The organism is Halomonas sp. SpR1, from assembly GCF_031010175.1.
Classification (GTDB): Bacteria; Pseudomonadota; Gammaproteobacteria; order Pseudomonadales; family Halomonadaceae; genus Vreelandella.
Genome location: NZ_JAUAMB010000004.1, coordinates 57672 through 173014, shown reverse-complemented (window position 1 = coordinate 173014; position 115343 = coordinate 57672). Strand labels below are relative to the sequence as shown.

Here is a 115343-nt window from a genome sequence, read left to right as displayed (position 1 = left end):
CTACTGCTCTCAACCCTTAACACTGTCACCGTGGTGTCAGCCGCGGCGGCGACTGAACCCAAGGCAGCAGCAACTGCAACGGCGAGTGCTAAATGACGCGGGCGTGAACAGGGCGCGTTGTAGTTGTTAGCTACCTGCATGATATTCTCCTAATATTATTTAAAAGTAAGCGGACTCAGGCCCATCCGGCATCCACCGCCAACTCCTGGCCGGTGATGGCCTGGCTTTCAGAACTGGCTAAAAACAGCACGGCGGGGGCGATATGCTGGGCTTCCAAGCGTATTTTTAGGCACTGGCGTTGTTGAATGGCGACTTCGTCCTCGGGACTAATCCATTTTTCGAGCTGGCGTTCGGTCATCACCGAACCGGGTACCAGGGTATTTACGCGGATGTTGTACTCACCCAGCTCCCGGGCCAGGCTGCGGGTCAGGCCGTGGGCCGCCGCTTTGGCGGTGACATAAGCGGGTAACCCACCCAGCGCCATCTGCACGCTGACAGAGCCAAAATTGATAATCGATCCCCCGCCTGCCTCGATCATCTGTTCAGCCGCCGCCTGGGCGGCAAAAAACATCGGCCGCAGGTTGAGCGACATACGTTCGTCCCAATAGGCCACATCCACCTCCCGCCAGTCGTGTCGGTCGTCGCTGGCGGCGTTGTTGACCAGCGTATGAATAGGCCCGACGTTTTGGCCGGTCTCGGCGATAACCCGCTGCAGGCTGGCCACATCGCGAATATCGCAGTGGTGATACAGCGGCGCCTTGCCGGTTTCGGCGCTCAATTCAGCGACCAGCGCCTCGCTGGCGGCGTCGTTGATATCGACAAACACCACCCGCGCGCCCTGATGATGAAAGGCACGGGTAAGCGCGGCACCAATGCCGCTGCCACCGCCGGTAATAAAGACCACACGCTGCTCAAGGCTTACATAGCGCGCTGAATGCTGATTCATAGGGTTTCCCACCTCTCTCTTTTGCGTGTTTGAACAGTGCTCTAGACATCCACCCACTGCCCACCGGCAGCGGATGAAGCCAGCGCGCGGGTGATAAACCTCAGGCCGTCAACGCCGTCAGCCACCCCCGGCGTGGGCGCGGCCAGCGCATCAACGTTTCCAGCGTTTTGATGGGCGCAGATTTGCACCGCGAAATCGCGGTAGAGCTGGGCAAAGGCTTCGAGATAGCCTTCCGGATGTCCCGCAGGAATGCGCGCTGCTGCCATCGCAGCTTCACCTAGGCCCGGTCCATTGCGGGTTAAAATCCGCGGCGGCTCGCCCAGCGGCGAATGCACCAATTGGTTGGGGGATTCCTGGCGCCAAGAGAGACCACCCTGGCTGCCGTAAACACGTAGCTGCAGGCCGTTTTCGTTACCCGGTGCAACTTGGCTCGACCACAGCATGCCCCGTGCACCGCCTTTGAAGCGCAGCAGCATATGCACGTTGTCATCCAGCACACGGCCGTCCACAAAGGTGTGCATATCGGCGGCGAGTGATTCGAGCTCCAACCCGGTCACATAGCGCGCCAGGTGGTAAGCGTGGGTGCCGATATCGCCCAAACAGCCCGCCGGGCCGCTGCGTTTGGGGTCGGTGCGCCACTCGGCCTGCTTCACACCGCTCTCTTCCAGCCGGGTGGAGAGCCAGTCCTGTGGATACTCCACCTGCACCACGCGCAGTTCTCCAAGCTCGCCGTTGGCCACCATTTCTCGCGCCTGACGGATCAGCGAATAGCCGGAGTAGTTGTGGGTTAAGCCGAAAAACAGTCCCGTGCGCTCCACCAGTTCGGAAAGGGTTTGCGCCTCTTCCAGGGTGATCGTCATCGGCTTATCGCAGATCACGTGAAAGCCCGCTTCAAGAAAGGTGCGCGCTACGTCGAAATGGACATGATTGGGGGTCACAATGGCGACCACATCGATGGCATCCGACCGCTTGCGCTCCGCTTCAGCCATGGTTTGGTAATCGGGGTAGGCGCGGTCATCATCGACGTGTAGTTCCGCCGCGGCGGCTCGGCTGCGCTCGGGGTCAGAAGCAAAGGCCCCGGCCACCAGCTCAAAATGGTCATCCAGCCGGGCGGCGATGCGGTGTACCCCGCCGATAAACGCGCCCTGGCCGCCGCCCACCATGCCCAGGCGGAGCCGACGCGGGGTGTCGTGTTGAGTGCTCATAGCGTATTGCCCTCCCCTTGCGTGAAATTAGTTGCGTCTTAAATCGTTAAAGGCCCAGGATGCGTCGATTGGCTGCCACGTCAGAGCCACCGTCGGCAAAGTCGTCAAATGCCCGCTCGGTGACTTCAATAATGTGGTCGCGGATAAAGGTCGCACCTTCACGGGCGCCGACTTCCGGGTGTTTCAGGCAGCACTCCCACTCCAGTACCGCCCAGCCGTGGTAGTCGTTGGCCGCCATCCACGAGAAGATCGACTTAAAGTCGATTTGGCCATCGCCAAGCGAGCGGAAGCGTCCGGCGCGCTCGGTCCACGACTGATAGCCCGAGTAAACGCCCTGCTTGGGGCTGGGATTAAACTCGGCGTCTTTAACGTGGAACATCTGAATATGCTCGCGATAGACGTCCAGAAAACCGCGGTAGTCGAGCTGCTGCAGAATCAGGTGGCTGGGGTCGTAAAGAATGTGGCAGCGGGGGTGGTGGCCAACCCGCTCAAGAAACATCTCGAAGGTGATGCCGTCGTGGAGGTCTTCGCCGGGATGAATCTCGTAGCAGAGATTTACCCCCGCTTCGTCAAAGGCGTCCAGAATCGGCCGCCAGCGTTTGGCCAGTTCGTCAAACGCGGTGTCGATCAAGCCCGCCGGGCGCTGGGGCCAGGGGTAGATAAACGGCCACGCCAGCGACCCGGAAAAGGTGCCGTGATCGGTAAGGCCCAGGTTTCGCGACGCCTTGGCCGCCAGCTTGAGCTGATCCACCGCCCACTCCTGGCGTGCCTTGGGGTTACCGCGCACCTCAGGAACCGCGAAGCCATCGAACATCTCGTCGTAAACCGGATGCACCGCGACTAACTGGCCCTGCAGATGGGTGGAGAGTTCGGTAAGCGCCAAGCCGTGTTTTGCCAGGGTGCCTTTAATCTCATCGCAATACGTGGTGCTCTCGGCGGCGCGCTTTAGATCGATCATGCGCGCATCCCAACTGGGAATCTGCACACCTTTATACCCTAACCACGACGCCCAGGCGGCGATACTATCGAGGCTATTAAAAGGGGCTTCATCACCGGCGAACTGGGCGAGAAAGAGCGCTGGCCCTTTGATTGTGTTCATAGGACTCTCTCACTATTGTTTTGATTAAGTGTGTATAGGCACGGGTGGGGGTGGTGCTTGTACCCGCGCCTATCGACCCGTATTTGCGATCAGAACGGCGAGTCGGGGAAGTAGTACTGCTCGGCGTTCTCTTGGGTGATCAGCGGCGAGCCCAGAATGTACTCGCCCAGCACCGGGCCATTGGAGACAAAGTGCTGCACGGTCAGATCCATGGCAGTGGCGATCATGGCGGGCGGATACAACACGTCTACCGGCACCAGCTCGTCACCGTCCATGACCCGTTTGATGATGTCCTTCATACCCGCACCGCCAACGATAAACAGCTCATCTTCGCGATCCGCTTGGCGCACCGCCTCGATGACCCCTAGAGCGATATCGTCATCCTGTGCCCACACGGCATCGATCTTGTCGAAGCGCGATAAATAGTCCTGCATGACCTCAAAGCCATCGTCGCGATTCCAGTTGGCGTGCTGCATATCGAGAATATTAACGTTGGAGCCTTCGATGGCCTCTTCAAACCCCTGCACGCGCTCGTCGTCGATTACAGTCGGAATACCGCGTAGCACGACAATATCGCCTTCGTCGTCGAGCTGTTCACGAATGTACTCGCCGGAAACGCGGCCTAACTCATAGTTGTTGCCCGCTACATAGAGATCCTGGATACCCTCTTCCGTCAGACCACGATCCACCACCGTCACAAACACACCGGCGTCTTTAACGCGCCGCACCGGATCGGTCAGCGGGCCAGACTCAAACGGCAGCACCACCAACGCATCGATATTGCGCAGCGATACCAGGTCTTCCAGATCATTGGCCTGCTCACCGGCTGTACCCGCGGTGGAGATGGTGATTTCGATATCGGGATAGAGCGCTTCAAGACGTTTTTTGGCCTCCTCGGCGTGGTAGTTAACCCCACCCGTCCAGCCATGGGTGGCCGCAGGGATCGAAACCCCGATAGTGAACTCCTGAGCAACAGCGGCGCTTGAAAACCCTACTGCTGTCGTGAGTGCTGCCGTGGCGGCAAAAGTCGCCACTGCTGTTTTGATGGTTGGCATGTTAATGCTCCTTTCGTGTTTGTATTTGTTATGTTGCCGTCGCTTGTATGGGTTGATTACTACCCTTTCTTCCGTTCTTGTCTTCCGTTCTGGCCTCCTTTACCCCTATGGCGCTGTTTTCCTCCATGAGGCGCGCTGCAAGTAGACCGCCACAATGATGATGATCCCCTGCACCGTTCCGTTGAGATAATTAGAAATGGCATCGGTCAAATTGAGAATATTGCCGATCATGGTGAGCATGATGGCGCCCACCACCGTGCCCCAGATGCGCCCATGGCCACCCTTTAGCATGGTGCCGCCGATGATCACCGCGGCAATTGCCTCCAACTCCCAGAGCACCCCGGTAGCCCCTGATGCAGAGCCCAGCCGGGGCACATAGATAATCGTTGCCAAAGCCACGCACACGCCTTGCAGCATGTAGGTCATGGTCTTGATGCGGTCGACGTGAATGGCGCTGTATTCGGCGACTTTTTCATTGGATCCGATGGCAAAGCAGTAGCGTCCGAAGCGGGTGTAGTTAAGCAGGATGTAGCCAATAACGGCGACCGCCAGAAACACCCAGACCGGAATGGTGATGCCCAGAAAGCTGCCGTAATAGACCGGCCGATAGATATCGCGCACCGCCCAATCCAGCGTTAGGGTGCCGCCATCGGCCAGATAAGTGACCAGAGAGCGGTAAATCCCCATGGTGCCCAGGGTGACGATAAAGGCTTCGATTTTGCCTTTGGTGGTGACCATGCCGTTGATAAAGCCAGCGCACAGCCCGAGCAGCAGTGAGGCGCCCACGCCGAACAGCACGGTGGTCAGCCCCGCGCCAAATTGCTCGACAAGACTGTTCATCAGAATGATCATCACCCCGGCGATAAAGGCCGCCATCGCCCCTACCGAAAGATCCAACCCACCGGCGGTAATCACAAAGGTAGCGCCGATGGCGATAATGCCGATAAAGGCGCTGCGGGTGAGCATATTCGAGAGGTTATCCAGCCCCAAAAAGGCCGGGTTGATCAGCACCCCCAGTAGCGCCAGAACCAGCAGTGCGATGAAAGGCCCCCAGGTTTTGAGGTCTATGGAGAAACCCTTTTGCTGGGTGGTTGTGGTAGCTGCTTTATTAGTCGTTTTGTTATTAGCCATAACGCTGCTCATCGACCCCTACTCCCTTAATGCCAGATGCGTACTGCATGATTTCGTGCTCATTAATCTGCTCGCCTTCAAGCACCCCAGTGAGTACGCCTGCGCACATCACCGCTACCCGGTGGGAAAGCCCAATCAGCTCGCCCATCTCTGAAGAGATCAAGATGACCGAGCAGCCCGTTTCGGTTAATTCATGGATAAAGTGATAGATCTGGTGCTTGGTACCCACATCGATACCCCGGGTCGGCTCGTTGATAATCACGACTTCAGGGTCGATGGACATTACCTTAGCGAGCAGCAGCTTCTGCTGGTTGCCGCCGGAGAGCTCGGCGGCAGTGCGTGCCGCCGTACGCAGGCGGATATCAAAACGCTGAATGGCCTGCTGGTAGGCTTGCTCTTCGCGGCGGCGGTCAATCAGCGGGTGACAGTGAGCGCGTAAATTGAGCAGGGTAACGTTGGAGCGCAGATCCATATTGAGCACCAGACCTTTGCCTTTACGGTCTTCCGTTAAGTAGGCAATCCGCTGGTGCACCGCATCGCGCAAATTTTTCAACACCACCGGCTGGCCGTTGCGTAGCACTTGACCTGCACTTTTACCCCGCAGACCCAGCACTGCTTCGATCAGCGCAGTGCGACCGGCGCCCACGATGCCGCCAAACCCCAATACTTCGCCCCGGCGCAGGGTAAAGCTGGCCTGCTTGACCGCGCCAGGCACCACCATGTCCCGCGCTTCCAGCACCACCGGCGCATTGGCCGCCAAATGCGTACGCGGCGGGTACATCTCGTGAATTTCCCGGCCCACCATCAGCCGTGCCAGCTCCTCTTTGCTGCGCCCGGCCATTGGGCCGCTGTCTACCAAGTGGCCGTCGCGCAGTACCGTCACGCGGTCGGCGATCTGCTCAATTTCGCGCAGCTTGTGGGAGATATACAGAATCGCCACGCCCCGCTGACGCAGGCGGGCAATCAGCTCGAACAGTACCTTTACTTCGTTTTCGGTCAGGGTGGCGGTGGGCTCATCCATAATCAGCACGCGCACATCGCGGGTAATCGCCTTGGCAATTTCCACCATCTGCTGATCAGAGGTGCTTAAGTCCTTCACTCTTGCGCGGGGGTCAACGTGGGTTTCAAGCTCCTCCAGCGCCGCCCGGCTTTGTTCCCGCATGGCACGACGATCCAAAAACGGCCCACGGCGCAGTTCGCGGCCCAAGAAGATGTTCTCTTCCGCACTCAGTTGTTCTGCCAACGCCAGCTCCTGGTGGATCATGACCACACCGTCGGCCTCTGCCTCGCCGCTGGAGCGGTAGCGCTGTTGCTTACCGTCGAGTAACACCTCGCCCGAGGTAGGACGAAGATACCCAGCAAGGATTTTAACCAGGGTCGATTTACCGGCGCCGTTCTCACCCAGCAGAGCGTGTACTTCCCCCGCCTGCAGGTCGAGATCAACGTCGAATAGCACTTGGTTTTCGCCAAACGAGCGGCACAGCTTGCGCGCTGATAACAGCATGGGGCCACCTGATAATGTCTGTTGTTATTGTGTTGGGGGCTTATCAGCATCGATTGCGTTAGCATGATGCTTGATTTACTTTAGGCGCTAAAATAAATACTTGCATATGCAACTTAGGTCGTATTTTGACAATCGCGCTAACGCCCCAGGATGTGTGCGCTAGACAATTGGCATGACAGCCTTTTTCAACACGAACTATAACGGCGACCCTATGGCCCTTCCGTCGACTGATACCAGCCGCCTCGACAACACCCTGGCGGTAATCCGCACTCTGCGTGACCAAGGACCGGTGGCACGCATCGACCTGGGGGCACTCAATGGCATTAGCTCTGCCACCGTCACCTCGATCAGCGCCGAGTTACTCCAGCAGGGGTTGATCACTGAACGCCCACCCGAAGCCCCCCGTCCTAGCGGGCGTGGTCGACCAAAAACCTTGATTGAACTCGACCCCAACGCCGCCTGTGTGGTGTGCATCAAGCTGTCGATCAATGAGATCCAACTGGTGGTGGGCGATTTTTCGGGGCAGGTACGCCACAGCGAGCACCACGCGGTGCCCACCTTGTCGTTGAGTGCCGACGACCTGGAAACGCTGCTGGAAGACAAGATCAGCGCTGTCTGCGCGCTGCTGCTAAAGGGCTTTCAACGCCTGGCAGGGATCTGTTTGGCGGTGCAGGGCGTGGTGTCGTCGCAAAGCGGTACGATTATCTGGTCTCCCGCGTTGAGCTTTCGTAACGCACCGATATCGGCGCGATTAGCGGAACGATTTCACTGCAGCGTGCTGCTCGAGAACGATGCCAACTGTATTGCCAGCGTGCTCGCAGCACAGCCCGCCTACGCTGACTGCCCCAACCTGGTGGTCATTATGTTGGGCTACGGCATCGGCATGTCGGTGTTGATTAACGGCGTGCCTTATCTCGGCGCCAACGGCTCCGCGGCCGAGTTTGGGCATAGCAAATATCAGCCCGATGGCGCCCTTTGCGCCTGCGGGCGGCGGGGTTGTATCGAAGCCTACGCCAGCGACTACGCACTCTATCGCGCCGCCGCCGACCATCTAGAGCTCCCCTCCGGCGACAGCGCACACCCCTCCGAGCAGCAGATGCAAGCGCTAACCCAGCTGGCGTTACAAGGCGACCCGGTAGCTCAGGGAATCTACGCCGAGGCGGGTCGCGCCTTGGGCGTCGGTATCGCTAATGTGCTGGCACTGTTCAACCCCGACCTGGTGCTGATTACCGGCTCCGGCGTGCGCGGCTTTGACGCCATACAGGGTGCCATGTACAGCACCCTTGATGAAGCTTTGGTGGCTGAACTGAAGGGCACCACCCGCATCGAAAGCTGTGCCTGGGATCGCGACATGACCTGCATGGGCGGTATCGCCATGGCGCTGAATGCCACCGATGGCGAGACGCTGTTAAATAGCCAAACTACTAGAGAGGCCTAAGCGGGTTGTTAGGTTAGTGTTTATATACAACCCTGTTTCAGACTCACCTTATTTCTCCCCGAAGAAATAAGGTAGATGAGGTTGCCACTCAAGGTTCACCAAATACAGGAAAGCCGTCAGTCCCCCACGTAATAGGTGTCACAAAGGTGTGGCGGTTAGGATTCCAAAGCGGGTCACCTTCGATGACGCGAGAAAGCCGAGCGTGGTAAATTAACAGATCAGTTTCACCATCCTCAGCTACCGTAAAGCTGTTATGCCCGGGCCCGTAGATGCCTTTATCGTAGTCGCTTTGCATGACGGGATCAGGACTTTTTGTCCAGCTTGAAGGGTTGAGCAGATCCGCCCCTTCATCAGCATGCAGTAGCCCCATGCAGTAGTTTTCATCCGTGGCGCTGGCCGAATAGCTAAGCCAGACACGGCCGTGGCGGACGATAACCGCTGGTCCCTCGTTGACCATGAAGCCACGCACTTCCCAGTCATACTCGGGGATACTCAGCCGCACGGGCGGAGTGGCTATATGCAAGGGATCCTTCATTGCAGCGATATACAGGTTGGTATTACCGGGGATAGCAGGGTCTTTCTGGGCCCAGACGTAATAGAGTGTATTGCGATGCTCAAAAGTGGTCGCGTCCAGGCAGAAGCTATCGATATCGGTTTTGATCTGTACTGGATCACTCCATTCCGCTTCTAGCGGGTTCGACGCCGAGGTGCTGATCGCGTACATGCGGTGTTGGAAAAGCGCATCTTTTGTTTCACGGGTTGGCGCTGCGGCGAAGTAGAGGTACCACGCACCTTGATTAAAGTGTATTTCAGGCGCCCAAATGAGTTCGCTAAGAGGCCCTGTATCGGGTTTATGCCATACCGCTACAGCCTCGGCATCGGTTAATCCCTGAATAGTTTTCGAGCGGCGTAACTCAAGACGATCATAGTCAGGCACGGAAGCAGTAAAGTAGTAAAATCCATCGTCATGCTTATAGATAAACGGGTCAGCACGCTGCTCGATTAACATATTTGATGGCTGCATATTAACGCTCCCAGGCTTTAGTTGAAGGCAACTCGGGTAACTCCATGCCATTACGCAGCATATTTTCGTAGTACTCGCTGGTAATCCGATACTTGAACATGAAAGCTCCCATTAATGTGTGAAACAAACCGGGAATAACGGTCAGCATTAAAGCAATACCCGTCAAGGTAAAAGCACTCTGCTCGACATCCGGCTGGTAATTGAAATAGGTCAATAACATACCCACCAGGAAGCCGGCTGCCCCCATTCCTGCTTTCTGAAAGAATGAAATCCCGCCAAACGCCAATCCTGAAACTCGCTTGCCTGACTTGGCCTCGCCGTAGTCCACCGACTCTGCGATAGCCGACCAGAAAACCGGGGCGTGGAGGTCTACCACAAACGATATGAGGAAATAGAAAATAAAGGCAAGAACCACATCGCCGGGTTTAACGATCAGGAACATGGCAACACTCAGAACCCCCACCGCGACCTGGCTCCAGCGGAATAGCTGGATCTTGCAGTAGCGTTTGGTGATCCAGGTAGATGCCACCATAGCAAGAATGGCGGCGCTTACCCCTACGGTTAGAAACGCCGACAGCATGGTGGCGTCTGCGCCCAAATAGTACTTGGCATAATAGGCCGCCACAGAGCTTCGAACGACATACCCCAGAGTTCCGGTAAAACACACGGCGCACAGAACAACCCACTGATCATTTTTCCATACTGTGCGAATTTGCTCGCCTAATGACTTTTTGTCGATGACATGTTCTACACGCTCTTCTGTAGTGAAAAAGCAGAATAAAAATAGTAGCGTGGCTAGCACCCCCATTAAGCCCATAGCCGCTTGATACCCCACCGCTAAATCGCCACCGCCCCACTGCTCTGCCATTTTGGGAACAATAATGGTCACTAAAAAAGCTGCTATTTTGGCGAAAAACAAGCGGTAGCCATTAGCAGAAAGGCGCTCTTTTGGATCCGGTGTCAGCACGCCAATTAACGATATATAAGGGATCGTCACGGCGGTGAACATTAACGTTACAAAAATGTAGGTTGAGTAAGCCCACACCAGTTTGGCGTTATAATCCCAATCGGGCGTGGTAAATAGCAACAGCACCGATACCCCAAAGGGAATAGAAAAAATCAGGAAATAGGGGCGATAGCGCCCCCAGCGAGTACGATATTTGTCGGTCACAATCCCCATTAAAGGGTCAGTTACCGCATCAATTAACCGAGCCACAAGAAATAAAATGCCCATGTGGCTCGGTTTAAGACCATAAATATCGGTATAGAAATAAGAAATAATTAAAAACATCGAAGAGATGACAACGTTAATTGCCATATCTCCACTGCCAAAACCAACCTTTTCTAAATAGGTGAGCTTATTTTTTTGCATTGTAGGCACCACTTATCTCGACGATAACACCCGCTAAAATCTAGCCAACCCGCCAAGGTTGGATGCAGAACATAACGGCCTTGTTGATTTGATTGAACTCAGAGCTTATTGCCGTGAAATCTCAATGCGAGTGGCGCGGCACATCAGCGCCCCGGCAGCCGACTAGAAAGTCAAAATCACAGCCTTCATCGGCTTGCAGCACCCGCTCGATATACAGCTGGCGGTAGCCGCCCTGGCTGGCGATCAGCGTTGAGGCGGCGGTGGGGTCGCTTTCGGCTAGGCGCGAGGCCAGTTCTTCATCGCTGATCTCCAGGTGCAGTCGGCCGCTTTCGCAGTCAAGTTCGATCCAATCGCCGTTGCGTACCGCCGCCAGCGGGCCGCCCGCCGCGGCTTCCGGGGCGACGTGCAGTACCACGGTGCCGTAGGCGGTGCCGCTCATGCGGGCATCAGAGATGCGCACCATATCGGTGATGCCCTGGGCGAGAATCTTGGGCGGTAGGCCCATATTGCCGACTTCCGCCATGCCGTGATAACCCCGCGGGCCACAGTGCTTCATGACCAGGATGTCGTTGGCTTCCACGTCCAAATCTGGGTCGTTGATACGTGCTTTATAGTCGTCAAAGTCTTCAAACACTACCGCGCGGCCGCGGTGCTGCATCAGTTCGGCGGTCGCCGCCGAGGGCTTGAGCACCGCACCGTTGGGGGCCAGGTTGCCGCGCACCACGCAGATGCCACCATCGGCGGTAAGCGGATTGTCCAGCGGCCGTATCACTTCGTCGTTATACAGCGGGGCGTTTTGGACGTTCTCCCAAAGTGTTTTGCCGTTGACGGTTAACGCATCCTTAAACGGCAGACGATCCGCCTCGCCCAGACGTCTAAGCACAGCAGGCAGACCACCGGCGTAGTAGAACTCCTCCATCAAAAAGCGCCCAGAGGGCTGCAGGTCGACCACGGTGGGCGTGCCGCGCCCGACCCGGCTCCAGTCGTCCAGGGTGAGATCCACACCGATGCGACCGGCAATCGCCTTGAGGTGAATCACCGCATTAGTAGAGCCGCCAATCGCCGCATTGGTGCGGATGGCATTGTCGAAAGCTTCCTTGGTGAGGATTTTGGACAGCCGCAGGTCTTCGTTAACCATCTCGACGATGCGGTTGCCGGAGAGATGCGCCAGCACATAACGGCGGGAATCGACTGCCGGAATCGCCGCATTGTGGGGCAGCGAAGTGCCCAGGGATTCGGCCATACAGGCCATGGTGGAGGCGGTACCCATAGTGTTGCAGGTACCCGCCGAGCGCGACATACCCGCCTCGGCGGCCATAAAGTCGTGGAGGGATATTTCCCCCGCCTTGACCTGCTCGGAGAGCTTCCACACCACGGTGCCAGAACCGATATCCTTGCCCTTGTGCTTGCCGTTGAGCATCGGTCCGCCGGTGACCACGATGGTGGGAATATCGCAGCTGGCCGCGCCCATCAGCAGCGCCGGGGTGGTTTTGTCGCAGCCCACCAGCAGTACCACCGCATCAATCGGGTTGCCGCGAATCGCCTCTTCCACGTCCATGCTGGCCAGATTGCGGGTAAACATGGCGGTGGGCCGCAGGTTGGATTCGCCGTTGGAGAACACCGGAAACTCGACCGGGTAGCCACCCGCTTCCAGCACGCCCTGCTTGACGTGCTCCGCCAGCTTACGAAAGTGGGCATTGCAGGGCGTCAGCTCCGACCAAGTATTGCAGATACCGATAATCGGCTTGCCCTGGAACTCATGGTCGGGGATGCCCTGATTTTTCATCCAGCTGCGGTACATAAAACCGTTCTTATCGGCGGTGCCGAACCACTCGGCAGAGCGTAGAGGCGACTTGCGATCAGACATGGGAATCTCTCCGTAAAAAATCGGTGAAAAAGATCGTGGTACAAAAGTAATCGAGAAGTGGTGTTAGGCCCGCTGACGGCGGGTATGCTTCCAGCGGTCAAACATCACCGCCAACAGCAGAATCGCGCCACGCACCAGGTACTGATAGAAGGTAGGCACGTTAAGCAGCCCCATGGCGTTCTGAACGCAGCCCATGATCAATACGCCGACCACGACGCCGGTAATCGTGGCGACACCGCCGGATAGCGCCACGCCACCCAGCACGCAGGCGGAAATAACCGCCAGCTCCAGACCCATGGAAGTATTGGGATCGCCCAGCCCCATGCGCGATGCCAGCAACACACCGACCACACCCGCGACGACGCCCTGGAGGCCGAAAACAATAATTTTCAGGCGGCGGACGTTAACCCCCGCCAGCGCGGCGGCTTCGGCGTTACCGCCGGTAGCTAGCACGTTGCGGCCAAAGGCGGTCATGTTGAGGATTACCCCAAAGATCACAAAGCAGGCCAGCATGGTCCATACCGGCAGCGTCAAGCCCAGAAAGGAGGCGCTGCCCAGCTCAAAGAAGCCCGGCACGGTAATCATCACGGCGTCGCCGCCGGAGGTGATATAGGCCAACCCACGAACAAACTCCATGGCCGCCAGGGTCGCAATTAGCGCGTTAATACCGAATCTAGCAATCACTATTCCATTGAAAACACCTACAGCGCCCCCGGCGACAACCCCACCGATTACGCCGATAAACACGCTACCCGTGCTGGAGGTCACCACCGCGGCGACCACACCCGCAAAAGCCACCGTAGAGGCCACTGAGAGATCCACCTCGCCCAGCGCCAATACCAGCATCATGGTGGCGGCGAGACTGCCAATCAGGGTGATCGAGAGCAGTAGCCCGACCATATTGCGCCCGGTCAGAAACCCGGGAATAAATATCGCCAGGGCGATAAACAGCAGTAAAAAAATCGCAATCATGCCTGACGTATCGAGTAGGGTACGCAGCGGTTTGGCAAGCCCCTGGCGCCCCTTGGGGCGTGCAGGTGCATCCCCTTGGGTTACATTGTTAGTTGTCATGATGTTTTTCCTGAACATGTGTCCTGAACGTGTGTTCTAAAGAACTTATCGCAGCAAAAAAATTAGGCAGGCAGCGCCAGCCCCAGCAGGCGTTCCGGGGTAGCCGACTCCCGCGGCACCACATCCACCAGTTCGCCGTCGCGCATCACGGCGATGCGGTCACAAATGGAGCTGACTTCGGCAATATCGCTGGAGATCACCACCACGCTTTTGCCCTGATCGGCCAGGTCGTAAAGCAGCGAATAGATATCCCGCCGCGCACCTACATCGATCCCCCGGGTCGGCTCGTCCATGACGAAAAGATCAATTTCTTCGGCAAGCCAGCGGGCCAGAATCACCTTCTGCTGATTGCCCCCAGAAAGTTTGCCGATGGGTGATCGCGGGCCCGGTGTTTTGATGCTGAGCTGCTGGATATAGGATTCGGCGTTGCGCCGTTCACGGCCGGGGTGACGAAAAAGCCCCCAGCGTTTGAAAAAGCGCCGACAGCTGATATTGAGGTTGTCGGCGACGCTGGCCACCGGGAAGATGCCCTGGGACTTGCGATCTTCCGGGCACATGGCAATCCCGGCACGAATTGCCTCGCCGGGGCTTTTGAAGCGCCGCGACTCACCGTTAAAGGTCACGCTGCCCGCTTTGGGCGACTCGACCCCGCACACCAGCCGCAGCAGCTCGCTGCGCCCGGCTCCCACCAGACCAAACAGCCCAAATACTTCGCCACGCTTGACGGAAAAACTCACCGGCGCCTTTAAGCCACGCCCCTGGATACCTTCCACGTTCAACACCACCTCGCCATGTTCCCGAGCGCGATAGCCGTATACGTCGTTGATATCGCGACCAACCATTTCACTCACCAACAGGTCGTTATTCAGCGTCGACATATCCTCGTGGGTGCGAATATGCTTGCCGTCGCGGAAGATGGTGACCGCATCGCACATCTCAAACACCTCCTCCATGCGATGGGTCACGTAGAGCACGACTCGCCCTTCATCGCGCAGCCGTTGAACGATGCGCTTGAGTTGACGGGTCTCCTGAATCGAAAGGCTACTGGTAGGTTCATCAAAGGCGATCACCTTGGCGTCCCTCAGCAGCGCCCGACCAATTTCAATCATCTGCTGCTGGCCGATGGAGAGCTCGCGCACCTTGGTCGAGGGATGGATGTCGCCCTCACCGAGATCGGCCAGAATCGCCATGGCTTTTTCTTTCAACTGGCGACGGTTAATAAAGCCTCGCCGCGACGGTAGCTGACCTAGCAGCAGGTTTTCGGCCACCGACATATTGGGTGAGAGCGTTAACTCCTGGTAGATAATCGCGATCCCTTCGCGCAGCGCTTCCCTGGCATTACTGAACACATGGCGCTGACCATCGAGCCATAGCGCGCCTTCCTCCACGCGATTAACGCCGCTCAGCACCTTGAGCAGGGTGGATTTACCTGCGCCGTTCTCGCCCATTAGGGCATGCACTTCCCCAGCGTGAGCGGAAAAGCTCACCCCATCCAACGCACGCACGCCGGGGAAGACAACGCTGATCGCATCAAAACGTAGATAAGCATCAGACATACGTGAGCACTCCTGCCAATGGCCCGTTACAGGTTTTGTTCTTTACAGACCCAGCGCTGCACGCACTTCCTGCCAGTTATCACGTGTCATTAGCGTGCCAGAGGTTTCGGTATTGGCCGGTGGCTCTTGGTCTTCGCTAATCCAGCGGTAGAGGTCTTCGGCGGTCTGACGGCCATGCATGGTAGAGCTCACCGCCACAGTACCGTGAAAGCCAGTGGGGTTATCGCGGGAAAATTCAGCAAACGCAGCGCCCGAGCCGTTAATCCCCACCCCGATCACGTCTTCTGCTGCCATACCGTACTGCTCGGTAGCCCTGACCCCGCCAAGCACACTCTCTTCATTCAGGGCGTAGATAATCCAATGTTCATAATCGCCATACTGAGAAAGTACCGGCGAGGCCGCTGAGAAGGCACTGGCGGTATCGCTATTCTGCTGGGGCGCATCGAAAATGTTGGCTTCCGGGAAGCCCGCGGCGAGCAACGCCTCGGTGGCGCCATCGGTACGCTCTACCGCCGTAGGAAGCTCGTTATTGGTGATGCGCAGCGCGGCCACCTCTTCGGGGTTCCAGCCACGGGCTTCCATCTCGGCGGTAATCGCTTCACCCACCTGCCGACCAATTTTGGTGCCTGACATACCCAAATGCGGCACGCCTTCCATCGGCTCACCGCTGGTATTAACAAACTGATCGTCGACGGTGACTACTTTCATGCCGTATTGATTAGCACGGTTCATGATGGCTGGCCCCAAACGCACGTCCGGCGGACAGATCACAAACCCCTGTGCGCCTTGGGCATAGAGGTTATCAATCGCGCTGAGCACTTCCTGACCATCCTCCCCGCCCAGGCGTACCACGTCGAAGCCGAACTCTTCGCCAACTTCAGTGGCGGCCTTCTGTTCGTTAATAAACCATGCCTGCTCGGGTTTTTTAACGATAAAGCCAATCTTCACCTCGTCTTCCTGGGCCTGCACTGATCCCAGCGAAGCCAGCATAATCGCGCTACCGAGGGCTAACCGGGCAAACGTTGTCGTCAATTTCATTGTCATACTCCTGAGATTTTAAACGTTGTTTTTATTGATGTTTCCATCTTTTTATTAGCAAACCATTGGCGGTTATGAATCAACATTCGGCTGGGCCGAAAAGCGATATACCGTACGTGAGCGGTAAGTATCGCCGGGCTCTAAGATTGTGCTGGGAAATGCCTCCTGATTGGGGGAGTCAGGGTAGTGCTGGGTTTCCAGCGCAAAGCCGGAGCGATGCCCGTATGCCTGGCCCTGCTTACCGGTCAGGTCACCGTTAAGAAAGTTACCTGAGTAGAATTGGATCGCGGGTTCGGTGGTGGTGATCTCCACCATGCGGCCACTCTCGCGCTCCCACACCTTGGCAGCCAACACCAGCTCATCCGCTGCCGCATTATCGCGATCCAGCACAAAGTTATGGTCATAGCCGCCGCCGAAGGCGAGCTGTTCATTGTCTTGCTCAATACGTTCGCCAATCAGGGTCAACTGGGTAAAATCGAACGGCGTACCGTCTACCGAGCGGAGCTCGCCAGTAGGGATCAGGGTGTCGTCGACCGGGGTAAACTCAGCGGCGTTGATCATTAGCTGATGATCGAGAATGGTGTCGCTACCCTCGCCTTTTAAGTTGAAATAGCTGTGCTGGGTAAGGTTGATCGGGGTGGTTTTGTCGGTCACCGCCCGATAATCCACCATCAGTTCGTCGTTATCGGTCAGCGTGTAGGTAACTTCTGTTTCCAACCTACCGGGGTAGCCCTCTTCTCCATCTTCGCTGGTATAGCGCAACACCAAACCCGTGCCTGCTTCGCTTTCGAACGGTTCAGCCTGCCACAGCACTTTGTCGAAGCCCTGATCACCGCCGTGCAGATGATTATTGCCATCGTTTGTCGCTAATGAATAGCTTTCGCCATCAAGGGAAAATTGGCCGCCCGCGATGCGGTTGCCGTAACGCCCGATGAGGGCACCGAAATAAGGGTTGGCCTGGCGGTACTCATCGGAAAGGTACGCTTCCAGGGAGTCGAAGCCCAGCGCGATATCGTCGAATTCGCCATCCATATTAGGGGTTTTCAGCGACAGGATGATGCCGCCATAGTTGGTCACCCGCAGCTCGATACCGTTGGCGTTAGTAAATTGATAAACATCGACCTGGCGGCCGTCCGGCAAGTGACCAAGCATTGATTCCTCCATACCGCCTTCGACGTTATTACTGACAGCAGCTTCAGTTTGCGCCTGGGCAGAATTAAGCATGATTAGCGACATACCGGCACTCAGCAGCAGTGTGTAACCAGCACAGTATTTCTGACGGGATATGAGTGGCATGAACTTTCTCCTTGAGAACATCGTTATTGTTGTTGGCGTGTTGTTATTAAGTCGTTGCCATCAAAACGGCGCTTTCACCGCCGCCACATGCGTTACAGTAGAGAATTCCGTCATAACCAACCAATATACAAATACATTAATATTGATATGCTTTTTGTTATCAACCTTAACGCAGGGCTTATCCTATGGGCGTTTTCAATGAGAACCGGCATTCATACATGCGACTAAAGTTGCGTTACTTCTCGCTTTTTTTCACTGAAAAAAAGCGCCCATCATATAATGGGCGCCAAAGATCAAAACAGTACTTACCGCTACTCTTATCAGAAAAAGTATTTCAGACGTATTCTGACACCGTAACGATCAGTATCGCTGCTACTCACATCACTCTCATGGTCAACGTAGCTGTAGTAAGCCCCAATATAAGTATCGAAGTCATTCAACCCTAGCACATTGGCAAACCGATACGACGTGTAAACCGTGTTCGACTCATTGCGCCCGGCGGGGGTAAACATATCTTGGTCAACGTCGATGCTGGGATTCACTTCATCAATCTGGTTACGTGCATAAATATACCCCAGACCAATATTGTTCCAGATGGTATTTAACCCAATGGAACTATTGCTCTCTTCGTGAGCCTCTAGGTGGGCCAAACTGAAATTAACGATTAAATCACCTCCATTGTAAGAGGCTGTGGCACCGTAACCCGTACGGTCGCCGATATCGGCTCCTCGCTCGTCAACTACCGAGTCGCTGACCACATTGGTTTCCATACCCAGCGCAAATGACCAATCGCTAGGCTGCCAAGCGATAACCGGGCGAACGATAGCGGCGCTCTTAGTATCATTATTAATGCGGTAGCCATGGTACGTATCGCCATCAAAAAGGCCCGAACGATCGCCCATCAGCGTGGCGACCTCAGCGTAGAAGTCGTTACCAAAACGGTGGCTGAGTGCAATTTGACCTGAATCGCCACGCCCTCGCCCTTCACGGGCCTGATAGACATAACTCTGCCCGTCACTATAGAGGCTATCCGATGTCGTTCCGCTGTACTGAATAAAAATATCATGCCCCAGCGGGAATAAATCAAAGGCTTCGAAACGACCCACTTTGATCTCGGTTCCTTGCTCACTACCCACCGCTAGCCAAGCATCATCCAAGCCCGCATTACCACTGGTACCCCAAAGTGGCTGTAACTTGAACCGCGCAAAGTTCCCTCGGTGATGGCGCTCACCACTAACATCTAACAGTATCCGCCCATTCTGATTGAAGCGATCATCGCGGTCGAGGGGCTCACCTGATTGGCTTCGAAAAAGAGAAACGCCTCCTTCATGCTCGTTATAGGCATTAATATCCAGCTCTACATCGCCCCCAAAACTTAGCGAGCCTCGCTCATCTTCATAAGTGACAGCCGCCATCGTCGAAGTGGCCATTCCCATTGAGATAGCAACTACCAAGGGGATTTTTTTATATTTAGCTAACAGCATGTCCATTTACCCTTCAAGATTATTGTATTTAAGATTAAAACGATAAAAGTGTGATTCTATATTTTTTACAGAAGCTCCCTATGAATGGATTAACCATCCGTCAGATATATCAATAAGTATGTGGCGATACCAAAAAATATCTGTTCTTCCCATAAAATGGACGAGACTAACCCTGGCAAGCAGTTTCAGCTGATGCCCAAAAAACAGAAAGCAGCAGATAAACGGCACTAGACCCTTTGGTAATGGCCATTAAAATTAGTTATCTTAACAATCATCGTTAGCTTATCTTCATAACTTCACCTCCTTATTTCATGAGCAGAATTAGCGAACTAAAACTGCATTTCTCTCTTTCATGAGGCACCAGTAAAAATTCAAATAATAAATCACAGGCACCTCACCTAACCAAACTTTTAAAAGCGTTATTCATTTAACAGCAGTTTGCTTTGATACTCTTCGAGTGCGCTTTCATTCACTACTGGCCAACCATCAGTCCATTCAACTTCCGCTATTTTAAGCTTTTGCAGTCCTTCATCAGCGGCTTCGTAAGCGTGGACGACCAGATAATCCTGGCCATCAAATTGGTAGATGCTGTTATGGCCGACCCCATACCAATCCTCATTTCCTTCAAGAAGAATCGTTCCTCCTCCCGAGGCCATATCAATACCGTCTTGATCCAGATAAGGCCCACGTACATCCGCCGCGCGGCCAACGGCCAGGTGGTAGGTACTCTCTTCACCACGACAACACTTGCCGTATGAAACGAACAAATAGAAGTAATCGTCATGTTTGAATATGAAGGGGGCTTCAATCTCTGCGGGGCCAGCTTCACTATCGGGAACGAATGCCGGACGCTCTAGTTTTGCCAAGGTGTACCACTCTTCCGGCTGAGCCAAATCGATCAAATTATCTGCCAGACGAACTAGCTTTATGCCTCCCCAGAAAGAGCCAAAGCTCATCCAGGCAACGCCATCCTCATCAATGACGATATTGGGATCAATGGCATTCCAAAGATCACGGTTTGGCACTGACTGTATAACGACACCTTGATCAACCCATTGATAATCTGGACTCTCAGGATCCAGCGTTTGATTCACCGTCACACCAATCGCCGATGTATTAAGCCCGAAAGCAGACACCGAATAGTAAAGGTAGAACTGACCCTCATGCTCAATGATATCAGGTGCCCAAAGATGGCCTGCAAACCCTGGTACCACTTCCCGTGCCCACTCTGGTTCGGGCTCGAAGACCTGTCCTTCATGCTCCCACGTCTGCCTATCCTGAGAGCTATAGAAGGTAATCCCAGGCCCGGTAGAAAACAAATAATAGGTATCTCCTTCCTGGGTCATCACGGGGTCGTGAATACTCACTTGTGTATCTGCTGAAACCGCCGCGCTTATACTCACCATGCTTAAGCTGGCCATGCTCAAGGTCGCCGTGCTGAATAGAACAGCGGCTGATGCGGATATCTTCTTTGTCAACATGGCGTACCGTCTGCTGGGCATGGATCGTTTACTGAGCATTGGCAGCACTCCTTCATTATTTGCAGGTATCATCCCTTGACCCCCGAGGAGATCATGACCGCTTCAGTCACTTTTTTCTGGAAGATGAGATAGGCAATCGCAACAGGGGCCGCTCCCAATAGCGCCACCGCCATCACCCGTGCGTAATTGACGCCAAAGGTATCCCTCACCTGGGTGATACCCACAGGAATCGTCATCATGCTTTCTGACGTAGTCACCAGGAATGGCCAGAAGAATTGATTCCACGCCATGATGAAGGTGATAATCGCCAGAGCAGTAGTGATACCCCAGTTGAGCGGCAAGTAGACTTTAAACAGCAGCGTATACTCACCTCCGCCATCCAATAACACCGCCTCGCGCATCTCTTGGGGCACAGCATCAAAAAACTGTTTGTAGACGATAATCACAACCGGAACAATAAGTTGTGGCAGGATGATCCCACCCCATGTATTGACCAGCCCAAGGTCATTCATCAGTACGAACTGGGTCACTACCAGCGCCTGAGTGGGAATCATGAAGCTGGCCAGAACGACCGCATACAAGAGCCTTCGACCGGGGAAGCGCATCTGTGAAAGCGCATAAGCGCACATCATCCCCGTGATTAGCACCAGTACCGTGATAATGACCGACGTCCCGATTGAGTTGACATACCACGTCAACAGCTTGGAGTTGAACAGTGCATCGCTATAGGCCGCCAGATTAAACATATCTGGCAAAAGCCCCGCGTTAGAACTGACCACGTGGTTCTCATCACGAATCGAGGTGACAAAAGCCCAGTAAAGTGGAAATATCCAGATTGCTGCGGCGGTCAATGTAATTACCAGCAACACCGTATTCTCTACTTTCCGGGTGCCGATTCTCGTCCCTCTTGGCTTGGCTGCGTGTGCAGGGGCTCTCCAACGCGGATTGGTAACTTTTTGAACAGTCACTCGCCTTTGAATAGTCACTTGCGACCTCCAATTCTCAGCAGTTGGAATTGCAGTACTGAGACAATCATGATGAGGACGAATAGAATCAGCGCCACCGCAGAGGCATAGCCGCCGTGGTTGAGCTGGAAGGCCTCCCGGTAGACCATCATCAACAGCACATAAGAGGAATTAAAGGGGCCGCCTCCGCTCAAAAGATATACCTGATCGAACAATTTGAGCTGGAGAATAAGCTGCAGCGTCAGCACCAGCGCAGTCACCGGCCATAGCAGCGGCCAGGTAATTTTCATAAATAGCTGACGCCGGGAGGCCCCATCCAAGGCCGCGGCTTCATACAGATCAGGAGAAATATTGCGCAGCCCGGCAATAAATAGCAGCACATTGAAGCCGTTGGCCCACCAGATGGTGATGGCCGCGACAGTCGGCATTACCCAGGAAGGATGATTGAAGACGGCAACCGGCTTCCCAGTTACCCATTCCAGTAGCGGCTGGAGTATGCCGAACTGAAAATCGAGCATCCAGGCCCAGACCTGGGTAACCACTGAAACGGGCAGAATATAGGGCAGGAAAAAGACCGCGAGCACCAGCGCCTGCATACGCCCCGCCAGGCGATTGACTGCCAAAGCAATGGTCAGCGCAATCACTGTGGTCGGCACGACCGTCAATAACACGAAGTAGCCGTTGTTCTTGAGCGAGGTATAAAACAGGTTATCGCTAAAAAGGCGCCGATAGTTATCCAGACCTACCCATTCACCCGAACCAATCAGGGGGGCATTGGTAAAGCTCAGCTCGACCATTTTCAGAGTGGGATAGAGGAATACCAGCGCGAAGATAAACACGAAGGGCGCGATCAGTGTCATCGCCACCACGATATGCTTACGCCGGTTTGTGATCATAGCCAATGGCGGAACTCCCTTGAGTACCGCACTACTGATACCTTCATCAGGCCTGCATCAGTAGCGCGGGTGGCAATAGTGTTTTAGCCAATGTGGCCCTAGTTAAGCAGCGCCTGCAGCTCTTGTTGCATGTGCTCGGCAGCCTGCTCCGGCTCCAGGAAACCGTGGATGGCGGGCGCAATGACATTCAGCGCCGCATCGTAGACGGGGGAGGCAACACCGGCGATATCCGAACGGGCGTCGTACACCGCGTCATCGGCAAGCGATGCGTATGTGGCATTGGGCTCCATCTGGGTAAACGCTTCGCTTTCGGCGACAGGGAGATAGGCGGGAATATGACCGGCAGCCGCCCAGTCGAGGGAGTGTTTTTCCATCCATCCGATCACGGTCATTACCGCTTCACGTTTTTCAGCGGGCATTTCCTTGTCGCCCTGGATGGGAATAGCAAAGGCGTGACTATCGGCCCAGATAGCGTCCTCTTCAAGCAACGTCGGCACCGCTACCGCTCCCCATTCAAAGCCGAGCGTTCCCGCCTCCTCCATATCGACCAGCGTGGGTACCTCCCATACACCGTTGATAAAGAAGGCCGAGCGACCGGACGTAAACAGTGCAACGGATGCTTCGTATTCGGCATGCTCAGGCTGATAGTTGTTATTTCCCCACTCTTGCATGATCGCAATCGCCCGCGCGGCCTTGTCCAGGTTATCGCCAGGCAGCACCTCGCCGTTTTCGATCAGCGTCCCGCCCTGTTGGCTAAGCAGCGTATGGAAGATTCGCCAGATACCACCAGGCCCGCTCGTCTGGTAGGAGAGCGGCGTCGCGGAACCATTGTCCTGGGCCAGCGCCAGCGCGGCATTTAGATCGTCCAGATTCTCGATGCCAGTCAAATTGCCTTCTGCGTCGAGGTAGTCGCTGCCTTCGAGATAGCTCTTGTTGTAATAAAGTACGATCGAGTGGATATCGAAGGGCACTGCATACAGTGCTCCCTCATCGTCGGAAGCGGCCTCGATCGAACGCGGGAAGAAATCGTCGCGAGCAAGCCCCGCATGGTCAAGATCGCTGTCGGTAATAGGCGTCAGAATGCCTTCCGACAGTGCCAGTGGCACCCTCGACAGGTGGTAGCTCATTATATCTGGCCCTTGCCCGACTGCCGCGGCAGTGCGTACCCGGGTGTAGAACGGCACGCCCCACTCCGATGAGGTGGCATTAATCTGGATATCCGGGTGTTCCTCATTGAATTGACTGATCAGCGCTTTCATGCGCTGGCCATCCCCACCCACAAAGAAGTCCCACCATACGACTTCGGTCTGTGCCAGCGCAGAGCCAGCAGTGGCAAACGTTGCCGTCGCCAGTACCATCGATTTCAGTAATTTCATTGTTATTGTCCTCTTACGATTAAAATTTCAGCTGAAGCGCTGAAGACAAGCGCTAATTCCATCCGGCACTAGCGCCAACGCTGGCCATTCTGGTCGAAAACCAGCACATGCCGAGCTTCGGCCCAGACCGATATGCTTTCGTCCTGATGGGATTGGCGTTCGCCCCGGCGCTCAATCACGATTTTCTGTTCGCCCTTCAAGCGCGCGTGGAGATAAGCAACGCCACCGAGATTCTCAGCCATCTCCACAGTCGTGCTTACCCCCCTTTCACCAATGTGCAGATGCTCAGGGCGTATACCCAGGGTCACCTTCTGGCCCGCTTCGAGTGTGGTATCGGTCAGTTGTGCCTCCAGCGTCTGGCCGTCACTACCCTCTATCGTCGCCAACACCCCGTCAGGGGTGGCAGCACTCACCGTGGCCGACACAAAGTTCATCGCCGGGGAGCCAATAAACCCGGCAACAAATTGATTGGCAGGATCGTCATACAGCGCCAGCGGTGTCCCTGACTGCTGGACGACGCCCCCGCGCAGGACAAAAATCTTGTCGGCCAGCGTCATCGCCTCAACCTGATCATGTGTCACATAGATCATGGTCGAGCCTAGCTGCTTATGGAGCAGAGACAGCTCCATGCGCATCTGTACACGCAGCTCGGCATCAAGGTTGGAGAGCGGCTCATCAAACAAAAACACTTTGGGCTGCCGCACAATCGCTCGGCCAATTGCAACCCGCTGACGCTGCCCACCCGACAGTTTGGAAGGCTTTTTATCCAGCTGCTCTTCGATCTTGAGAATGCGAGCCGCCTCGTTGACCTGCTTGATGACCTGATGCTTGGGCGCCTTGGCCAAACGCAAACTAAAGGCCATGTTGTCGAACACGGTCAAGTGCGGATAGAGAGCGTAGGACTGAAACACCATAGCCACTCCACGCTGCGCGGGTTCGGTCTGCGTGACGTCCCGGCCCTCGATTTCGATAGCACCTGCACTGGTCTCCTCGAGCCCTGCGATCATACGCAGCAGTGTCGATTTCCCGCAGCCGGATGGGCCAACAAAGACCGCAAACTCGCCCTGGGCAATCTCCATCGACACATTGTCGATAATCCTGGTCGAACCAAAATCCTTGTCGACGCCTTTCAGCGTAACCCCAGTCATGCGCTGGCTCCCTTGGCTACATCAGCCACATCAAGACGTAATACATGGTAGGAGAGCGCGGCCAGATCCCCCTTGACGCGGCCATTATCGACACCCACACCAGTGCCATCCCGCGGCGCCACTGCATTGGGCTGGTCTGGCCCATTGGTATCGCGCAGACCAAACCCAGCCATTACCTTGTGTTCAATCAGACGGGCGCCAGGAAACCCTGTCAGCGCCATGTCGAGCTCGACAGTCTCCTCAAGATGACGGTTGACCAGAAACAGAGTGGCCGTACCGGCCTTTTCATCATGCACAGCGGCGGCGTCGAGATAGTTCACATCATCGGCCACTGTGCAGTCGTATGTTGGGCCATCGACCGCCACCTTCAGTGCCGTGCCTCGTCCATAAAGCGAGGCGAACTGGTAGGGGTAATAGATCGTTTGCCGCCAGGCGGGCCCGCCCTTTTCCGCCCGGATGGGAGCAATGACGTTAACCAGTTGAGCGATACAGGCAATCCGCACGCGGTCGCTGCGGCGAATAAACTCATTGATCAGCCCGGCAACGAATAGCGCGTCTTCGAAGTTGTAATCCTCTTCGAGCAGATCCGGCGCTTCCGGCCAGTCCCACGCTTGCCAGCGCTTGGCGTCTACTTCACGGCGGTGATACCAGACATTCCACTCGTCGAAACAGATGTAGACATCATTTTTGGCGCGCTTCTTGGCTTTCACAAAATCGATCACGCCACCAATGGCTTGGATATACCGTCCGGTCTCCTCGATCTTGGCAAAGTAGTTCAGCGTATCGTTGCTCGAATTGCCGAAGTATTTATGCAGCGAGATATAGTCGACATTCTCGTAGCACTCTTCGAGCACTTCGCGTTCCCAGTCGGGGTAGGTCGGCATCTGATCATTGGATGAGCCACACACAATCGCTTCAATATCGCCATCAAGCGCCTTGAGTGCCTTGGCCGTTTCATTGGCCAACTGACCATACTCCCTGGCCTTCTTATGACCAATCTGCCAGGGCCCATCCATTTCGTTACCCAGGCACCACATCTTGACATTGTAGGGCTCTTTTACCCCATGGCTGCGGCGCAGGTCTGACCAGTAAGTTCCTTCCGGGTGTATGGCATATTCGGCGAAGTTGCGCGCATCCTCGAGGCCACGCGAGCCAAGGTTAACGGCGAGCATCATCTCGATATCCGCCATCTCGGCCCACTGAGCAAACTCGTTAATACCGACCTGATTGGTCTCCTTTGAACGCCAGGCAAGATCCAACCTCACAGGACGCTGCTCTTGGGGGCCAATACCATCCTCCCAGCGATAAGCGGATACGAAATTCCCCCCAGGATAGCGAATAGCAGGAATCTTCAAATCACGCACCAGTTCGAGCACATCTTTACGAAAACCATTATGATCGGCGTGGGGATGGCCGGGCTCATAGATTCCCGAGTAAATCGCCCGCCCCATATGCTCAATGAAGGCAGAATAGAGGCGGTCATCAATACGACTAATCTTAAAATCTCGGTGTAATGACGCACGAATGCGCATAAAGGCTCTCCTTACCATGACATAGCTATGCTTAATGCAGGCATATACGCCCGATTAACAAATCAAACCTATGAGTTAGTGATATGAGTTAAACAAGTTAATTCCGGCAAGAAGAGTGAATAGATTTAACAGTGAACATAGCGCTTCTCTTATTGTGTTGTTTGATCAAGTTTCATGCATTGCAAGTAGCTAACATGTTCGCCTTGCTAGTACCGTTGAAAAATCGGTAGCTTTCTCTGGCGTCCGATAACAGCAACAAATAGCGGTTAGCCTGGCAAAACTCACCATCGTAAGTCGCCCTATTGTTCGTTTGTTGTTTTAAGCTGCCGCGATAACTACGGTTTATCACCATCGGTACAGCTACTACAGTAGCCGCGTCTTGCATAACCAACCAATATACAAACACCTTATTATTGATATACATTAAGTTATCAATAACAATTCAGAGCTTATATCATGGGCATTCTCGGCGAGAGCTGGTTTCTAGACGTGCGACTAAAGTTGCGCCATTTCCAACTATTTTTGGCGCTGGAGGAGCAGCGCAATCTGCACCGTGCAGCGGATCAGCTCAATATGAGCCAGCCCGCCGCCTCAAAACTACTCAGTGACCTGGAGGCCAACCTGGGTATTCGACTGTTTGATCGCCACCCCCGCGGGCTAACGCCGAACTGGTACGGCGAAATAATGATTCGCCATGCCCACAGCATGCTCTCGGCGCTGCACCACACAGGCGAAGAGTTAAATGCACTAGGCCAGGGAAGTGCGGGCACGGTAGCGGTCGGCACCGTCATGGCCCCAGCGGTCACGCTGCTGACCAGTGCCATTGAGCGGGTGCACCGCGACCGGCCGGGGCTCAAGATCAGTGTGGATGTGGATGTCAGCAAGGTGCTGGTACCGCGCCTGCTCGAAGGCGAGCTGGATTTCGCGATAACCCGTATTCCTGCAGGCGTCGATGCCGAGCGCTTCGTATTTGAGGAGATTGGTGAGGAAGAGCTCTGCTTCGTATGCCGCCAGGGTCATCCGTTAGCCGGTAAACAACCGCTGAGTCTGGCGGATATGGCGGGCTACCCTTGGTCACTACAACCCCCAGGCGCGTTGATGCGTCAGCGGGTGGATAGTCTGTTTCTGCACCATCAGGTCACACCACCGCGCCAGATCGTCGATACCGCCGATCTACTGCTCTCGCTGGCGCTGGTGGATAAATCCGATACCATCACGGTAACCACCCGGGAAGCCGCCGACCTGCTCTGCCCACCGCAGCGTTTTCACCTGCTGCCGTTCAGCGAGACGCTCAGCGTGCAGCCCTATGGGCTGGTGAGCTTACGCCACCAGCGACTCTCCCCCGGTGCTGCGGCGCTAATGAGCACGCTACGCGAGATTATTGCCCAGTCCGGTTAATGCGAGTGACGCGGCACATCAGAGCCCCGGCAGCCGACCAGAAAGTCAAAATCACAGCCCTCATCGGCTTGCAGCACGCGCTCGATATACAGCTGACGGTAGCCGCCCTGGCTGGCGATCAGCGTCGAGGCGGCGGTGGGGTCGCTTTCGGCCAGGCGCGAGGCCAGCTCTTCATCGCTGATATCGAGGTGCAGTCGCCCGCTGTCGCAGTCGAGCTCGATCCAGTCGCCGTTGCGTACCGCGGCCAGCGGGCCGCCCGCTGCGGCTTCCGGGGCAACGTGCAGCACTACGGTGCCATACGCCGTGCCGCTCATGCGGGCGTCAGAAATACGCACCATGTCGGTAATGCCCTGGGCGAGGATCTTGGGCGGCAGGCCCATATTGCCGACTTCCGCCATGCCGTGATAACCGCGTGGGCCGCAGTGTTTCATGACCAGAATATCGTTGGCTTCAACGTCCAGATCCGGGTCGTTGATACGCGCTTTATAGTCGTCAAAGTCTTCAAACACCACCGCACGACCGCGGTGCTGCATCAGTTCCGCCGTCGCTGCCGAGGGCTTGAGCACTGCGCCGTTGGGCGCCAGGTTGCCGCGCACCACGCAGATGCCGCCATCCGCGGTGAGCGGGCTATCCAGCGGGCGGATGACCTCGTCGTTATACAGCGGCGCGTCCTTAACGTTCTCCCAGATAGTCTTGCCGTTGACGGTTAAGGCATTTTTGAACGGCAGACGATCCGCCTCACCCAGACGCTTAAGCACCGCAGGTAAGCCGCCAGCGTAGTAGAACTCCTCCATTAGAAAGCGCCCCGAGGGCTGCAGGTCGACCACCGTCGGAGTGCCGCGACCCACCCGGCTCCAGTCGTCTAGAGTGAGATCCACACCGATGCGACCGGCAATCGCCTTGAGGTGAATCACCGCGTTAGTGGAGCCGCCAATCGCCGCATTGGTGCGGATGGCATTGTCGAAGGCTTCCTTGGTGAGGATTTTGGAGAGCCGCAGATCTTCGTCGACCATCTCAACGATGCGGTTGCCGGAAAGATGCGCCAGTACGTAGCGGCGGGAATCCACCGCGGGGATGGCGGCGTTATGGGGCAGTGAAGTGCCCAGGGATTCGGCCATACAGGCCATGGTGGAGGCGGTGCCCATGGTGTTGCAGGTGCCCGCGGAGCGGGACATGCCAGCTTCCGCGGCCATAAAGTCGTGGAGGGATATCTCACCGGCTTTGACCTGCTCGGAGAGCTTCCACACCACGGTGCCGGAGCCGATGTCCTTGCCCTTGTGCTTGCCGTTGAGCATTGGCCCGCCGGTGACCACGATGGTGGGAATATCGCAGCTCGCCGCGCCCATCAGCAGCGCCGGGGTGGTTTTGTCGCAGCCCACCAGCAGCACCACCGCATCAATCGGGTTGCCACGAATGGCTTCTTCCACGTCCATGCTCGCCAGATTGCGGGTAAACATCGCCGTGGGGCGCAGGTTGGATTCGCCGTTGGAGAACACCGGGAACTCCACCGGGTAGCCCCCCGCCTCCAGTACGCCCTGCTTAACGTGCTCCGCCAGCTTACGAAAGTGGGCATTGCAGGGGGTCAGCTCCGACCAGGTATTGCAGATACCGATAATCGGCTTGCCCTGGAACTCATGGTCGGGAATACCCTGATTTTTCATCCAGCTGCGGTACATAAAACCGTTTTTATCGGCGGTGCCGAACCATTCAGCACTACGCAACGGACGTTGACGTTGGCCCATGAAGTTAACTCCTTGTTTTAGGTCGAAGACTGCTGACGATCTGGCGGTAGGCGTGATGTCTGCGTCGAATGCGCAAGACACTAAACTACCCCGCCTATCTAGTCGACCATACAAAAGTATATGTTGAACAATTGCTCTTAATGTTCAACATTACCCTCCCGCATGGGTCATTTACCCGTTGCATTACAGCGTTAACCACCATGTTCTCTACAACGCTTTTCACAACGCTTTTCAAAACAAGAACCTTGAGGATTAGTGCCATGCTCAAATCGAAATACAGCTTGCTACTCACTGGCTCAGCCCTGCTGCTAGGCCTTTCGACGGCTCAGGCGGCTGAGTACGAATGGAAATTTCAGGCGTCAGAAACCTCGGGCGAACCCAGCTTTAAGATCAAACAGGAGTGGGCGGAGAAGATCACGGCAATGACCGATGGCCGGGTAGAAATCGAAGTAATGCCGATCAACTCCGTGGTTGGCCCCACCGAAACGCTGACCGCCGTTAGTGCAGGGATTTTGCAGGGTCATATGACCGACCCCAGCTACTTCTCCGGCCAGGATCCCGCTTTCGGCATGCTCGGCAACCTTGTCGGCGCCTGGCAGAACCCCTATGACTTCCTGGAGTACATGAAGTACGGCGGCGGTGAAGAGCTCTACAACGAACTGGTTGAACCTTATGGCGCGCATTTGATCAGCGCAGCGACCTTTCCGTTGGAGTCGGTGCCCTCCACGGTGCCCATCGAATCCATCGCCGACTTTGAAGGGCTAAAAATCCGTGCTCCTCAAGGCATGGTGTACAACATCTTCGAGCGCATCGGCGCCACGCCGGTTAACCTGCCGGGTTCTGAGGTGTATACCGGCCTGGAAAAAGGCGTGATTGACGCCGCGGACTCCACGGTGCTCTCGAATAACGACGCCATGGGCCTACACGCCTTCGCCCCTTACCCGCTCTACCCAGGCTTTCACTCCATGCCCATGATCGCCGTATCGATCAATAAGGATATCTGGGATGGCCTGCCCGAAGAGCTGCAAACGACGTTGCAAACGGCCTTTGATGGCATGGCCTATGATCTGATTGCCCGACTCAAGGAGCAGGATATCGAGACACTGCAGCGGCTTCAGGATGACCCCGATGTTCACCCCTTTAACTTACCTGAAGAAGAGCGCCAGAAATTCCGTACCGCGGCTGAGCAGGAGTGGCAAGAGTGGGCAGGCGAAAACGAGATGACCCAGAAAATCTATGACTCGGCGACCGCCTTTTTGCGCTCGCGCAATCTGCTCTAACTTTTTGCTCTCAAATCGGTTTCATTAACCTAACCAACGCATCGCTCGGGATTCCTCCCCGAGCGCTGCGCGTAGAGTCGCGCCATGTCTCAAAAAACTCCTGACAAGCAATACCGCTCTCCTCCCACTCATGACCTTCCCGAGATTCTCGAAACGGTTGAGGAGATAGCGCCCGAACGCAATGCCTTAGACCGCTTGATTGCACGGGGCGGCCGGGGCGTTTCCTGGCTGGTGCTGGTGGCAATGGGTATCAGCGTCGTCGAGGTCTTTATGCGCTACGGTTTCAATAACCCTACCTCCTGGGTGCACGAAACCGTGGTGTTTCTGATCGCGGTTATCTTTGTGCTTGGCGGCCCAGCGGCCATGGCGCGTAATAGCCATATTCGCGTCAAGGTACTCTACGACAGCGCCGGGCCAAAACTGAAGTGCTGGATGGATCGCTTCAACGACCTACTCACCCTAATTTTCTGCCTGACGATGAGCTATGCCGCCTTTCATATGTTCTGGGGAGCGTCGCATAACCCGCTAGGCGAGTGGTCGCTGGAGCGCTCCGGCACCTCCTGGAATCCGCCCTTCCCCGCCATGGTCAAGGGCATGATTTTTTTTGCTCTGACACTGATGACGCTGCAGGCCTTGCTGCATTTATGGCAGTCGCTTAAGGCGAAGCCCCATACCGAGGAGGCGCGCTGATGGATATTTCAACCGCTACGATCCTCATGGTGGGTGCTATTTTCGCGCTGCTGGTCACCGGCCTGCCGCTGGCGTTTATCACCGGTTTGGTGGCCATGGCCTTCACCTTCGGCTGGTTCGGTGAGGCGGCACTCCCGCTGGTCACCAGCCGCGTCTATGGGTTTATCACCGAGTATTCGCTGGTAGCGGTGCCCATGTTTGTGTTGATGGCGTCGCTGTTGGATCGATCCGGCATCGCCAAGGATCTGTTCAACGCCATGCGCGTGTTTGCCGGTCGCCTGCCGGGCGGCGTCGCGGTGCAGACCATCGTGGTGGCGTTCTTTCTGGCCGCCCTGTCGGGCATCATCGGCGGGGAGATCGTCCTGCTGGGGATTCTGGCGCTGCCGCAAATGCTCCGCCTGGGCTACGACAAGCGCCTCTCCATTGGGGTGGTGTGTGCCGGGGGCGCCCTGGGCACCATGATGCCGCCCTCCATCGTACTGATTATCTATGGCTTGATCGCCAGCGTATCGATTGCTGACCTGTTCGCCGCAGCCGTTACTCCGGCGATAATTCTAATGGGCTCTTATATTGCCTATGTGCTGGTGCGCTGCCTGAAGAATCCCGCACTGGGCCCGCCGTTGGATAAAGACACCCAGGACAATCCTTTCGCCAGCAAGCTGGACGCCGTCAAAGCCATTCTGCTGCCAGGGCTAATTGCCTTTCTAGTGCTGGGCACTATCTACGGCGGTATTGCCTCGGTCACCGAGGCAGCGGCCATGGGCGTCTTCGGCGTACTGCTCGCCACCATTGTGCGCGGCGAGTTCACCCCCGGCATGCTGCACCATAGCCTGGGTCAGACCATGAACACCTGCGGCATGATCATCTGGATCGGCATCGGCGCCGCCGCCCTGGTGGGCGTTTATAACCTGATGGGCGGCAACCGCTTTGTGTCGAGCTTGATCCTGGGGCTCGACGTTGCACCGATTGTGATCATTCTGGTAATGATGGCTATCATGCTGGTACTCGGGTTATTCCTCGACTGGATCGGTATCGCCATGCTGGCCCTGCCGATCTTTCTGCCCATCGTTATTCAACTGGGTTTCGACCCGATCTGGTTCGGTATTCTGTTCGCCGTCAATATGCAGGTGTCGTTCCTGTCACCGCCCTTCGGGCCCGCCGCCTTCTACCTTAAAAGCGTGGCACCGCCGGATATCAGTCTGAAGGATATCTACCTGTCTGTACTACCCTTTATGGCCATTCAGCTGTGCATACTCGCGGCGCTATTGATATGGCCGCAACTGGCCATTTGGCCACTATGATAACCGCCACCTGCATGAGGAGAACGCCATGCGATTAATTCAGTGTGACCACCAGGGCCAGGTTCGCGCCGCGCTGGTCGAGAGCGAAGAGCGGGTCAGACTGCTCGACGGTGATACCTACACCCTGGCCAACCGGGCGATTAGAGCCGGTAAGCCGCTCAGCGAGATAGTGACGGAAGCGCTAACCGACACCCGCCTTGATTACCAAGCGCTGGTCGACGATAAGCGCCTGCTGCCACCGCTGACGCATACCGACCCGGCGCACTGCCTGGTGACCGGCACTGGCCTTACTCATCTGGGCAGTGCCGATACCCGCTCGGCGATGCACGCAAAAGCTCAAGCTGCTGAAGAGGATATGACCGATTCAATGCGCATGTTCAAGCTGGGCGTGGAAGGCGGCAAACCCGACGCAGGCCAGCTTGGTGCTCAGCCGGAGTGGTTCTACAAGGGCGATGGCCAGTGCGTGGTAGCACCGGAAGCAGCGATTCCCTCTCCCGCCTTTGCTGAAGATGCGGGCGAGGAGCCCGAGCTGGCAGGCCTTTATGTAATCGGCAACGATGGCCAACCCTGGCGAGTCGGCTATGCTTTGGGTAACGAGTTCTCTGACCACGTCACCGAGCGCTTCAACTACCTGTGGCTGGCCCACTCCAAGCTACGCGCCTGCAGCTTTGGGCCCGAGCTATTGATCGGCGAACTGCCAGCCCATTTGGAGGGCACCAGCCGTATCCAGCGCAGTGGCGAAACAGTGTGGGAGAAACCCTTTTTAACCGGCGAGGCCAATATGGCCCACAGCTTGGCTAATCTGGAGTATCACCACTTTAAATACGAAGGCTTCCGCCGACCCGGCGATGTGCATGTGCACTTTTTCGGCACCGCAACACTGAGCTTCGCCGACGGCATTAAGGTGCGCGAAGGCGATCGCTTTGAGATCAACATCCATGAATTTGGCCGCGCCCTGCGCAACCCGCTACGGGTGGAAGCAGACGCACCGGCCATCAGCGTGAAAGCGCTTTAACACCTGAATTTTTACACTTGAACTTTTACCACCCACAGGAGGTTGTATGACTCTGGAAGGCAAACTACTTATTGGCCAGCAGGCCATCAGCGGTAAACAGGCGGACATTCAAGCCGTCAATCCCGCCACTGGCGAGACATTGGCTCCCGTCTACCCTGGCGGCGGCAAAGCGGAAGTCGAGCAAGCGTGTGAACTTGCCGAAGCAGCGTACGCCACTTACCGCGAAACCTCGCTTGAAGACCGGGCCGTGTTCCTGGAAACCATCGCCAGCGAGATCGAGGCAATCGGCGAAGAGCTAACCGAGCGAGGGGTCGCCGAAACCGGCCTCCCCGAAGCTCGCCTACAGGGCGAACGAGGCCGCACCTGCGGCCAGCTACGCTTGTTCGCCAACGTGGTACGGGCCGGCGAGTGGCTTGATGTGCGCATTGATCCCGCACTACCCGATCGCGAACCGATGCCGCGTGTCGACCTGCGCCAGCGGCATATCGGCCTGGGCCCGATAGCGGTGTTTGGCGCCAGTAACTTCCCGCTGGCCTTCAGCGTGGCCGGTGGCGATACCGCTTCGGCGCTGGCCGCGGGTTGCCCGGTCGTGGTCAAGGGTCACTCTGCCCACCCCGGCACTTCCGAGCTGGTGGGACGCGCCATTCAGCGCGCCGTTGCCAAGTGCAACCTGCCTGAAGGCGTTTTCTCACTGCTGTTTGGTTCGGGCAAAGAGATCGGCCAGGCGCTGGTCGCCGACCCGCGCATCCAGGCAGTGGGCTTTACCGGTTCACGCGGCGGCGGCACGGCGCTAATGGCCACCGCCCAAGCGCGGCCGCAGCCGATCCCAGTTTACGCCGAGATGAGCTCCATCAACCCAGTATTTCTGCTGCCGGAAGCGCTCAAAGCGCGCGGCAAAGCTATCGCCGAAGGGTTTGTTGGCTCGCTCAATATGGGCGCCGGGCAGTTCTGCACCAACCCAGGGCTGGTGATTGCGGTTCAGGGCCCAGAGCTGGACGCCTTTGTTGAAGCGGCCGGTGAAGGGGTCAAAGGCAGCGCCGCCCAAACCATGCTCACACCGGGCATTCACGACGCCTACCAGCAGGGCGTTGATCGACTCGCCAACCACGCCAAGGTCACCGAAGTGGCTCGTGGCCAGGCAGGCGAGACGGCGAACCCTTGCCAAGCGGGGCTGTTCGTTACCCAGGCCGAGGCGTTCCTCAACGAACCCGCCCTCCAGGAAGAGGTGTTTGGTTCGACTTCATTGGTGATTGCCTGTGCTGACACCCAGGAAGTGGCGAAGGTCGCCGCCCAGCTCGAAGGTCAGCTCACCATTACGCTACAGATGGATGACGGCGACCTGGAGACCGCCAAGCAACTGCTGCCCACCCTGGAGCGCAAGGCGGGGCGGATTCTGGCCAATGGCTGGCCAACCGGTGTAGAAGTGTGCCACGCCATGGTACACGGCGGGCCTTATCCGGCGACATCGGACTCCCGCACGACCTCGGTGGGCAGCGCGGCGATTTTCCGCTTCCTGCGCCCAGTGTGCTACCAGGCGCTGCCGGAAGGATTATTGCCCGAAGCGATCCGCGACGGTAACCCCTATGGGGTATCCCGTTTGGTCGATGGCAAGCGTGAATAAACGAGCGTCACTTGAGACGTTACTCGATAAAGGCGTCGGTGGTTTCACGATGACCGTATAGAAACGCATCGGCGACCTGGCGCAGCGGGGCAACATCCACCTCGCTGCGTTTTTTTGCGATCAACTCGCCAAAACGCGCGTAGAGACCTTGATATTCGCGCTCTTCAGCGTCGATCAGAACGTCGTCGTCAATCAATAAACGACAGCCGCCCTGGGTAAGGCTCAGGCGACTTCCATCGCTGTCGATATGCATATCCCAGGTAGGCGGGCCGCTCTGGCGAAAATCAAACGCTGCTTTAATTGACGCGCCTTCGGGGTCAGTAAAAGTGAGATCCGCTGCAATGGGGGCTTGCGCGTTACTAGGTACCTGCAGGCGTGCTTCTTGCAGGAAAAATGGCTGCGGCAAAATAGCGGTGGCAATCGACAGCGCGTTAATACCCGGATCAAATACGCCCATGCCACCGGGCTCCCAGATCCACGCCTGACCTGGATGCCATACCCGCACGTCTTCCTTCCACTCGATCTCCACCCGCTGCACCTGGCGTTCGGCTAACCACTCCTGGGCCTGGGCCACGCCGGGAGCAAACCGCGAATGCCAGGCGGCAAACAGGCTAACGCCCTGCCTGGAAGCGGTGGCAATCAAATCCTCTACTTCGCTTAGCGTCGCCCCCGGAGGCTTTTCCAGCAGCACGTGCTTGCCGCGCAGAAGCGCTGCCCGCGCCTGGGAGTAACGCAGGTGGGTTGGCGTGCAGATCGCGACGGCGTCGATATCTGGATGAGCATCAAGCATCGCTTCCAGACCTTGGTAACCCGGCACATCAGGTAGCGACGCATAAGGATCCGCCGTGGCGATCAGTTGGCAGTTCGGGGTAGCGGCTATCGCCGGGAGGTGCTGGTCGCGGACAATTTTGCCCACGCCTACCAGGCCGAGTTTAAAGCCAGAGTTGGAATCAGACATACGCTTGCCTTTGTATTTGCCATTGAAAATAGGAATTAGGGAGCGGTATGGGGCAGCTCAACGCTGAGCCCTAATGAATTAACGCTGTGCTCAAGCCCTAGCGCCGCGGCGGTACCTGCCAACACTGCTTGGGAAGCTAAAAATGCGTCACGGGGGCGGCGCAGGCGGATGCTCTCCATCAGTTGGCGGTGGCGCTCCAGGCTCTCTTCAGGATCCACGGCATTTTCGTTGGACATGGAAACCAGCATAAAGATGGAGGGCCGCAGGATATGCGATAGCTGCGCCCAGACAATATTGTGGGTCGCCTTGAAGATCGCCTCGTGAAAGGCGACATCACACTCGCTGTGCAGGCGCCGCTCCTCTTCACAGGTAGCATTGCGAAGATTCTGCCCCAGCCCCTCGAAGGCCTCCTCGATAGCGACCAGATCCCGTGCCTTGGCACGCTTGGCGGCGGTCATCGCCACATAGGGTTCAACGTCCAGACGGAATGCGAGAATCTCGCGCTGAATATCCGGATTGGGGGCCGCATAGCGGGTCAACCAGTCGGTCACCTGGGCGTCGAGAATATGCCACTCGGAGTATTCGCGCACCTTGGAACCATGACCGGAAATCCGCTCAATAATCCCCGCATCGACCAGTTGACGAAGATCGCTACGCACCGCTGAGCGATTGATCGCAAAGCGTTCGCATAGATCCATTTCACGGGGTACTAGATCACCGGGGTGGTAACGCCCACCAAAGATCTCCTGGGCGAGATGTTCCGCAATACTGGGGCGAGCTACTGGCTTACTGGGAGATGACGTCACTGCGATAAGACCCTATTTTAATTCCTGTCAATCATACCGTACTTGACCGGTCGACTGTTACTGACGGCGTAGCATCGAGCCCCGCCCGCTGTCTCAGTTCCAGCCGCCGTTCATAGAGGCCTTTAGCACCCAGTGTGCCCAGCACCAGAACGCCGCCAACCATAGCCATTGGCTGGCTGTTCGGCCAGAATCCACCAGGCCAGCAGCGTGCCTATCACCACTTCAAGCAGTATCAGCAGGCCCACTTCGGCGGAGGGCAGATAGAGTGGCCCACGCTGCAGTAGCGTCACGCCGCAGGGCACAATAATCAGACAGAGCAGGATCACCACGGCAAGTTGGTTAGCTGCGGGCAGGCTCGGTTCGCTACCCGCCAGCCAAAACAATCCCGCAGTACTACCCACAATAAGGCCGTTGAATACCAGCATAGGGCTCATATCCACCCCTGGGCGTGTGCGGCAAAGGGTGAAATTGATCGCCAGGGTGGTCGCCGCCATCAAGGCGAAAGCGTTGCCGATCCAAGAACCTGCGCCCGCGTCATCGAGGGCAATCATGGCGACACCCGCCATACACAGCACTATCGCCAGCCAAGTGCGCCTGGGCAGGCGCTCCTTGAGGATGATCCAGGAAAGCACGGCAGCGATAAGCGGCGAACTGGCCAGTATCATCAGCACGTTGCCCGCTTTCGTGTACTGGTTGCCCAGCACAAAACCGCAGGTCGTCAGGCTGAACAGTAGCGCCACTGCGATGCCCGTCCAGCCGCAGCGACGGTAGGCCGCTAAAGTGCCCCGGCCATAGCGCATCAGGGCGATCAATAGAAAACCTAATCCCGAAAGAAAGCCACGCCACATTAAAATCTCGGCATCGGGCAGGTCGGCAACTTTGATCAGCAGGGCATCCGGCGCCATGATGATCGCACCACCCGCGGTCAACAGCAGGCCCTGCTGGCGATGAGACAAGGTGCTCCAACGGCTCATTTTAATGTTTGCCCCTTTAATGGTTATCCCTGGGCGGATGCTGGCGGGCCACATCACGGTACTTGGAGGCGGGTTCCAATGTCATACCGCGATCCAACGGCTCGACCATACTGCGTTGAATTTCCTGCCAGGGCGTCTGGTGGCCCGGGTAGCGGTAGCCGCCCTGCTGTTCCAGACGCGCGCGGCGCGCTGCCAGTTCACTGTCGTCAATCAGCAGCTGTACTTCGCCGCGTTTGAGATCGACCCGCAGCCGGTCGCCGCTCTCCAGCAGCGCCAAGCCACCACCGGTAGCCGCTTCCGGGGAGGCATTAAGAATCGACGGCGAACCGGAAGTACCCGACTGGCGGCCATCGCCCAGGCAGGGCAGCGACTCGATACCCTGTTTGATCAGCGCCTCCGGCGGCTGCATATTGACCACTTCAGCACCACCAGGGTGGCCTACCGGGCCAGCGCCGCGCATTACCAGAATAGTGCGCGCGTCGATGTTGAGCGCCGGGTCATCAATACGGGCGTGATAATCTTCGGAGCCATCGAATACCACCACCTTGCCCTCGAAGGCCTCGGGGTCGTTAGGATCATTCAGGAAGCGTTCACGGAAGTCCCGCGAGATCACGCTGGTTTTCATCAGCGCTGAGTCGAATAGATTGCCCTTGAGATTGAGGAAGCCTGCGTGCTCGACAAGCGGGTCGGCGTAGCGACAAATCACATCGATATCCTGGGTTTCGCGGCCCTGAAGGTTGTCGCCTATTGAGCGGCCATTGACCGTCAGTGCATCGCCGTGCAGCTTACCTGCGCTGTGTAGCTCATGGAGAATCGCGGGCACGCCACCGGCGCGGTAAAACTCTTCGCACAAAAAGGCACCGGCAGGCATCACGTTGGCCAGCAGCGGAATCTCATGGCCCAGCCGCTGCCAATCATCGTTATCCAGTTCAATGCCCGCATGACGAGCTATGGCATTAATGTGCACCGGCGCGTTTGAAGAACCGCCCAACGCCGAACACGCCACGATGGCGTTTTCAAACGCTTCCCGTGTCAGAATATCCAACGGGCGCAGGTCTTCCCAGACCATATCAACAATCCTCGTACCGGTGTCGTAGGCCACCATGGCCCGCTCTTTATAAGGCGCGGGGATCACCGCCGAGCCGGGCAGGCTCATACCCAGCGCTTCGGCCATGGAGTTCATGGTGGAAGCGGTGCCCATGGTATTACAGTGGCCAATCGAGGGAGCCGAGTCGCTAGCACGTGAGAGGAACTCCGCGTAGTCGATATCCCCCGCCGCCAGGCGTTTGCGCAGCTCCCAGATGATCGTCCCTGAACCTACCCGCTCGGCACCGCGCCAGCCGTTCAGCATTGGCCCACCGGACAGCACAATAGCGGGAATATTCACCGTTGCCGCCGCCATTAGCGCCGCGGGCGTGGTTTTATCGCAGCCGGTGGTCAGCACCACGCCGTCTAACGGGTAGCCATGCAGCACTTCCACGATGCCTAAGTAAGCAAGATTACGATCCAGCGCAGCGGTGGGCCGCCGCACATTTTCGTGAATAGGGTGCATGGGGAACTCGAACGGCACCCCGCCCGCAGCGCGAATACCGTCTTTCACCCGTTTAACCAGGTCGATATGGTGGCGATTGCACGGGGTTAAATCAGAACCTGACTGACAAATACCAATAATCGGCTTACCGCTGGTCAGCTCATCCAGGGTCATACCGTAATTAAGGTAGCGCTCGATGCACAGCGCCGTGGTGCCGGGATGGTCGGGGTTATCGAACCAGTAACGTGAACGCAACTGCTCAGGTGTTATACGTTGAAAATTGGCCATGGTGTCTCTCCACGCCTAAAGTAAATATAAAAAGTCAGTCGGCGCGCTTTAGGCACTCAACCGCCCCACCAACATAATCGATTAAGTAAGATCCCTTAAATATAGGGAAGAGTCGCCATGAAGGTACGCTTTCTTCCCTTCGGCGTCGACACATACAAAAGTATATGTTGAACATATATGGAAAACGTTAGACATTCACCTAAGGGTTGCGGCGCTTACATCGCTATACGTGAGTACCGCTGACATACAACAACAATTAATCACGCTGCAGCTCACTTAGAAGACGCCCTTAGCGGAGCGACCTGCAGCACGCCAGGAGAGTGACGACTATGCACCATCTATGGAAACGCACCCTATTATTGACCGGCGCCACGCTGCTCAGCTCAGGCATGGCTTACGCACAAACCCCCGACCTTTCCGACCCGCCCGAGATTGATGGCGGTACCGTGGGTGACCACGGCAGCGTCACCCTGCGCATGGGGCTTGGCCTGGCGGAAAGCTCGCCTCAATACATCTCCAGCCAGTACTTCGCGGATATTCTTGACCAACGCAGTGAAGGACGCATCACCGTCAACATCTTCCCCAACAGTCAGCTTGGCGATGACGTACAGATGATGGAAATGCTGCAAACCGGTACGCTGGATATGACTTACCCATCGTCTTCCCCTGCTACCGGCTACGTTGAGGAGCTGGCGGTTTTCGACCTCCCTTTCTTGCTTCCCACCCGGGAAGCAGCGATCGAGGCGATGCGAAGTGATGCCGCCCAGGAGATGCTCGACGCCTTCGATGGCACCGGCCTGAAAGCCCTGGCGTTCTCAGAAAACGGCTTCCGCCAGCTCTCCAATAGCGTTCGGGAAGTCGCCTCTCCTGAAGACGTCGCGGGTTTGGACGTGAGTGGTCTAACGATTCGTACCATGGAGAACCCGGTACATTTGGCTATATGGGAGGCCCTGGGCGCCAACCCGACCCCCATGGCTTTTGGTGAGCTGTTTTCCGCCATGGAGCAGGGCGTTGTCGATGGCCAGGAAAACCCCTGGAGCACCATCCTGACCTCAAACTTCCATGAAGTGCAGGACTACGGCTCCGAAACCCGCCACGTCTACACCCCCTTCATCAAGATGATCTCTCAGCGTACCTGGGATCGCCTCGACCCTGAATATCAGGAGCTAATTCAGGAAGCCGCGCTACAGGCAGCCGATTACGAAATCCAGCTTTCCAGCGAGTACGACGACTGGGCACGGGATCAGCTTGAAGAGCGCGGTATGCAAATCACCCGCCTTGATGACGAGCAGATTGCCGCTTTTCAGGAAGCCGTACAGCCGGTTTACGATGAGTGGGCACCGCGTATTGGTGAAGATCTAGTGGCCGAGTTTCAGCGCATAGCTGAATCCTCAATGACGGAGTAAACCCTTACAACGTTGGGGCCTCCCCCTTTCAACCACCGCTTAAAAGCAAATAGTCAAAAGCACTAACGGGGACAGCTACGGCTGTCCCTTTTGCATTCCTGAAGCCTCACAGAATATTGGCAACGGCCGGTAACTAGGCCATACTCACACAAACGTCATGCTAGCATCCTGTCATACCATATGACTTTTCGTTATCGAGCTGGCAGCCAGCAAGCGATCATCATCGGATCGACAACAGTACCGGATCAACAACAATCACACCGGGAACCGCCATGCGACTTAAAGAGAAGACGGCTTTAATTACCGCCGCAGGCCAAGGAATTGGCAGGGCCACAGCACTACACTTCGCCGCCGAAGGCGCGCAGGTCATTGCCACCGACATCAACGCTCAAACTCTTGCCGAACTGGCCAACGTCCCGGGCATTACCACGCGTCGACTCGATGTACTGGATGAGGCCGCTATACAGGGTCTAGCCGCCGAGCTAGGCGCCATCGATATCCTCTTCAACTGCGCTGGCTACGTGGCCAACGGCTCGCTGCTGGAGGGCAGCGATGATGACTGGGAACTCTCCTTATCACTAAACGTGATGGCAATGATGCGCATGATTCGCGCCTTCCTACCTGCCATGCTCGATAGTGGCTGCGGCAGCATTATCAACATGGCCTCGGTGGCCTCTAGCCTCAAAGGCGTGCCCAACCGCTGCGCCTACGGCACCACCAAGGCCGCTGTGCTCGGCTTAACCAAGTCGGTGGCCGCCGACTATATCGGCCAGGGAATTCGCTGCAATGCTATCTGCCCCGGCACAGTGGACTCACCCTCGCTGCGCCAACGCATTGGCGAACAAGCCAGGCGGCAGGGACGAAAAGAAGATGATGTCTACGCCGAATTCATCGCCAGGCAGCCTCAGGGGCGTCTGGGCAGCCCGGAAGAAATTGCCGCCCTTGCCACTTATCTCGCTGCCGATGAGTCCGCCTACACCACCGGCACCGCCCAGATTATCGACGGTGGCTGGCTGATCTGATCACGTAAACCAAGGAACCGATCGATGAAACTATTACGCTTCGGCCCCCGCGGCCATGAAAAACCCGGCTTGCTGGATGCCAATGGGGTTATCCGCGACCTGTCGGCCCATATCAACGACCTGTCCGGAGATTCTCTTGATCGCCGCACCCTCGAAGGCCTTGCTGCTCTGGATGCCACTAGCCTGCCTGAGATAACCGCCGATACGCGCATTGGCCCCTGCGTTGCTAATGTGGGCAAATTCATCTGTATTGGCTTGAACTACTCCGACCACGCCGCCGAGACCGGTGCGCAGGTTCCCCCGGAGCCGGTGGTCTTCAATAAATGGACCAGCGCCATCTGCGGCCCGAATGACGAAGTGATCATTCCCCGCGATTCCGAGAAAACCGATTGGGAGGTAGAGCTTGGCGTGGTGATCGGCAAAGCCGGACGCTACATCGACGAAGCCGACGCCATGCAGCACGTCGCCGGTTTCTGTGTGGTTAACGATGTCTCCGAGCGCGCCTTTCAGCTCGAACGTAGCGGCACCTGGGACAAAGGCAAGGGCTGCGATACCTTCGGTCCCCTGGGCCCGTGGCTCGTCACTCCCGACGAGGTGGCAGACCCTCATCAGCTCCACATGTGGCTCGACGTGGATGGCAAGCGCTACCAGGATGGCAACACCCGCACCATGGTCTATCAAGTGCCGTTTCTGATCAGCTACCTAAGCCGTTTCATGAGCCTGCAGCCGGGCGATGTGATCTCTACCGGCACACCTCCTGGTGTCGGTATGGGTCAACAGCCGCCGGTTTATCTCAAGCCCGGCCAGCGCATGCGGCTCGGCATCGAAGGGCTCGGCGAGCAACATCAAACCGTCGTTGCCGACCAGCAGCGCTGAACCAGGCGACCGAGATACCCCGACAACTCATACCCGGAGCCTTGCCATGAGCCAGACCATTGCCAGTGACCGCGGACAGTTGGACACACTACGTGTGCACGCCGCCGACAATGTTTGCGTCGCCCTGAAGGATTTGCCCGCTGGCACTGATGTCACCGACAACGGACAGCGCATCACGCTCACTGAGGCGATTCGCCATAAGCACAAGTTCGCGCTGACGGCCCTTGAGCCTGGCGACACTGTGATCATGTATGGCGTCGCTGTGGGTCGCGCTACCCGTCCTATCGCTCAAGGGGCGGCCATCACTACGGGCAATACCGAGCACAGCACCGCCAGCACGGTACCTCAAGCCAAGCGCGGTAGCTGGCAGGCGCCTGACGTCGGGCATTTTCAGGGCGCCACCTTCGATGGCTATCATCGTCCGGATGGGAAGGTCGGTACCGCTAACGTATGGCTGGTCGTTCCGCTGGTATTCTGCGAGAACCGCAATATTGAGGTGCTACGCCAGTGCGTCGCCGACGCGCTGGGTGAAGACCCCTTCCGTGAGTACAAACAGTTGGCCCGGCAGCTACTGCATGGCAATGCGGGCGAGCCCTCGCCGCCGCCCCGCGAGCGCCTGTTTCCGAATGTCGATGGGGTGCGCTTTCTGACCCACACCCTCGGCTGCGGCGGTACAGATGGCGACGCCCAGGCACTCTGCCAGTTACTCGCCGGGTATATCTGCCACCCCAACGTCGCCGGCGCTACGGTACTCAGTCTGGGCTGCCAAAAGGCGCAGATCGAGATGATCAAAGCAGCGGTTCAGGCCCGCGACCCACAAAGCCTGCGCCCGGTACACTACCTTGAGCAGCAAGCCAGTCAGAGTGAAACCGCACTGATACGCGAATCGCTTACCACCATTTTCGATGGCCTAGCCACCGCCAACCAGGTCGAGCGCACTCCGGCATCGCTGTCAAAACTCAGCATTGGCGTGGAGTGCGGCGGCTCGGATGGTTTTTCCGGGCTTTCCGCTAACCCACTGGTCGGAGCGGTGATCGACCGCTTGGTAGCGCTGGGCGGCAGCGGTATCCTCAGCGAGTTCCCGGAACTGTGTGGCGTGGAGCACGAACTAATCGCCCGCTGCAGTGACGATGCAGTAGCCGAGCGGTTTAGCGAACTGATGGCGGCTTATCAGCGGCATGCGGCCTTGGTCGGCGCCGATTTCTCAATGAACCCATCACCTGGCAATATCCGCGACGGTCTGATCACGGATGCCATGAAATCCGCTGGCGCGGCAAAAAAAGGCGGTGATAGCCCGGTGGTCGACGTGCTCGACTACACCGAACCACAAACACGCGCGGGCCTTAGCCTGCTCTGCACGCCGGGCAATGACGTGGAATCAACCACTGCGCTGGCCGGTTCCGGCGCCAACCTGATCATGTTCACCACGGGACTTGGCACGCCGACCGGTAACCCGGTCACGCCGGTGCTCAAAATCGCCAGCAACACGACGCTTGCCACGCGTATGAGCGACGTCATCGACTTCGATGCCGGGCCTATCATTCGTGGCGAGGTGGCGATCGGCGAATTGGCCGATCGTCTGCTTGAGATGTGCATTGAAACAGCATCTGGACGTTACCGGCCGCGGGCGGTGTCGCTTGCTCAGTACGACTTCATTCCCTGGAAGCGAGGCGTATCATTGTAGTCGCATAAGGAGCAGCAAAAGCAGCAGCAAAACACGCTGGGTCAATCGGGCGCGAGGCGCTTCTTGAGCTGCATGTAGGTGCCATAGTGGCGATCCAGGTGGCGCCGCATCGCCGCTTCGGCTGCATCCGGGTCACGCGACTCAATGGCCTCAATAATCTCGGTATGCGCGGCGGTGGCAGCTTTGTCTTCGTCCTTTTGTTGCAATACCTGGGCACGTCGGTCGTCCAGCCACTCCGATAGTGCCAAATGCATGGCATCAAAAATAGGGTTGCGGCCGATGCTTGCCAGCACCCCATGGAAATCATTGTCAGAGCGTTTGAAGCGCGCTTCATCGCCAATCGCATCGCGATTATCGGCCAACGCCTCGCGTAGCCGAGCCAAATCTTCTTCGCTGGCATTGCGCGCGGCATAGCGCGCCAATGAAATTTCAAACATGGCCCGCGCTTCTTGAAAATATTGCTGGCCATCGGGCTTGGAAAGCAGTTGCCGCGTCACCCCGGAAAGCCTAGCCATCACCGCTTCTGCGGTAGGGCGAATCACCCTGGCACGGGTGCCGCTATTAATGGCAATTAGCCCAAGCTGCTGAAGATGAAACAGCGCTTCACGCACCGCTGGCCTGCCAACACCAAACTGCTCCATCAACTCCCTCTCCGAAGGCAGTTGATCATTTTCACTTAGCCGCCCCTCGAGGATCTCCGCCTCGAGCTGCTCGGCGACCTGTTCGGACAGCGTTTTTCGCTCGATCCGGTATCTGCTCATAGGCAGTCACCCCTGGTTAACCTGGAATTTTCCGCCATTTTACTGCATTTCTCGTCATTGTCCTTCAAACCAGTCTTCAACCGAGTTGAGTGAGCGGCACTATTCGGTACTGTTTAGCCATCTCGGCATAGGCTAACTGATTGGCGGAATCGAGAGGAATTCCCTGTGCATCGCGCTGCGCTTGGCAACGCCATTCGCGATCCCCGGGGGCTAGCACCTCGGCCCCCTCGGCAGCAGGTTGGGTACGCAGGTCGGCCAAGTACTCGGCCAATCCGCGCGCGAAAGTGTCTTCGTCTACAAACGCATCGGGGTTCATGGCCAGGAAAAAATGCCCTACTCCACGTGGCGTGGTCATATCTGGATCGCCCATGGGAAGAAGCTTAAAACCGTGCTGCATGCCCGATAGCATCGAGCTCAGTATCTCGACCATGCCGCCCAGCCCAGCACCCTTGAAGCCGAAGGCACTGCCGCCCAACGGCAGTAGTGCGGCGATCTTGCTAGGGTCTCGGCTAACCTGCCCGTTGGCATCGGCAGCGACCTGATCCGGCAGTTCACGACCAATGGCGCCGTACTGCTGCACCCGGTTCCACGGTACCGAGCTGGTGGCCATATCCAGCAGATACGGCTCCTCACCCGCTACCGGCGCAGCAAAAGCGATGGGGTTAGTGCCGTGGAAAGGCTTGGCGCCGTCATGCAGCAGCACGAAGGGGTCAGAGTTACAGAACGCCATGCCCAGATAACCGCACTCAACCGCCGCCAAGGCATAGCAGCCAGCCGCGCCAAAGTGCGAAGAATTACCCACCGCGACAGCGCCTATACCGACGTTTTCCGCCATTTCCATGGCGTGCTCCATCGCGGTATAACCCGCCAAGTGCCCTAGCCCATCGTCCGCATCCAAGAACCCCGTTGCGGCCAAGCGCTGGTGAAATTGCATGTTGGGTACGCCGTTAATGCGCCCGCCTTTAAGCGCCTGTAAATAGTGGGGCAGCAGGCGTAGGCCGTGGCTGTCGGTGCCCATCCGCGAGGCTGTCACCAGAGCGCGGGTTACTGCATCAGCGGATGCCTGGTTAGCTCCCGCCGCCGCGAGAACCGCTTGCATAAAACGAGTAAGGTCTTCGCATGCGACACGAAAGTCCAACGTCGAATCGGTCATGGGTTAAACACTCCAGGTCTCAATATTGTCAGTAGCGGGCAGTCAACCCAACACCGGCAGTGCCTTAGCGGTAAATCAGCGTGGGTAGCCACATAGAGATCGCCGGAATAAAGGTGACTAACAGCAGGCAGATCACCAATGGGATAAGGAACGGCATGGTGCCGCGCATGCAGCGCTCAAAGCTGACATTGGAAACCCTTGAAAGCACGTAAAGCACCATGCCCACCGGTGGGGTCAACAGCCCGATCATTAAGTTGAGCACCATGATCACCCCAAAATGAACCGGGTCTACGCCCACTGCAACCGCCATGGGGAGCAGCACCGGCACCAGAATGGTGATCGCGGCGATGGTCTCCATAAAGCAGCCAACGATAATCAGCACAATGTTCGCCATCATCAGCACCGCGAGCTTGCTGTCGGCAAAGGGGCCCATTAAGGCAATCACGTTCTGGGTGACCTGATTACTGGTGAGGATCCAGGCAAAAATCGACGCCGAAGAGACAATAAACAGAATAACCGCGGTGGTCTCGATGGTTTCCATACTGACTTTGAGCAGCTTGCGCCAAGTCAGCGTGCGATAAACCACCACACCCAGTAGTAGCGCATAAAACACCGCGGCCACTGCTGCTTCGGTGGGTGTAAAGGCACCGCTAATAATACCGCCAACGATAATGACCGGCGTTAGTAGCGATAAGAACGCCCGCTTAAAGGTATGGCCGAGGACTCCCATCGAGAACACCGCATCGCGCTGATAGTCCCGCCGACGGGAGATAATAAAGATCATCAGCATCAGCATGGCGCCCATCAGCAGCCCGGGAACGAGACCTGCGGCGAACAGCTGGCCCACCGAGGCGGAGGCCATCACGCCATAAATCACCATCGGCAGGCTAGGCGGAATAATCGGCCCAATAGTCGAGGAAGCAGCGGTAATGCCCACCGCGAACTCTTCATCATAGCCAGCGTCTTTCATGGCTTTGACTTCGATCATGCCAAGACCACCGGCATCCGCCACCGCCGCCCCAGACATCCCGGAAAATACGATGCTAGCGCCGACATTGACGTGCCCAAGCCCGCCGCGCATCCAGCCCATCAAGGCCTTGGCGAAATTGAATATCCGCTCGGTAATCCCACCGTTGTTCATCAAACTCCCGGCAAAGATAAAAAAGGGAATCGCCAGTAGCGGAAAGCTGTCGATGCCATTAATCATGCGGTGGGCTACGACAATATTGGGCACTTGTCCGGTGATCAGCACAAACATTAAACAGGAACCCGCCAGGCTAATAGCGATGGGCACGCCGAGTACTAACATGGTAAACAGAGCGAAAAACAGAAACGCAAGATGGTAGCCCATCAGCGGCAAGATCACGCAGCCAAGCACCGCAAGGGCCGCCAGCAGCGGCGACACGAGCGGCGTTTGCCAACGCATCAAAGTGAGTCGAGACATAGCAGGCCTCTCAATAAAAATGGCGGGGTAAAAAGCGCCCTTTAAACATCATCGTTGCGGTGTTGATACTTGAGATAGAGCCGTTGAACGGTACGCATCGCCATCAATACAAACGCCGCACAAACCGTGAAATAGATGATGCTTTTGGGCAGATCGACGGACACCATCAAGCTGCTAGTGCGCGTTGCCAACTGATAGGTCACCCACGCCATCGCTATATAAAAGATAAGGCTTACGAGATTAACGAGGCGTTCCAACAGAAGCGCTTGCCAAGCAGGCATGTAGTGGTAGAAGAACTCCACCATAATATGGCTGCCGTTGCGGGCGGCCATGATACTGCCCATAAACCCCACTCCAATCAGTAGGTAGCGAGCGATCTCTTCTGTCCAGCCGATTGAGTCACCCATTACGTAGCGGCTAAAGAACTGGGCAAATACCACTAGAATCAGCGCCCAGAACAGTATCAGGGTAGCCAAATCTTCAATGCGGTAATCACTTAGCCTGAACGGGGTATCGTCAAAGGCGGATTCAAAATCGATCATTGGATCGATGGCAGGCGGGGCGTCTTCTCGTTTGTCACTCATGGCACAACACTCCAAACACTCCGCTCAAAAGAGCGGAGTGTCATCAAAGGGTTGGATTATTGGCCGATAGCCTGGAGACGTTCGTAGGTTTCCTCATCCCAGGTGGCAGCATCGCCGTTATGGGCCGGCATGACCGCCTCACGGAAGAGTTCGCGATCCACTTCGTTAACCGTGTTGCCCTGCTCCTCGAACCAAGCCACCAGCTCGTCCTCGGATTTGAGGATATCCTTGGTGTTGTTCTCTGCGGCTTCCTGGAAAACCTCGCGAAATATCTCACGATCCTCTTCGGAGAGCTGGTTCCAGCGTGGCCCACCCACAATAGTGATTAACGAGTCGGTGATATGGCCGGTCAGGTTGATGTAATCCTGAACCTCGTGAAAGGCCTTGGCCCGAATAGTGGGCAGCGGGTTTTCCTGGGCATCCACCACGCCTTGTTGCAAGGCGAGGTAGACCTCATCAAAGGCGATTGGCGTGGGGTTGGCGCCGACGGCTTCCGGCATCATCATGTACATCGGTGCGTTGGGCACCCGAATTTTGAGGCCTTCCATATCGGCAGGCTCGTTGATCTCCTTATTGGACGTCACATGTCGCTCGCCGTAATAGTTGAGCGCCATCGGCACATTGCCGGTTTGATCCTGGTAGCCCTGGGCAATTTCTTGGAACAGCTCGCTGTCTGCGAAAGCCTGCCAGTGATCGAAATCACGGAACATATACGCAGCTCCAGCGATGCCGATGGGCCCATAGGCACGGCCAGCAAACTGCGTGCCGGTGTAAATAACGTCCACCGTGCCGAGTTCAAGCCCTTCATTAATATCCTCCTCTTTGCCTAACGAAGAGGCGGGATGCACCTGCATGGTATAACGCCCGTCGGTTCGCTCCTCAATCTCATCGGCTGCCCATAGCGCCCATTTGTGGAAGGGTTCAGAGGTTTCATAAACATGGGCAAAGCGGAGGTTTTCAGCGGCTTGAACGGCACCCGTAAAGCCGATGCCTGCGGCGATCAGCGTAGCAGTAAGCAGACGGGACATACGGAGATGCTGGCTCTTATGACTCATGGTGTACTCCTCACAACCGTTAGATTTGTTGTTGGTTATTGAGATTTGCTGCTGTCTGTTGCGATGGGTCGTTGTTTATTGTGGCGTGTTGGTTATTTAAGTGGTGACAGCCGACGTAACTGACCGTATTGCTGTATACGTATCATACCACCAGCTTAAAACCTAGTTGGTCGCCTGCAATCGCGCAACTATCCAGATAAGGATTTTAGTCATGCTTATGATAATGCCAGCTGCGAACTGAGCAGCTGCGGGTCGTCCATGGTGATGGCGATTTCATAACATTGCTTAGGCGCAAAATCGGGCGATGAAGTATTCATGGCATTAACTGCCCGCCGTTGACCTCAATAATTTGACCGGTGACATAGCCGCTTACTGTGTCGGCTGCCATCGCTCCAGGGGTCATAGCGTTTACCCAACTAGTTCAGGTGATGAATACTCGCTTGCCCTTCCACTCGTCTAACATGAAATTCTCCTTAACGCTTTTTACTTTTATTGTTGAAAGCCGTGCTTAGCGAAATCGTATCCATCTAGACAGATTTACCTATCGACCCGAAATAGAGCGGTGCGCTAGAGTAGGACATTAACTGGCATACCTGTCATACAACACGACATCCATAACAGGATAGGCGATGGAGCACCAACCGCCAGTCACACACCATTTTTAAAGACTCATTTATTACTGTTCCATTATCACTGTTCCATTATTACTACAGGAGGCACGCATGAACCCACTTTCCGTTACTGACGCCGTTCCCAATGACCTGGACAAAGCGCTGCTGGTTGGCCGCGTCTGGCTGGATGGCCCGCAGGCAGGCCCGGCACTGGTGACCGTGCATGGTGGTCAAGTCATCGATATCACCGAATTTGGCCCGACCATGGCCGACCTGCTTGAACGCGACGACCTGCTGGAGGTAGTAACGCGTGCAAAAGGTCAATCGTTGGGCAGTTTGGAGACGCTACTAGCGAACTCCCAGGCATCGCCAGCGCAAGCACCCTACCTGCTCGCCCCTTGCGATGTGCAGGCGGTTAAAGCGTGCGGTGTCACTTTTGCGGTCAGCCTGATGGAGCGAGTGATTGAAGAGCAAGCGGGCGGCGATCCCACCCGTGCTGACGAGTTGCGTGACGACTTGCAGGCGCTGATCGGCAGCGACCTTTCCAAGATTAAGCCGGGCTCTGAAGAGGCGATGGCACTTAAAAAAGCGCTACAGGCGCGCGGAGGCTGGTCACAATATATGGAAGTCGGCATCGGCCCCGATGCCGAAGTGTTTACCAAAGCGCAGCCGCTCTCCTCGGTGGGTTTTGGCACCCCGGTGGGTCTGCACCCATCATCGCAATGGAATAACCCCGAGCCGGAAATTGTCCTGGCAGTGGACAGCCGCGGCCAGGTGCGCGGGGCTACTCTGGGCAACGACGTCAATCTGCGAGACGTTGAGGGCCGTAGTGCGCTGCTGCTCGGCAAGGCGAAAGACAACAACGCCTCCTGTTCCATTGGCCCTTTCATTCGTCTATTCGATGACCACTTTGATATCGACAGCGTGCGCAACTGCCAGGTATCGCTCCGCATTGAGGGGGAAGACGACGACTTCCTGCTCCAGGGTGAGAGCGATATGCGCGAAATCAGCCGCGACCCGCTGGACTTGGTCAGCCAAACCATCGGTGCTCACCATCAATACCCGGACGGCTTTATGCTGTTTCTCGGCACCATGTTCTCGCCGATTCAAGACCGCAACGGTAAAGGCCAGGGCTTCACGCATCATATGAACGACCGCGTCACCATCGCCACCCCGGCTTTAGGCGCCCTGGTCAACAAGGTTGGCAGAAGCGATCAGCTGCCGCCCTGGATCTACGGCATTCGAGAGCTGATGCGCCACTTAGCGCGTCGCTAATACTGTTCCTGTCAATCAATACGCCACCCACCTCAACGCCAAGGAGAGCACAATGACAACCATTACTCGCGTCGAGATTCAGGATATCCGCTTCCCTACCTCCCGCTCGTTGGATGGCTCCGATGCCATGAACGCCGCGCCAGACTACTCCGCCGCTTACGTCATCCTGCATACCGATGACGGCAGCCCCGAGGGGCACGGTTTAACCTTCACCATTGGCCGCGGCAACGAAATCGTAGTGACCGCCTTGCAGTCACTGTCACCGCTGATTGAAGGGCGAGCACTTGCGTCGATTACCGACAACATGGGTACGTTTTGGCGGGAGATCACTGGTGACAGCCAGCTACGCTGGATTGGCCCCGATAAAGGTGCGATTCATCTCGCTACCGCCGCCATCGTCAACGCGGTGTGGGATATGTGGGCGAAGCGTGAAGGCAAGCCGGTGTGGAAACTGCTGGTGGATATGACGCCCGAACAGTTGGTGCGCTGCCTCGATTTCCGCTTTGTCACCGATGCGCTAACGCCCGAAGAAGCGATCTGTTTGCTGCGCCGCCAAGCCCCTGGCAAAGCAGCCCGTGAAGCCGAAATGCGCCGCGATGGCTACCCTGCTTACACCACCTCCGCAGGCTGGCTGGGTTACAGCGACGAAAAAGTGCGCGGCCTGGCCCGGGAAGCGCTGGCCGATGGCTGGACGCACTTTAAACAGAAGATTGGCGGCGACATCGAAGAGGACGCCCGCCGCGCAGCGCTGCTCCGCGATGAGATCGGCTGGGGCAACGTACTCATGATGGACGCTAACCAGGTATGGGAAGTCGACGAGACGGTCACTAAAATGCGTCGCTTGGCGGAATTTGACCCACTGTGGATCGAAGAGCCCACCAGCCCTGACGATATTCTCGGTCATGCCGAGATTCGCCATCGCGTTGCGCCTATCGGCGTTGCCACCGGTGAACACTGCCACAACAAAGTGATGTTCAAGCAGTTCTTCCAGGCCGATGCCATCGACTACTGCCAGCTTGATGCGGCGCGCCTGGGTGGGCTCAACGAAGTCATTCTAGTAGTGTTAATGGCCGCTAAATTCGGCGTACCGATTTGCCCTCACGGCGGTGGCGTTGGGCTTTGCGAGTACACCCAGCACATCTCACTGTTTGACTACATCGCGGTATCCGGCAGCCTTGAGGGCCGTGTGCTTGAGTACGTGGATCACCTCCACGAGCACTTTATCGACCCGGTGGTCATCAACCGTGGCCGCTACCAGGTGCCCGAAGCGCCGGGTTACAGTATTGCCATGCATGCGGAGTCCCAGGAACAGCACCGTTTCCCCGAGGGTGCGGCCTGGCAGGAAGAGCGTTAATGACGAACACCACAGCCTTTTTAAATGACCTAACCCGCCTGCTCGGCGAGCGGGGTCTGCTGCGAGAGCCGGACGCCATGGCGCGTTATGTGAGTGACTGGGCAGGCGATACCCTGGGCATGCCGCTAGCCGTGGCGCGCCCGGCCCATACCTTGGACGTCGCCGAAGTAGTGAAGCGCTGCTACGACCAGGGCGTCGCAATGACGCCCCAGGGTGGTCATAGCGGTTTGGTGGCAGGCGCCTTGCCTGCTGCCAACGGTCAGGAACTGGTGATCAGTCTGGAGCGCTTAAACAGCGTGCGTGCCATTGACCCAGTTAACTTCACCATCACGGTAGATGCAGGCTGCATCCTTGAGAACGTGAAACTGGCGGCGGCTGAGCATGACTGCGACTTCCCGCTCTCGCTAGGTGCCCAAGGCAGTTGTCAGATTGGCGGCAATATCGCCACCAACGCAGGCGGGCTTAACGTGTTGCGCTACGGCATGATGCGCGAGCTGGTGCTGGGGCTTGAGGTGGTACTCCCCGACGGGCGAGTCTGGGAGAGCCTGAACGCGCTGCATAAAGACAACCGCGGTTACGACCTTCAGCAGCTATTGCTAGGCAGCGAGGGCACCCTGGGCATCGTCACTGGCGCGGTACTCAAACTCTCACCACGCCCGACCCAAAACCGTACCGCGCTGCTTGGCCTGCCCTCTGTTCAGGCGGTGATTGATCTCTACGGTTTGGCGCGACGCGACTGCTGCGATCTGTTGACCGCTTTCGAGCTGATTCCCCGTCGCTGCATTGAGCTTGCTATCGAAGCAACGCCTGAGCTCCGCGACCCGATGGAGAGTGCTTACCCCTGGTACGTGTTGATGGAAGTCGCGGCCACCGGGCCGGTAGATCTCGGTTCGATGCTGGAGCAACTGTTGGAAACTGGCATGGAGCGCGAACTGGTGCTGGATGGCGCGCTGGCCTCCAGCGACACCCAATCCGCCCAGCTGTGGCAGTTCCGCGAAAGTATGCTGGAAGGCCAGCGACGGCGCGGCGAGCACTTGCGTACCGATATCTCGGTGCCTATCTCGGCAATTCCAGACTTCGTCAACCGTGCCAGCGAAGTGGTGATGGCCGCTTCTACCGAGTGCGAAATCATCGCCTATGGGCACGTGGGCGACGGCAATCTGCACTTTAATATTCTGCCGCCATCAGCAATGGCTGACGCAGATAAGAAAGCCTATCTGCATGACTTGGAGGAACAGCTGTTTGGCGTGCTCGACGAGTTCCAGGGCAGCATCAGCGCCGAGCACGGCATTGGTCGCACCAAGCAAGCGGCTTACTTGGCGCGATTATCGCCTATCGAGCGGGAGTTGATCAGCGGCGTTAAAGCACTGTTTGACCCCAAAGGGCTGATGAATCCTGGAAGGATCCTGCCTGCAGAGGAGCAATAACAACGCCAACCTACCCCGTGGAACAGCGCCGCGAGGCTTTTCTACCAGAAACGCCTTGATCAATACCCCATGATATCCGGCAGCCAGGTCGCCAGCCCAGGCACCGCGATCAGTAACAAAATGGTAGCAATAATTGGCAGCAGGAACGGCATGATCGCCGTCACGACCTGGCCGTAGCGCAGCCGGGTAATGCCCACCATCAAAAACAGCACGGTGCCAAAGGGCGGCGTAATCACCCCCACCGAGAGCGTGATCACCATGACAATACCAAAGTGAACAGGGTCTAGTCCGGCACTTAGCGCAGCAGGCACCACAATCGGGGTAAAGATCAGAATGCTTTCAATCACCGACATAAAGCAGCCGATCAGCAAGAAGAACAGCGCAAAGCAAAGCAGTAGTGCAAACATGGGCATATCGATGCTGGCGACTTGGCCTGCCAAGGCCTGGGGAATGCCCATGCGCACCAGAATCCAGCCGTAAAAACTGGAGACCGCAATAATCAGCAGGATTACCGCACTAAACATCAGGGTGCGGCGGAAGGCGTTGTAGAGATCCCGCCAGTTCAAATCCCTATAGATCAGGCCACCCAGAATGACCGCATAGAGCGAGGCAATCGCGCCCGCTTCAGTCGGCGTGAAAAAGCCGCCCCAAATACCACCAACAATAATCGCCGGCATCATCAACGGCAGGATGGCACGCTTACCGGTGCGTGCCACTTCGCAGGCATCAAAGGGCGTAGGTGTTGGCATCACTACCCGGCCAGTGGTGGCCAGCAGTATGGTCATGCCCATTAGCAGCAGCGCCATCAAAATACCCGGCAGCAGCCCCGCCATAAACAGCCCGCCAATACTTACATTGGCCAGCCAGCCGTAAACCACTAGCGCGATGCTGGGCGGCAGTATCGGCCCGATAACGCTGGAGGCGGCGGTAATGCCGGTGGAGTAATCCAGCGCATAGCCGCGCTCTTTCATGGCCTTGATTTCGATGCTGCCAAGTCCCGCCGCATCAGCCACCGCAGTGCCCGACATGGTGGCAAAGATGGAGCTGGCCACCACGTTTGCGTGGCCTAGACCGCCCTTGGTAAAGCCCACCAAGGCGGTGGCAAAGTCAAAAATCCGCGTTGTCGTCGAGCCAATATTCATAATATTAGCGGCCAGAATAAACAGCGGAATCGCCAGCAGCGTAAAGTTATTGAGTGTTTGCACCATGCGCAGCGGCAAAAGCTCGACAGGCAAGCCACCAGTCCCGGTAAATACCAAGGCGATAAACGAGGTGACACCAATCGCAACAACCACCGGCAAGCCAATCGCCATTAGCACTAACAGGCCGCCGACAAAAATCAGTAGCTCGGTCATGGCTGGGAGGCCTCCTCTACATGAGAGTTTTCCAACCACGCTACCGGGCCACGCAGGGTTTGCCATAGAGCAATCAGCGCCATGCCCGCAAAACTGAAGAAAACACCATAGTAGAGATAGCTAAAACTGATACTTAACGAGACGGTTTTATTGTTGGCGCTCATATCCGACATTATCCATGCGCCCCAGGCGGCGAGTAGAAAAAAACCGCAAGAAATCAGCGACGCGAGCCGATACTGGATGTTTTTTCCTAGCCCTGAAAGCTTGTGACTGAACAGATCTACTACTAGATGCTCACTGCGCACCCACGCCGATAGCGATCCAAAGCCAATCGCATAAATCGCCAGCATGGTCGCCACCTCTTCCGTCCAGGGCATCCCCAGCCCCAGGAGGTCGCGGGCAATAACCGCCGCTACGATAAGTAGCAGAATGGCCGCCATTAACGCAACGCCAATCCCATCGCATAGGCGGGTGACGCCGCGCAGCGCATAGAAAGCAATTCGATCCGGCCCTTTATTGGGCGCTACCGCGTCTTCCACAGCAGAACTCCTTACCCTGACGTTTTTTTATTTGTTATGAAAACTTACTTGTCTTGAAAATTAACTTGTCATGAAAAACCGCGACTGCCCTGGGGACCGCCGCGGTTTTTTCCCAAGGGGTGTTACTCGCTCTGGTTACCCAGCGCATCTTCACGAACACCGTCGGCCATTTCAGCCATGACACGATCTATCGCCGGCAACGCTGCCTCGCGGAAAGGCGCAACATCCGGCTCAATGACGGTCATGCCTTCTTCCTGAAGGGCTTCCAGATAGAATTCGTCAAGCTCGCGTTCGCGCTCTGATCCGTATTGACGGGCGACGTCAATCGCCTCTTCGATCAACGCCTGGTCATCTGCTTCCAAGCCATCCCACCAGCGCGAACTGGCCACCCAGCTCCACGGGAACTGCACGTGGCTGGTCATAATCAGGTAGTCCTGCACTTCCCATAGGCGACGGGTATAGGGTGAGGAGAGCGAGTTCTCGTGGCCGTCGACTTGGCCGGTCTGCATGGCGAGATAAATCTCTGGCGCCGGCACGTTGACTACCTGGGCGCCGATCTCCTCCCACACTTCCAGCCATACCGGAAGCGAAGGCAGGCGCAGACGGAAACCCTCCAGATCAGCCGGCGTGTGAATTTCTTTGTTAGCGGTCATGTGGCGGGGGCCGCGATGCTGCAAACCAAAATACTTCAGGCCGCCCTGGTTTTCTGCTTTCTCAACCAGCGCCTGGCCGGATGGGCTCTCCATATAGGCGTCCACTTCATCCCAGGTGGTGAACACAAAGGGAACCGTAATGGCATCATATTCAGGCGCATACTGTTGGCGCCAGTTGCCACCGGTAATGGAGAGCTGGGTTTGGCCCAGGTTGAGCAGTTCCAGCACGGCGTTCTCACCGCCCAGAGAACCGGCTAAAAAAGGACGCACTTCAAAGCGGCCAGGCGCCTGCTCCTCTAAATATTCAGCAAAGCGTTCCACCGCGGCGCTTTCCGAACCGCCTTCGCTCATAGTGTTGTTGACTTGGATTTCGATCGGGTTAGCCAAGGCGAACGGAGCCGCCGTTAGCACGCCCAGGGTAGCCAGCGTGGCAAGTAGTTGTTTCCGCATGGGAGGACTCTCTACGGTTGTCGTTATTGGGTGTGGTGCTGCTTCGATCTTGAAACAAGCCGCCAAGGGTCTCAAATCGACGTTCAAGAAGGCTGGCTTCGTCAAATACGATGTCTCGCCTCTAGCCTCTAGAGTGTGTCTTCATTCTGATGATTCTGGGTGAGGTAGTCGACTAAATGGCGAGCAGTGGCCGGAAGCGTGGCGTAGCGGCGCATACCAATTACCAATTCCCGCTGGGCCCATGGGTCGCTGAGCGGAATACTTTTCAACTGCAAATCGCCCAGATCACGGTAGATGGTTTGCTCCGGCAGTACGCCCACGCCCATACCGTGGTGAATCATGCGGCAAATGGCATCGAAGCTGCGTACCTGAATGCGCATACGCAGCGCTTTACCGGCCAGGTTAGCTTGTTCATTCAATAGCGATTGCAGCGAGGCATCCTGTTGCAAGCCGATAAAATCAAACGCCAGAGCTTCGTTAAAGGCGATGCTTTCACGCTCGGCTAAGGGGTGGTCGATGGGCGTCATCAATACCAGTCGATCATGCCGGTAGGAGAGCTGCTGGAGCTCGGGTGCCGCGACATGCCCGGCGAAAATGCCGATATCGGTCAGCCCATCGCGCACCGCGGTGATGATTTCACTGCTCACTCGCTCCTGGAGATCGATCTTAATCTCCGGGTAAAGACGCGAAAAAGCGCTGAGATCCTGGGGTAGAAAGGCAATGATCGCCGAGGTATTGGAGTGGATGCGCACATGGCCCCGTACGCCCTCCCCATATTCGCTAAGCTCTGCGTTAAGGCGTTCAATGTTATCCATAATACGACGGGCATGATGCAGAAATGCTTGGCCTGCAGGCGTCAGCTCCACCCCTCGCGGGCGACGATAAAGCAATGTCGTGCCCACCAGCGCTTCCAGGTCGCTTATCCGTTTGCTCACCGCGGCAAGCGCCAAGTGTTCGCGCTCGGCCGCCGCAGTCAGACGCCCCTCATCTGCTACGGAGATAAACAGTTTAAGGGTGACAAAATCGAAGCGGCGCATACAACGGACTCCTTGAAAGCAACCTGCTTATGCTAGCGCACACCTTCGTCACCGACGAACCCTTTGTTACCGATTGCCTAATTGTCGGCCTTGAACAGCTCACGCATGCTGGCAAACAGTGATAAACCAAAGATAAGAGAGCGCCTTAATGAATGCTTCCGAAGCTCGCCAGCTTCCGCTACAGGGCTTAAAAGTTCTAGAGCTTGGTCAACTGATTGCGGGGCCTTTCGCCACCAAACTGCTGGGTGAATTCGGTGCCGATGTGATTAAAATCGAACCGCCCGGCACCGGCGATCCGCTTCGCAAATGGCGAATGATCGAGGAAGGCACTTCGCTCTGGTGGCATGTGCAGACCCGCAACAAGCGCTCGGTGGCGCTGGATTTGCGCAGCGAAGAGGGCCAAGCCCTGGTGCGCCAACTCGCCGCCGAGGCCGATGTGGTGGTGGAAAACTTCCGCCCCGGTACGTTAGACAACTGGGGACTGGGCTGGGAGGCACTCTCCAAACTCAATCCACGGCTGATCATGGTGCATATTTCCGGCTACGGGCAAACCGGGCCTTACCGCGACAAACCCGGTTTTGGCGTTATTGGCGAAGCCATGGGCGGGCTGCGCTACCTCACCGGCCAGCCGGGGGAGCCTTCGGTGCGCGTTGGGGTGAGCATCGGCGACTCACTCTCCGCGCTCTACGCCGTTATCGGCACCCTGCTGGCACTCCAAGAGCGTAACCGCAGTGGCCTTGGCCAGGAAATCGACGTTGCGCTATATGAATCGGTATTTGCAATGATGGAGAGCCTGCTGCCAGAGTTCGATGCCAGCGGCCAAGTGCGTGAACCCAGCGGCAGCGCCCTACCCGGCATCACCCCTTCCAACGCCTACCGCTGTCAGGGTGGTGATTATGTGCTGATTGCCGGTAACGGCGACAGCATCTTTAAGCGCTTGATGTGCGTTATTGGTCGTGAGGATTTAGCCAACGACCCGGCGCTGGCCCATAACGATGGGCGCAGCCAGCAAGCGGAGATGATTGATGCAGCCATTCAGGCGTGGACGGAAGAGCGCCCGCGCGATGCTATCTTGCAAGCGCTCGACGACGCTCGCGTACCCGCAGGCTATCCCTATACCGCTGAAGATATTGCCTTTGACCCTCACTACCTGGCGAGGGAAATGATTCAAACCTTCACCCGTGCCAACGGCGAACCGCTAAAAGTACCCGGCGTACTGCCTAAGCTTAGCGCTACCCCTGGGCGACTCGGCGACGGCGGCCCAACGCTAGGTCAGCACACCGACGAAGTGCTTGATGAGCTGGGCATTGATCACGAAACCCGCGCCAAACTGCGCCAAGCGGGCATTATTTAAGGAGTTTGTTATGCGCCAGTTTTCACCGTGCCCCACTAAGATCGAGATCAACGAAGTCGCCCCGCGGGACGGCCTGCAGATTGAGGCACGCTTTGTAGCCACAGAAGACAAAATTCGCTGGATCGACGCGCTCTCTACCACCGGCCTACGCCGCATCGAGGCGACCTCGTTCACCTCACCCAAGGCGATCCCCAACCTACGTGATGCTGCTGAAGTGGTAACCGGTCTTCAACGTCGGGAAGGGGTCGATATCACCGTGCTGGTACCTAATGTAAAGGGCACCGAGCGAGCACTTGCCTGCCAGGTGGATGAAATCAATCTGGTGATGTCCGCTAGCAATAGCCACGGGCTGGCGAACCTGCGCATGACACCCGAGCAATCCCTTGAACAGTTCGCCGCTATTCTGGAAGTGACACAGGGAAGCGGCGTATTTATCAACGCCTCTCTGTCGACGGCCTTTGGTTGCCCCTTTGAGGGAGAAATCCCCGAAACGCGCGTGCTGGAACTGGTCGGAAAACTAATCGACTTAGGTATTCAGGGCATCACGCTGTGCGACACCACCGGCATGGCCAACCCCGCCCAGGTCAAGCAACTGTGTGAAGCGGTACTTGGACGCTGGCCTGAAACGCCGTTTACGCTGCACTTCCACAACACCCGCGGGATGGGCTTGGCAAATGCGCTAGCGGCGTGGCAGGCGGGCATTACCCGCTTCGATGCTTCGCTAGGCGGGCTAGGCGGCTGCCCTTTCGCCCCCGGCGCCAGCGGCAATGTATGCACCGAAGATTTGGTGCATATGTTTGACGCCATGGGCGTCGATACCGGTGTCGACCTGGATGCCCTGCTTGAGGTCGCCGCCACCCTCCCCGACCTTATCGGCCATGACGTTCCGGGGCAGGTGGTAAAAGCCGGGAAATCGACCCGGCGTTATGCGATGCCAGGGCGGTAAGTCGCTTAGCCATCATTCAGCCATGCGTTTAATGATCCCTTAAAGCGTCAACAGCCGAATGGGGTTTAGGCCCATCTGAGCGGCAGCGCGGGCTTGCTTACTGTTTTTAGTGATGGCTATTTTGCCACTAGCAATCCAATGAAAGCGCTTGTCGGCCGCCAGCCGTCCAACCTCTGAATCTCTCAGCCACTCAGTAAGCCACTCCTTTTTCTTCTTTACCTGACTCACCTCAGAGGTATGGGCGGGATGCACCTCAACGAAATGTAATTGGTTGTCGTGTGCCACTACATAATCCCAGCGCGCTGCATGGGGCAGCTCCGCTGCGAGCCTAGTGTCAATATCAGCGCTACCGTGGCATAGACGTGGATCTGACAGCCGAACGTGGCTTCTGTCAACAGCCTTCAGGGCCTTCAAACCTTTATTGTAGGCGCCTTCACCAAGGTCTCTGTTTAGCGCAACAGGAAAATTCTTTCTCAAGGTCATTCGCCCGCCCCCTGCATTAGGCGGCTTATTACCTCGGATGCTCGGCTACTGAACTCAGTAATACCGCCCCAATCGGCAATAGAGTCATCTTCAGAGAAAGGATCCAGAGATGAAATATCTCGAGTAGTCACTCCATCCACACTTGGCTGAAAATAGTAACTTTTCAAAACTTTTTCAGATAGTACCGAACTAAATACATCACGCATTCCGGGCGAATTTGGCAAGTCAAATAGCTCTAGAAGTGCTTCTGGAGCCCCCTTGAACTCCTGTAGAGTACGGATAGCCCAGGCGGCCTCTAACAGCAGTGGGGAGTGGGTAGATATAATCACCTTGTAGCCACGATAAATTAACTCAAGGCAAATCAGTAGCACTGATTGGATAGCCTGAGGATGCAAGCCCATTTCCGGCTCTTCAATCACCACCCAGTCGACGCCTTTACGCCGTGCAGAGCCCGCTGATGGCATTAACCAGTAAAGACTAAATAGCAGCGGCATAAACTCTCGCTGACCAGCCGACCAAGCCATATAGGGAAGCGTTGCCCCCCCCGCATTAATGACAATGCGTTTTTTCAGATCATGAACTTGCTGAGTAACAGTGGCACCATGGAAAATACTGTTATCAATTCGCTCGCGTAGCACTTCTTTAAGTCGGCTTTTGATGGGAAACAGCTGATTGCCCTGCCCACCTAGCCCCTGCTCCATTAAACGACGCAGTTTTTCACTGAAACTTTTGACAACAAATGGATCCAAGGCAGCAAAGCTTTCATAGCTACGCGGTCGCCCCTGATCCAGCGTCAGAACACGTTGAGCTGGGACAAAGAAAACCGACTCTACATCCTTCGAATTACCCTTCCGCAACGAGGATAGAGAAACACTCTGCTCATCGTTGCGGACTCGGCTCTGCTCCTCCCAAATTGCCCCCATGCCTTCACCAAACATAAGCGTCAATAATGGGTCGCCAGCGCCTTCAAGTTCACTAGGCTCGTAACTGTAACCGTATCGCTTTAGCGCTGTGGTAATCGGGCCATGATCTTCCACAAGCTTGAACAGCTGAAGAAATATGCTTTTACCGCTAGCCTGAGGGCCTACCAACAGAGTCAGATCGCCGAACTGCACATCTGCTGTTTTGATCTGGGCAATTTTCTCAACATGCAGTTTTTTCATGGCCGATTTTCCCACTCTTTATTTATAACACCGCTGTCACTGACACAGCAGTCAAGTATCAATAAGCTCGTATTATGGGCAGATTCAAAAAAACTGCCTCCAATTAAAGATTGCGGCTTCAACTAATTAGCTTGTATCTTGCGAAAACAAAAACGCCCCTGGGTTCGGCAAATCCTGAGATGAAGGGGATTGCTTACAGCTAGGGGCGGAGATACAGGTACAATAACCGTTACAAAAAGCCAGTGCAATTTAGCGAGCCAATGAATGGGAGTTTAATTGGCCCCAGACTCAGACTTTGCTACACATATTCATTTCAATCAGCAGGCCCAATTACGTGTTTCACTTCGAGATACGCGGTTAGCCCCCAAGGGCCGAGTTCGCGACCAATGCCACTACGCTTGAAGCCGCCCCAGCCGGTTTCGGGTAGCACTAATTGCTCGCTGTTGTACCAGATGCTACCGGCTTTGAGCTGGCGACCGATGCGCTTGGCGCGCTCGGGGTCGCCGCTGATGACGGTGGCTGCCAAGCCGTAGTCGCTGTCGTTGGCGAGTTGGATAGCTTCAGCTTCGCTTGCCACGCTGCGACCACATAGCACCGGGCCAAAAATCTCTTCCTGCCATAATCGGCTCTCTAGCGGCACATCACGGTAAAGCGTAGGCGCGAGGAAGTAGCCTTGTTCAGGCAGCATACGGTGCTTTATATCGCGCACTGCCGTAAGGCCTTCCTGTTCGGCAATGTCCAGATAGCGTTGTACCGCATCGCGCTGCTTGGCGCTGGTCAACGGCCCTAAGTCGGTACCTTCGGCGAGCGGATCACCCAGCGTCAGCGAATCCATACGCTCGGCAAGGGCGGCGTAGAGTGCTTCTGCAACGTCTTCATGCACTAATAATCGCGAGGTCGCAGAGCAGATTTGTCCGGCGTTGAAGTAGATCCCCGCCATCACCCAGTCGGCGGCCTTAGCGGGGTCGGCATCTTCCATCACCAGAATGGGTGACTTGCCGCCTAGCTCCAGCGACACGCTAGCCGTACGAGCGGCAGCGGCTTGCATCACCGCTTCGCCGACTCGATTACTACCCGTAAAGGAGATTTTATCCACACCAGGGTGGTTGGTCAGCGGCGCACCGATGCCCTCACCGTCGCCGTTAAGCAGATTCAGCACGCCCGCGGGCAGGTTGATCTCCAGGGCAATCTCGGCCAGCACCAGCTCGGGGAGCGGCGTCATTTCCGAAGGTTTAAGCACAGCGGTGCAACCGGCAGCCAAGGCAGGCGCCAGTTTCCAGGCGCTGGTCACCAGCGGGAAATTCCAGGGAGCAATCAGTCCTACCACGCCGACAGGGTCGTGATACGTGCGCGCCTCAACGCCCTCCATCTCCACACTCACCAACTCGCCCTGGCGGTCATCCAGCGCCCTGGCCTGTTTCGCGTAGTAGCGGTAGCAGGCAATCGCATCGTCCAGATCAATACCCGCTTCCGCGAGTGGTTTACCGTTGTTGGTGGCTGAAAGCGTGATGATCGCATCCCGCCGGGCTTCCAGACCATCGGCGAACTTTTCAAGGAACACTGCCCGTGCTGCACCGCCCAGCGCTTGCCAGGCAGGCTGCGCCTGCTGGGCGGCTTTTACCGCGGCATCAACATCTGCTGCGTCCCCCGCGGTGACCTGGGCAATGCGCTCTTCGCGGTAGGGATTCATCACGTCGAGCAGTCGGGTGCCTGAAGAGGCGACCCACTGGTTGTTGATAAACTGGTTATTGATCATTTGCTGGTTAATAAGCTGCTGGCTGAGTGACGGCATTGAAATATCCTAGTCAGAAAAGGCGCACGCGCGCTGCCAGGCAGCGGCGTCAATTTCGATCAGTAACGGCCCGGTTGTTTCACGGTTGGCGAGCGCCTGGGCAAACTCGGCCGGGCTTTCTACCAGAACGCCGGGGCAGCCAAAACCTTCGGCCAGGGTGAGGAAGTTAGGCGCCTGAATATCCACACCCAAGCGGGCCACGCCGTTAGCATCCATATAGCGGCGAATCTCTTCGTAACCGGCGTTGTGCCAGAGTACGATCACCACCGGCAGGCGCTCTTCGACCGCTGTGGCGATTTCGGAGAGAGTAAACATCACCCCGCCATCGCCGACGAGCGCCACTACTGGCAGATCCGCCCACGCCAGTTGCGCACCCAATGCCGCGGGTAGTCCATAGCCCAAGGTGCCGTAGCCCGTGGAGGCATTGAAATAGCGCCTTGGCGCTGGCTGACTGACCAAGTGGTTACCGGCATACACCGGCGCGGTGGAGTCGCCCACCAGAATCGCCTCGGGCAGGTGCTCGGCCAGGACTTTATACAGCGGCACAAAGTCGCTAAAGGCAGGGTCGTTTTGCAGATTCAGCGCGCTCAAGGCGGCGGCGGTTCGTTCAGTGCCGTGGCGCTTTACTGGTTCGGGGAAGTGAGCAAGCAGAAGCTCAAGGCTGCGCCCGGCGTCACCCACCAGCCCCAGCGTGACGCGCTGGTTACGTACCAGCTGCTCTGGGTCGAGATCGATACGAATCAGCGTGCCATTAAGGTGAAAGCCACCATCAAACACCACGTCATAGTCGGTCTCCCCCAGCTCGGTACCCACCGCCAGAATCACATCGGCGTTGGCCGCCAGTTCGCGCACGGCGGGTAGCGCCGCGTTAGCCCCCAAATCCAGCGGGTGGTCGCGGCCTAGCAACCCTTTGGCATTGATGGTCGTGACCGTGGGAGCATCAAGCTTTTCTACCAGCGCCCGAGCCGTTTCTGGCGATGCAACGCAGCCACCCCCTAACAGCACTAAAGGCTGATGGGCCGCTTGTAACAGGCGCGCGGCTTCGGCAAGCCCTTCGGGATCAGGCGCTGCTCGATAAATCGTGGGCGCTTGCCACGAAACCGGCGCTTTTACCGGCGCATTAAACAAGTCGATGGGGATTTCGATATGCACCGGGCCTGGGCGCGCACCGTTGAAGACGGCAAAAGCGCGGGCGAGCACCTCGGGCAGCGTGTTGGCATCCAGCAGCGTGTGGCTAAACCGCGCCACACCGCTAATCACTTGCTGCTGGCTGGGCAGCTCATGCAACCGCCCTTGGCCCAAACCCAGCGTATCGCGTCGGTTGACGCTGGAGATCACCAGCATGGGAATCGAGTCCGCCAGGGCTTGGCCCATGGCGGTGGCGATGTTGGTCATCCCCGGGCCGGTGATAATCAAGCAAACGCCCGGCTGACCGCTGGCGCGGGCATAACCGTCGGCCATAAACCCCGCGCCCTGCTCATGGCGCGGGGTGACGTGCTGTACATCGCTGCCTTCCAGCCCGCGATAAAGCTCTACCGTGTGCACACCGGGAATGCCGAACAGCGCGCGCACGCCATAGGTATCGCGTAGCATTTTAATCAGTAACTCAGCGCAGGTCATCGCAGGCCCCTTAGAAGAAAAATGTATGGGCCATAAAGGCGATAATCGGCAGCGTAATCGCGGTACGCAGTAAGAACACTACCGCCAGCTCCCAGAACTTGATGGGAATCTTCGATTTGAGCAGCAGCGCACCGATCTCTGACATATACACCAACTGCGTCATGGAGAGGCAGGCAATCACAAATCGGGTCAGCTCACTTTCAATGTTGGTCGCCAACACCGCCGGCAGGAACATATCGGCAAACCCTACCAGCGTGGCGGGGGCGGCCGCCTGTGCTTCAGGAATACGCAGCAGTTCGAGCACCGGCACCATGGGGTAGGAAAGCCAGGTAAACAGCGGGGTAAACTCGGCTAAAATCAGCGCAACGGTACCAATCGCAAATACCAGCGGCAGCAGCGTCAGGAAAATATCGATGACGTTGAGTAGAGCCAAGCGGGCTAACTGACGCGGCCCAGGAGCACTGCCTGCGCGACGGGTAGCCTGCAGCAGGCTGTAGCGGAACAGGCCTACATTTTCGCTACGCTCTTCGCTTAATTGGCAGCCGACCGGCTCATAGTAGTCGTTGGATTTACGCGACAGCGGAGGAATCCGCGACACGATAACCGCAGCGATCAAACCTGAGACCACCACCGTGAAGTAGAACTGCACAAACAGGTGGTTAATCTCGACAAAGTTGGTCACTAACAGGCTGAAAGCGATGGAGGCGACCGAAAAGTTGGTGGCGATCACCGAGGCTTCGCGGCCATTGTAGTAGCCCTGCTCGTACTGCTGGGCGGTGATCAGAACGCCGACAGTACCCGAGCCCATCCATGAAGCGGTGGCGTCAATAGCGCTGCGTCCCGGCAGATTAAAGATAAACCGGAAAGGCTTGCGCACCATGGTGCCTATAAACTCCATAAAGCCGAACTCGACCAGAAACGGCAGCAGTAGCGCCGCAAAGAAGAAGAACGTCAGCAGCACCGGCGCTAAGTCATTGAGCATCACCCCACCGGTAAACGAGGCGGTGACGAACTCAGGGCCAAACTGAAAAAAGGTCATGATGACAAAAATGGCACCAAGCACGCGCATCGCGACCCAAATGACGCCCACATCGAACATATCGTGAAAGGGGCCGCTTTGTGCCCAGCCAGGTTTGGCGAGTTTGACGTATAGCGTCACCACCACCGAGAGGCAGAGAATGACCACCGCGATGGCGGGAAGCGCTGATCCTAGCAGCGTTTGCAAGCCATCAGCCATCATACCCATGCCAATATTAATAGAGTCCCCGACCTGGAAGGGAACCAAAAACAGCAGTACCCCAATAATGGAGGGGATCAGAAATTTCAGTAAGTGCGCGGGAGGTATCGGTGCCGACGGGATCGGCTGATCCGATTTAACGTTGCTGTACGACATAGGGTTCACCCATTGGAAGTGATTATTGGAGGTGGGCTGGCGGCTAATAGCGCCTTGTTAGATCGGCGCTTTCTTAATATCTAAACTTTCTTACTATCTAAATTAGTTACTATGCTTAACGCCCGGCAGTATGCAGAGCATCTCATACAGCAGCGTGGCGCCCATTAGCGCGGTATTGCCGCTAGGATCGTAAGGCGGTGACACTTCTACCAGATCGCAGCCGACTATATTCAGCCCAGCCGCACCGCGAACCAGCTCTAATCCTTGGGTTGAGGTCAGTCCGCCCATCTCTACCGTGCCAGTACCAGGGGCAACAGAAGGATCCAAGCCGTCGATGTCGAAGCTGATGTACACCGGGATATCGCCCATCTGTTCCCGCACTTGCTCCATCAGCGGCGCCAGCGAGCGGTACCAGCACTCTTCGGCGGGCACAACACGGAAGCCCTGATCACGACACCAGTCAAAGTCTTCTGCCGCATAGCCGGTTCCGCGCAGGCCGATTTGCACGACTTTGCCATGGGCTAATAAGCCCTCCTCCTGGGCACGACGAAACGGCGTACCGTGAGCAATCGGCTCGCCGAACATGTGCTCGTTAACATCGGCGTGGGCATCGATATGGATCAGCCCTACCGGGCCGTGCTTTTTCGCCATGGCGCGTAGAATCGGCAGGGTTAGCGTATGTTCGCCGCCAAGGGTTAGAGGGATACAGTTGTGCTTGAGCACGTCGTCATAAAAGGCAGTGATGATGTCGACGCTTTTCGGCAGGTGAAACGTATTGATGGGTACGTCGCCGATGTCAGCCACCTGCAGGCTTTCAAAGGGCGCGGCGCGGGTCGCCATATTGTAGGGGCGCAGCATGCGCGACTCATCGCGGATCTGGCGTGGGCCAAGTCGCGTGCCGGGACGGTTTGATGTACCGATATCCATAGGGATGCCAATAAATGCCGCGTCCAACCCCTCGGCAGTCTCTTGGGAAGGCAGGCGCATCATGGTGGCGGGGCCTGCAAAGCGCGGCATGGTATTGCCACCCAGGGGCTGATTAAACTCCGACATCGTTCTCTCCTAGACGTTATTTGAACCTAGACGTTATTTGAAATTGTTGAATCGCAATGCGAGCGCGGCTTGTCTATCAATAGACATTGCACATAGCGTGCCAAGGCGCTAAAACCGCTAGAACCGCTAGAACCGCCACTTTCCTTGACCATTCGATGCAAAAATGCATTAAATTGACGGTTCTTCAATTCAATATTGCATCGGTAATTCAAAAACGGTTCGATTAGAAAGCATCGTCGGTGGCTAAATCAGGTGAGTGAACTCGAATGAGTGAAATAGATAGACGCGTGCTGCAGACCATTGTGGCGACCGCCAACGACCACTTCTTTATCGTCAGTGGCGATGGGCAGATAGTGGATATCAGCCCTGGGGCCGAAGCAGTTTACGGCGTTTCACGGGAAGAGCTGCTCGCCAGCAGTGTTCAGCAGTTGCAAGCCGCCGGCGTGCTCAAGCCCTCGATTACCATGGAAGTGATGCGCACCCGCAGGCCCGCACAGCTGATGCAGATAACCGGAACAGGCCGCCGGGTGATTGCTGAAGCCTACCCGGTGTTCGTCGACGGCAAGCTGGAACGCATTATCAGCCGCTCGCGGGATTTAACCGACTTGCAGTTATTGCAGGACGAATATGCCCTGTTGCAAAAACGCTTTAGCGAGCATTTAAAGCGCAGCCAGGCTGCCCCCGATGCCGAAGAGCAGGCGCTGGATGACGCCCTGGACAACTTGCAGGTGCGCAGCAGCGTGATGCGTGAAATTGCGCTACTGCTTAAGCGCGTCGCCCCTTCAGATGCCAATGTGCTGATGCTGGGTGAATCAGGCGTGGGTAAAACCGCCTTTGCCAAACAGCTACACCGCTGGAGTCAGCGCTGCGACGGCCCCTTTATTGACGTGAACTGCGCCGCGATTCCCGAGAATCTGTTTGAGTCCGAGATGTTTGGCTACCAGCCCGGCGCCTTCAGTGGTGCCGCTCGGCAGGGTAAGGCGGGACTGTTAGAGCAGGCTGAGGGCGGTACGCTGTTTCTGGATGAAATAGGCGAGCTGCCGCTGTTGATGCAAACGAAACTGCTCAAGGTAATTCAGGATGGCAGTTTGACTCGACTGGGAGACACCCGCCCACGCAAGGTCAATTTCCGCTTGGTCGTAGCCACTAACCAAGACTTGGCAAAACAGGTTGAGGCCGGGCGGTTTCGTTTGGATCTTTACTACCGCCTCAATGTGATCCCCGTCACCCTGCCGCCACTTCGCGACCGCCGTGAGGATATTCCCGACCTCGTTGAAGCCTGTTTAAGCCGACTTAACCAGCGCTATGGACGACAAAAAATCCTAGATACCCGCGTTTGGTCGACGCTGATGGGCAGCGAATGGCCGGGCAACGTCCGCGAGCTGGAGAACTGGCTAGAGCGAGCCTGGTTGTCCAGCCCCACCGATCAAATCGAGGTGCCCGCCGTGCTTCCTCACGCCGAGCAGCACCCCGCCAGTTTGCCGAGCGCCTCGCTAGCAGCAAAGCCGATAACAGCGCTCGAACCCCAGGAAACCCTCAAGCAGTACTTGGCACGGCTGGAACGGGAAACGCTTGAAGAGCTGTGCAACACACTTCCCAGCACCTACGCAATCGCTGAACGGCTGGGCATCAGTCAATCCAGCGTGGTGCGCAGGCTGCAGCGTTATGGCATTAAAGTCGCCAAGTGATTTTCTGCTTGACACAGCTGCTGTCATAAACCATCCATGTAAGTGTCATACAACGGCAACACCTTCAACACAAGCTGGATCAATAACAACCAACAGCCGGTGATGTGTGTGCTATGTCAAACCAATCGCGTATCCGCCTGGAGCGCGTCACCAAACGTTGGGACGCGACCACCGCTGTCGATGGCATCTCCTTCGATGTCACGCCTGGGCAATTTGTCATTCTGCTGGGCCCTTCTGGCTGCGGTAAATCCACCACGCTGCGTATGATTGCAGGCCTGGAAGAGGCCAGCGACGGCCAAATCCATATCGGCGATCGCGACGTCACGCGCCTGCCGCCGGGGGATCGTGGGCTGAGCATGGTGTTTCAATCCTACGCCCTGTTTCCGCACCTAAGCGTTGCCGACAACATTGTGTTTGGCCTACGCAGCCGCAAGGTGCCCAAAGCAGAACAGCGCGAACGGCTGGCGAAAGTCGCCGAACTGGTCGATCTCACCGACTACCTGCATCGCAAGCCCGCCCAGCTTTCCGGCGGCCAGCGCCAGCGGGTGGCACTGGCGCGCTCCGTCATATCCGAACACCCGATCTGCTTGATGGACGAGCCGCTCTCCAACCTAGATGCCCGGCTACGTAGCGATATGCGTCGGGAAATCAAAGCGCTGCAAAGCCGCCTGAATATGACGGTGATTTACGTCACCCACGACCAGGTCGAAGCGATGAGCATGGGCGACCGTGTCATTCTGATGCAGTACGGAAAAATCGTGCAGGACGGCACTCCAGACGAGCTTTATAACCGTCCCGCCAGTGCCTTTGCCGCCAGCTTTATTGGCAGCCCCGCCATGAACCTGCTGCCGCTGGAAGCAGGCGAGGAGGGTGCCGTTATCGTAGGTGAGTCGCACACACCGGTGGCGCCATTAGAAGCCGTCGGCGGACAGTTAGGCATCCGGCCGGAGGATATCGCGCTAAGCACCACTTCGACGACTGGCGTACCCGCGATGGTGGTCAGCGATGAATACCTGGGTGCCGATACCATCGTCCATTTGGCAGTCGGTGATCATACCCTGCGGGTTCGACTCAGTGGCCGCCATAGGCTGGCTGGCCAGCAGTATCGGATCGGCTGGACAGCCGAGGCCGCTCACCTATTCGGTGGAGACGGCCTGCGCCGTGATGACCTCACCGCTTACTCATTATTACCCGCCGCTGCACTGTCAGCGGAAAGCGCTTCGTCCCACTCGCAGCTCCAACCCCAACGTTGAGGTGTTTCCCATGCGTGCCCGTATCCCCTTTGCTCTTTCTGCACTCACTGCTGGCCTGCTCAGTGCCGGTCAGGCCGCCGCCAACGACCCTACTGTACTCACCATGTACTATCCCGTCGCAGTGGGCGGTGCACTCACCGACGTCGTGGATAATCTGGTGGAAGAGTTTGAAAGCGAACACCCCGATATCGACGTAGAAGCGATCTACGCCGGTAACTACGACGACACCCGCGTGCGCGCCATGTCGGCGATGGAAGCGGGTGACACGCCCCAGCTGTCGGTCATGTTCTCAATCGATCTTTACGAACTGATTGAGCAGAACGCCATCGTCGCCTTCGATGATTTAATCGAAACCGACGAAGAACGCGAGTGGCTCGACAGTTTCTACCCCGGCCTGATGGAAAATGGCCAGTTGGATGGCAAGACCTATGGCATCCCCTTCCAGCGCTCCACCATCGTACTGTTCTGGAACAAAGATGCCTTTGAAGCCGCCGGACTCGACCCCGAAACGCCCCCAGAAAACTGGCAAGAGATGGCTGAAATGGCCGCCACCGTACGCGAAGCCTCCAACGGCGAGCAGTGGGGAGTGATGGTGCCGTCCACTGGCTACCCCTACTGGATGTTCCAGGCCTTCGCCTTTCAGAACGGCCACCGGCTAATGAGCGACGACGGTACGGAAGTCTACTTTGACGACCCCGCAGCGGTTGAAGCGCTGGAGTACTGGGTCTCCCTGGCCACCGAGCACAATGCCATGCCCGACGGCACTATCGAGTGGGGTACGCTACGCCAGAACTTCCTCGAAGAATCCACGGCGATGATGTGGCACACCACCGGCAACCTGACCGCCGTGCGTAGTGAAGCCAATTTTGATTTTGGCGTCGCCATGTTGCCGATGAAAACCCAGCGTGGCAGCCCTACCGGCGGCGGCAACTTCTACATTTTTGAAGATACCACCCAAGATGAGCAGCGCGCCGCGATGACCTTTATTCGCTGGATGACCGCTCCCGAGCGCGCCGCTGCCTGGTCGATTGAAACCGGCTATATGGGCGTTAGCCCCGCCGCCTATGAAACCGATGCGCTGCAAAGCTACGTAGAAGAATTCGCGCCAGCAGCGGTGGCCCGCGACCAGCTTGAACACGGCACGGCGGAACTCTCCACTTACCAAGGCGGCCGCATTCGCCGCGCTTTGGATAACGCTGTGCAAGCTGCGCTGACCGGGCAAATGACACCGCAAGAAGCGCTTAGTCAGGCACAGCAAGAAGCCGACAGCGTGCTGCGTCGCTACGCCCGCTAAGCGTTAAATATTTAACTATTCGCCGGGGCATGCCCCGGCTTTTCCAAATTGCGGTACGTCACTATGTCATTCACCAACCACCGCAAAATGCAGCTCTACGGCGCGCTTCTGTTGCTGCCCGCTGCGGTACTGCTGACCACTTTTGCTTATTTACCGACCGTGACAACGGTCATTAACAGCCTGTTTTTACCCGGCTTTCGCGGTGCGCCCACTGAATTTGTAGGGCTTGAAAATTATCAGGTGCTCTTCGATGACCCCACGTTTTGGAAGGTGGCCCGCAATAACCTGCTCTACGCGCTGGGCACCATCCCCACGTCTATCGCGCTGGCCTTGGGCATGGCGCTGTTCGTCAACGGCAAGCTGCCGGGGCGCGGCTTTGTGCGTATGGCGTATTTCACGCCGACGATTCTGCCCATGATCGCCGCCGCCAATATCTGGATGTTTTTCTACGCCCCGCAAATTGGCCTGTTCAATAGTCTGCTCGGCGCACTGGGAATCCCAGGCGTTAACTGGCTAGGCGACCCAAGCGTCGCGCTGGGCTCAGTGATTGTGATGTCGGTGTGGAAAGAAGCCGGCTTTTTTATGATCTTCTACTTGGCGGCGCTGCAAAGCATGCCACCCGAGTTAAAAGAGGCCTCAGATCTTGAAGGCACTAGCCGCTGGAGTTTCTTCTGGCGAGTCACCTTTCCGCTGCTGATGCCCACTACGCTCTTTGTGCTGATCAATGCGTTGATTAATTCGGTGCGGGTTGTCGATCACCTGTTTATTTTGACTAAAGGTGGGCCCAACAACGCCACCAACCTGCTGCTCTATTACGTCTACGAGAACGCCTTCTCGTTCTTTGACCGCACTACGGCGGCGACCATTACGGTAGTGATTTTGGTGGTACTGGCGGTAGTGGCCACGCTGAAGTTCACAATTTTAGATCGCAGGACGCACTACCAATGAACACCACCACGAACTCAAATGCCAAGAACTCAAAAACCTATGCGTCCCGCTCTCGTTACGTCTTCGTTCCGTCACTTGAAACGGTGGCTGCTTGGCTACTGGCGGTTATCTGGGTCTTCCCGCTGCTGTATGCCTTTTGGGCCGCCTTCCACCCCAGCGAGTTTATGGTAAATTTTCAGCTCTTTGCCCCGCTGACGTTGGAGAACTTCACCAATGCCTGGTCACAGGCGCCCTTTGCCCGCTACTACCTGAACACCTTTGCGCTGGTGACGGGGGTGGTAATTGGCCAGTTTATCGTCTGCACCCTGGCGGCGTTTGCCTTTGCGCGCTTTCCGATTCCCGGCAAGAACGTTTTGTTTATGCTGGTGCTTATTCAGCTGTTTGTGTTTCCCGAAGTGCTGATTGTGGAGAACTACCGCATCGCAAGCGAACTGGGGCTGATCAACACCATCACCGGGATTGGCCTGCCTTATGTCGCCAGCGCCCTGGGTATTTTTCTGCTCCGCCAGACCTTTAAAACCATTCCCCGGGAGCTTGAAGACGCCGCGCGTATCGAAGGCTGCAACTGGCTGGAAATTTTGTGGAAGGTTTACGTGCCGCTGGCTAAGCCTACCTATTTAGCTTATGGCCTGGTCTCGATCAGCCACCACTGGAATAACTTTATCTGGCCGCTAGTGGTCACCAACTCGGTAGAGAGCCGTCCGCTAACGGTGGGCTTAGGCGTTTTCTCTGCGCCAGAAACCGGCGTTAACTGGGCCACCGTTAGCGCCGCCACACTGCTTAGCATCGCCCCGCTGTTGGTGGCTTTCCTGCTTTTCCAACGTCAATTTGTGCAGTCTTTCTTAAGGGCGGGGATTCGCTAGGCAGACGCCGCATACGTTTTTCGTGCGACAATTCTCTCTTAAGCACAAGACAAGGGAGAGCATTGATGCACGGCGACACCCACCCCGAAGCCCTGAAGGTGCTGCAGGAGGTATTTGGCTACGACAGCTTTCGCGGCCCGCAGCAGGCTATCATCGAGCATGTGATCGCTGGGGGCGACGCGCTGGTGCTGATGCCCACCGGCGGCGGTAAGTCGCTGTGCTATCAGATCCCTGCGCTGCTGCGCGAAGGCACTGCGATTGTGGTCTCGCCGCTGATCGCGCTAATGCAGGATCAGGTCGCGGCACTGAAGCAGAACGGGGTCAGAGCGGACTACCTCAACTCCAGCCTCGATTATCACGAGGCAGTCGATGTGGAAAACCGCCTGCGGGCGGGCGAGTTGGATCTTTTGTATGTCGCGCCGGAACGGCTGGCCACGGCGCGTATGCAGATGCTTTTGGAACAGACCCGGATTGCCCTGTTCGCCATTGATGAAGCCCACTGCGTCTCCCAGTGGGGCCACGATTTTCGCCCCGAGTACCGCCAGCTCTCTCACCTGCACCAGCGCTTTCCCCAGGTGCCGCGCATCGCCCTGACTGCCACCGCCGATGTGCCCACCCGGCACGACATTATGGAGCATCTGCAGCTCCACGAAGCAGCGCTTTATAACAGCGGCTTTGACCGACCCAATATCCGCTACCATATTGCCGAAAATCAGGGCAACGCCAAGGAACAGCTGCTGCGCTTTATCCGCGAACACCACGACGGCGAGGCGGGTATTGTCTACTGCCTTTCCCGGCGCAAGGTGGAAGAGACCGCCGCTTGGCTCGAGCGCCAGGGACTGACCGCGCTGCCCTACCACGCGGGGCTTCCCGCCGAGCAGCGCCAGCACCACCAGACCCGTTTTCTGCGTGAAGATGGCGTGGTTATCGTGGCCACCATTGCCTTCGGCATGGGTATTGATAAACCCGACGTGCGCTTTGTGGCGCATCTCAACCTGCCCAAGAGCATCGAAGCCTACTACCAGGAGACCGGCCGCGCCGGGCGCGACGGCCTGCCCGCCGATGCCTGGATGGCCTACGGGCTTCAGGACGTGATCACGCTACGCCAGATGCAGCAGGACTCCAGCGCCGCCGACCAGCAAAAGCGCATTGAGCAGCAGAAGCTCGACGCCATGCTGGGGCTTTGCGAGATCATCAGCTGCCGCCGCCAGGCGCTGCTTCATTACTTTGGCGATCATCTGGATGCGCCCTGCGGTAACTGCGATAACTGCCTAACTCCACCCGAGACCTGGGAGGCCACCGTGGCGGCGCAAAAGGCGCTGTCGTGCGTCTACCGCACCGAGCAGCGCTTCGGCGTCACCTATCTGGTGGACGTACTGCTGGGCAAAAGCAACGAGCGCATCACCCGCTTTGGCCATGACCGCCTAAGCACCTTCGGCATTGGTAAAGAGCTAACGGCTAATGAGTGGAAAGCGCTCTTTCGCCAGCTGATTGCCAGCGGCTATTTAAGTGTCGATATGGAGGGCCACGGCGGCATTAAGCTCACGGCCAACGCCAAGCCGGTGCTGCGCGGCGAACACGCCCTCACCCTGCGCAAGCCAAGCAAGGCCAAGAGCGCCACTCGGCGGGGCAGCAAAGGCGCCTCTACCACGCTGCCCCAAGGGGAGCTGTGGGAAGCCCTGCGCCAGCACCGTCGCGAACTGGCTGCGGCCCAGGGCGTGCCTGCCTATGTCATCTTCCACGACGCCACCCTGGCCGAAATGGTTGAGCAGAAACCCCAGAGTCTAGCGGCATTAGGCGAAATCTCCGGTATCGGCGCGCGCAAACTGGCGGATTACGGTGAGGGGTTTCTGGGCGTTATTCTGGCGCACAGGGAAGCCGAGTAAAACAGCGACACCAGCGCGACAGCTCAAATGGTCGATATTTTTAAAAACCGCTCACTTGGCGTAAACTATACGTAAGTGAGGAGAAAGCTATATGTCCATTCAGCATAAAACAGCCGACAAACGCCGCGAAATGGGGGCTGCAGCAATGCGCACCTACCCCAATATTTCCCACGCTTGGGGATTGAAAGAGAGCGAGGCCGCGCTGTTGTTAGGGGTACCGGACTCCACCTACCGCCGCTGGAAGCAGTCGCCTGAGCAGGCGAGGCTTGATGCTAATCACTTGGAACGGATGTCGTTGATTCTCGGCATCTATAAAGCGCTGCATATACTGTTGCCCAGTAAAGAAGCCGCTAACAGCTGGCTGCAGCGAGCCAACCGCAACCCTCTTTTTGCCGGCCACTCGCCAATGGAACGTCTGTTAAATGGTCAGGTCTCCGACCTCTACGTTGTTCGCCAACATTTGGATGCCGCGCGTGGTGGGGGCCATGCATGACGTTCCCGCTAAGCAACGTCACTTGGCGACCCAGTTATCGGGTTATTCCCTCGCGCTTCCCTCCCATTGATTTATTCGAAGGCGTCAATAGCAATGCTGATGACTGGGAATTACTCAATGAACTGGAAGGCGAGACCTCGGCTAGGCTTCGTGAAGAAGCGGGCGCGATCCATCTGGTTCGCGACGGCGACCGCCGCTACGGGCCTGGATGGACTCCCGTCATGGCGGCCTTTTGCCACTTCCCTGCGACCGGCTCACGTTTTAGCGATGGCACCTTTGGCGCCTACTACTGCGCGTTAACCGAAGCCACGGCCATTGCTGAAACTGTGTACCACGCAGAGCGCTTTATGGGGGAGTCAAACGAGCCACCCATGATGCTTCAGCAGCGTGTTTATCTGTCGGATCTAACGGGCCAACTGATTGATTTACGAAGACAGAATGCTGCCCAAGCGCTTCTCGATCCGGATAGCTGGGCAGCCGGGCAAACCTTGGGTAGAAAGGCGTGGGAGGAGCAGACGGATGGCATCGTTTACCCCAGCGTTCGAGACCCGGATGGCGAGTGTGCCGCTGTATTACGGCCACCCGCGCTCTCCGCAACACGGCAAGGGCGTCATCTCGGCTATGACTGGGATGGTCAACGCATCCGCCATATCTATGAGCTAACGCTATTGGGTTAACGATTCCGCTAGCCCCTACCCTGACAATGCTCTCCCCGAGCAATGGCCGCAGCATCGAATACGCCGGTGTCTAAAATCCAAGCGGTAACGAGCTTGGCAGGGGTGACATCAAACGCCGGGTTCCATACCGGAGCATCGCTGGGCGCCCACACTACGTCGCCAAAGGCACCCGAGACACCGCGTATTTCGGCGCTGTCACGCTGCTCGATGGGAATATCCGTGCCGGTGGCACAGGCGGGATCAACCGTGGTGTAAGGAGCCACTACATAGAACGGTACCTGATGGTAGTGAGCGATCACCGCCAGCATGTAAGTGCCCACTTTATTGGCAAAGTCGCCGTTGGCGCAGATGCGGTCAGCGCCCACCATGACTTTATCTACCTTGCCCGCCGCCATCAGGCTGGCGGCCATGCTGTCAGCAATCAGTTGATAGGGGATGCCTAAATCAGCCATTTCCCAGGCGGTTAAACGGCCCCCCTGCAGTAGCGGGCGGGTTTCATCCACATACACATGCAGATCGATACCACGCTGCTTGGCCACTGCCAGCGCGCCAATCGCTGTGCCTACACCCGCGGTGGCCAGCGCTCCGGTGTTGCAGTGGGTCAGCACACGGTCGCCTGTTTTCAACAAGTCAGCACCCCGCTCGGCCATGCGTTGGCAAAGCGCCCGGTCTTCAGCAAACAATTCAGCGGCGCGTTCGGCCAGTGCGTTGGCGCCTTGCTCAAAGCAGGCTTCCATGGCATCCAGGCAGTACATTAGGTTTACCGCTGTGGGGCGTGTAGCGCGCAAGCGATCGCTTACCAACTGCCAATCACCGTCTGGATGTCGGGCGGCATACTGCGCCAGCACAAAGGCTGCGCTCAAGCCAATCAGCGGTGCACCGCGAATAGCTAAACTTTTAACCGCAACCTGCCAGTCTTCAGGCGAGTCACAGCGTACCCACTGCTCCGCCTGGGGCAGTTGGGTTTGATCCAAATACTCAAGGTGGTCGGCATAGACCCGCAAACTGCGTGATTGAAGTTGAGGCATTCGATGAACTCCTTGAGCACTTGGACTGGCAGAACTTGACTAACTGAACAACAGCGCGGCTTATCAGGCGCGAAGCTTATCATATAGAATGGCTGCCATTAGAAGAGGCGATGCAGATCCAATGATGACGTTACAAACTGAACTGCTCGACGCTATTTCCTGGGCGGCGCAGCAAGGCTGGACACCCGCCACTGGCGGCAACTTTTCTGCGCGCACAGAGGCGGGGTATTGGGTCACCGCTTCTGGCCGGGATAAAACCCGTATTCAGGCCGATGACCTACTGCTATGCGATCTGGATGGCCGAGTACTATCCGGCGACGGTAAGCCGAGCGCAGAAAGTGATCTTCACGCTGCGCTTTATCGGCTAGACCCGACCATCAACTGCGTGCTGCATACCCATACCCTAGCAAGCACTGTGCTGTCGCGGCGCTTTCCAAACGGCATTGAGTTAAGCGGCTTCGAGATGCAAAAAGCCCTGCAGGGCAACGTGACCCATGATGCGACTATTCGCCTACCCGTCGTGCCGAATGAGCAGGATATGGAGGAGCTTGCCAGGCATGTACGCAGCGGTTGGCCGATGCCCTGGGGCTTTTTGGTGGCGGGGCACGGTATTTATGCCGTGGGCGATAGCATCGCTAGTTGCTGTCGGCACTTGGAAGCCATTGAATTTTTACTGTCCTGTGTACTTGAAGAGAGCCGGTGGTCTAAATGAGTAACCCAGCTGTTCGCGCCGTTGTAACCGATATCGAAGGCACCACCACGGATATTAACTTCGTACATAAGGTGCTGTTTCCCTACGCTCAGGCCAAGCTGCCCGACTTTCTACGCGCGAATGCAGACACACCTGCGGTTGTCGAGCAGATCAACGCCGTGCGCCGTGAAATGGGGCAGCCTGATGCCTCGCTGGACGCCGTCATTGCCCAGCTACTGCACTGGATCGAGACCGACCAAAAAGTCACCCCATTAAAAGCCTTGCAGGGGATGGTATGGGCGGATGGCTACCAGCGCGGTGATTTTACAGGGCATTTGTATAGCGACGTGGCCCCCACCCTGCACCAGTGGAAAGATTCAGGTAAGGCACTGTACGTATACTCGTCAGGATCAGTGCAGGCGCAGAAGTTGCTGTTTGGCTATAGCGACGAAGGCGATTTGACCCCGCTGTTTAGTGGCTACTTTGATACTCATATTGGTCATAAACGCGAGGCTAGTGCCTATCAGCAGATTATCGCTGAGCTTGACCTACCTGCGGAGGCAGTGCTGTTCTTGTCGGATGTGGTCGAAGAGCTGGACGCCGCCAAGCAGGCGGGTATGCAAACCCTGCACCTGGTGCGCGAAGGGACTCAGGCGGGCAATACCCATGCTTGTGTTACTCGCTTTGATGAAATTGCCATTTAGGAGAGCCTACGATGTCGCAACTGAAAGTCTTTGCTGACCAGAACCCGAACGATGCCCTGATCGACATCACCGACGGCGAGCAGATTACTGCTGAGCTAAACAAGGTCGGCGTAGTGTTTGAGCGCTGGGCAGCACCGGGCGAAATTGCCGACGATGCCACCCAGGAAGATATTCTGGCGCTTTACCAGCAAGATATTGACCGGGTAAAAGCCAAGGGCGGCTATCAAACCGTCGACGTGCTGCACATGGTTCCCACGCACCCGGAAAAAGATGCCATGCGGCAGAAGTTCTTAAACGAGCATCGCCATCACGAAGATGAAGTGCGCTTCTTCGTTAAAGGCCAGGGTCTGTTCTGCCTGCATATTGAAGACAAGGTGTATCAGGTACTGTGTACCCGCAATGACCTAATCAGCGTGCCTGCCAATACGCCCCACTGGTTCGATATGGGCCCAGCGCCGGAATTCACCGCGCTGCGTTTCTTCGACAACGTCGAAGGCTGGGTGCCTCACTGGATAGAAAGCGATATCGCCGGGAAGTTTGATCGTTTGGATCAGTTGTAAGATGTGAATGGTGAATCGTAAGTTGTTAATTGTTGGAGGCAGCGTTAGCGTGCGAAGCGCTAACGCTGCCTCCTTTATTGGACTCTTACAACACCGCTTGCTGGTTATACGCCTTGGCGAGATCCGCTAGTGCGGTAAGATCGCTATAAGTCTCCGGTTCCATAATCAGCGCTTGCCCCATCAGCACGTTACGCGCTTCAAGCTTGGCGCGCAGCGCGGTGTCTTCGATTTCTTCAAAGTCGGCGTTGTGAGCCAGCGATAAAACCCGGCGGTGCATTTCAATGCCGCAGTAGGCCAGGGCATCCAGTCGGATCTCCTCAAGCAATGCATCGCAGGCGTCGTCCGCGCTATTTCCCTGCTCTTCAAACAGGGCTTTCGGGAACAGAATACCCGTCCGTTCGGTTTGCCACAGATGTCGGAATTCGGCGTCAAAACAGGTAAAACACGCTTCAATCACTTCCAGTATCCACGCCTGATAATCCTCAAGCGCATCTTCCTGGCGATGAGCGGGCTGGCTAAAATAGGCCATCAGGAAGTTAGCCACCGCCATCCCCAAGTCAAAGGCCATTGGGCCGTACTGCGAAAACTCCGGGTCAATAACCCGCACTTCTGTATCGGTGGCCATGATGGAGCCAGAGTGAAGATCACCGTGGAGCATGGTCTCGGTGTTCGCAGTGAACTTCATCAACAGCCGCTGAACCTTCGCTTTTAACCGCACATTACGGCGCAGTTCATCCACCACCGGCGAGAGCTCCGGCGTGTGGTGGTTCATTTCAGCGCCGTAATAGGGGTCGGTAAACACCAATGCTTCGGTGATTGCGGGAATGGCCACATTGCCGGAAAACAGTCCAACATCCTGCTTCTTCTCAGGACTGCTCAGCGAAAGCTCCGAACCACGGAACGCCGTGCGCGCGCAGAACTGGCCGATGGTTTTGCCAAGCTGGGCGACTTTCTCGCCGTTAATGAGCTTGCGGCGCAAAATCGTGTGGGGGTGTAGATACTCCATCACAAACAGCGCCTGGGGTTTGTCGAAGTAGTACACATCAGGAGCAATGCCCGGCGCGCGCTTGGCTTGGCGAACCAGGGCGTAGTATTCAAAGTGAGCGCGATAGACCGGTAACGGCCAGCTCTCCCCTACCATCCGTACGTAGGGAAGCGCCTGTTTTACCACTACGCTGCCGTGGCTGCCGGAGACAATAAACACCAGGTTGAGGTTGCCATCTCCCACCTCGCGAATTTCCCAGCTGGCGGGCTCACCACCCACTCGACTAGCCACCGCCTCAACGCCACCAAGTCGCTGAGATAGGGTCTCGACGCAGAGCGCGCGGTAATGTTGATCAATCTCCAAAGGTCACTCCTCACAGAACGTTTAAGGGTATGCTTGGCCGCTACTGGGCAGGAATATCTAAGCCATCAACTACATCATCGGAGGATGATAAATCAACCAAGCTCGCCTCCCTGATTCGGTTGCGGCCCTGTCGTTTAGCTTCATAAAGCGCCACATCCGCTTTTAATAGCAAGTCGGCTGGTGTCAGGCCTACTGCGGGACGGAGCACCGCAACACCAACGCTCACGGTGACAACGCTATGCGCCGAGACACCCTGATTAGGTATCCCTAAGGCTTCCACGCTGCACCGTATTCGCTCTGCCGCTGATTTTGCCGACTCAGGTGTTGCATTGGTCATCAACACTAAAAACTCCTCGCCGCCAAAACGTACGACCAAATCGGAATCACGGCTATTGGCCTGCATGGCAGCAGCCACTTGGCGCAAACATGCGTCGCCCTGAGGATGCCCATAGTAGTCGTTGTAGGCTTTGAAATGATCAATATCGATAACCATCATCCCTAAACAAAGGCCTTTATCAGCAGCCTCCTGCCAGCGCAAAGGCAAAACTGCGTCGAGCTGGCGCCGATTGGCCAGATTCGTCAGGGGGTCGGTGACCGACATCCGCGTCAGCTTTTGATTGTCTTGGAAGTAATAGCCCGCGCGGAGCTGCTCTTTCAACACATGCAGGTAGGAGGTTCGTTCACTCTGCTCAAAGCGATAGTTTGCCACCAAGGTAAACAATGCTTGAGCGATGATAGTAAATATAGCTAGCCTCTTTACCTCTGGCGGCATTGGTTCATAGGGCAATACAAAACCTAATATTATAAATATACTAATGGCGGATGATATACAGGCATAGCTAAACCGTAATGAGTAAACAATATTACCTACCAGTAAGATAAGGCCGAAAGAGAAAACATCCAGGTAAGAGTAGGGAACGGTAGATTCCGCAACTATCAAACATGAAACCATCGTTGCAACAATAACAGTGCATGCCATTAAGGTCTCACGAAGGAACGGCGCTACGCCACGATAGACCCACCATAAAATGGGCAAGCCAATAGGTAGCATCACCCCAATGCGTAATATCAATGCTGTGGTAAAAGACTCAGGACGAAAGCTGTAATCATTGATCAGAAACAGGCAGTAGATGACCGCTGATATAAGCCCTGACACCACCATCTGATGACTACGCTGGCGTTGGGTATCAGCTTCAAAGCGCGCTTCCACTTCGTTAGTAAAACGTAACCGCCAAGGCCCTCTTCGCAACTCGTTTTCCACCGCTGTTAGCAGCGTGTCATTGACCATTACTCACCCTCAACGCCTCACACAATAACTTACGGCTTTCATGCATCATGACTAAACACCAGAAGCCACCCATTACCTTGGAGTACGCGATTAGTGTGCCACATTAACGTTTAGTTAAAGTGAATATTGATACAATATATTAAACGGAATTCATCCGAATTTTCATTCAATGAACATTCAACCAGGAGGCTAATGATGCAGCGCCAACAGGATCCGATGACCAACGACTGGACTTTTACCATCGGGCATCACGAACTCGTTGTGCACCAGCGCTATGAGGTGCTCAGTATGGTCAACGATTTCATGCTGGGTATTTGGTTTACGATCGGCAGTATCTGTTTTTTTTACCAAGGTGCCGTACAAACCGTCGGTGTATGGTTGTTTGTGATTGGCAGCATCCAACTGCTGATTCGTCCGGCAATTCGTCTTCACCGCTATATCTATTTCAAGCAGCTACCGGACACTGACCACGACGCCTAGAAAGCCGCGTTCAACGCAGTTGGCTGTCTTTACTACCGCGTCGGTTATAGCCACTAAAGGCCGACTGCTGTTTGTCCAATTCACTTTGGCAGGCCACGCATAACCGTACCCCCGGAATCGCCTTGCGGCGCGCTTCGGGAATGGGATCACCACACTCTTCGCAAATCTCAAGACTCTCACCACGGGGCAACTGGCTACGAGCTCGCTGCACCGCATCTTCGAGAGTGCTCTCCATCTGCTCTTGTTCAGCACCATCTTTTGCCCATCCGCCTGCCATGATTGTTTCCCTCGCTACACCAGTAATCATCTCTAAGCATAGCAGCAACCAGTAAAGCGAACCTTTACCCCAAAAACCGAACGCCTTGGGCAGCCAGCGGGCTGCGTAGTCTGTCTGGCAGCGGCACATCGGTCACCACGGCATCATAATCCCCTAGTTGGCCTGCAGCGCAGCGCAGTGGCAGGTCGAACTTGGTTTTATCCAGCACCAGCACTCGATAACCGGCATGGGCCAACAGCGCCTCACGGGCCATCACTTCGTCGTCGTTGTAGTCATAAAGCTGGCCATGGCTATCCATTCCCCCCACCGACACGATGCCCACGTCGGCCCGGTAGCGTTGAAAAAAGCGCCAGGCATCGCCGCCGATCACATCCTGGTCGCGCCGACGTACGCGCCCACCCGCCACGACTAACTCACACTTAAGCTGGCACAGCTTAATCAGTGCATGCAGATTATTGGTCATGATATGCAAGCCGTGCTTCTCACTTAGCGCATCGGCCAGTTGCTCAACCGTGGTGCCCGTGCCCAGAAATAGCGCTTGATGATCCTGTACCAAACTCGCTGCCCGCGCCGCAATCTGCCGTTTACCCGCCACGTTGACGATCTGACGCTGGTCGTAGCCGATATTCTCCTGTTCGGGAAATGGCAGCACCTCGCCTTGACGGCGCAGCACCAAGCCTTTATCGGCTAGGTAACGAATGTCCCCGCGCAGGGTCTGCACCGACACCCCAAACTCGGCTGCCAGGCTGTCTACCGATTGGCGCCCCTGGGAATGAATTCGCTGTAACAGTTGTTGTCGACGTTCGAACTGACGCATAACCCCTCTCAGCGCAACGAAAGCAAAAAGTGCGGCAAACGAAAGCCACAAAACGTTGAACGAAAGCATAGTGTCACTTTGTTGTAAGCAGATGACAGTAGATTAGGTGGGGTTCACTCACTGGAGGTCTACCCATGTTGAAGCGCCCCCTGGCATCTATCCCGGTATCTGCTCTTACTGCTGCCGTTGCGGTAGCCAGTTTTTCCCTTTCGGCTCAGGTTGCGGCCAACGAAACGCTGACGCTCTACACCAGCCAGCCCAATAGTGACGCCCAACAGACCGTTGACGCCTTTGAAGCGGCCTATCCCGACATCGAAGTGGAGTGGGTACGCGACGGCACCACGCGCTTAATGACCCGGCTACGCTCGGAGCTAGCGGCCGGGGTGAGCAACCCCGACGTGCTGCTGATTGCCGACAGCATGACCATGGAATCACTCAAGCAGGAGGGGCATTTACAGCCGTACCTGAGCGATGAGCGTCAAGGGTATGACGCCGACCTATATGACCCGGAAGGCTACTACTACGGCACCAAGCTGATCACTACCGGGATTGTCTATAACACCGGCGCCGAACATCAGCCGCAGAGCTGGCAAGACCTACTGGGACCTGACTACGAAGGGTTGGTCACCATGCCCAGTCCGCTCTACTCCGGCGCTGCACTGATCCATATGGCAGCAATTAGCACCAATCCAGCATTAGGCGCCGAGTACTACGACGCATTGCACGCCAATCGCACCGAAGCCCAAGGGGGCAATGGTGGTGTATTTAACGCCGTGGCCGCAGGCACCAAGCCCTATGGCATTGTGGTGGACTTTCTGCCGATTCGCGAAGCCGCCAAAGGCTCGCCGGTAGAATTCGTATTTCCTGAAGAGGGCGTGAGTGCGGTCACCGAGCCAGTCGCCATTATGCAGGGCGCAAAGAATGTCGATGCCGCGCAAAAGTTCGTTGATTTTGTGCTTTCCCAGCAGGGCCAGGCACTGGTCAGCCAGCAGGGTTACCTGCCCGCCCATAACGACGTTGCCCCGCCGGAAGGCTTCCCGGAGCGCGATAGCATTAAATTGATGCCGGTTGACACTGAGCAGGCACTGGCCCAGGAAGCCGAGCTTAAACAGCGCTTTAGCGATCTGTTCGGCGGGTAATCATGACGCCCGCTCTCAACTACGACAATAAGTACGGCAGCCAGCATCGCTGGCTGCTTTCCAGCCTGTTGATCGCCATTGTGCTGCTCAGTCTGGCGCCCAGCCTGCGCCTGCTGATCGAGGCGTTGAGCGACCTTACCCAAGGGCGACAGTCACCGCTATGGCAGGTACTCAACAGCGCCAGTACTTGGCGAGCACTCTGGCATAGCCTATACACCTCAGGGCTTGGCATGCTGATCGCCCTGCTGCTGGGCAGCCTGTTCGCCTTTGCCATCACGCTGACTAATGTGCGTGGCAAAGCGTGGCTGGTGTTCTGCTTTATGTTGCCAATGATGATTCCACCTCAGGTTACCGCGCTGAGCTGGCTGCAGCTGTTTGGCCCGGCCAGCCCGCTACTGAAAAGTATTGGCATGGCGCCGCCGTTAGGCAGCCCGCAGCCGCTCTACTCGGCTGAAGGCATTGCGCTGCTGTTAGGTATTCAAAGCGCGCCGCTGGTGTTTCTAGCTCTGCGCACCAGCCTGCTTTCGCTGCCTCGCGAGCTTATCGAAGCCGCCCGCATTAGTGGCGCCAAACAAACCCAAGTTTGGGGCCATATTATTATGCCTGTGACCCGTAGCGGCTTGATCGCCGGGGGCGCGATGGCGTTTATCTCCAGCCTGGGCAACTTCGGCATTCCCGCCATGCTGGGCATTCCCGCCGGCTATTACGTGCTGCCCACGCTGATCTACCAGCGTATGGCCAACTTCGGCACCGGCGTGTTGGCCGAGATGGCCGCCCTGGCTCTGCTGATTGGAGTGCTGGCCTTAGCGGGCGTCGCGCTGCAGCAGCAGTTGATGGGGCGCAGTCGCTTTGGGCTGGGCGGCCATAGTGGACGCTCCCACGATTTCACCCTGGGCCGCTGGCGCTCGCTGGTAACCGCCACGCTGGTCGGGATCTTACTGATTATTCTGGTCGCACCGCTGCTCGCTCTGATTATCAGTTCACTGGTGCCCGCCATGGGCGTGCCGCTTAACGCCGAGACAGTCACCCTGAACGCTTACGTTGAAGTGTTGGGCCGCCAAGGCGCCACCTGGCGGGCGGTGAACAACAGCCTTTGGCTTGCGGGTAGTGCGGCCCTGGTGCTGATGCTGCTAAGCCTGCCTTTGGCTTACCGGCTACAGCGTCTACCGGAGCGCTGGCGAGGGGTGGTGCTTAGTGCTATCGAAATCCCCTATGCGCTGCCCGGCGTGGTCTTGGCGATTGCCTGCATCCTGCTATTTGTGCGTCCTCTGCCGATTATCAATGTGGCGCTTTACGGCACCTTAGGGCTGATTTTTATCGCCTATCTGGCGCGCTTTCTGGTGGTCTGCGTCAAACCTGTCGCGGCCAGCCTGGCGCAGCTGGATCCCTCTCTTGAAGAGGCGGCACAGTTAGCCGGGGCAGGCCCCTGGCGGCGCCTGGGCAGCATTATTTTACCGCTGGTGGCGCCCGCGCTATTCGCCGGTGGGCTGCTGGTGTTCTTGCTGGCGGTCAACGAACTCACCGTATCAGCGCTGCTCTGGAGCGCCGGTAACGAAACCCTCGGCGTACTGATTTTCAACCTCGACGAAGGCGGTGAAAGCGTGCTGGCCTCTGCGGTGTCAGTGCTGGTGGTGATGATGGTCGCCTCGCTGATGCTGACGCTCAGTTTGCTGGCCCCGCGGCTACCTAAAGGAGTGATTCCATGGCAGGGCTAAACACATCAGGGTTAAGCACAGCAGGGTTAAGCACAGCAGGGCTAGCGATTGACCGCGTGACCAAACGCTTTGGCGAACACACTGCTGTGGATGCATTATCGCTAGAAATTAATCCAGGTGAGTTTGTTGCCCTGCTCGGCCCTAGCGGCTGCGGAAAAACCACCATGCTGCGCATGTTGGCAGGTTTTGAAACGGTCAACGAAGGCACTATCCAATTAGCCAGTCGCACCCTGGCAGGCACTGATACCCATGTGCCCCCGGAACAGCGCAATATGGCCATGGTGTTCCAATCCTATGCGCTATGGCCGCATATGAGCGTGGCTGACAACGTGGGCTACCCCATAAAACTGCGCGGCCTGCGCGGGGCAACGTATCAGCAAAGGGTGCAGCAGGCCCTGGCCCTGGTGGAGCTCGATGCTTTCGCCGATCGCATGCCCCAGGCGCTTAGCGGCGGCCAGCGCCAGCGTGTCGCTCTCGCGCGCTGCCTGGTCAGCGACCCTTCGGTGGTGCTCCTGGATGAGCCACTGGCCAACCTTGACCGCCACCTGCGCGCCACCATGGAGCACAGCTTCCGCGATTTTCACCAGCGCACTGGCGCTACCCTGGTCTATGTGACCCACGATCAGACCGAAGCCATGGCGTTGGCGGATAAAATCGCCGTGATGAAAGCGGGTAAGCTGGTTCAGTGGGGTGCTCCCGAAACCCTTTACCGTCAGCCGCGTACCGCCTGGGTAGCAGGCTTTATCGGCCAGGGCAGCCAATTAAAGGTCGCCGCCGGTCAACCTGGGAAGCGCCTTGAGAGCACAGCTCTGATGCGCGGGCTCAACGCCATCGAATCCGAGCGAACCCAAACGGTACTGGTGCGCCCGGAGCATATTCAGATCAGCACGGCACTCTCCTCCTCCTCCTCCTCCGCAACCCCCACGCCTAGTCAGCTTGCCGCCCAGGTGGAAAGCGTGATATTCCGCGGCGAGCGTTATGAACTCACCCTGCGCCTGCCCAGCGGCGAAACGCTGCTGGCCTACCATCATAGCGCGCCTGCACTGGGTAGCCAGATTGCTATCAGCCTTCACCAGGGCTGGTGTCTGGAGCCCGACCAATGAGTGTCACTATCGAAATTCTCAGTGGCTTAGGCGACAAAGGCCTTGCCGCGATAGTGGTAGAAGCCCAGGGGAAACGCCTACTGCTCGATGCAGGCGGCGCGCTCCACCCGAATGACACCATCACCTGGGCGAACAGCCTAGCAGTGGATGCCGTACTGATTAGCCACGACCATATTGATCATATCGGCGGCGTGGCCGAACTAGCGGAAGACGTACCACTTTACTGCACACCGCTGGTGGCCAAGGCACTACCTCCCAACCGCGCCTGGCGCCCCCTGCCCGAGCGCGGCTCGCTAGAGGTGGAAGGCATCACCGTCACCACCGGCCAGGCGGGGCATTCCCTAGGCGGCGTGTGGCTACATTTAGCGGTGGAAGGCGGCGTTTTCTATAGCGGCGATGCCTGTTTTGAGTCGCGACTGTTTCCTTTTGATACGCCCCCGCCGGCGCGTGTTGCGCTACTGGATGCCTCCTACGGCAGCTACGACCAGCCCCAAGCGCATTGCGTGCGGGCCATTAGTAAGCACCTTTATCAACCGCTGGCGTTGCCGGTGCCGGAAACCGGCCGCGCTCTGGAAATGTCGCTATGCCTGGCGGAAGAAGCGGATCAGCATCAGTTAACGCTCGCCATCGACCCGCTGATTCGCCACAACCTGGCCGCGCTATTGGCACTGCCTGAAACGCTGCGACGGCCTGGGATCGATGTCGCTATCGCCAGTGTGTTGGCACGAGCAAATGATGAAAATGCCCTACTCCGATTAATAAGTGACCGCAACGATACCCCTGCGCAGTGGCCCGATCACCATCTGCTCCACACCGGTTACCTAACCCCTGATCGCCGCGCCCAGCTAGCGGCGGGCAAGATAAGCTGGCAGCGCTGGAATGTTCACCTGCGTGCGTCGCACCTGGTGGCGCTCGCCGAGCAGTTGGGCGCCACTCAAGTAGTCCCGCTATTTACCCCACTTTGCGATAACGAATTAACTGCCTGGCGTAGCCTGCTCAGTGATCGGCTCTGCACTGCTCAGCGTTTCCCTGTTAATTCTCATTTAGCTACTTTTTCTGTTTAGGGAGTTTTGCATGTCCGCAGTCATTGTTGATATTGACGGCACCTTAGCCGAGTTTCACCCTCACCAGGTCAGCGACTGGGTGCTGGGCAGCCAAAAACAGTGGGAGCCCTTCTTTGCCCATATGGCCGAAGCGCCAGTAATCGAAGCAGTGGCCAGGCTGGTCAAAATCCTGAAAGCCCAAGGCCAGCAGATCGTGATTTGTAGCGGGCGTCCGGATAGCCACCGGGCGCATACCCAATGCTGGTTAGAGCGCCACACCATCCCCTTTGATGCCATGTATTTGCGCCCTGAGGGCGATGATCATGTGGATGATGAAATTGTGAAAGAGGCACTTCTGGAGCGTATGCGCAGCGACGGCTTTGAGCCTTGGCTGGTACTGGATGACCGTGACGCTGTGGTCGCCCAGTGGCGCGCGCTCGGGCTTACTTGCCTGCAGTGCGCGCCGGGGGATTTTTAAGCGTTTGCCAGTCTGGCTCGCTGCTGCCACACCAGCACCGCCAGGGGCACCAGCGCGATAGGGATCAGCAGTAGATTAAGCGTCGCCCAGCCTAGGCTGCTCACCAAAGGCCCGGCGAGCAACGCAGTGATGGCCGCGGTGCCAAACACTAAAAACTCGTTGGCGGCCTGGGTGCGCGCTTTATCCACTGGACGATAACTCTCGGTGAGCAGCCCGGTGGCGGGCAGAAAGGTGAAGTTCCAGCCCAGGCCCAGCAGAATCAGCGCCACATTGAAACCGGCTAAGCCGATACCCCACTGAGCGACCAAGGCACTTGCGACCAGCAGCAGGCAGCCGGCCACGATGACCTGTTTGGCCCCGAAGCGAGTGGCTAAATGACCAGTAAAGAATGAAGGTAAAAACATCGCCACCACATGCCACTGAATGGTCATGGAAACGTGGTTAAAGTGGTGCCCGGCACCCGCCATGGCCAGCGGGGTGGCGGTCATGGCCAGGTTCATCACGCCATACCCCACCATCGCCGCACTCACTGCCACAATAAATCCAGGCTGGCGGAGTATCTTGCCCAGCGGCAGTGCGCTGCCTTCGCCGTGGGTACGGGATGCAGGCGGCAGTTGCGTCAACATCAGCACCACCAACGCCAGAGCGTAGAGCGCAGCCAGGCCCACAAAACTGCCCAAAAACGGCACCTCGCCCAACTCACGGCTCACTCTGGCCAGCCACGGCCCGGCAAACGCGGCCAGCACACCGCCGCCCATCACCAAGCCAATCGCCCGGTCACGCATCGGCGCGGGGGCGGCCTCCACGGCGGCAAAGCGATAGAGCTGACCAAAGCCAATGCCAATACCGATCAACCAGGTTGCTAGCAAGAACAGTGCAAAACGTTCGCCGATCAGCGCCTGCACGGCGACCAGCGCGCCCACCAAGCCAACGATATTGCCCAGTACAAAGCCGCGTTTACGACCCAGCCTGGCCATGATTAACGAGGCGGGAATGGTGGCGCACATCAATCCCAGCCACTGGGTAGCCACCGGCGCGGTGGACCAGGAGGCATTGGGGGCCAACGACGCCCCGATCAGCGGTGACACAGCGATCAACAACACATTGCCAGTGACCAGTAACGCTTGGCAGAGTGATAACAGGGTGACGGTTAAAGGCATGAGAGACTCTCCTGAATAAGACCCGTTTGGGAAGACGCGAAGCGTTGGCGATAGACCGAAGGTGATACGCCGTAGTAGCGCTGAAACTGGCGGCGCAGCTGCTCTGCACCGCCCAGCCGCCAGCGCTGCGCCAGGCGCTCAAGGGAGAGCTGTTCGCGCTCGTGAAGCAGTGCCAGGCGCGCTTGTTCAAGACGTAGTTGGGTGAGGTAAGCGCCGGGAGTGGTATTTAAGTAGCGTCTAAACAGCCGGGTTAAATGGCGCGGGGAGACCGCCATCAGGTCGGCCATGCTCTCAAGCCCATGATCCACGCTGGGGTCGGCGTGGAGTCGATCCAGCAAGCGGCGCAGCGGCCCCGCCTCTTGCTGGTGCCGCAGCACCTCGCTGAACTGCGATTGCCCGCCTGGGCGCTGCAAAAATACTACTAACTCACGAGCCACCCGCCCGGCTAGCCCTGCTCCGTGATCCGCCTCGACCAGCGAAAGTGCCAAATCAATCCCCGCCGTGACACCGGCGCTGGTGTAGCGACCGTTACTTTCGATATAGAGCGCATCAGGCTCGACGCTTAGTGCGGGGTACTCATCCGCCAGTTGAGGTGCATGGCGCCAGTGGGTGGTGACGCGGCATTCATCCAGCAACCCTGCAGCGGCTAATAAAAATGCCCCGGAGCAGATCGACCCAAGCCGTCGTACCGCTGGGGCGACGTCACTAAGCGCCTGTTTCACAGCGGCTATTTCACGCTGCTGCATCACGCCACTGCCCCCCGCCACCAACAGCGTATCCAGGGGCAATAAATCTTTAAGTTGGTGGTAGGTGTGCGTAGCGTGCACGGCTAAGCCGCCGTTGGTGGCCACTGGGCCTACGGCATCGGCAACCAGGATCAACTGATAGAGCGGCCGGGGACTTAACGCATTGGCGCTGGCAAACACCTGCCAGGGGCCGCTGATATCCAGCAGTTGGCAGTCGGGGTAGGCAAATAGAGCAACATGGCGAGTCACAGTCTCTCTCCGCTAGTGGGATACTCAAGCATTAGAGAGAGTGTCAGCGCTGCGCCCCATGTCGGCAAGGACGATTACCCCACCGATACGGACATAGCAAGATTCATTAAACCTAGGGATAAGACTAGGGGCTAAAACTAGGGGCTGAAATTAGGGCTTGAGTTAGCCTGTTTTTTCTAGCGGTGCCTCCATGCGGCGTACGCTGGAAACGAAGTCACTAAAGCGCTCGCCCTGAATCAACACATGCTCACTCAGTGCTTGCTGCGCCGCTACGGAGTCCCCCTGCTCAATGGCTTCCACGATGATTTCATGTTCGCGAAGTGAACTGTTCACCCTTTGTCGTACCTGCAGCTGTAAACGCCGGTAGGGCTTTAAGCGCTGTTTCAGTTGGCGCGCTTCGCTGGCCAGAAAAGCGTTGTGGCTCGCAGTGTAGATACAGTCGTGAAAACCCTCGTTTTCGTAATAGTACTCGTCGCTATCACCGGCCAGCGCCGCTGCTTCACAGCGCTGGAGGGCTTCTTTTAATGCGGCCAACTCATGCTCGGTAATCCGCCGTGCCGCCAGGCGGCCACACATGCCTTCAAGTTCCGCCATCACCTCGAACATCTCAATCAGTTGGTCAATCCCCACTTTCGCCACAAAGGTGCCTTTTTTGGGCGAAACCGTCACCAGGCCGCTGGCGACCAACTGCTGAAAGGCTTCGCGCACCGGTGTTCGCGAAACCTGAAACTCACGGCCCAAGGCTTCTGGATCCAGCCGCTCTCCCGGTAAACGACGGCCATTGATAATGTCATCCTCAAGGGAATCCCTTAATCGCTGAGCGTTGGACCGCTTGGTGCCCGTCATGTTTTACCTCCTTGGATCACGACTGATCTTAGCCATTTAAGGATGTCATGTAGTTGACATTAGCATACGTAGCGCCTATTGATATATATATCAGCTCGACTGATAGATACAAAAAGCCAATCCAAGACCACAACAACAATCGTTGGAGACGCCACATGCAACGCTATTTGATCTCAACTGCAGCCGCCCTCGGCCTCGCCATTGCGGCTTCCCACGCTTCTGCAGATACCGTGCTACGCGCGTCGCATCAATTCCCCGGTGGTCAGGGGGATGTACGCGACGAAATGGTGCAAATGATGGCCCGCCACGTGGCCGATGCGGATGTTGGCCTGACCATAGAAGTCTACCCCGGCCAATCGTTGTTTAAAGCACGCGAACAGTGGGGCGCCCTGGCTCGGGGCCGCCTGGATATCACTTCGCTACCGCTGGATTACGCCAGCGGTCGCCACCCGGAGTTCTCTGCAACACTGATGCCCGGCTTGGTGCGCAACCAAGCCCATGCCCAGCGTCTCAACGACTCTGCATACATGGAGATGATCAAAGATGTGATTCTCGAAGGCGGGGGTCGGGTACTTGCAGATGCCTGGCTTTCTGGTGGTTTTGCTTCTAGCGAGCGATGCATTACCTCCCCCGATACCGTCGAGGGGCAAAACCTGCGTGCCGCAGGGCCCGCCTTTGAAGAGATGCTGGAAGCCGCCGGTGCTTCCATCGCCTCAATGCCCTCTTCTGAGGTTTACACCGCCATGCAAACCGGCGTACTGGACGCCGCTAACACTTCGTCCATGTCGTTTATCTCTTTCCGCCTCTACGAGCAGGTCGAGTGTTTGACCGAACCGGGCGACTTCGCACTGTGGTTCATGTACGAGCCGATTCTGATCTCCGAGCAGGTGTGGCAAGGGCTTAACGAAGAGCAGCAAGCGGCGCTGATGGAAGCCGGTGAAGCGGCGGAAGCGTTCTTTGCTGAAGAGGCCGCCGCCATTGATCAGCAGATGGTCGATCTTTACGAAGAGAATGGCGTGGAGGTGGTCAGCATGAGCGAGGACGATTACAACGCCTGGCTCGAAATCGCCCGGGAGACCTCTTACAAAAACTTTGCCGAGAATGTTCCCAACGGCCAAGCCATTATCGATGCGGCGCTAGCCGTCGAGTAAGCAATGCCTAACGGCGCGGCCACTCCTCTTGGAGTGGCCATTTTCTACTGATGCTTACTTAGCTTGTCGAGGGAAATATGGCACCTGTAACGACTCAAAATGCCCTGGCGCGCGGGGGCATCATCGGCGGCTATATCCGCGTTATGGATAAGCTCTCGCGGCTTTGCGCCTATTTGGCCTGCGCCATGTTTATCGCTGGCGTATTAGTGATTTGCCAGATGGTCTTTATTCGCTACTTACTCGGAATGAGCACCAGTTGGCAAACCGAATTCACCATCTTCTCGGTAACGGCGGCGATGTTAATGGGCAGCCCCTACGTGCTGATGACCGGTGGCCACGTCGCTATCACCATCGTTCCCGATGCGTTGGGAGGTATTACCCGCACCATCATGCGTCTGATCGCTTCACTGTTTGGGTTAGGTTTTTGTGCCGCTCTGGCATATGCCAGTTGGGTTTATGTGGCTGAAGCATTCCACGGTGAATGGACGACTGGCTCGGTATGGAACCCGCCGTTGTGGCCCGCGTTACTGCCCATGGCCGTCGGTGCCACTCTACTGTCGCTGCAGTATGTGGCTGAAATATTGCGTGGGGAGAGCTGAGTATGGATCCCATTACCTTAGGTATTATTGTCGCCATCGCGCTGATTGTGCTGATGGCCATTGGCACCCCTATCGCTTTTGCCCTGGGCGGCGTATCGCTGCTGGCGCTGCTCTACGACCGCGGCCTTTCCGAGCTCACCTACTTCGGGGAAACCTTTTTTGATCGCATCGCCGAGTTTGGTTTTGTCGCCATCCCGATGTTTATTCTGATGGGTGCCGCAGTAGCCTCTTCCCCCACCGGGCGCGATCTGTATCGCTCCTTGGATCTCTGGATGGGCAAACTTCCCGGCGGCTTGGCGGTCTCCAATATCGGCGCCTGCTCGATTTTTGCTGCGCTCTCGGGTTCGTCCCCCGCCACCTGTGCGGCAATTGGCAAAATGGGCATTCCTGAAATGCGCATCCGCGGCTACCCCGATGGCGTTGCAGCAGGCTGTATTGCCGCGGGCGGCACCCTGGGAATTCTGATTCCGCCGTCGGTCACCATGATCATCTACGGCATCTCCACCGAAACCTCCATTGGGCGACTGTTTATAGCCGGGGTGGTGCCGGGCTTTATGCTCGCGGGCCTGTTCATGATCTGGACGATGATCGCCTGCAAGATGGCCGGTGGCTACAACAACCCGATGGCCGAGTCCGCCGAGCGGCTCAAGCAAACAGTCAAACAGAATGTCGATACCAACCTGAAAGCACTCGTCCGGGTTCTGCCTTTCCTGGGCGTCGTCGCAGGTATCCTGTTTGCGCTCTACGGCGGGGTGGCAACACCTTCGGAAGCAGCGGGGGTCGGTGCATTCCTGTGTTTGGCGCTGGCTATTCTGATCTACCGCATGTGGCAGTTGGGCCCGATCAAGTTGATCATGCGCGACTCACTACGCGAAAGCGTGATGATTATGCTAGTCATCGCCACCGCCGAAGTGTTCGCCTACGCGCTCTCCTCCATGTTTATTACCCAAACCGTAGCAGCGGCAATTGCTGATCTGGAGATCAACCGCTGGGCACTGATGGGGGTGATCAACCTCTTCCTGTTGGTCGCCGGTTTCTTCCTGCCCCCCGTGGCGGTGATCGTGATGACCGCGCCGATTCTGTTGCCTATCATCCTGGCCGCTAACTTCGACCCCTATTGGTTTGCGGTGATTTTGACCATCAACCTGGAGATCGGTCTGATCACGCCGCCGGTGGGTCTTAACCTGTTCATTATTAAAGGCATCGCGCCGGATATTTCGCTGCGCGACATTCTGATGGGGAGCTTGCCCTACGCGCTGTGCATGGTGCTGGGTATCTTGCTGCTGTGTCTCTTCCCAGGCATCGCGCTTTGGCTACCTAACTTGATCATGGGTTAAGGAGTTCGACCATGAACATGCTGTTTTTGCAGGAGCTGTTCAACAACATCACCCAGCGTGATGCGCTGTTGCGCCGCCGCCATCCCGAGACCTTGACACCCGACCATGGGCAGTTGGTTAACGCCTGCCACAAGCTGTTGGAAAGCGATGGCGAAGCCTCCAGCATCGCGCTGGCGAGCCGAGCCCTGGCAATTTACCAGCGCCTTTCGGCGGCTGAAAAGAGCCACTTCTTTGCCCGCCTGACGACTGACTTTGCGGCCGAGCCCGGCCCCATTGACGCAGCCTACCTGGCCTATCAGGAGGCCCGCGACAACCCATCGCTACAGCGCCTGTTTGAAGCCTGCGAGCCGCGGCGCCAAGAGCTTTTCCGGCGCTTAAACCTGGCCAGCGACGGCACCTATGAGCTGGTTAAAATGCGCGAAGACCTGTTGGGCTTACTGCGCGAACAGCCCGAGCTGGCGGCTATTGACGACGATTTCGCCCACCTGTTCGGCTCCTGGTTCAACCGCGGCTTTTTGATGCTCAAGCGTATTGATTGGAATACGCCCGCGTCGATACTAGAGAAGATTATCCGCTATGAAGCGGTACACGAAATACAGGATTGGGACGACCTGCGTCGGCGGCTAGACGCCCGCGACCGTCGCTGCTTCGCCTTCTTCCACCCGGCGATTGGCGACGAGCCGCTGATCTTTGTGGAAGTGGCCCTGCATAAGGGTCTGCCCAGCCGCATCCAACCCATCTTGTCGGGCGAAAGTAGCCATACTAAAAAAGCCATCGATGAGCCCGAGGATGCCGATACCGCGGCGTTCTTCGGCATTAGCAACTGCCAGACCGGGCTGCGCGGTATCTCCTTCGGTAACTTTTTGATCAAGCAGGTAGTGCAAGAGCTCTCCCAGGAGCTGCCGCAGCTTAAATACTTCGTCACCCTCTCGCCGGTGCCTGGCTTCGCCCAGTGGTTGCAGGAGCAGCGTGATGATGAGCAGCTTCCCGCTTCGATGCGTAAGTCACTCAAAGGGCTTGAAATATCGGGGTGGCATCAGGACAAACCCCGCGAAGAGGAGCTCAAAGCCATTATTCGCCCGCTGGCCGCCCGCTACCTGGTCGAAGAGAAGAACCGCCACGGCCTGCCGCTCAACCCAGTGGCCCGCTTTCACCTCGGCAACGGCGCCGAACTCCACCGTATTAACTGGTTGGGCGATATCTCCGAGAAGGGCTTTAAACAGGCTGCAGGCCTGATGGTCAACTACCTCTATGTGCTGGACGATATCGAACGCAACCACGAAAACTATACCGCTAAGGCGACCGTTGCTTGCTCAAATGAGGTGCGCGACCTCGCCAAACGCGCCCGCAAGCTGGCCAAGGGAGAAACCACCAAATGAGCCATAACCTATTTGAAACCCTTGCGGCCAAAATGCGCCAGCGTGCAGAGGCCGATTTTATTACCACCCGCGATGGCCGCCGCTATAGCTACGCCGATGCGCTAACCATCAGCGCGCAGCTTGCCGGTGCGCTAACCGAGCTAGGCGTTCAGCAAGGCGATCGCGTCGCCGTACAGGTGGATAAAAGCCCGGAAGCCATTTTGCTTTACCTGGCCTGCCTGCGTATAGGCGGTGTCTATTTACCCCTCAATACGGGCTATACCGGCGATGAGATTCGCTACTTTCTAAATGATGCCGAGCCTGCACTGTTTGTTTGTCGCCCCAAATTAGAAGAGCAAGCACGGGCGCTTGCTGTGGAAACAGGCTGCCCGGCGGTGGTCACCCTGGGCAGCGCCGCCGATGGCAGCCTGATGGAAACCGCCCAAGCGGCAACGCCACGGGAAGATATCGTGGCGCTTGGCGAGCGCGACCTGGCCGCTATCCTTTACACCTCGGGTACCACCGGGCGCTCCAAAGGTGCCATGCTGACGCACAAAAACCTCGCCTCTAACGCCGAAACCCTGGCCAAGGCGTGGCACTTCAGCGCTGATGATCGGCTAATCCATGCGCTGCCGATCTTTCACACCCATGGATTGTTCGTCGCCTGCAACGTCACCTTGATGTCCGGCGCCAGCATGCTGTTTCTGCCCAAATTTGATGCCGACGTAATCTTTGAAGAACTGCCCCGCGGCAGCGTGATGATGGGCGTTCCCACTTTCTATACCCGCTTGGTGCAGGACGAGCGCCTGACCCCGGAAGCCACCGCCCATATGCGGCTGTTCGTTTCCGGCTCTGCTCCGCTCACCGCCGAAACTCACGAAGCCTTTGAAGCCAAAACCGGCCATGCGATTCTTGAGCGCTACGGTATGACCGAAACCAATATGAACCTCTCCAACCCTTATGACGGCGCCAGGCGGGCAGGCACCGTGGGCATGCCGCTACCCGGCGTGGAGATGCGCATTACCGACCGGGAAACCGGCGCTGAGGTGCCTTTGGGTGAGATTGGTATGCTGCAGATTCGTGGCCCCAATGTGTTTATCGGCTACTGGCGGATGCCGGAAAAAACCCGTGAGGAGCTGTTAGACGACGGCTTCTTTATTACCGGCGATCTCGCCATGGTCGACGAGCAAGGCTATGTGCATATCGTCGGTCGCGACAAAGACCTGGTGATTTCCGGCGGCTACAACGTCTACCCCAAGGAGGTAGAGCAGGTAATTGACGAGCTTGATCAAGTGGCCGAATCCGCAGTGATCGGCCTGCCACATCCTGACTTTGGCGAGGGCGTTACTGCCGTTGTCGTTCGCCAGCCAGGCGCTGATCTTGGAGAAAACCAGCTTGATGAGGAGAAAGTAATTACCCATTTAGATGGTCGCCTGGCTAAGTATAAGCAGCCCAAACGGGTCTTCTTTGTCGATGAACTGCCGCGCAATACGATGGGCAAAGTACAGAAAAATGAACTGCGCAAGCGGTTCAACGACACCTACCGCAGCCCCTAGCCGTCCGTCCTGCAAGCACAGCCTCTATCAGCCTTTTACCCAGGCCTTTTGCCCCGTAACCGACGGGGCTTTTTTTGCGAAAAGGAACCATTTGCTCCACGAAATGTTAAGGTAAGGTCACTTAACGAACGATGGAGCAAATCGCTTTGACTACGCCTACCGTTACCAACGGCATCACCGCCACCGAGCTATATAAGTTAGTCAGTCAGCCAGCGTCCAACAGCACTGGAGATACGACCCTTGAGTGGCCTGAGGGTACTATTAGCCTGGATGAGGCGAATCAGACGCTGATCTGGGAGCTTAGCGATTACGGCAACTTGCCGATTACCCTCTCGCGCAGCGAAAATGAGTGGATCGCAATGGCCTCCATCGCTGCCGTAGACGGTGTCAAAAACAGCGCCGAGCTTAACGAGGTGCTGCTGCGCCAAGGCATTGCGTTACCGCTGGCCTCCGTGGGTATTGTCAAAATCGATGGCAACGACTTCTATGTGGCTTATGGGCAGCTGTTTGGCGACTCCAAACTTGAGTCTATTTGCGCCGAGCTGCACGCCACGGCCAGTGCGGCCATGGAAGTCGCCGAACTGATCCAGACGCATTTCGTATAACACTCGCAACAGTTCGCCTATCATCAGTACCACCATTGTCGTCACTTACCAGTGAGATTATTTATGTTAAGCAAAATTATGACCGCCCTACGCGGCAAAGCGAATGAAACCGGCCAAGCGGTAGTGGACTCCCAGGCGCTGCGCATTTTAGACCAGGAAATCCGCGATTCAGAAACCCACTTGAGTCAGTCTAAAACCGAGCTCACCCGCCTGATGGGCCAGCGTCAGCTAAACAGCAATAAAGCCGACACGCTGGAAAGCAAAATCGCCGAGCTGGAAAAAAGCGCCGAGGCCGCGCTGGATAAAGGCGAAGAAGCGCTGGCGGTGGAAGTCGCCGAGCGCATGGTGGCGCTGCAGGATGACCTGGAAGCGGAGCGCGCCATCATTAGCGAGTACGACGCCAGCATTGAAAAGTTGCGTGGCGCTATTCGCGGCACAGACAACCAGCTTCGCCAGCTCAAGCAGCAGGTAAGCGTTGTCAAAGCCACTGAGTCGGCGCAGAAAGCTCAATCCGCCGTGGCCGCTCGCCACTCGGGTCAGAACAGCGCCATGAGCAGCGCCATGGAATCCCTGGAGCGCATTAAAGAGCGCCAACAGCTGAACTCGGCGCAAATGCAGGCGGCTGACGATATGGCCGCGGAAGAGAGCGGCAGCTCGCTGGAAGCCCGCTTGAAAGCAGCCGGGGTGGGTGGTCAGAACCGCAAAGCAGACGACGTGTTAGCGCGCCTGAAAGCGAAGAAAAACGCCACACAAGGGTAAAGAGTCAAGCGTAAGTCAGCGTTTAAATTTACTGGGGAGCCAGGCCATGTTTAACACCCTCAAGGCACTTTTTCGCGCTACCACGGAGAAGCCACCCGAGCCCGATGCAGGCCGACCGATAGCCGCGGGCCTGCCCATGGGCATCAGCCAGGAAGACCTTGAGGGCCTACGCCTGGATGGGCGCGTCAATATCAAGCTGATTGGCCTGCGCGCCCACCCCGATGCGCTGTTTCGCTGGGACGACGACGCCTACCATCATATTGCAGCCGTGGGGCACGTCGATCTTGGCCAAGGGGCGCAGCTGGTACGTTTCTATCTGGATAACGACACCTGGCTGCAGGCCAATATCGAGCATGGCCAGGTGCTTGAATATAAGCTGTTCGACTTTTACCGTGTTGCCCATCTCTCGGATGCCGAATTTGATAATTTGATAAACGGCGATAAGTTGATTAACGGTGACGACAAACTGCCCGACAGCATCGGCGCGCAGACCGTCACGCTTACCTCGACCAGTGACGAAGCACGCAGCTGTACCTACCAGCGGGTATGGGGTAATGGAGACAGCCTGTGGTCGCCGCCGGTGGTTTTTGAAGAGCAGGTAATGACCACCGAGAGCGTGGCTGCAAGGCTAGTGACTCATCATGCGATGCTTTATGAGCGCACCATCGAAGGCGCTGAGCGGATGGAGTACTTACTGTTGAGCGCTGAAAACGATGGCGAAGGCAGCTTTATGGTGGTGCACAACGTGGGCGTGGATGTGGCCTCCGTTGATATCGACGCAATGTAATCTGTCAGCTGTTTTTAACGCTAAATTTAAGCGCTATAAATTCAAGAGCAATACAAGGAAACTGCCCCCATGGTGAATTATCTCTACGGCCTGCCGTCATTTCTTGCTTATCTAGTGACAGCGATTCTACTACTTGCCGCCTTTATGTACTGCTACAGCCGTATTACTCCACACCACGAGTGGACACTGATTCGTGAAGGTAACGCAGCGGCGGCCTCCGCCTACGGTGGCTCTATTTTGGGCTTTACAATTCCGCTATACAGCGCGATGGCGCACTCGATCAACTTTATCGATTTTGTGCTCTGGGGTGTGGTGGCCTTTATCGTTCAGTTGGCTACCTTCTTCGCGGTGAAGCTGTTTCTGCGTAAACAGGGTGAAAGCCTCTCGCAGCATATCACCGAAGGCCATCAGGCCTACGGCATTTTGATGGCCAGCGTGGCCGTGGCAGTCGGCTTACTCAACGCCGCTTCGATGACTTGGTAACGACGACGTGGTAAAGGAGAGCCCGCATGTCTAAACACGATCACACCCCTCATTTGCCACGCCGCAAGCGCAGCGGGCGTTTGTCATTGGCGATGATGGGCGCCAGCGCCTTTGGTCTTACCGCCTGTGGCCAACCGCCCCAGGAAGAGCAAATCACCGATATAGAGTTCGATCAGCCGCGCAGTTTTCAAAGCGTCGAGGATTGCGTGGCGGAGAACGTCTATACCCGCAGCGCCTGCGAAGACGCCTACGAAGCCTCTCTGAAAGAGGTGCCACGCTATAGCACCCTTGAGGAGTGCGAAGCTGAAAATGGTCAAGGCGCTTGTACTGCCCCAACCGAAGAGCAGTCTCAAGCAGCTACAGGTAGCACCGGTGGCAGTTGGTTCATGCCCGCCATGATGGGCTATATGGTCGGCAGCATGATGTCCAATACCAACCGTGGACGCTCCTTCGAGCGGGTGTACCAGGAGCCGGTGTACCGCAACCGCCAGAATCAGGGCAACTGGAACACCGCCTCGAACCAGGCCACCCAGCGCGTCACCCAGCGTAACGAGGCGATGCGCAGCTCAGTGGTACAGAATCGCCAAGCCGCGTCTCAGCGCCGGGGCTTTGGCTCGCGCTCCTCCGCACGAGGTGGCTGGGGCTCCTGAGCCGCCAGCAAAGGTCACCATGCTGCGAATCGATATCCCTGAACGAAGCAACTGGAAAGCCCTCGCCCATGAGCTGGGCTTTCATTTTCATACCATCGACGGGGAGCCCTACTGGAAAGAGGACGCCTACTACCAGTTCACCCTAGAGCAGGTGGAGCGCGACATCGAAGCGCCTACCGAGGAAGTGCATGAGATGTGCATGGAGTTGGTCGATAAGGTCTGCCACTCCAATGCACTTATGCAGCGCTTGGCGCTACCTGAGCATATGTGGGACAGCATCCACAACTCCTGGAAGTCAGGTCAGCCGCACCTCTACGGGCGGATGGATTTCGCCTACTCCGGCGACGGCCCGGCAAAACTGCTGGAGCTCAATTACGACACCCCAACTTCGCTTTACGAAGCGGGCTTTTTTCAGTGGGTATGGCTTGAACAAGCCATCGCCCAGGGCATCCTGCCCCGCCACGCGGATCAGTACAATTCGATTCAGGAGCGCCTCATCAATGCCATGGCGCACCTTGGCGACCGCATTGACGCCCGTACGCTGTATTTCTCCTGCATTAAAGATAACGCCGAAGAGCGTGCCACCGTGCACTACTTGCAGGATGTAGCGGTGCAAGCGGGCCTCAAGGCGCCGTTTATCTATATGGAAGATATTGGCATCAATCCTGGCACTGAACACTTTGTCGACCTGGATAACCAGCCCATCCACGCCCTGTTCAAGCTCTACCCCTGGGAGGAGATGGCCGACGACGACTTCGGCGAGATTATCCCCCAGCTAAACACCCACTGGTTTGAGCCACCCTGGAAAGCGGTTCTCTCTAACAAGGGGATTTTGCCGCTGTTATGGGAACACTTTGAGGGCCACCCCAATCTACTACCGGCGTTTTTCGAGAATGCCAGTAGCCCACCGCTGCCTGCGGGCTGGGTGCGTAAACCGTTCTTCTCCCGAGAAGGCAGCAACGTAGAGCTGATCACCCCCGCCGGTCAACGCGAAGCGGTGGACGGCCCCTACACTGACAGCCCCTGGATTCGCCAGGCGTATCACCCCATGCCCCGCTTTGGTAACAACCATGCGCTAATCGGCAGTTGGGTAGTGGGCGACCGAGCCTGCGGTATGGGCATTCGCGAAGACGTCGGCCGCATTACCAAAGACTCCTCCTGCTTTGTCCCCCACGCGATCGTGTAAACGCAAGTACCAAAACACGCTTATCCACGCTAGACAGCCCTCACAAAAAAAGCTGAAATCGTTGCCACTACCCTAAGTAGAGTGGTAAGTATCACTCTACCTCTCACCCTGAGCGCTATTGAGCAGCGTCGTTAGGGCCACGTTTACTTTGGAGCAACGGCGAACATGATGGCGCGCTGGAAATCCCTACCTTTACGGCTTCGGCTATTTCTCTCCTTTGGGATCGTCTTAGCACTGGCAATGCTCCTGGCGCTCTATCTTCAAGCGCGCTCCCACAGCCAAGCACGGTTGGATAACCTGCTTAATCAAGAGCTACCAGCACAGGTCGAAGGGCTAGCCGCGCATATAAACCTTAACCTCAGCCAGGATCTTGCCATTTCCGAAAGCCTGGCCAATAGCTACTTTATTGAGCAGTGGGTTCGCGACGGTCTGCCCGAAGAGCGACAAAACGATATCGCCAGCTACTTAGCGCGCCTTATGGCGCAGTTAGATACCGAGCTGGTTTTTATCGCCGCCCAGTACCAGGGGCGGGGCTACTATTTCCAACTACGCAACGGTGAATTTCTTCAACGAACAATCCAGCCGCCCGGCAGCGAAGATGACTGGTACTACGATTTTACCGACAGCGACAACGCTTACGAGCTGAATTTAGATAGCGACACCTTTTCTCCCGATGATGCCTTTGTGTACGTCAATTACCGCAGCGCGGTCAATGCCGCCAATGGTCGACCGCTGGTAGTGGCTGGCGCAGGACTTGATCTCTCCCAAATGGCCAGCTTGATCGATGATTTTCGCCTAGGTGACACCGGTCACGCCTCGCTGCTCAGCGCTGAGGGAGAGCTGCTTGTTCGCAGCGGCGAAACTGCTGCGGAGCCTTTACCGGAGCAGGCCTCGCAGCGCCTTCTGCGTGATGAACAGCTTCAGGTACAAGAGATCGAGCGCGACGGCCAGACTCTGTTGATTAGCACACGCTGGCTACCCGAGCTGCAGCGCTATCTGATGGTTGAGGTCGATAAAGAGGCGTACCTGGCGTCTACCCGTGAGCGCTTCCTGGAGTCCAGCGGTATCGGCCTGCTCATTCTGCTCGTCGGCTTGCTGGTGCTCTACCCGCTGACCGGCAGCCTCATCCGCCCTCTGATTGATTTCCAGCGCCAGCTAAAAGACATCACCCACAGCCTGGATCTTTCGCGGCGCGTCAGCACCGACGACAAAGCCGAGCTTGGCGACTTGGCCAATCAAACCAACGAACTCCTTGAGCGCCTCTCCCGCGCTATTGCAGCGGTGGCCAAGAACGCACAAGCGCTAACTCAAGTTGCCGACCGGCTGGCACAAACGGCCGGGCTTTCCGGTGTGCACGGCAGCGATATTGACCATGAAGCGAGCCAAACCATGGCCGCCGCGGTGGAAGAGATGGCTTCTTCGGTGGCGGAAATCACCTCCACCATGGAGGAGCTCTCTACGTCATCGACCCAAATCGCCGACCACTCACAGTCGGTGGTCGACGTGGCTAACCAAACCCTGGAACGCAGCCGTAAAGGCAGTGCGGCCATGCAACTGCTACAGTCAAAGATGCAGGATATCCGCAGCGACAGCGAGCAGAGCCTGACCGAGATCATGACGCTGGGGGCAAAATCCAAGCAGATTAACAAGGTGATGGAGCTGATCAACACCCTGGCTGCCCAGACCAAGTTGATCGCTTTTAATGCCGCTTTGGAAGCCTCAAGCGCGGGAGAGTCGGGCCGACGTTTTTCGGTAGTCGCTAGCGAGATACGCCGCTTGGCTGACAGCGTGACCGACTCTACCCAAGAAATTGAAGCGCATACCGATGATATTCAGACGGCGATTAATCGCTTAGTGGTGGCTTCTGAAAAAGGCGCCTCCTCAATCGAGCAGGGCGTTGAAGCAAGCATGAGCACTGCCCAGGATCTGGAGGCGCTACTTAAGGCAGCGAGCCAAACCAGCAGCGCGGCCCAGCAGATATCGCTGTCTACACAGCAGCAAAAAACCGCCAGCAGTCAGGTGGTGATGGCGCTGCGCGATATCGATACGGCCAGTTCTCGCAACGCGCACTCGGTGCGCAGCATTACCGATATCAGCCAGGATATGATCCATATGTCGGCGGAGCTCAACGCGCTGGTGCAGGAGTTTACCCTAACAAATAATAACCGCTGATAAGGATACCGAATGAGTGCAATTCGGGTAGTCATTGCCGACGACAGCCAAGTAGCCCGCGACGTGCTACGCGATATCCTCAGCCGAGACGGTGATATTGAGATCGTGGGTGAAGCCACTAACGGCCGCGAAGCGGTGGCGCTGGCCAAACGCCTTGCACCGCAGCTGATCACCATGGATCTCAACATGCCGGTGATGGATGGCCTAAGCGCCATCGAAGAGATCATGTATCACAAAGGCGTGCCCATCCTGGTGGTCAGCGACCGCTCCGATGCGCAAACGGCCTATCAAGCCCTTGAAGTGGGTGCGCTGGAAGTCATGCCTAAACCCACGTTGGAAGGGGCTGACGCCGATCGCCTTTTGGAGCGTGTACGCCTGCTGGCCGGTGTCGCGGTGATCACTCGCCTAAGACGCCGCAGCATGACGCCAGCGCCGATCATCTCCCTGCCTACCCTACCCGCCACCCCACAAGGAGTGCCGCGCAACTTTCAACATGTGGTGGCGATCGCCTGCTCAACTGGCGGCCCACAAGCCTTAGTGCGGTTGTTGCGAACGCTGCCCACCGGATTCCCAGCGCCCATCGTCATCGCCCAGCACATCAGCCATGGGTTTATCGATGGCATGGCACAATGGCTGGCATCGCTGTGTGCTATGCCGGTGAGTGTTGGCCAAGAGGGCGAGCAGCTACGCCCTGGGCATATCTATTTGTCACCTTCCGAGCGTAATTTATGCGTGTCCCCCCGCCACCGTTTTCAGCTTCAATCCAGCCCTGAGACATTTCTATACCACCCCAGTTGCGATGTGCTGCTACAAAGCGTTGCGGAAGTCTATGGCCGTGATGCGATTGGCATCATTTTGACTGGCATGGGCCGTGATGGCGTGAATGGTATGCGGGCTATCTATCAGGCAGGCGGTACTACTTTCGCGCAAGATGAAGCCAGTTCAGTGATTTACGGCATGAACCAGGAAGCCGTTAAAGCCGGGGTCATACAGTATGAATTACCCCTTGATAGCCTTCCGGATCGGCTGCTGCGCGATGTGCGCGGCTATTTGGATAGCCGGCCGGGGCCCTTGGCATGAGCGCCTTTGCCCCTTTTAAGGCGCTGGTGCATCAACGCTGCGGCTTACACCTGGAAGGCTTGGCCGAAGCGCGGCTATTCCGGGCGATGGCCAGCTTACAAGCATCAACGGGGCTCACCGATACCGCTCAACTGCTCACACAATTAACCAGCGACGCTGCGCTATTCGATCAGTTCGTCAGCCAGTTAACGGTTAACGAAACCTATTTCTATCGCGAACCGGATGCCTTGAACTGGCTGGTCAACCGCTATTTGCCCAAGCGTTTAGCGGCCGGTGACCCGCCGCTATCCATCTTCAGCGCGGGCTGCTCCTCCGGCGAAGAACCCTATAGCGTGGCGATGATGCTGTTTGAGCGCTTTGGCGAGCGGGCCAAAGCACTATTTAACCTCACGGGTGGCGACCTGGATCATCAAGTGCTCGCCAAGGCGCGCCAAGCGGTTTATGGCGGCATGGCGTTTCGCGCGCTCTCTGCTGACTTCAAAGCGCGCTACTTCAGTCCCTACAAGGGGCGCTTTAAGCTTCACGAATCGTTGCGCCAGTGGGTAACCTTTTGCCCGTTTAACCTATTAAACGCTGCAGAGAGCAGCCCTGGCGGCCCCTTTGATGTGATTCTATTTCGCAATGTATCGATCTACTTTGATCAGCAGACACGGCGCCGCATTCATCAACAGCTTGGCCAGTTACTGGCGCCGAATGGCATTTTACTCTGCGGCGTCACCGAAACCATGGGCAATGATCTCGGCGTATTTGAACTGGTCGAAGCCGAAGGCGTCTTTTACTTTCGCCGTGCAGAGCCGCCCACGGCCGTGCCAACAGTTTCCCATCAACCCCCTCTACCCATGGGCGATAAGTCAGATGGCGGTATCGGCGATAGCGCGGGCAACGACCTAGAGCTAGCCAGTAGCGGCGCTTTAGCCCCCGCAGCGCCATCATGTGAACAGGCAACGGAGAAGGCACAAACGGACAGCATTAACCATCCGTTGCAAAACGCCCAGCGGTTGCTGAATCAAAATGCCTTTGACGACGCCGCTACGCTACTGGAGGCGTTGCTTAAGCAACAGCCGTGGTCGACCGATGCGCTGGTGCTGGCCGGGTTAGTCGCCCGTTGGCAGCAGCAGCCCCATCATGCCTACGACTATTTCAAGCGGGCCATTTACGTCGCCCCCGAGTGCTGGCCCGCGCATTTCTACTTAGCGGAGCTTTATCGCCAGGGCGAGCTGAGCGACGAGCCCCTACAGCGCAGGCAGCGCTATGCCGCAGTGGTGCGTTTACTGACCGCCGCGCCCACCTCCGATGGTGGGTTAGAGACGATCGCCCCGCCGCTACCACCAGGCGATGCACGCTTTCTTGCCGAACGTTATTTAGAGGCGGGCAACACCACACTGGTATCAACCAGTACCACACAGGGAGTGGGTTGATATGGCGTTGGATATTCGCCGCTTTATACAGCGCTTTGTGGAAGAAGCGGCCGACCACCTGCCCCGGCTGCGCGAAGGCATCAGCGCTCTGGAACAGGGCCATGCTGATCGCGAGCAGATCAACGAGCTGTTCCGCGCAGCGCATACGCTGAAAGGCTCGTCGCGGATGCTCAAGCTGGTGCCGATTACCGCGCTGGCGCATAGCACTGAAGAACTGCTCAGCGCGCTGCGCGATGGCACTCTAAGTGCAACGCCAGCGGTTACCAGCCTGCTCAGCCAGTCAGTTGACGGGCTGGCGGACTTGGTCAGCCGGCTAGCTGAAGGGGCGTCTGGTGATGACTTGCCCGCGGCTGATGAGGCACTGTGTAGTGCCCTTGAAAACGCTGCCCATGGTCAGGCTACCGCCCCGCCCAGCCCCCAAACTACGCTCGCGCCTTCCTCTGCGACCTCGATACCTCCCTCCTCCGCGGCGCTGGTGACCGAGAGCGAACTTCGCCTCAGCGATACTGTGCGGGTTCGCTTGGATCGACTGGACGATGTTATTCGTTTAATGGGCGAAGTGCTTTCCGGCCACCACCACTTACACACACTGGTTGATCAAGCCCGAGCGCTAAGCACCTCACTCCCTGCCGAGCAGCAGGCGCCCTTTCACGCCTTTCACCGTGATCTGAAAGATAGTGTTTTAAGCCACGACTCGCTGATGAGCGACCTACATGACCGGGCACTGCAAATGCGCATGCTGCCGCTAAGCGTGGTGTTTGATCCGCTCGCGCATATGTCCCGGGAACTGGCCCAGTCACTCGGCAAACAGGTCGACTGCCGCGTTCGAGGCAGCGAAATCGAGCTTGATCGTCAGATGATTGATCGCCTGTCTGATCCGCTGATTCACCTGCTGCGTAACGCTCTGGATCACGGCTTAGAGCCACCTGCCGAGCGCCAGGCCGCGGGTAAATCTCCCCGTGGACAGCTGGTGATTGAAGCCTGGCAGGACGCTGACTGGGTAGTCGTTGAGATGCACGATGACGGCGCAGGCATAGATCTTGATGTAGTGCGCCAGAAAGCGCTCACCAAGCAGTTGGTCAACGAAGAGCAGCTTAACGCCTTGAGCGAGCAGGAGACACTGGAGCTTATATTCCTGCCCGGCTTCTCTACCAAGAGCATGATTACCGACTTCTCTGGGCGCGGCGTGGGCATGGATGTGGTCAAGCGCACCGTGGTAGACGAGTTGAACGGCGACCTGCAGCTTGCCAGCGAGCGCGGCAGCGGTACGCGCTTTACTCTGCGTCTGCCGCTTTCGCTGGCGATGATGCGGGTACTACTGGTTCGCGTCGGCGACATCAACCTAGGGGTAACGGCGCCTTACGTATCAGAACTCGTAGAGTGCTCATCACACGCCTTCATTGATGCCGCCGGGCAGCGCACGCTGATTTTACGCAATGAATTTGTGCCGGTAGTATCGCTTGCCCAGTTACTTGGGCTCCCCGTCACGACTTCCGTGACGGATAAAACCCTACTGTTGGTCGTCCATCAACGGCACCAGAAGCTCGCCCTGATTATTGATTCTCTGATTGATGAGCACGATATGGTCATCAAGCCACTACCTGGGCATCTACGTTATTTACCCTTGGTCTCAGGCATGGTTTCCATGGGCCGCAATGCGCTGGTAAGCCTGCTCCACGTACCCGCTTTACTGGAAACCACCCGGCACAACGTCCAGCGCTCTAGCCATGAGCGCCCCTCACCCACGCAGGCAAAACGCATTTTGGTGGTCGACGACTCACTGAATACCCGTGAAATAGAAAAAGACGTACTCGAAGCATGGGGCTATCACGTCACCCTGGCCGAAAATGGTCGCGATGGCTTAGCCAAAGCGCTGGCGGAGCCGTTTGATGCGGTACTGACCGACGTTGAAATGCCGGTGATGGATGGCTTTGCGCTGACTACCCGACTGCGCGAAAATGAGGCTTATCGTTACCGGCCAATTATTATTATCACCTCGCGGGAAAAAGAGGCTGATCGGCGACGCGGGATTGAGGTCGGTGCCGACGCCTATATTGTCAAAGGTAGTTTTGACCAAAACAATTTAGTAGAGACGCTCCAGGCCCTACTGGGCTAACGGTGAGCGTTACTGACACCACCATTAATGCCACACCAACCATGAGGTCATGGAATGCATATCCTGGTCGTAGACGACGATCCGCTTGCCGGAGAAATGACGGCGGCACTGCTTGAGTCTCAGGGCCATAGCACCTTACTGGCCTTTGATGCCATGGAGGCCGTCGAGCAGTTAGACGCGCATAGCGATATCAAACTGATCGTCAGCGATATGCATATGCCTCTTGTCAGCGGATTAGCGCTGTTAGAGATGTTGCGCGAACAGGATAATCATCTGCCGTTCATTTTACTCACCGGCGACACCCCGGATGCAACGCTACGGCAGACCCCAGGCCTGAACGCCTGTTTGCGTAAAGATGCCGAACTGGCTGATAACCTGGAAACCACCGTGAAACAGGCACTGGCACTCAACGGCTAAGCAACACTGGATGTGATGGAATGGATTAATAATGGAATGGATCGCCGCTTTCGATCACTTACGTAGGTAGTTTGATGTCTAAGCCCGCCCCTACGCTACACGATAAGCTAAATCAGCTACGTGAGCGTTTTATTGAGCAGCTTCCGTCCCGCTTAGCGCAAACCGCCGAGCTGTGGCAGCAAAGCCGTACGACGAGCGAAGAACAGGCGCGACTCGCACCGGAGCTGCACCGCTTCTTTCATAGTTTGAAAGGAACCGGGAGGTCGCTGGGATTTGAGCGGCTTGCCCTGCTGGCGGATCAAGCGGAGGAGGCGCTCAACGCCTCCCCCGCCCGTGACGATATCGATACGTTTATCAGCCAACTGCTGCTCCATCTGGGTCGCGAACAGCAGCACCTACGCTCCCATCACGGCCAACAGCAAGCGCTAGCAGCCGTCAACAGCTTCGAGCTTACCAGCCAAGTGGAGCCGCTGCGTAATAAGCGCCAGCGGTTAATTTACCTGTGCGACGATGAGCCCGAGCAGGTCGATCAGTTGATCCATCACTTGCGCTGCTTTGGTCATGAAGTCGTTCAGTTCATCGATACTGAGACATTCTTTAACACCGTGCTTACTCGTCGCCCTGATGCGGTGATCATGGATGTGCGGTTCCCCCAGGGCCAAACCGCCGGGACTGAAACCCTGACCAGCTTGAACAAGTTGACCGGTCAAGCGCTACCCGCCATCGTCTTATCGGCCCACAGCGATTTTCACTCGCGCCTAAGTGCCGTGCGTGCAGGCTGCGGTGGTTACTTCACCAAGCCGGTAAAACCGCTGGATCTGATGTTAGCCGTGGATGAACTCACTGCACCTGCGGTGGAAGAGCCGTTGAAGGTGTTAGTGGTGGATGATGAGCCCGAAGCGGCTGCCTACCACGCTTTGCTGCTTGAAGAGGGCGGTATGAGTGTTCACCAAGTGCATCATCCCGCCGATGCGCTCACGGCAATGGAGCGCTTTAGCCCCGATTTAGTGCTGGTCGATGTGTATATGCCGGTGTGTTCGGGGGAAGAGCTGGCGACGATTATTCGTCAACAGCCGGAATACCTGGGGCTACCGATTATCTATCTCTCCAGTGAAACCGACAGTCAAAAGCAGATTACCGCCATGTCTGCAGGCGTTGAAGCTTTTCTTACCAAACCCGTGCAGCCTGAAGAGCTCGTCTCTGCCGTGCGTCTGCGCGCCGAACGCCTGCGCCTGCTGCGCTCATTGATGACCCGCGACAGCATGACCGGGCTGTATAACCACAGCACCACCACCGAGCTGATCAATAAAACCCTCGCTCAGGCCCACCGTGATAATAGCCAGCATGCCATGGCGATGATCGATATCGATCACTTTAAAGAGGTTAACGACACCCACGGTCACTTGGCGGGTGATCAGGTGATCATTACCTTGGCAAGGCTGCTCAAAAGCCGTCTGCGGCTTTCCGATATTATTGGCCGCTATGGCGGTGAAGAGTTTGTCGTGCTGCTGAAAGGCATTAATGCCGAAAAAGCGGCCACGTTAATCAATAGCCTGCGCGAGGATTTTGCGCTGGTTGACTTTCACGCCGGTGACGTCCGCTTTCGCTGCACTTTCAGCGTGGGTATCAGCAGTTTCCCCGCACTGCCCTCCACCGAGTCGCTGCGTTTAAGCGCCGACCAAGCGCTCTACCGCGCCAAAAACCAAGGGCGCAATCAAGTAGTGATATCGACGGAGTTAGCCGATGAGCGCTGAATACCCCCGGGACAACCCAGCGAATGACCCGCCGTTCGCCACTCAGACCTTGGAAGAGGCATTAGCAACCCACGGCGATACGGAGACAGTCGTCGATGTCGATGAGCCCACCCAGCAGCTAGTGCTCTTCCGGCTCAATGGTCAACGTTTTGCGCTGCCCGGCAGCGCGGTGAGTGAAATTCTACCCAGTGATCAGCCCGTCTATTACGTCCCCGGGCTCCCCAACTCTACCGAAGGTGTGCTTCACTTACGCGGTAAAATCGAGTCCGTCATTAGCCTGCACCATCTCCTGGGTTTACCTTCACCGGAAGGCGCTTCCAAGGGGATGATATTATTAGTTCGTGCTGCGGGAATTACGAGCGGCGTACGTATCGAGCAGCTTGACGATGTCTGCGAGGTCGCCCAGAGCATGCTGCAAGCTCCCCCCGAAACGCTGCCCGGCACGTTGCGCCCTTATGTCAGCGCGCTGTGGCAGATGGATGAGCGCCAGGCGCTTGCCCTGCTTGATCCAGAGGCGCTGTTCGACGCCTACCAACAGGGGCTGGGGTAAGGTGCCCCAACATCGCGACCCGCATGAACAAGCCCAGGTTGCCCTGGTACTGTTTCACGTCGGGCCTTACCGTGCTGCTCTGGAAGCACGCCATGTGCTCGCCATGACCGATCACCCTACGGCATTGCGCACGGCCAATGCTCAATCGCTGCTCTACGCCGGTAGCGACCCTGAGTCCCCGCCTAGTCGTTGGCTCACTCTGCGCGACGCTCAAACAGTCAGTGACAACGGCGGCACTTGGCAACTGGGCGTAAGCGGTGATTTTACGCTTCAGCAACTGCCGGCTAACACACTTTACCCGCTGCCTAAATTGCTGTTTCCCCGACGTTTTTCAACCGCACTCTGCGGCTTCACCTTCGACCAACAGCAGCTAGTGCTGCTACTCGACGCGCGCAAGCTTAGCCCTTAACTTTCTCCAGCGCCTGCTCTTAGCCAGCCAACCATAAACAGCTGATTTTATCGCCTTCGACAATTTCGCTATTGGCCGGAATCACCGCAAAAGCGTCGGCGTTGATACAGGAGGAGAGCACGCCGGAATTCTGGTCATCAAAAGCCGTTGCCGTCACTCCGTTGGGCGTGAATTGGAGCGTTACACGCATATAGTGTTCCCGGGGCCCGGTGGAGGTGGCAAACCCAGCGTGGGCAGTAAGCGTGGGCAATGTTTTTAAAACCGGACAGCCAAGCATTGCGCCCAGCAAGGGGCGTAAAAACAGCCAAGCACCGACAAACCCCGAGACCGGATTGCCGGGCAAGCCCACAAACCGCGCCTGGCTGCCATCATCGCGAGGCAGACGGCCCAGCGCTAGCGGCTTACCAGGACGGATCGCCAACTTCCACATATCGAGCTGGCCAATCGCTTCCAGCGCGGCTTTGACATGATCCTCTTCGCCGACGCTCACGCCGCCGGTGGTCACCACTAAATCCGCCTCAGCCGCGGCTGCCGTTAACAGTGCCACCGTGCGGTCGTAATCATCCGGTACGCTAATGGTGCTCACCACGTCGGCGCCAAAGTTCTCTAGCAGCCGTTTAAGCATTGGTCGGTTGGAGTTGTAGAGCTGCCCCGGTTTTAACGGCGTGCCCGGATCGATGATCTCATCACCCGTGGAGAGCAGCGCTACCCGAGGCCGACGGCGCACGCTAACCTGGGTAATCCCCTGGCCTGCCAAGTGTCCAAGGGCTGCGGCTTCGAGCCGTTCCCCAGCTTCGAGCAGCACAGAGCCGCTCTTCACGTCGCGCCCCTGACGGCGGACATTGTCCCCTGCCGGAATATCGGCAGGTAACAGCGCTTGTTCACCGTCAACTTCTACCCGCTCCTGCATGACTACGCAGTCGGCGCCGGGCGGAATCTCGCCGCCGGTAAAAATACGCGCGCAGCTACCGGGCGCAAGCGAAACAGCAGGAGTGCCCGCAGCAATACGCTGGCTTACCGGCAGCCACTGACCGGCATCAGAGGCGCGCAAGGCGTAGCCGTCCATCGCGCTGTTATCGAACGGCGGTACATCCAACTGGGCAGTGACGGCTTCGGCCAACACACGCCCAGCAGCGGCTGCCAGCGGAACGCTCTCTGCACTTACTGGGTTTACGTCGGCCAGCAGCGCCTCAAGCGCGGCTGATATCGGCTGCAAATCAACCATGCTGCCCCCGGCCTGGGATGACCAGGTTGGCGAAGTTGCAGGGTTTGTGGCGGCTATCCAACTGCTCGGCCAGAATGCCGTCCCAGCCGGTGCGGCAGGCGCCTGTTGAGCCTGGCAGGCAGAACACTACCGTGGCGTTGGCTAGGCCGCCAAGGCAGCGGCTTTGAATGGTCGAGCTGCCGATCTCTTCACCGCTTAGCTGGCGAAAGCGTTCGCCAAAGCCTTCGATGCGCTTATCCAGCAGCACAGCAATAGCTTCAGGCGTGGAGTCGCGGCCAGTAAAGCCAGTGCCGCCGGTGGTAATAACCACCTGCACATCCGTATCGGCGATCCAGTTGGCTACCACCGCACGAATGCGATAGACATCATCTGGCACGAT

At 57.0% G+C, this 115343-nt stretch carries 102 protein-coding genes and 1 pseudogene (2 of these 103 cut by a window edge); 52 read left to right on the top strand and 51 right to left on the bottom strand.

What is annotated here, in order from left to right; all coding sequences use genetic code 11:
* From QT231_RS05060 to QT231_RS05030, 7 genes are all read right to left on the bottom strand, one after another.
* Positions 1–140, bottom strand: the 5' end (the start) of a protein-coding gene (locus tag QT231_RS05060) for an extracellular solute-binding protein (RefSeq protein ID WP_308335830.1). The gene continues 1150 nt to the left of window position 1, outside the view; the window shows 140 of its 1290 coding nt (coding positions 1–140); it begins with the start codon at positions 138–140; the stop codon falls past the left edge of the window.
* A 35-nt stretch (positions 141–175) separates the two neighbouring features.
* Positions 176–946, bottom strand: coding sequence for an SDR family oxidoreductase (locus QT231_RS05055; RefSeq protein ID WP_308335829.1), 771 nt, complete (start codon positions 944–946; stop codon positions 176–178).
* Between the two features lie 41 nt (positions 947–987).
* Positions 988–2151 (bottom strand): Gfo/Idh/MocA family oxidoreductase, encoded by a 1164-nt coding sequence (locus QT231_RS05050; protein ID WP_308335828.1) that lies wholly within the window; start codon positions 2149–2151, stop codon positions 988–990.
* A 46-nt stretch (positions 2152–2197) separates the two neighbouring features.
* On the bottom strand, positions 2198–3250 hold the full coding sequence (locus tag QT231_RS05045) for a sugar phosphate isomerase/epimerase (protein WP_308335827.1): 1053 nt from the start codon (positions 3248–3250) through the stop codon (positions 2198–2200).
* An 89-nt stretch (positions 3251–3339) separates the two neighbouring features.
* A complete protein-coding gene (locus QT231_RS05040) occupies positions 3340–4305 on the bottom strand; it encodes an ABC transporter substrate-binding protein (RefSeq protein WP_308335826.1) in 966 nt (321 codons plus the stop codon).
* A gap of 105 nt (positions 4306–4410) precedes the next feature.
* Positions 4411–5436: an ABC transporter permease gene (locus tag QT231_RS05035; protein WP_240488238.1), complete on the bottom strand. Its 1026-nt coding sequence runs from the start codon at positions 5434–5436 to the stop codon at positions 4411–4413.
* Positions 5429–6940 carry a sugar ABC transporter ATP-binding protein gene (locus tag QT231_RS05030; RefSeq protein WP_308335825.1) on the bottom strand — a complete coding sequence of 504 codons (1512 nt, stop codon included), beginning with the start codon at positions 6938–6940 and terminating at the stop codon, positions 5429–5431. Before QT231_RS05030 ends, QT231_RS05035 begins: the two co-directional genes overlap by 8 nt.
* Before the next feature lie 211 nt (positions 6941–7151).
* Between QT231_RS05030 and QT231_RS05025 the strand changes: the two genes are divergently transcribed.
* Positions 7152–8378: an ROK family transcriptional regulator gene (locus QT231_RS05025; RefSeq protein ID WP_308335824.1), complete on the top strand. Its 1227-nt coding sequence runs from the start codon at positions 7152–7154 to the stop codon at positions 8376–8378.
* Between the two features lie 88 nt (positions 8379–8466).
* Here QT231_RS05025 and QT231_RS05020 read toward each other — a convergent pair whose 3' ends face one another.
* The 14 genes from QT231_RS05020 to QT231_RS04955 all read right to left on the bottom strand — a co-directional run bounded on the left by QT231_RS05020 (position 8467) and on the right by QT231_RS04955 (position 26484).
* Entirely contained in the window at positions 8467–9402 is a 936-nt protein-coding gene (locus QT231_RS05020; protein ID WP_308335823.1) for a glycoside hydrolase family 43 protein, read from the bottom strand.
* A 1-nt stretch (position 9403) separates the two neighbouring features.
* Positions 9404–10774: an MFS transporter gene (locus tag QT231_RS05015; RefSeq protein ID WP_308335822.1), complete on the bottom strand. Its 1371-nt coding sequence runs from the start codon at positions 10772–10774 to the stop codon at positions 9404–9406.
* 121 nt (positions 10775–10895) lie between these two features.
* Positions 10896–12641, bottom strand: a complete 1746-nt coding sequence (locus QT231_RS05010) for an IlvD/Edd family dehydratase (RefSeq protein ID WP_308335821.1) — start codon at positions 12639–12641, stop codon at positions 10896–10898.
* 63 nt (positions 12642–12704) lie between these two features.
* Positions 12705–13712 carry an L-arabinose ABC transporter permease AraH gene (gene araH / locus QT231_RS05005; RefSeq protein WP_308335820.1) on the bottom strand — a complete coding sequence of 336 codons (1008 nt, stop codon included), beginning with the start codon at positions 13710–13712 and terminating at the stop codon, positions 12705–12707.
* 62 nt (positions 13713–13774) lie between these two features.
* Entirely contained in the window at positions 13775–15268 is a 1494-nt protein-coding gene (gene araG / locus QT231_RS05000; RefSeq protein ID WP_308335819.1) for an L-arabinose ABC transporter ATP-binding protein AraG, read from the bottom strand.
* Positions 15269–15310: 42 nt separating this feature from the next.
* Positions 15311–16306 (bottom strand): arabinose ABC transporter substrate-binding protein, encoded by a 996-nt coding sequence (locus QT231_RS04995; RefSeq protein WP_064235205.1) that lies wholly within the window; start codon positions 16304–16306, stop codon positions 15311–15313.
* 72 nt (positions 16307–16378) lie between these two features.
* Complete coding sequence (locus tag QT231_RS04990; RefSeq protein ID WP_308335818.1) at positions 16379–17602, bottom strand: aldose epimerase family protein; 1224 nt, start codon at positions 17600–17602, stop codon at positions 16379–16381.
* Between the two features lie 320 nt (positions 17603–17922).
* The gene (locus QT231_RS04985; protein ID WP_308335817.1) at positions 17923–19086 is read right to left on the bottom strand and encodes a carbohydrate porin; all 1164 of its coding nucleotides are present in this window, start codon (positions 19084–19086) and stop codon (positions 17923–17925) included.
* Positions 19087–19505: 419 nt separating this feature from the next.
* Positions 19506–20606 (bottom strand): arabinan endo-1,5-alpha-L-arabinosidase, encoded by a 1101-nt coding sequence (locus QT231_RS04980; protein WP_308335816.1) that lies wholly within the window; start codon positions 20604–20606, stop codon positions 19506–19508.
* A gap of 29 nt (positions 20607–20635) precedes the next feature.
* Positions 20636–21436 carry a carbohydrate ABC transporter permease gene (locus tag QT231_RS04975; RefSeq protein ID WP_308335815.1) on the bottom strand — a complete coding sequence of 267 codons (801 nt, stop codon included), beginning with the start codon at positions 21434–21436 and terminating at the stop codon, positions 20636–20638.
* A gap of 113 nt (positions 21437–21549) precedes the next feature.
* Positions 21550–22428 (bottom strand): sugar ABC transporter permease, encoded by an 879-nt coding sequence (locus QT231_RS04970; protein ID WP_308335863.1) that lies wholly within the window; start codon positions 22426–22428, stop codon positions 21550–21552.
* 98 nt (positions 22429–22526) lie between these two features.
* Positions 22527–23804 carry an extracellular solute-binding protein gene (locus QT231_RS04965; protein ID WP_308335814.1) on the bottom strand — a complete coding sequence of 426 codons (1278 nt, stop codon included), beginning with the start codon at positions 23802–23804 and terminating at the stop codon, positions 22527–22529.
* A 68-nt stretch (positions 23805–23872) separates the two neighbouring features.
* Entirely contained in the window at positions 23873–24952 is a 1080-nt protein-coding gene (locus QT231_RS04960) for a sn-glycerol-3-phosphate ABC transporter ATP-binding protein UgpC (protein ID WP_308335813.1), read from the bottom strand.
* The gene (locus QT231_RS04955) at positions 24949–26484 is read right to left on the bottom strand and encodes an alpha-N-arabinofuranosidase (RefSeq protein ID WP_308335812.1); all 1536 of its coding nucleotides are present in this window, start codon (positions 26482–26484) and stop codon (positions 24949–24951) included. The genes QT231_RS04960 and QT231_RS04955 overlap by 4 nt, the downstream gene beginning before the upstream one ends.
* Positions 26485–26940: 456 nt before the next feature.
* Between QT231_RS04955 and QT231_RS04950 the strand changes: the two genes are divergently transcribed.
* Positions 26941–27882 carry a LysR substrate-binding domain-containing protein gene (locus QT231_RS04950; protein WP_308335811.1) on the top strand — a complete coding sequence of 314 codons (942 nt, stop codon included), beginning with the start codon at positions 26941–26943 and terminating at the stop codon, positions 27880–27882.
* Here QT231_RS04950 and QT231_RS04945 read toward each other — a convergent pair.
* A complete protein-coding gene (locus QT231_RS04945) occupies positions 27879–29624 on the bottom strand; it encodes an IlvD/Edd family dehydratase (RefSeq protein ID WP_308335810.1) in 1746 nt (581 codons plus the stop codon). The two genes, QT231_RS04950 and QT231_RS04945, sit on opposite strands and share 4 nt — an antisense overlap.
* A gap of 260 nt (positions 29625–29884) precedes the next feature.
* Here QT231_RS04945 and QT231_RS04940 point away from each other — a divergent pair, with 260 nt between their 5' ends.
* The 5 genes from QT231_RS04940 (at position 29885) to QT231_RS04920 (ending at position 35531) form a co-directional block, all read left to right on the top strand.
* Positions 29885–30904 carry a TRAP transporter substrate-binding protein gene (locus tag QT231_RS04940; protein ID WP_308335809.1) on the top strand — a complete coding sequence of 340 codons (1020 nt, stop codon included), beginning with the start codon at positions 29885–29887 and terminating at the stop codon, positions 30902–30904.
* 84 nt (positions 30905–30988) lie between these two features.
* Entirely contained in the window at positions 30989–31594 is a 606-nt protein-coding gene (locus QT231_RS04935; RefSeq protein WP_308335808.1) for a TRAP transporter small permease subunit, read from the top strand.
* Positions 31594–32895: a TRAP transporter large permease subunit gene (locus QT231_RS04930; protein ID WP_308335807.1), complete on the top strand. Its 1302-nt coding sequence runs from the start codon at positions 31594–31596 to the stop codon at positions 32893–32895. Before QT231_RS04935 ends, QT231_RS04930 begins: the two co-directional genes overlap by 1 nt.
* A gap of 28 nt (positions 32896–32923) precedes the next feature.
* Positions 32924–33910, top strand: coding sequence for an AraD1 family protein (araD1, locus tag QT231_RS04925; protein ID WP_308335806.1), 987 nt, complete (start codon positions 32924–32926; stop codon positions 33908–33910).
* A gap of 46 nt (positions 33911–33956) precedes the next feature.
* Positions 33957–35531, top strand: a complete 1575-nt coding sequence (locus QT231_RS04920) for an aldehyde dehydrogenase (NADP(+)) (RefSeq protein ID WP_308335805.1) — start codon at positions 33957–33959, stop codon at positions 35529–35531.
* 19 nt (positions 35532–35550) lie between these two features.
* On the opposite strand, the gene QT231_RS04915 is transcribed toward QT231_RS04920, so the two are convergent.
* The 4 genes and pseudogenes from QT231_RS04915 to QT231_RS04900 form a co-directional block, all read right to left on the bottom strand.
* On the bottom strand, positions 35551–36489 hold the full coding sequence (locus QT231_RS04915) for a Gfo/Idh/MocA family oxidoreductase (protein ID WP_308335804.1): 939 nt from the start codon (positions 36487–36489) through the stop codon (positions 35551–35553).
* Positions 36490–36524: 35 nt separating this feature from the next.
* Positions 36525–37295 carry an FCD domain-containing protein gene (locus QT231_RS04910; RefSeq protein ID WP_308335803.1) on the bottom strand — a complete coding sequence of 257 codons (771 nt, stop codon included), beginning with the start codon at positions 37293–37295 and terminating at the stop codon, positions 36525–36527.
* 31 nt (positions 37296–37326) lie between these two features.
* Positions 37327–38269: pseudogene (locus QT231_RS04905) on the bottom strand (DMT family transporter).
* Between the two features lie 16 nt (positions 38270–38285).
* Positions 38286–40088, bottom strand: coding sequence for an IlvD/Edd family dehydratase (locus QT231_RS04900; RefSeq protein WP_308335802.1), 1803 nt, complete (start codon positions 40086–40088; stop codon positions 38286–38288).
* Positions 40089–40417: 329 nt separating this feature from the next.
* Here QT231_RS04900 and QT231_RS04895 point away from each other — a divergent pair, with 329 nt between their 5' ends.
* The 4 genes from QT231_RS04895 (at position 40418) to QT231_RS04880 (ending at position 45076) form a co-directional block, all read left to right on the top strand.
* The gene (locus QT231_RS04895; protein ID WP_308335801.1) at positions 40418–41494 is read left to right on the top strand and encodes a TRAP transporter substrate-binding protein; all 1077 of its coding nucleotides are present in this window, start codon (positions 40418–40420) and stop codon (positions 41492–41494) included.
* A 272-nt stretch (positions 41495–41766) separates the two neighbouring features.
* The gene (locus QT231_RS04890; protein WP_308335800.1) at positions 41767–42516 is read left to right on the top strand and encodes an SDR family oxidoreductase; all 750 of its coding nucleotides are present in this window, start codon (positions 41767–41769) and stop codon (positions 42514–42516) included.
* A 24-nt stretch (positions 42517–42540) separates the two neighbouring features.
* Positions 42541–43392 carry a fumarylacetoacetate hydrolase family protein gene (locus tag QT231_RS04885; protein ID WP_308335799.1) on the top strand — a complete coding sequence of 284 codons (852 nt, stop codon included), beginning with the start codon at positions 42541–42543 and terminating at the stop codon, positions 43390–43392.
* Positions 43393–43438: 46 nt separating this feature from the next.
* Positions 43439–45076, top strand: coding sequence for an altronate dehydratase family protein (locus QT231_RS04880; RefSeq protein ID WP_308335798.1), 1638 nt, complete (start codon positions 43439–43441; stop codon positions 45074–45076).
* A gap of 41 nt (positions 45077–45117) precedes the next feature.
* Here the strand turns inward: QT231_RS04880 and nanR are convergent, their stop codons facing one another.
* The 5 genes from nanR to QT231_RS04855 all read right to left on the bottom strand — a co-directional run bounded on the left by nanR (position 45118) and on the right by QT231_RS04855 (position 50073).
* Positions 45118–45837, bottom strand: a complete 720-nt coding sequence (nanR, locus tag QT231_RS04875; protein WP_308335797.1) for a transcriptional regulator NanR — start codon at positions 45835–45837, stop codon at positions 45118–45120.
* 76 nt (positions 45838–45913) lie between these two features.
* Positions 45914–46990, bottom strand: coding sequence for an Ldh family oxidoreductase (locus QT231_RS04870; protein ID WP_308335796.1), 1077 nt, complete (start codon positions 46988–46990; stop codon positions 45914–45916).
* Between the two features lie 64 nt (positions 46991–47054).
* A complete protein-coding gene (locus QT231_RS04865; protein WP_308335795.1) occupies positions 47055–48434 on the bottom strand; it encodes a TRAP transporter large permease in 1380 nt (459 codons plus the stop codon).
* A gap of 41 nt (positions 48435–48475) precedes the next feature.
* Positions 48476–49018 carry a TRAP transporter small permease gene (locus tag QT231_RS04860; RefSeq protein ID WP_308335794.1) on the bottom strand — a complete coding sequence of 181 codons (543 nt, stop codon included), beginning with the start codon at positions 49016–49018 and terminating at the stop codon, positions 48476–48478.
* 56 nt (positions 49019–49074) lie between these two features.
* Positions 49075–50073: a sialic acid TRAP transporter substrate-binding protein SiaP gene (locus QT231_RS04855; RefSeq protein WP_308335793.1), complete on the bottom strand. Its 999-nt coding sequence runs from the start codon at positions 50071–50073 to the stop codon at positions 49075–49077.
* Positions 50074–50795: 722 nt separating this feature from the next.
* Here QT231_RS04855 and QT231_RS04850 point away from each other — a divergent pair.
* From QT231_RS04850 to QT231_RS04840, 3 genes are read left to right on the top strand one after another with little or no spacing between them, the layout of a single operon-like run.
* Positions 50796–51959 carry a fumarylacetoacetate hydrolase family protein gene (locus tag QT231_RS04850; RefSeq protein ID WP_308335792.1) on the top strand — a complete coding sequence of 388 codons (1164 nt, stop codon included), beginning with the start codon at positions 50796–50798 and terminating at the stop codon, positions 51957–51959.
* A gap of 52 nt (positions 51960–52011) precedes the next feature.
* Positions 52012–53313, top strand: coding sequence for an L-fuconate dehydratase (locus QT231_RS04845; protein ID WP_308335791.1), 1302 nt, complete (start codon positions 52012–52014; stop codon positions 53311–53313).
* Positions 53313–54740 carry an FAD-binding oxidoreductase gene (locus tag QT231_RS04840; protein ID WP_308335790.1) on the top strand — a complete coding sequence of 476 codons (1428 nt, stop codon included), beginning with the start codon at positions 53313–53315 and terminating at the stop codon, positions 54738–54740. The genes QT231_RS04845 and QT231_RS04840 overlap by 1 nt, the downstream gene beginning before the upstream one ends.
* Positions 54741–54799: 59 nt before the next feature.
* On the opposite strand, the gene QT231_RS04835 is transcribed toward QT231_RS04840, so the two are convergent.
* From QT231_RS04835 to QT231_RS04820, 4 genes are all read right to left on the bottom strand, one after another.
* The gene (locus QT231_RS04835) at positions 54800–56095 is read right to left on the bottom strand and encodes a TRAP transporter large permease (protein ID WP_308335789.1); all 1296 of its coding nucleotides are present in this window, start codon (positions 56093–56095) and stop codon (positions 54800–54802) included.
* Positions 56092–56634 (bottom strand): TRAP transporter small permease, encoded by a 543-nt coding sequence (locus QT231_RS04830; protein WP_308335788.1) that lies wholly within the window; start codon positions 56632–56634, stop codon positions 56092–56094. Before QT231_RS04830 ends, QT231_RS04835 begins: the two co-directional genes overlap by 4 nt.
* Before the next feature lie 122 nt (positions 56635–56756).
* Entirely contained in the window at positions 56757–57737 is a 981-nt protein-coding gene (locus QT231_RS04825) for a TRAP transporter substrate-binding protein (protein ID WP_308335787.1), read from the bottom strand.
* A 128-nt stretch (positions 57738–57865) separates the two neighbouring features.
* Positions 57866–58774, bottom strand: a complete 909-nt coding sequence (locus tag QT231_RS04820; RefSeq protein WP_308335786.1) for a LysR family transcriptional regulator — start codon at positions 58772–58774, stop codon at positions 57866–57868.
* Between the two features lie 148 nt (positions 58775–58922).
* Between QT231_RS04820 and QT231_RS04815 the strand changes: the two genes are divergently transcribed.
* Together QT231_RS04815 and QT231_RS04810 are read left to right on the top strand one after the other, a co-directional pair.
* Positions 58923–60128 (top strand): CoA transferase, encoded by a 1206-nt coding sequence (locus tag QT231_RS04815; protein WP_308335785.1) that lies wholly within the window; start codon positions 58923–58925, stop codon positions 60126–60128.
* 10 nt (positions 60129–60138) lie between these two features.
* The gene (locus tag QT231_RS04810) at positions 60139–61074 is read left to right on the top strand and encodes a hydroxymethylglutaryl-CoA lyase (RefSeq protein WP_308335784.1); all 936 of its coding nucleotides are present in this window, start codon (positions 60139–60141) and stop codon (positions 61072–61074) included.
* 39 nt (positions 61075–61113) lie between these two features.
* Here the strand turns inward: QT231_RS04810 and QT231_RS04805 are convergent, their stop codons facing one another.
* The 6 genes from QT231_RS04805 to speB form a co-directional block, all read right to left on the bottom strand.
* Positions 61114–61359, bottom strand: a complete 246-nt coding sequence (locus QT231_RS04805) for a hypothetical protein (protein WP_308335783.1) — start codon at positions 61357–61359, stop codon at positions 61114–61116.
* Positions 61360–61553: 194 nt separating this feature from the next.
* Positions 61554–62720, bottom strand: coding sequence for an AAA family ATPase (locus QT231_RS04800; RefSeq protein WP_308335782.1), 1167 nt, complete (start codon positions 62718–62720; stop codon positions 61554–61556).
* 313 nt (positions 62721–63033) lie between these two features.
* Positions 63034–64512 carry an aldehyde dehydrogenase family protein gene (locus QT231_RS04795; protein ID WP_308335781.1) on the bottom strand — a complete coding sequence of 493 codons (1479 nt, stop codon included), beginning with the start codon at positions 64510–64512 and terminating at the stop codon, positions 63034–63036.
* Positions 64513–64521: 9 nt separating this feature from the next.
* Positions 64522–66132: a 5-guanidino-2-oxopentanoate decarboxylase gene (locus QT231_RS04790; protein WP_308335780.1), complete on the bottom strand. Its 1611-nt coding sequence runs from the start codon at positions 66130–66132 to the stop codon at positions 64522–64524.
* Positions 66133–66142: 10 nt separating this feature from the next.
* A complete protein-coding gene (locus tag QT231_RS04785) occupies positions 66143–67525 on the bottom strand; it encodes a YjiH family protein (RefSeq protein WP_308335779.1) in 1383 nt (460 codons plus the stop codon).
* A 102-nt stretch (positions 67526–67627) separates the two neighbouring features.
* Complete coding sequence (gene speB, locus QT231_RS04780) at positions 67628–68578, bottom strand: agmatinase (protein WP_308321634.1); 951 nt, start codon at positions 68576–68578, stop codon at positions 67628–67630.
* A 266-nt stretch (positions 68579–68844) separates the two neighbouring features.
* Here speB and QT231_RS04775 point away from each other — a divergent pair, with 266 nt between their 5' ends.
* The 8 genes from QT231_RS04775 (at position 68845) to QT231_RS04740 (ending at position 77680) form a co-directional block, all read left to right on the top strand.
* Positions 68845–70266, top strand: a complete 1422-nt coding sequence (locus QT231_RS04775; protein WP_308321633.1) for a sigma 54-interacting transcriptional regulator — start codon at positions 68845–68847, stop codon at positions 70264–70266.
* A 113-nt stretch (positions 70267–70379) separates the two neighbouring features.
* On the top strand, positions 70380–71519 hold the full coding sequence (locus tag QT231_RS04770; protein WP_308335778.1) for an ABC transporter ATP-binding protein: 1140 nt from the start codon (positions 70380–70382) through the stop codon (positions 71517–71519).
* Between the two features lie 10 nt (positions 71520–71529).
* Entirely contained in the window at positions 71530–72813 is a 1284-nt protein-coding gene (locus tag QT231_RS04765; protein ID WP_308335777.1) for an ABC transporter substrate-binding protein, read from the top strand.
* Positions 72814–72876: 63 nt separating this feature from the next.
* Entirely contained in the window at positions 72877–73761 is an 885-nt protein-coding gene (locus QT231_RS04760) for a sugar ABC transporter permease (RefSeq protein ID WP_308321627.1), read from the top strand.
* Positions 73758–74624 (top strand): carbohydrate ABC transporter permease, encoded by an 867-nt coding sequence (locus QT231_RS04755; RefSeq protein ID WP_308335776.1) that lies wholly within the window; start codon positions 73758–73760, stop codon positions 74622–74624. Before QT231_RS04760 ends, QT231_RS04755 begins: the two co-directional genes overlap by 4 nt.
* 65 nt (positions 74625–74689) lie before the next feature.
* Entirely contained in the window at positions 74690–76510 is a 1821-nt protein-coding gene (gene recQ / locus QT231_RS04750; protein ID WP_308335775.1) for a DNA helicase RecQ, read from the top strand.
* Positions 76511–76601: 91 nt separating this feature from the next.
* The gene (locus QT231_RS04745; RefSeq protein ID WP_308321624.1) at positions 76602–77003 is read left to right on the top strand and encodes an MbcA/ParS/Xre antitoxin family protein; all 402 of its coding nucleotides are present in this window, start codon (positions 76602–76604) and stop codon (positions 77001–77003) included.
* Positions 77000–77680 (top strand): RES family NAD+ phosphorylase, encoded by a 681-nt coding sequence (locus QT231_RS04740; RefSeq protein WP_308321623.1) that lies wholly within the window; start codon positions 77000–77002, stop codon positions 77678–77680. Before QT231_RS04745 ends, QT231_RS04740 begins: the two co-directional genes overlap by 4 nt.
* An 8-nt stretch (positions 77681–77688) precedes the next feature.
* On the opposite strand, the gene mtnA is transcribed toward QT231_RS04740, so the two are convergent.
* Complete coding sequence (gene mtnA / locus QT231_RS04735; protein WP_308335774.1) at positions 77689–78708, bottom strand: S-methyl-5-thioribose-1-phosphate isomerase; 1020 nt, start codon at positions 78706–78708, stop codon at positions 77689–77691.
* A gap of 121 nt (positions 78709–78829) precedes the next feature.
* Between mtnA and mtnB the strand changes: the two genes are divergently transcribed.
* From mtnB to QT231_RS04720, 3 genes are read left to right on the top strand one after another with little or no spacing between them, the layout of a single operon-like run.
* Positions 78830–79420 (top strand): methylthioribulose 1-phosphate dehydratase, encoded by a 591-nt coding sequence (gene mtnB, locus QT231_RS04730; protein WP_308335773.1) that lies wholly within the window; start codon positions 78830–78832, stop codon positions 79418–79420.
* Positions 79417–80103 (top strand): acireductone synthase, encoded by a 687-nt coding sequence (mtnC, locus tag QT231_RS04725; RefSeq protein ID WP_308335772.1) that lies wholly within the window; start codon positions 79417–79419, stop codon positions 80101–80103. The genes mtnB and mtnC overlap by 4 nt, the downstream gene beginning before the upstream one ends.
* A gap of 11 nt (positions 80104–80114) precedes the next feature.
* Positions 80115–80663 (top strand): cupin, encoded by a 549-nt coding sequence (locus QT231_RS04720; RefSeq protein ID WP_308335771.1) that lies wholly within the window; start codon positions 80115–80117, stop codon positions 80661–80663.
* An 85-nt stretch (positions 80664–80748) separates the two neighbouring features.
* On the opposite strand, the gene mtnK is transcribed toward QT231_RS04720, so the two are convergent.
* Both mtnK and QT231_RS04710 read right to left on the bottom strand, forming a co-directional pair.
* The gene (mtnK, locus tag QT231_RS04715) at positions 80749–82011 is read right to left on the bottom strand and encodes an S-methyl-5-thioribose kinase (protein WP_308335770.1); all 1263 of its coding nucleotides are present in this window, start codon (positions 82009–82011) and stop codon (positions 80749–80751) included.
* A gap of 40 nt (positions 82012–82051) precedes the next feature.
* Positions 82052–83299, bottom strand: a complete 1248-nt coding sequence (locus QT231_RS04710; RefSeq protein ID WP_308335769.1) for a GGDEF domain-containing protein — start codon at positions 83297–83299, stop codon at positions 82052–82054.
* Between the two features lie 195 nt (positions 83300–83494).
* Here QT231_RS04710 and QT231_RS04705 point away from each other — a divergent pair, with 195 nt between their 5' ends.
* The gene (locus QT231_RS04705) at positions 83495–83779 is read left to right on the top strand and encodes a YrhK family protein (RefSeq protein WP_308335768.1); all 285 of its coding nucleotides are present in this window, start codon (positions 83495–83497) and stop codon (positions 83777–83779) included.
* A 10-nt stretch (positions 83780–83789) separates the two neighbouring features.
* Here QT231_RS04705 and QT231_RS04700 read toward each other — a convergent pair whose 3' ends face one another.
* Both QT231_RS04700 and QT231_RS04695 read right to left on the bottom strand, forming a co-directional pair.
* Positions 83790–84056, bottom strand: coding sequence for a DksA/TraR family C4-type zinc finger protein (locus tag QT231_RS04700; protein WP_215092484.1), 267 nt, complete (start codon positions 84054–84056; stop codon positions 83790–83792).
* Positions 84057–84120: 64 nt separating this feature from the next.
* On the bottom strand, positions 84121–84873 hold the full coding sequence (locus tag QT231_RS04695) for a DeoR/GlpR family DNA-binding transcription regulator (RefSeq protein ID WP_308335767.1): 753 nt from the start codon (positions 84871–84873) through the stop codon (positions 84121–84123).
* A gap of 134 nt (positions 84874–85007) precedes the next feature.
* Here QT231_RS04695 and QT231_RS04690 point away from each other — a divergent pair, with 134 nt between their 5' ends.
* Genes QT231_RS04690 through QT231_RS04670 form a run of 5 tightly spaced genes read left to right on the top strand, consistent with a single transcriptional unit; the run spans position 85008 to position 90351 of the window.
* On the top strand, positions 85008–86012 hold the full coding sequence (locus tag QT231_RS04690; protein ID WP_308335766.1) for an ABC transporter substrate-binding protein: 1005 nt from the start codon (positions 85008–85010) through the stop codon (positions 86010–86012).
* Positions 86013–86014: 2 nt separating this feature from the next.
* A complete protein-coding gene (locus QT231_RS04685; RefSeq protein ID WP_308335765.1) occupies positions 86015–87727 on the top strand; it encodes an iron ABC transporter permease in 1713 nt (570 codons plus the stop codon).
* On the top strand, positions 87715–88830 hold the full coding sequence (locus QT231_RS04680) for an ABC transporter ATP-binding protein (protein ID WP_308335764.1): 1116 nt from the start codon (positions 87715–87717) through the stop codon (positions 88828–88830). The genes QT231_RS04685 and QT231_RS04680 overlap by 13 nt, the downstream gene beginning before the upstream one ends.
* Positions 88827–89894: an MBL fold metallo-hydrolase gene (locus tag QT231_RS04675; RefSeq protein WP_308335763.1), complete on the top strand. Its 1068-nt coding sequence runs from the start codon at positions 88827–88829 to the stop codon at positions 89892–89894. Before QT231_RS04680 ends, QT231_RS04675 begins: the two co-directional genes overlap by 4 nt.
* Before the next feature lie 10 nt (positions 89895–89904).
* Positions 89905–90351 (top strand): HAD family acid phosphatase, encoded by a 447-nt coding sequence (locus QT231_RS04670; protein ID WP_308321610.1) that lies wholly within the window; start codon positions 89905–89907, stop codon positions 90349–90351.
* Here QT231_RS04670 and QT231_RS04665 read toward each other — a convergent pair.
* The 3 genes from QT231_RS04665 to QT231_RS04655 all read right to left on the bottom strand — a co-directional run bounded on the left by QT231_RS04665 (position 90348) and on the right by QT231_RS04655 (position 93352).
* Positions 90348–91511 (bottom strand): MFS transporter, encoded by a 1164-nt coding sequence (locus QT231_RS04665; RefSeq protein WP_308335762.1) that lies wholly within the window; start codon positions 91509–91511, stop codon positions 90348–90350. The genes QT231_RS04670 and QT231_RS04665 overlap by 4 nt on opposite strands.
* The gene (locus QT231_RS04660) at positions 91502–92506 is read right to left on the bottom strand and encodes a helix-turn-helix domain-containing protein (protein WP_308335761.1); all 1005 of its coding nucleotides are present in this window, start codon (positions 92504–92506) and stop codon (positions 91502–91504) included. The genes QT231_RS04665 and QT231_RS04660 overlap by 10 nt, the downstream gene beginning before the upstream one ends.
* Before the next feature lie 162 nt (positions 92507–92668).
* Positions 92669–93352: a GntR family transcriptional regulator gene (locus QT231_RS04655; protein WP_308335760.1), complete on the bottom strand. Its 684-nt coding sequence runs from the start codon at positions 93350–93352 to the stop codon at positions 92669–92671.
* A 155-nt stretch (positions 93353–93507) separates the two neighbouring features.
* On the opposite strand from QT231_RS04655, the gene dctP reads away from it, so the two are divergent.
* The 19 genes from dctP (at position 93508) to QT231_RS04560 (ending at position 113739) form a co-directional block, all read left to right on the top strand.
* Complete coding sequence (dctP, locus tag QT231_RS04650; RefSeq protein ID WP_308335759.1) at positions 93508–94503, top strand: TRAP transporter substrate-binding protein DctP; 996 nt, start codon at positions 93508–93510, stop codon at positions 94501–94503.
* 77 nt (positions 94504–94580) lie between these two features.
* Positions 94581–95102 carry a TRAP transporter small permease gene (locus QT231_RS04645; RefSeq protein WP_308335758.1) on the top strand — a complete coding sequence of 174 codons (522 nt, stop codon included), beginning with the start codon at positions 94581–94583 and terminating at the stop codon, positions 95100–95102.
* Between the two features lie 2 nt (positions 95103–95104).
* Complete coding sequence (locus QT231_RS04640; protein WP_308335757.1) at positions 95105–96439, top strand: TRAP transporter large permease; 1335 nt, start codon at positions 95105–95107, stop codon at positions 96437–96439.
* An 11-nt stretch (positions 96440–96450) separates the two neighbouring features.
* Positions 96451–97818: a malonyl-CoA decarboxylase gene (locus QT231_RS04635; RefSeq protein ID WP_308335756.1), complete on the top strand. Its 1368-nt coding sequence runs from the start codon at positions 96451–96453 to the stop codon at positions 97816–97818.
* Positions 97815–99353, top strand: coding sequence for a malonyl-CoA synthase (locus QT231_RS04630; RefSeq protein ID WP_308335755.1), 1539 nt, complete (start codon positions 97815–97817; stop codon positions 99351–99353). The genes QT231_RS04635 and QT231_RS04630 overlap by 4 nt, the downstream gene beginning before the upstream one ends.
* 146 nt (positions 99354–99499) lie before the next feature.
* The gene (locus QT231_RS04625) at positions 99500–99958 is read left to right on the top strand and encodes a DUF2170 family protein (RefSeq protein WP_308335754.1); all 459 of its coding nucleotides are present in this window, start codon (positions 99500–99502) and stop codon (positions 99956–99958) included.
* Between the two features lie 63 nt (positions 99959–100021).
* Entirely contained in the window at positions 100022–100717 is a 696-nt protein-coding gene (locus tag QT231_RS04620) for a PspA/IM30 family protein (protein WP_308335753.1), read from the top strand.
* 46 nt (positions 100718–100763) lie between these two features.
* Positions 100764–101504 (top strand): DUF2491 family protein, encoded by a 741-nt coding sequence (locus tag QT231_RS04615; RefSeq protein WP_308335752.1) that lies wholly within the window; start codon positions 100764–100766, stop codon positions 101502–101504.
* Between the two features lie 69 nt (positions 101505–101573).
* Positions 101574–101987 carry a DUF350 domain-containing protein gene (locus QT231_RS04610; RefSeq protein ID WP_308335751.1) on the top strand — a complete coding sequence of 138 codons (414 nt, stop codon included), beginning with the start codon at positions 101574–101576 and terminating at the stop codon, positions 101985–101987.
* A 26-nt stretch (positions 101988–102013) separates the two neighbouring features.
* On the top strand, positions 102014–102637 hold the full coding sequence (locus QT231_RS04605) for a DUF1190 domain-containing protein (protein ID WP_308335750.1): 624 nt from the start codon (positions 102014–102016) through the stop codon (positions 102635–102637).
* A gap of 19 nt (positions 102638–102656) precedes the next feature.
* Complete coding sequence (locus QT231_RS04600) at positions 102657–103823, top strand: glutathionylspermidine synthase family protein (RefSeq protein WP_308335749.1); 1167 nt, start codon at positions 102657–102659, stop codon at positions 103821–103823.
* A gap of 165 nt (positions 103824–103988) precedes the next feature.
* Complete coding sequence (locus QT231_RS04595) at positions 103989–105995, top strand: methyl-accepting chemotaxis protein (RefSeq protein ID WP_308335748.1); 2007 nt, start codon at positions 103989–103991, stop codon at positions 105993–105995.
* Between the two features lie 12 nt (positions 105996–106007).
* On the top strand, positions 106008–107075 hold the full coding sequence (gene cheB, locus QT231_RS04590) for a chemotaxis-specific protein-glutamate methyltransferase CheB (protein WP_308335747.1): 1068 nt from the start codon (positions 106008–106010) through the stop codon (positions 107073–107075).
* The gene (locus tag QT231_RS04585) at positions 107072–108493 is read left to right on the top strand and encodes a CheR family methyltransferase (protein ID WP_308335746.1); all 1422 of its coding nucleotides are present in this window, start codon (positions 107072–107074) and stop codon (positions 108491–108493) included. The genes cheB and QT231_RS04585 overlap by 4 nt, the downstream gene beginning before the upstream one ends.
* Position 108494: 1 nt before the next feature.
* Positions 108495–110609, top strand: a complete 2115-nt coding sequence (locus QT231_RS04580; RefSeq protein ID WP_308335745.1) for a hybrid sensor histidine kinase/response regulator — start codon at positions 108495–108497, stop codon at positions 110607–110609.
* 54 nt (positions 110610–110663) lie between these two features.
* Positions 110664–111026 carry a response regulator gene (locus QT231_RS04575; protein ID WP_308335744.1) on the top strand — a complete coding sequence of 121 codons (363 nt, stop codon included), beginning with the start codon at positions 110664–110666 and terminating at the stop codon, positions 111024–111026.
* 74 nt (positions 111027–111100) lie between these two features.
* Positions 111101–112780, top strand: coding sequence for a diguanylate cyclase (locus QT231_RS04570; protein WP_308335743.1), 1680 nt, complete (start codon positions 111101–111103; stop codon positions 112778–112780).
* On the top strand, positions 112770–113330 hold the full coding sequence (locus QT231_RS04565) for a chemotaxis protein CheW (RefSeq protein ID WP_308335742.1): 561 nt from the start codon (positions 112770–112772) through the stop codon (positions 113328–113330). Before QT231_RS04570 ends, QT231_RS04565 begins: the two co-directional genes overlap by 11 nt.
* A gap of 1 nt (position 113331) precedes the next feature.
* A complete protein-coding gene (locus tag QT231_RS04560) occupies positions 113332–113739 on the top strand; it encodes a hypothetical protein (RefSeq protein ID WP_308335741.1) in 408 nt (135 codons plus the stop codon).
* A 19-nt stretch (positions 113740–113758) separates the two neighbouring features.
* On the opposite strand, the gene glp is transcribed toward QT231_RS04560, so the two are convergent.
* Positions 113759–114964 carry a gephyrin-like molybdotransferase Glp gene (gene glp, locus QT231_RS04555; RefSeq protein WP_308335740.1) on the bottom strand — a complete coding sequence of 402 codons (1206 nt, stop codon included), beginning with the start codon at positions 114962–114964 and terminating at the stop codon, positions 113759–113761.
* Positions 114957–115343: the 3' portion of a molybdenum cofactor biosynthesis protein B gene (moaB, locus tag QT231_RS04550; RefSeq protein ID WP_308335739.1), read on the bottom strand. It continues 135 nt past the right edge of the window; only the last 387 of its 522 coding nucleotides appear in the window; its start codon lies beyond the right edge, outside the window — the gene reads right to left on this strand; it ends in the stop codon at positions 114957–114959. The genes glp and moaB overlap by 8 nt, the downstream gene beginning before the upstream one ends.

What these genes read in the sequence shown, in the direction of transcription:
- QT231_RS04825 (WP_308335787.1), bottom strand. Translation starts at nt 57,737, where the DNA reads ATGCGGAAACAACTACTTGCCACGCTGGCTACCCTGGGCGTGCTAACG.
- QT231_RS04775 (WP_308321633.1), top strand. Translation starts at nt 68,845, where the DNA reads ATGAGTGAAATAGATAGACGCGTGCTGCAGACCATTGTGGCGACCGCC.
- QT231_RS04565 (WP_308335742.1), top strand. Translation starts at nt 112,770, where the DNA reads ATGAGCGCTGAATACCCCCGGGACAACCCAGCGAATGACCCGCCGTTC.
- QT231_RS05025 (WP_308335824.1), top strand. Translation starts at nt 7,152, where the DNA reads ATGGCCCTTCCGTCGACTGATACCAGCCGCCTCGACAACACCCTGGCG.
- araH (WP_308335820.1), bottom strand. Translation starts at nt 13,712, where the DNA reads ATGACAACTAACAATGTAACCCAAGGGGATGCACCTGCACGCCCCAAG.
- QT231_RS04895 (WP_308335801.1), top strand. Translation starts at nt 40,418, where the DNA reads ATGCACCATCTATGGAAACGCACCCTATTATTGACCGGCGCCACGCTG.
- QT231_RS04585 (WP_308335746.1), top strand. Translation starts at nt 107,072, where the DNA reads ATGAGCGCCTTTGCCCCTTTTAAGGCGCTGGTGCATCAACGCTGCGGC.
- QT231_RS04785 (WP_308335779.1), bottom strand. Translation starts at nt 67,525, where the DNA reads ATGTCGTACAGCAACGTTAAATCGGATCAGCCGATCCCGTCGGCACCG.
- QT231_RS04920 (WP_308335805.1), top strand. Translation starts at nt 33,957, where the DNA reads ATGACTCTGGAAGGCAAACTACTTATTGGCCAGCAGGCCATCAGCGGT.
- QT231_RS04890 (WP_308335800.1), top strand. Translation starts at nt 41,767, where the DNA reads ATGCGACTTAAAGAGAAGACGGCTTTAATTACCGCCGCAGGCCAAGGA.
- QT231_RS04640 (WP_308335757.1), top strand. Translation starts at nt 95,105, where the DNA reads ATGGATCCCATTACCTTAGGTATTATTGTCGCCATCGCGCTGATTGTG.
- araG (WP_308335819.1), bottom strand. Translation starts at nt 15,268, where the DNA reads ATGTCTGATGCTTATCTACGTTTTGATGCGATCAGCGTTGTCTTCCCC.
- mtnA (WP_308335774.1), bottom strand. Translation starts at nt 78,708, where the DNA reads ATGCCTCAACTTCAATCACGCAGTTTGCGGGTCTATGCCGACCACCTT.
- QT231_RS04690 (WP_308335766.1), top strand. Translation starts at nt 85,008, where the DNA reads ATGTTGAAGCGCCCCCTGGCATCTATCCCGGTATCTGCTCTTACTGCT.
- QT231_RS04615 (WP_308335752.1), top strand. Translation starts at nt 100,764, where the DNA reads ATGTTTAACACCCTCAAGGCACTTTTTCGCGCTACCACGGAGAAGCCA.
- QT231_RS04815 (WP_308335785.1), top strand. Translation starts at nt 58,923, where the DNA reads ATGAATGCTTCCGAAGCTCGCCAGCTTCCGCTACAGGGCTTAAAAGTT.
- QT231_RS04865 (WP_308335795.1), bottom strand. Translation starts at nt 48,434, where the DNA reads ATGTCTCGACTCACTTTGATGCGTTGGCAAACGCCGCTCGTGTCGCCG.
- QT231_RS04835 (WP_308335789.1), bottom strand. Translation starts at nt 56,095, where the DNA reads ATGACCGAGCTACTGATTTTTGTCGGCGGCCTGTTAGTGCTAATGGCG.
- QT231_RS05010 (WP_308335821.1), bottom strand. Translation starts at nt 12,641, where the DNA reads ATGTCTGATCGCAAGTCGCCTCTACGCTCTGCCGAGTGGTTCGGCACC.
- QT231_RS04850 (WP_308335792.1), top strand. Translation starts at nt 50,796, where the DNA reads ATGAACCCACTTTCCGTTACTGACGCCGTTCCCAATGACCTGGACAAA.
- QT231_RS04935 (WP_308335808.1), top strand. Translation starts at nt 30,989, where the DNA reads ATGTCTCAAAAAACTCCTGACAAGCAATACCGCTCTCCTCCCACTCAT.
- QT231_RS04995 (WP_064235205.1), bottom strand. Translation starts at nt 16,306, where the DNA reads ATGAAATTGACGACAACGTTTGCCCGGTTAGCCCTCGGTAGCGCGATT.
- QT231_RS04990 (WP_308335818.1), bottom strand. Translation starts at nt 17,602, where the DNA reads ATGCCACTCATATCCCGTCAGAAATACTGTGCTGGTTACACACTGCTG.
- QT231_RS04695 (WP_308335767.1), bottom strand. Translation starts at nt 84,873, where the DNA reads ATGCGTCAGTTCGAACGTCGACAACAACTGTTACAGCGAATTCATTCC.
- QT231_RS04845 (WP_308335791.1), top strand. Translation starts at nt 52,012, where the DNA reads ATGACAACCATTACTCGCGTCGAGATTCAGGATATCCGCTTCCCTACC.
- QT231_RS04740 (WP_308321623.1), top strand. Translation starts at nt 77,000, where the DNA reads ATGACGTTCCCGCTAAGCAACGTCACTTGGCGACCCAGTTATCGGGTT.
- QT231_RS04600 (WP_308335749.1), top strand. Translation starts at nt 102,657, where the DNA reads ATGCTGCGAATCGATATCCCTGAACGAAGCAACTGGAAAGCCCTCGCC.
- QT231_RS04705 (WP_308335768.1), top strand. Translation starts at nt 83,495, where the DNA reads ATGCAGCGCCAACAGGATCCGATGACCAACGACTGGACTTTTACCATC.
- QT231_RS04855 (WP_308335793.1), bottom strand. Translation starts at nt 50,073, where the DNA reads ATGAGTCATAAGAGCCAGCATCTCCGTATGTCCCGTCTGCTTACTGCT.
- QT231_RS04940 (WP_308335809.1), top strand. Translation starts at nt 29,885, where the DNA reads ATGCTCAAATCGAAATACAGCTTGCTACTCACTGGCTCAGCCCTGCTG.
- speB (WP_308321634.1), bottom strand. Translation starts at nt 68,578, where the DNA reads ATGTCGGAGTTTAATCAGCCCCTGGGTGGCAATACCATGCCGCGCTTT.
- QT231_RS04980 (WP_308335816.1), bottom strand. Translation starts at nt 20,606, where the DNA reads ATGCTCAGTAAACGATCCATGCCCAGCAGACGGTACGCCATGTTGACA.
- QT231_RS05035 (WP_240488238.1), bottom strand. Translation starts at nt 5,436, where the DNA reads ATGGCTAATAACAAAACGACTAATAAAGCAGCTACCACAACCACCCAG.
- QT231_RS04655 (WP_308335760.1), bottom strand. Translation starts at nt 93,352, where the DNA reads ATGACGGGCACCAAGCGGTCCAACGCTCAGCGATTAAGGGATTCCCTT.
- QT231_RS04635 (WP_308335756.1), top strand. Translation starts at nt 96,451, where the DNA reads ATGAACATGCTGTTTTTGCAGGAGCTGTTCAACAACATCACCCAGCGT.
- araD1 (WP_308335806.1), top strand. Translation starts at nt 32,924, where the DNA reads ATGCGATTAATTCAGTGTGACCACCAGGGCCAGGTTCGCGCCGCGCTG.
- QT231_RS04710 (WP_308335769.1), bottom strand. Translation starts at nt 83,299, where the DNA reads ATGGTCAATGACACGCTGCTAACAGCGGTGGAAAACGAGTTGCGAAGA.
- QT231_RS04790 (WP_308335780.1), bottom strand. Translation starts at nt 66,132, where the DNA reads ATGACCTGCGCTGAGTTACTGATTAAAATGCTACGCGATACCTATGGC.
- QT231_RS04945 (WP_308335810.1), bottom strand. Translation starts at nt 29,624, where the DNA reads ATGGGCCAACGTCAACGTCCGTTGCGTAGTGCTGAATGGTTCGGCACC.
- QT231_RS05030 (WP_308335825.1), bottom strand. Translation starts at nt 6,940, where the DNA reads ATGCTGTTATCAGCGCGCAAGCTGTGCCGCTCGTTTGGCGAAAACCAA.
- QT231_RS04575 (WP_308335744.1), top strand. Translation starts at nt 110,664, where the DNA reads ATGCATATCCTGGTCGTAGACGACGATCCGCTTGCCGGAGAAATGACG.
- QT231_RS05020 (WP_308335823.1), bottom strand. Translation starts at nt 9,402, where the DNA reads ATGCAGCCATCAAATATGTTAATCGAGCAGCGTGCTGACCCGTTTATC.
- glp (WP_308335740.1), bottom strand. Translation starts at nt 114,964, where the DNA reads ATGGTTGATTTGCAGCCGATATCAGCCGCGCTTGAGGCGCTGCTGGCC.
- mtnB (WP_308335773.1), top strand. Translation starts at nt 78,830, where the DNA reads ATGATGACGTTACAAACTGAACTGCTCGACGCTATTTCCTGGGCGGCG.
- QT231_RS04620 (WP_308335753.1), top strand. Translation starts at nt 100,022, where the DNA reads ATGTTAAGCAAAATTATGACCGCCCTACGCGGCAAAGCGAATGAAACC.
- QT231_RS04965 (WP_308335814.1), bottom strand. Translation starts at nt 23,804, where the DNA reads ATGAAATTACTGAAATCGATGGTACTGGCGACGGCAACGTTTGCCACT.
- nanR (WP_308335797.1), bottom strand. Translation starts at nt 45,837, where the DNA reads ATGAGCAGATACCGGATCGAGCGAAAAACGCTGTCCGAACAGGTCGCC.
- QT231_RS04820 (WP_308335786.1), bottom strand. Translation starts at nt 58,774, where the DNA reads ATGCGCCGCTTCGATTTTGTCACCCTTAAACTGTTTATCTCCGTAGCA.
- QT231_RS04720 (WP_308335771.1), top strand. Translation starts at nt 80,115, where the DNA reads ATGTCGCAACTGAAAGTCTTTGCTGACCAGAACCCGAACGATGCCCTG.
- QT231_RS04765 (WP_308335777.1), top strand. Translation starts at nt 71,530, where the DNA reads ATGCGTGCCCGTATCCCCTTTGCTCTTTCTGCACTCACTGCTGGCCTG.
- QT231_RS05040 (WP_308335826.1), bottom strand. Translation starts at nt 4,305, where the DNA reads ATGCCAACCATCAAAACAGCAGTGGCGACTTTTGCCGCCACGGCAGCA.
- QT231_RS04580 (WP_308335745.1), top strand. Translation starts at nt 108,495, where the DNA reads ATGGCGTTGGATATTCGCCGCTTTATACAGCGCTTTGTGGAAGAAGCG.
- QT231_RS04800 (WP_308335782.1), bottom strand. Translation starts at nt 62,720, where the DNA reads ATGAAAAAACTGCATGTTGAGAAAATTGCCCAGATCAAAACAGCAGAT.
- QT231_RS04685 (WP_308335765.1), top strand. Translation starts at nt 86,015, where the DNA reads ATGACGCCCGCTCTCAACTACGACAATAAGTACGGCAGCCAGCATCGC.
- QT231_RS04605 (WP_308335750.1), top strand. Translation starts at nt 102,014, where the DNA reads ATGTCTAAACACGATCACACCCCTCATTTGCCACGCCGCAAGCGCAGC.
- QT231_RS05045 (WP_308335827.1), bottom strand. Translation starts at nt 3,250, where the DNA reads ATGAACACAATCAAAGGGCCAGCGCTCTTTCTCGCCCAGTTCGCCGGT.
- QT231_RS04950 (WP_308335811.1), top strand. Translation starts at nt 26,941, where the DNA reads ATGGGCATTCTCGGCGAGAGCTGGTTTCTAGACGTGCGACTAAAGTTG.
- QT231_RS04930 (WP_308335807.1), top strand. Translation starts at nt 31,594, where the DNA reads ATGGATATTTCAACCGCTACGATCCTCATGGTGGGTGCTATTTTCGCG.
- dctP (WP_308335759.1), top strand. Translation starts at nt 93,508, where the DNA reads ATGCAACGCTATTTGATCTCAACTGCAGCCGCCCTCGGCCTCGCCATT.
- QT231_RS04675 (WP_308335763.1), top strand. Translation starts at nt 88,827, where the DNA reads ATGAGTGTCACTATCGAAATTCTCAGTGGCTTAGGCGACAAAGGCCTT.
- QT231_RS04745 (WP_308321624.1), top strand. Translation starts at nt 76,602, where the DNA reads ATGTCCATTCAGCATAAAACAGCCGACAAACGCCGCGAAATGGGGGCT.
- QT231_RS04880 (WP_308335798.1), top strand. Translation starts at nt 43,439, where the DNA reads ATGAGCCAGACCATTGCCAGTGACCGCGGACAGTTGGACACACTACGT.
- QT231_RS04870 (WP_308335796.1), bottom strand. Translation starts at nt 46,990, where the DNA reads ATGACCGATTCGACGTTGGACTTTCGTGTCGCATGCGAAGACCTTACT.
- QT231_RS04795 (WP_308335781.1), bottom strand. Translation starts at nt 64,512, where the DNA reads ATGCCGTCACTCAGCCAGCAGCTTATTAACCAGCAAATGATCAATAAC.
- QT231_RS04665 (WP_308335762.1), bottom strand. Translation starts at nt 91,511, where the DNA reads ATGCCTTTAACCGTCACCCTGTTATCACTCTGCCAAGCGTTACTGGTC.
- QT231_RS05015 (WP_308335822.1), bottom strand. Translation starts at nt 10,774, where the DNA reads ATGCAAAAAAATAAGCTCACCTATTTAGAAAAGGTTGGTTTTGGCAGT.
- QT231_RS05050 (WP_308335828.1), bottom strand. Translation starts at nt 2,151, where the DNA reads ATGAGCACTCAACACGACACCCCGCGTCGGCTCCGCCTGGGCATGGTG.
- QT231_RS04915 (WP_308335804.1), bottom strand. Translation starts at nt 36,489, where the DNA reads ATGTCTGATTCCAACTCTGGCTTTAAACTCGGCCTGGTAGGCGTGGGC.
- cheB (WP_308335747.1), top strand. Translation starts at nt 106,008, where the DNA reads ATGAGTGCAATTCGGGTAGTCATTGCCGACGACAGCCAAGTAGCCCGC.
- recQ (WP_308335775.1), top strand. Translation starts at nt 74,690, where the DNA reads ATGCACGGCGACACCCACCCCGAAGCCCTGAAGGTGCTGCAGGAGGTA.
- QT231_RS04700 (WP_215092484.1), bottom strand. Translation starts at nt 84,056, where the DNA reads ATGGCAGGCGGATGGGCAAAAGATGGTGCTGAACAAGAGCAGATGGAG.
- QT231_RS04955 (WP_308335812.1), bottom strand. Translation starts at nt 26,484, where the DNA reads ATGCGCATTCGTGCGTCATTACACCGAGATTTTAAGATTAGTCGTATT.
- QT231_RS04610 (WP_308335751.1), top strand. Translation starts at nt 101,574, where the DNA reads ATGGTGAATTATCTCTACGGCCTGCCGTCATTTCTTGCTTATCTAGTG.
- QT231_RS04810 (WP_308335784.1), top strand. Translation starts at nt 60,139, where the DNA reads ATGCGCCAGTTTTCACCGTGCCCCACTAAGATCGAGATCAACGAAGTC.
- QT231_RS04960 (WP_308335813.1), bottom strand. Translation starts at nt 24,952, where the DNA reads ATGACTGGGGTTACGCTGAAAGGCGTCGACAAGGATTTTGGTTCGACC.
- QT231_RS04770 (WP_308335778.1), top strand. Translation starts at nt 70,380, where the DNA reads ATGTCAAACCAATCGCGTATCCGCCTGGAGCGCGTCACCAAACGTTGG.
- QT231_RS04755 (WP_308335776.1), top strand. Translation starts at nt 73,758, where the DNA reads ATGAACACCACCACGAACTCAAATGCCAAGAACTCAAAAACCTATGCG.
- QT231_RS04970 (WP_308335863.1), bottom strand. Translation starts at nt 22,428, where the DNA reads ATGATCACAAACCGGCGTAAGCATATCGTGGTGGCGATGACACTGATC.
- QT231_RS04840 (WP_308335790.1), top strand. Translation starts at nt 53,313, where the DNA reads ATGACGAACACCACAGCCTTTTTAAATGACCTAACCCGCCTGCTCGGC.
- QT231_RS04595 (WP_308335748.1), top strand. Translation starts at nt 103,989, where the DNA reads ATGATGGCGCGCTGGAAATCCCTACCTTTACGGCTTCGGCTATTTCTC.
- QT231_RS04645 (WP_308335758.1), top strand. Translation starts at nt 94,581, where the DNA reads ATGGCACCTGTAACGACTCAAAATGCCCTGGCGCGCGGGGGCATCATC.
- QT231_RS04985 (WP_308335817.1), bottom strand. Translation starts at nt 19,086, where the DNA reads ATGCTGTTAGCTAAATATAAAAAAATCCCCTTGGTAGTTGCTATCTCA.
- QT231_RS04760 (WP_308321627.1), top strand. Translation starts at nt 72,877, where the DNA reads ATGTCATTCACCAACCACCGCAAAATGCAGCTCTACGGCGCGCTTCTG.
- QT231_RS04630 (WP_308335755.1), top strand. Translation starts at nt 97,815, where the DNA reads ATGAGCCATAACCTATTTGAAACCCTTGCGGCCAAAATGCGCCAGCGT.
- QT231_RS05055 (WP_308335829.1), bottom strand. Translation starts at nt 946, where the DNA reads ATGAATCAGCATTCAGCGCGCTATGTAAGCCTTGAGCAGCGTGTGGTC.
- QT231_RS04860 (WP_308335794.1), bottom strand. Translation starts at nt 49,018, where the DNA reads ATGAGTGACAAACGAGAAGACGCCCCGCCTGCCATCGATCCAATGATC.
- QT231_RS04670 (WP_308321610.1), top strand. Translation starts at nt 89,905, where the DNA reads ATGTCCGCAGTCATTGTTGATATTGACGGCACCTTAGCCGAGTTTCAC.
- mtnC (WP_308335772.1), top strand. Translation starts at nt 79,417, where the DNA reads ATGAGTAACCCAGCTGTTCGCGCCGTTGTAACCGATATCGAAGGCACC.
- QT231_RS04680 (WP_308335764.1), top strand. Translation starts at nt 87,715, where the DNA reads ATGGCAGGGCTAAACACATCAGGGTTAAGCACAGCAGGGTTAAGCACA.
- QT231_RS04570 (WP_308335743.1), top strand. Translation starts at nt 111,101, where the DNA reads ATGTCTAAGCCCGCCCCTACGCTACACGATAAGCTAAATCAGCTACGT.
- QT231_RS04885 (WP_308335799.1), top strand. Translation starts at nt 42,541, where the DNA reads ATGAAACTATTACGCTTCGGCCCCCGCGGCCATGAAAAACCCGGCTTG.
- QT231_RS04900 (WP_308335802.1), bottom strand. Translation starts at nt 40,088, where the DNA reads ATGGCCAATTTTCAACGTATAACACCTGAGCAGTTGCGTTCACGTTAC.